Annotated in this window: 102 protein-coding genes and 1 riboswitch (2 of these 103 cut by a window edge); of the genes, 59 read left to right on the forward strand and 43 right to left on the reverse strand. The window is 65.1% G+C overall.

The window, feature by feature from the left end:
• Positions 1-46 carry the 3' end of a hypothetical protein gene (locus ACIQXM_RS13420; RefSeq protein WP_400932283.1) on the forward strand. It extends 1,142 nt beyond the left edge of the window, so 46 of the gene's 1,188 nt are visible here — the last part of the coding sequence; the start codon falls outside the window, past its left edge; it ends in the stop codon at positions 44-46.
• A 5-nt stretch (positions 47-51) separates the two neighbouring features.
• On the opposite strand, the gene ACIQXM_RS13425 is transcribed toward ACIQXM_RS13420, so the two are convergent.
• Positions 52-612 (reverse strand): TetR/AcrR family transcriptional regulator, encoded by a 561-nt coding sequence (locus ACIQXM_RS13425; protein WP_400932286.1) that lies wholly within the window; start codon positions 610-612, stop codon positions 52-54.
• Between the two features lie 84 nt (positions 613-696).
• Here ACIQXM_RS13425 and ACIQXM_RS13430 point away from each other — a divergent pair, with 84 nt between their 5' ends.
• Positions 697-1,776, forward strand: coding sequence for a hypothetical protein (locus tag ACIQXM_RS13430; RefSeq protein ID WP_400932289.1), 1,080 nt, complete (start codon positions 697-699; stop codon positions 1,774-1,776).
• Between the two features lie 31 nt (positions 1,777-1,807).
• Here ACIQXM_RS13430 and ACIQXM_RS13435 read toward each other — a convergent pair whose 3' ends face one another.
• Entirely contained in the window at positions 1,808-2,395 is a 588-nt protein-coding gene (locus ACIQXM_RS13435; RefSeq protein WP_400932292.1) for a CGNR zinc finger domain-containing protein, read from the reverse strand.
• Between the two features lie 89 nt (positions 2,396-2,484).
• Between ACIQXM_RS13435 and ACIQXM_RS13440 the strand changes: the two genes are divergently transcribed.
• Both ACIQXM_RS13440 and ACIQXM_RS13445 read left to right on the forward strand, forming a co-directional pair.
• On the forward strand, positions 2,485-3,573 hold the full coding sequence (locus ACIQXM_RS13440; RefSeq protein WP_400932295.1) for an LLM class flavin-dependent oxidoreductase: 1,089 nt from the start codon (positions 2,485-2,487) through the stop codon (positions 3,571-3,573).
• A gap of 54 nt (positions 3,574-3,627) precedes the next feature.
• Positions 3,628-4,260, forward strand: a complete 633-nt coding sequence (locus tag ACIQXM_RS13445) for a cysteine hydrolase family protein (protein ID WP_400932298.1) — start codon at positions 3,628-3,630, stop codon at positions 4,258-4,260.
• A 123-nt stretch (positions 4,261-4,383) separates the two neighbouring features.
• Here ACIQXM_RS13445 and ACIQXM_RS13450 read toward each other — a convergent pair whose 3' ends face one another.
• Positions 4,384-5,259, reverse strand: a complete 876-nt coding sequence (locus tag ACIQXM_RS13450; RefSeq protein ID WP_400932300.1) for an SDR family oxidoreductase — start codon at positions 5,257-5,259, stop codon at positions 4,384-4,386.
• A gap of 142 nt (positions 5,260-5,401) precedes the next feature.
• Between ACIQXM_RS13450 and ACIQXM_RS13455 the strand changes: the two genes are divergently transcribed.
• From ACIQXM_RS13455 to ACIQXM_RS13465, 3 genes are all read left to right on the forward strand, one after another.
• Positions 5,402-6,007, forward strand: coding sequence for a TetR/AcrR family transcriptional regulator (locus ACIQXM_RS13455; RefSeq protein ID WP_400932303.1), 606 nt, complete (start codon positions 5,402-5,404; stop codon positions 6,005-6,007).
• Positions 6,008-6,447: 440 nt separating this feature from the next.
• Complete coding sequence (locus tag ACIQXM_RS13460) at positions 6,448-6,666, forward strand: hypothetical protein (protein ID WP_400932306.1); 219 nt, start codon at positions 6,448-6,450, stop codon at positions 6,664-6,666.
• A 295-nt stretch (positions 6,667-6,961) separates the two neighbouring features.
• Positions 6,962-7,963 (forward strand): hypothetical protein, encoded by a 1,002-nt coding sequence (locus ACIQXM_RS13465; RefSeq protein WP_400932309.1) that lies wholly within the window; start codon positions 6,962-6,964, stop codon positions 7,961-7,963.
• A 185-nt stretch (positions 7,964-8,148) separates the two neighbouring features.
• Here ACIQXM_RS13465 and ACIQXM_RS13470 read toward each other — a convergent pair whose 3' ends face one another.
• Positions 8,149-8,727, reverse strand: a complete 579-nt coding sequence (locus ACIQXM_RS13470) for a hypothetical protein (protein WP_400932312.1) — start codon at positions 8,725-8,727, stop codon at positions 8,149-8,151.
• Positions 8,728-8,882: 155 nt separating this feature from the next.
• A complete protein-coding gene (locus tag ACIQXM_RS13475) occupies positions 8,883-9,290 on the reverse strand; it encodes a hypothetical protein (protein WP_400932523.1) in 408 nt (135 codons plus the stop codon).
• On the opposite strand from ACIQXM_RS13475, the gene ACIQXM_RS13480 reads away from it, so the two are divergent.
• Complete coding sequence (locus tag ACIQXM_RS13480) at positions 9,211-9,408, forward strand: winged helix-turn-helix transcriptional regulator (RefSeq protein WP_400932314.1); 198 nt, start codon at positions 9,211-9,213, stop codon at positions 9,406-9,408. The two genes, ACIQXM_RS13475 and ACIQXM_RS13480, sit on opposite strands and share 80 nt — an antisense overlap.
• Before the next feature lie 217 nt (positions 9,409-9,625).
• On the opposite strand, the gene ACIQXM_RS13485 is transcribed toward ACIQXM_RS13480, so the two are convergent.
• On the reverse strand, positions 9,626-10,342 hold the full coding sequence (locus ACIQXM_RS13485; RefSeq protein ID WP_400932316.1) for a DUF4386 domain-containing protein: 717 nt from the start codon (positions 10,340-10,342) through the stop codon (positions 9,626-9,628).
• A gap of 138 nt (positions 10,343-10,480) precedes the next feature.
• On the opposite strand from ACIQXM_RS13485, the gene ACIQXM_RS13490 reads away from it, so the two are divergent.
• Positions 10,481-11,143, forward strand: coding sequence for a TetR/AcrR family transcriptional regulator C-terminal domain-containing protein (locus tag ACIQXM_RS13490; protein ID WP_400932318.1), 663 nt, complete (start codon positions 10,481-10,483; stop codon positions 11,141-11,143).
• Between the two features lie 218 nt (positions 11,144-11,361).
• Here the strand turns inward: ACIQXM_RS13490 and ACIQXM_RS13495 are convergent, their stop codons facing one another.
• Positions 11,362-12,129, reverse strand: coding sequence for a hypothetical protein (locus ACIQXM_RS13495; protein ID WP_400932320.1), 768 nt, complete (start codon positions 12,127-12,129; stop codon positions 11,362-11,364).
• A 2,230-nt stretch (positions 12,130-14,359) separates the two neighbouring features.
• Between ACIQXM_RS13495 and ACIQXM_RS13500 the strand changes: the two genes are divergently transcribed.
• On the forward strand, positions 14,360-14,626 hold the full coding sequence (locus ACIQXM_RS13500) for an endonuclease domain-containing protein (RefSeq protein WP_400932322.1): 267 nt from the start codon (positions 14,360-14,362) through the stop codon (positions 14,624-14,626).
• A 905-nt stretch (positions 14,627-15,531) separates the two neighbouring features.
• On the opposite strand, the gene ACIQXM_RS13505 is transcribed toward ACIQXM_RS13500, so the two are convergent.
• On the reverse strand, positions 15,532-18,294 hold the full coding sequence (locus ACIQXM_RS13505; protein ID WP_400932324.1) for an SIR2 family protein: 2,763 nt from the start codon (positions 18,292-18,294) through the stop codon (positions 15,532-15,534).
• A 393-nt stretch (positions 18,295-18,687) separates the two neighbouring features.
• On the opposite strand from ACIQXM_RS13505, the gene ACIQXM_RS13510 reads away from it, so the two are divergent.
• From ACIQXM_RS13510 to ACIQXM_RS13550, 9 genes are all read left to right on the forward strand, one after another.
• Entirely contained in the window at positions 18,688-20,157 is a 1,470-nt protein-coding gene (locus tag ACIQXM_RS13510; RefSeq protein WP_400932325.1) for a fumarylacetoacetate hydrolase family protein, read from the forward strand.
• The gene (locus tag ACIQXM_RS13515; protein ID WP_400932327.1) at positions 20,154-20,852 is read left to right on the forward strand and encodes a GntR family transcriptional regulator; all 699 of its coding nucleotides are present in this window, start codon (positions 20,154-20,156) and stop codon (positions 20,850-20,852) included. The genes ACIQXM_RS13510 and ACIQXM_RS13515 overlap by 4 nt, the downstream gene beginning before the upstream one ends.
• Before the next feature lie 71 nt (positions 20,853-20,923).
• Complete coding sequence (gene hpaE, locus ACIQXM_RS13520; protein WP_400932329.1) at positions 20,924-22,441, forward strand: 5-carboxymethyl-2-hydroxymuconate semialdehyde dehydrogenase; 1,518 nt, start codon at positions 20,924-20,926, stop codon at positions 22,439-22,441.
• A gap of 59 nt (positions 22,442-22,500) precedes the next feature.
• The gene (gene hpaD / locus ACIQXM_RS13525) at positions 22,501-23,586 is read left to right on the forward strand and encodes a 3,4-dihydroxyphenylacetate 2,3-dioxygenase (protein WP_400932331.1); all 1,086 of its coding nucleotides are present in this window, start codon (positions 22,501-22,503) and stop codon (positions 23,584-23,586) included.
• A 30-nt stretch (positions 23,587-23,616) separates the two neighbouring features.
• Complete coding sequence (hpaH, locus tag ACIQXM_RS13530; RefSeq protein WP_400932333.1) at positions 23,617-24,402, forward strand: 2-oxo-hept-4-ene-1,7-dioate hydratase; 786 nt, start codon at positions 23,617-23,619, stop codon at positions 24,400-24,402.
• Positions 24,387-25,193, forward strand: a complete 807-nt coding sequence (locus tag ACIQXM_RS13535; RefSeq protein WP_400932335.1) for an HpcH/HpaI aldolase/citrate lyase family protein — start codon at positions 24,387-24,389, stop codon at positions 25,191-25,193. Before hpaH ends, ACIQXM_RS13535 begins: the two co-directional genes overlap by 16 nt.
• An 11-nt stretch (positions 25,194-25,204) precedes the next feature.
• Positions 25,205-26,698: an MFS transporter gene (locus tag ACIQXM_RS13540; RefSeq protein WP_400932337.1), complete on the forward strand. Its 1,494-nt coding sequence runs from the start codon at positions 25,205-25,207 to the stop codon at positions 26,696-26,698.
• A gap of 154 nt (positions 26,699-26,852) precedes the next feature.
• Entirely contained in the window at positions 26,853-27,983 is a 1,131-nt protein-coding gene (locus tag ACIQXM_RS13545; protein ID WP_400932339.1) for a serine hydrolase domain-containing protein, read from the forward strand.
• A gap of 159 nt (positions 27,984-28,142) precedes the next feature.
• Positions 28,143-28,805 (forward strand): maleylpyruvate isomerase family mycothiol-dependent enzyme, encoded by a 663-nt coding sequence (locus ACIQXM_RS13550; protein WP_400932341.1) that lies wholly within the window; start codon positions 28,143-28,145, stop codon positions 28,803-28,805.
• A gap of 6 nt (positions 28,806-28,811) precedes the next feature.
• Here ACIQXM_RS13550 and ACIQXM_RS13555 read toward each other — a convergent pair whose 3' ends face one another.
• The 3 genes from ACIQXM_RS13555 to ACIQXM_RS13565 form a co-directional block, all read right to left on the reverse strand.
• Positions 28,812-30,047, reverse strand: a complete 1,236-nt coding sequence (locus ACIQXM_RS13555; protein ID WP_400932343.1) for a cytochrome P450 — start codon at positions 30,045-30,047, stop codon at positions 28,812-28,814.
• 69 nt (positions 30,048-30,116) lie between these two features.
• Positions 30,117-31,352 (reverse strand): glycosyltransferase 87 family protein, encoded by a 1,236-nt coding sequence (locus ACIQXM_RS13560; protein ID WP_400932345.1) that lies wholly within the window; start codon positions 31,350-31,352, stop codon positions 30,117-30,119.
• 10 nt (positions 31,353-31,362) lie between these two features.
• Positions 31,363-32,709: an MFS transporter gene (locus tag ACIQXM_RS13565; RefSeq protein WP_400932347.1), complete on the reverse strand. Its 1,347-nt coding sequence runs from the start codon at positions 32,707-32,709 to the stop codon at positions 31,363-31,365.
• A 219-nt stretch (positions 32,710-32,928) separates the two neighbouring features.
• Between ACIQXM_RS13565 and ACIQXM_RS13570 the strand changes: the two genes are divergently transcribed.
• Positions 32,929-33,768, forward strand: coding sequence for a formate/nitrite transporter family protein (locus ACIQXM_RS13570; RefSeq protein ID WP_400932349.1), 840 nt, complete (start codon positions 32,929-32,931; stop codon positions 33,766-33,768).
• A gap of 14 nt (positions 33,769-33,782) precedes the next feature.
• Here ACIQXM_RS13570 and ACIQXM_RS13575 read toward each other — a convergent pair whose 3' ends face one another.
• Entirely contained in the window at positions 33,783-35,231 is a 1,449-nt protein-coding gene (locus tag ACIQXM_RS13575; RefSeq protein WP_400932351.1) for a PLP-dependent aminotransferase family protein, read from the reverse strand.
• Here ACIQXM_RS13575 and ACIQXM_RS13580 point away from each other — a divergent pair.
• From ACIQXM_RS13580 to ACIQXM_RS13590, 3 genes are all read left to right on the forward strand, one after another.
• Entirely contained in the window at positions 35,230-36,168 is a 939-nt protein-coding gene (locus ACIQXM_RS13580) for a DMT family transporter (RefSeq protein WP_400932353.1), read from the forward strand. The genes ACIQXM_RS13575 and ACIQXM_RS13580 overlap by 2 nt on opposite strands.
• Before the next feature lie 65 nt (positions 36,169-36,233).
• A complete protein-coding gene (locus tag ACIQXM_RS13585) occupies positions 36,234-36,821 on the forward strand; it encodes a DJ-1/PfpI family protein (RefSeq protein WP_400932355.1) in 588 nt (195 codons plus the stop codon).
• Positions 36,822-36,938: 117 nt separating this feature from the next.
• Positions 36,939-39,422, forward strand: a complete 2,484-nt coding sequence (locus ACIQXM_RS13590) for an alpha/beta fold hydrolase (RefSeq protein WP_400932357.1) — start codon at positions 36,939-36,941, stop codon at positions 39,420-39,422.
• On the opposite strand, the gene ACIQXM_RS13595 is transcribed toward ACIQXM_RS13590, so the two are convergent.
• Genes ACIQXM_RS13595 through ACIQXM_RS13605 form a run of 3 tightly spaced genes read right to left on the reverse strand, consistent with a single transcriptional unit; the run spans position 39,416 to position 41,091 of the window.
• Positions 39,416-39,682 carry a hypothetical protein gene (locus ACIQXM_RS13595; RefSeq protein ID WP_400932359.1) on the reverse strand — a complete coding sequence of 89 codons (267 nt, stop codon included), beginning with the start codon at positions 39,680-39,682 and terminating at the stop codon, positions 39,416-39,418. The two genes, ACIQXM_RS13590 and ACIQXM_RS13595, sit on opposite strands and share 7 nt — an antisense overlap.
• Before the next feature lie 45 nt (positions 39,683-39,727).
• Positions 39,728-40,525, reverse strand: a complete 798-nt coding sequence (locus tag ACIQXM_RS13600) for a putative protein N(5)-glutamine methyltransferase (protein WP_400932360.1) — start codon at positions 40,523-40,525, stop codon at positions 39,728-39,730.
• Positions 40,525-41,091: a DUF4334 domain-containing protein gene (locus ACIQXM_RS13605; protein ID WP_400932362.1), complete on the reverse strand. Its 567-nt coding sequence runs from the start codon at positions 41,089-41,091 to the stop codon at positions 40,525-40,527. Before ACIQXM_RS13605 ends, ACIQXM_RS13600 begins: the two co-directional genes overlap by 1 nt.
• Before the next feature lie 414 nt (positions 41,092-41,505).
• Between ACIQXM_RS13605 and ACIQXM_RS13610 the strand changes: the two genes are divergently transcribed.
• The 6 genes from ACIQXM_RS13610 (at position 41,506) to ACIQXM_RS13635 (ending at position 49,661) form a co-directional block, all read left to right on the forward strand.
• Positions 41,506-42,972 carry a DUF222 domain-containing protein gene (locus ACIQXM_RS13610; protein WP_400932364.1) on the forward strand — a complete coding sequence of 489 codons (1,467 nt, stop codon included), beginning with the start codon at positions 41,506-41,508 and terminating at the stop codon, positions 42,970-42,972.
• Between the two features lie 56 nt (positions 42,973-43,028).
• A complete protein-coding gene (hrpB, locus tag ACIQXM_RS13615; protein WP_400932366.1) occupies positions 43,029-45,707 on the forward strand; it encodes an ATP-dependent helicase HrpB in 2,679 nt (892 codons plus the stop codon).
• A gap of 132 nt (positions 45,708-45,839) precedes the next feature.
• Entirely contained in the window at positions 45,840-46,907 is a 1,068-nt protein-coding gene (locus tag ACIQXM_RS13620) for an FUSC family protein (RefSeq protein ID WP_400932368.1), read from the forward strand.
• Between the two features lie 39 nt (positions 46,908-46,946).
• Positions 46,947-47,615, forward strand: a complete 669-nt coding sequence (locus ACIQXM_RS13625) for a response regulator transcription factor (RefSeq protein WP_400932369.1) — start codon at positions 46,947-46,949, stop codon at positions 47,613-47,615.
• Positions 47,612-48,958: a sensor histidine kinase gene (locus ACIQXM_RS13630; protein WP_400932371.1), complete on the forward strand. Its 1,347-nt coding sequence runs from the start codon at positions 47,612-47,614 to the stop codon at positions 48,956-48,958. Before ACIQXM_RS13625 ends, ACIQXM_RS13630 begins: the two co-directional genes overlap by 4 nt.
• Before the next feature lie 70 nt (positions 48,959-49,028).
• On the forward strand, positions 49,029-49,661 hold the full coding sequence (locus tag ACIQXM_RS13635; RefSeq protein ID WP_400932373.1) for a hypothetical protein: 633 nt from the start codon (positions 49,029-49,031) through the stop codon (positions 49,659-49,661).
• Positions 49,662-49,821: 160 nt separating this feature from the next.
• On the opposite strand, the gene ACIQXM_RS13640 is transcribed toward ACIQXM_RS13635, so the two are convergent.
• The 3 genes from ACIQXM_RS13640 to ACIQXM_RS13650 all read right to left on the reverse strand — a co-directional run bounded on the left by ACIQXM_RS13640 (position 49,822) and on the right by ACIQXM_RS13650 (position 53,066).
• Positions 49,822-50,754, reverse strand: a complete 933-nt coding sequence (locus tag ACIQXM_RS13640; protein ID WP_400932374.1) for a LysM peptidoglycan-binding domain-containing protein — start codon at positions 50,752-50,754, stop codon at positions 49,822-49,824.
• Between the two features lie 8 nt (positions 50,755-50,762).
• A riboswitch (cyclic di-AMP (ydaO/yuaA leader) is annotated at positions 50,763-50,915 on the reverse strand.
• Positions 50,916-51,153: 238 nt separating this feature from the next.
• The gene (locus ACIQXM_RS13645) at positions 51,154-51,798 is read right to left on the reverse strand and encodes a response regulator (RefSeq protein ID WP_400932376.1); all 645 of its coding nucleotides are present in this window, start codon (positions 51,796-51,798) and stop codon (positions 51,154-51,156) included.
• Entirely contained in the window at positions 51,786-53,066 is a 1,281-nt protein-coding gene (locus ACIQXM_RS13650; protein ID WP_400932378.1) for a histidine kinase, read from the reverse strand. The genes ACIQXM_RS13645 and ACIQXM_RS13650 overlap by 13 nt, the downstream gene beginning before the upstream one ends.
• Before the next feature lie 163 nt (positions 53,067-53,229).
• On the opposite strand from ACIQXM_RS13650, the gene ACIQXM_RS13655 reads away from it, so the two are divergent.
• From ACIQXM_RS13655 to ACIQXM_RS13685, 7 genes are all read left to right on the forward strand, one after another.
• Positions 53,230-53,985, forward strand: coding sequence for an ABC transporter ATP-binding protein (locus ACIQXM_RS13655; protein WP_400932380.1), 756 nt, complete (start codon positions 53,230-53,232; stop codon positions 53,983-53,985).
• Positions 53,986-53,987: 2 nt separating this feature from the next.
• Complete coding sequence (locus ACIQXM_RS13660; protein ID WP_400932382.1) at positions 53,988-56,483, forward strand: ABC transporter permease; 2,496 nt, start codon at positions 53,988-53,990, stop codon at positions 56,481-56,483.
• A gap of 125 nt (positions 56,484-56,608) precedes the next feature.
• Positions 56,609-58,120, forward strand: coding sequence for an MDR family MFS transporter (locus ACIQXM_RS13665; protein ID WP_400932384.1), 1,512 nt, complete (start codon positions 56,609-56,611; stop codon positions 58,118-58,120).
• A 260-nt stretch (positions 58,121-58,380) separates the two neighbouring features.
• Positions 58,381-58,713, forward strand: coding sequence for an Lsr2 family protein (locus ACIQXM_RS13670; RefSeq protein WP_400932386.1), 333 nt, complete (start codon positions 58,381-58,383; stop codon positions 58,711-58,713).
• A gap of 284 nt (positions 58,714-58,997) precedes the next feature.
• Complete coding sequence (locus tag ACIQXM_RS13675; protein WP_400932388.1) at positions 58,998-60,236, forward strand: cobalamin-independent methionine synthase II family protein; 1,239 nt, start codon at positions 58,998-59,000, stop codon at positions 60,234-60,236.
• A 171-nt stretch (positions 60,237-60,407) separates the two neighbouring features.
• Positions 60,408-61,676 carry an acyl-CoA dehydrogenase family protein gene (locus ACIQXM_RS13680; protein ID WP_400932390.1) on the forward strand — a complete coding sequence of 423 codons (1,269 nt, stop codon included), beginning with the start codon at positions 60,408-60,410 and terminating at the stop codon, positions 61,674-61,676.
• 282 nt (positions 61,677-61,958) lie between these two features.
• On the forward strand, positions 61,959-62,405 hold the full coding sequence (locus ACIQXM_RS13685) for a hypothetical protein (protein WP_400932391.1): 447 nt from the start codon (positions 61,959-61,961) through the stop codon (positions 62,403-62,405).
• Positions 62,406-62,419: 14 nt separating this feature from the next.
• On the opposite strand, the gene ACIQXM_RS13690 is transcribed toward ACIQXM_RS13685, so the two are convergent.
• Entirely contained in the window at positions 62,420-63,433 is a 1,014-nt protein-coding gene (locus tag ACIQXM_RS13690) for an alpha/beta fold hydrolase (RefSeq protein WP_400932393.1), read from the reverse strand.
• Positions 63,434-63,534: 101 nt separating this feature from the next.
• Positions 63,535-64,164: a TetR/AcrR family transcriptional regulator gene (locus ACIQXM_RS13695; RefSeq protein WP_400932395.1), complete on the reverse strand. Its 630-nt coding sequence runs from the start codon at positions 64,162-64,164 to the stop codon at positions 63,535-63,537.
• Between the two features lie 355 nt (positions 64,165-64,519).
• Between ACIQXM_RS13695 and ACIQXM_RS13700 the strand changes: the two genes are divergently transcribed.
• From ACIQXM_RS13700 to ACIQXM_RS13710, 3 genes are all read left to right on the forward strand, one after another.
• On the forward strand, positions 64,520-65,839 hold the full coding sequence (locus ACIQXM_RS13700; RefSeq protein WP_400932397.1) for an extracellular solute-binding protein: 1,320 nt from the start codon (positions 64,520-64,522) through the stop codon (positions 65,837-65,839).
• A gap of 76 nt (positions 65,840-65,915) precedes the next feature.
• Positions 65,916-66,887: a carbohydrate ABC transporter permease gene (locus tag ACIQXM_RS13705; protein ID WP_400932399.1), complete on the forward strand. Its 972-nt coding sequence runs from the start codon at positions 65,916-65,918 to the stop codon at positions 66,885-66,887.
• On the forward strand, positions 66,880-67,719 hold the full coding sequence (locus ACIQXM_RS13710) for a carbohydrate ABC transporter permease (protein ID WP_400932401.1): 840 nt from the start codon (positions 66,880-66,882) through the stop codon (positions 67,717-67,719). Before ACIQXM_RS13705 ends, ACIQXM_RS13710 begins: the two co-directional genes overlap by 8 nt.
• A gap of 4 nt (positions 67,720-67,723) precedes the next feature.
• On the opposite strand, the gene ACIQXM_RS13715 is transcribed toward ACIQXM_RS13710, so the two are convergent.
• Entirely contained in the window at positions 67,724-68,512 is a 789-nt protein-coding gene (locus tag ACIQXM_RS13715) for an SMP-30/gluconolactonase/LRE family protein (protein ID WP_400932402.1), read from the reverse strand.
• 262 nt (positions 68,513-68,774) lie between these two features.
• Between ACIQXM_RS13715 and ACIQXM_RS13720 the strand changes: the two genes are divergently transcribed.
• Positions 68,775-70,367: an ABC-F family ATP-binding cassette domain-containing protein gene (locus ACIQXM_RS13720; protein ID WP_400932404.1), complete on the forward strand. Its 1,593-nt coding sequence runs from the start codon at positions 68,775-68,777 to the stop codon at positions 70,365-70,367.
• A 15-nt stretch (positions 70,368-70,382) separates the two neighbouring features.
• Here the strand turns inward: ACIQXM_RS13720 and ACIQXM_RS13725 are convergent, their stop codons facing one another.
• Positions 70,383-71,033, reverse strand: a complete 651-nt coding sequence (locus ACIQXM_RS13725; protein ID WP_400932406.1) for a class I SAM-dependent methyltransferase — start codon at positions 71,031-71,033, stop codon at positions 70,383-70,385.
• Between the two features lie 221 nt (positions 71,034-71,254).
• Between ACIQXM_RS13725 and ACIQXM_RS13730 the strand changes: the two genes are divergently transcribed.
• The 3 genes from ACIQXM_RS13730 to ACIQXM_RS13740 all read left to right on the forward strand — a co-directional run bounded on the left by ACIQXM_RS13730 (position 71,255) and on the right by ACIQXM_RS13740 (position 74,284).
• Positions 71,255-71,884: a DUF4956 domain-containing protein gene (locus ACIQXM_RS13730; RefSeq protein ID WP_400932408.1), complete on the forward strand. Its 630-nt coding sequence runs from the start codon at positions 71,255-71,257 to the stop codon at positions 71,882-71,884.
• Positions 71,881-72,681: a polyphosphate polymerase domain-containing protein gene (locus ACIQXM_RS13735; protein ID WP_400932410.1), complete on the forward strand. Its 801-nt coding sequence runs from the start codon at positions 71,881-71,883 to the stop codon at positions 72,679-72,681. Before ACIQXM_RS13730 ends, ACIQXM_RS13735 begins: the two co-directional genes overlap by 4 nt.
• A gap of 127 nt (positions 72,682-72,808) precedes the next feature.
• Complete coding sequence (locus tag ACIQXM_RS13740) at positions 72,809-74,284, forward strand: CotH kinase family protein (protein WP_400932412.1); 1,476 nt, start codon at positions 72,809-72,811, stop codon at positions 74,282-74,284.
• 80 nt (positions 74,285-74,364) lie between these two features.
• Here ACIQXM_RS13740 and ACIQXM_RS13745 read toward each other — a convergent pair whose 3' ends face one another.
• Genes ACIQXM_RS13745 through ACIQXM_RS13775 form a run of 7 tightly spaced genes read right to left on the reverse strand, consistent with a single transcriptional unit; the run spans position 74,365 to position 81,017 of the window.
• Entirely contained in the window at positions 74,365-75,486 is a 1,122-nt protein-coding gene (locus ACIQXM_RS13745) for an acyl-CoA dehydrogenase family protein (RefSeq protein ID WP_400932414.1), read from the reverse strand.
• On the reverse strand, positions 75,467-76,684 hold the full coding sequence (locus ACIQXM_RS13750) for an acyl-CoA dehydrogenase family protein (RefSeq protein WP_400932415.1): 1,218 nt from the start codon (positions 76,682-76,684) through the stop codon (positions 75,467-75,469). The genes ACIQXM_RS13745 and ACIQXM_RS13750 overlap by 20 nt, the downstream gene beginning before the upstream one ends.
• A gap of 14 nt (positions 76,685-76,698) precedes the next feature.
• On the reverse strand, positions 76,699-77,877 hold the full coding sequence (locus tag ACIQXM_RS13755) for a lipid-transfer protein (protein WP_400932417.1): 1,179 nt from the start codon (positions 77,875-77,877) through the stop codon (positions 76,699-76,701).
• Entirely contained in the window at positions 77,874-78,278 is a 405-nt protein-coding gene (locus tag ACIQXM_RS13760) for a hypothetical protein (RefSeq protein ID WP_400932419.1), read from the reverse strand. The genes ACIQXM_RS13755 and ACIQXM_RS13760 overlap by 4 nt, the downstream gene beginning before the upstream one ends.
• On the reverse strand, positions 78,275-78,751 hold the full coding sequence (locus ACIQXM_RS13765; RefSeq protein ID WP_400932421.1) for a Zn-ribbon domain-containing OB-fold protein: 477 nt from the start codon (positions 78,749-78,751) through the stop codon (positions 78,275-78,277). Before ACIQXM_RS13765 ends, ACIQXM_RS13760 begins: the two co-directional genes overlap by 4 nt.
• Positions 78,748-79,326, reverse strand: coding sequence for a MaoC family dehydratase N-terminal domain-containing protein (locus ACIQXM_RS13770; RefSeq protein ID WP_400932423.1), 579 nt, complete (start codon positions 79,324-79,326; stop codon positions 78,748-78,750). The genes ACIQXM_RS13765 and ACIQXM_RS13770 overlap by 4 nt, the downstream gene beginning before the upstream one ends.
• Entirely contained in the window at positions 79,326-81,017 is a 1,692-nt protein-coding gene (locus ACIQXM_RS13775; RefSeq protein ID WP_400932425.1) for an AMP-binding protein, read from the reverse strand. Before ACIQXM_RS13775 ends, ACIQXM_RS13770 begins: the two co-directional genes overlap by 1 nt.
• A gap of 176 nt (positions 81,018-81,193) precedes the next feature.
• Here ACIQXM_RS13775 and ACIQXM_RS13780 point away from each other — a divergent pair, with 176 nt between their 5' ends.
• Complete coding sequence (locus tag ACIQXM_RS13780) at positions 81,194-82,000, forward strand: hypothetical protein (RefSeq protein ID WP_400932427.1); 807 nt, start codon at positions 81,194-81,196, stop codon at positions 81,998-82,000.
• Positions 81,997-83,103: an MBL fold metallo-hydrolase gene (locus ACIQXM_RS13785; RefSeq protein WP_400932429.1), complete on the forward strand. Its 1,107-nt coding sequence runs from the start codon at positions 81,997-81,999 to the stop codon at positions 83,101-83,103. The genes ACIQXM_RS13780 and ACIQXM_RS13785 overlap by 4 nt, the downstream gene beginning before the upstream one ends.
• Here the strand turns inward: ACIQXM_RS13785 and ACIQXM_RS13790 are convergent.
• Positions 83,044-83,484: an acyl-CoA thioesterase gene (locus ACIQXM_RS13790; RefSeq protein WP_400932431.1), complete on the reverse strand. Its 441-nt coding sequence runs from the start codon at positions 83,482-83,484 to the stop codon at positions 83,044-83,046. The genes ACIQXM_RS13785 and ACIQXM_RS13790 overlap by 60 nt on opposite strands.
• 113 nt (positions 83,485-83,597) lie before the next feature.
• Here ACIQXM_RS13790 and ACIQXM_RS13795 point away from each other — a divergent pair, with 113 nt between their 5' ends.
• Together ACIQXM_RS13795 and ACIQXM_RS13800 are read left to right on the forward strand one after the other, a co-directional pair.
• Positions 83,598-84,410, forward strand: a complete 813-nt coding sequence (locus tag ACIQXM_RS13795; RefSeq protein ID WP_400932433.1) for an SDR family oxidoreductase — start codon at positions 83,598-83,600, stop codon at positions 84,408-84,410.
• Entirely contained in the window at positions 84,410-85,630 is a 1,221-nt protein-coding gene (locus ACIQXM_RS13800) for an acetyl-CoA C-acetyltransferase (RefSeq protein ID WP_400932435.1), read from the forward strand. The genes ACIQXM_RS13795 and ACIQXM_RS13800 overlap by 1 nt, the downstream gene beginning before the upstream one ends.
• A gap of 42 nt (positions 85,631-85,672) precedes the next feature.
• On the opposite strand, the gene ACIQXM_RS13805 is transcribed toward ACIQXM_RS13800, so the two are convergent.
• Both ACIQXM_RS13805 and ACIQXM_RS13810 read right to left on the reverse strand, forming a co-directional pair.
• Entirely contained in the window at positions 85,673-87,223 is a 1,551-nt protein-coding gene (locus ACIQXM_RS13805) for a DHA2 family efflux MFS transporter permease subunit (protein WP_400932436.1), read from the reverse strand.
• A gap of 91 nt (positions 87,224-87,314) precedes the next feature.
• Positions 87,315-88,979 (reverse strand): AMP-binding protein, encoded by a 1,665-nt coding sequence (locus tag ACIQXM_RS13810; RefSeq protein ID WP_400932438.1) that lies wholly within the window; start codon positions 88,977-88,979, stop codon positions 87,315-87,317.
• A gap of 120 nt (positions 88,980-89,099) precedes the next feature.
• Here ACIQXM_RS13810 and ACIQXM_RS13815 point away from each other — a divergent pair, with 120 nt between their 5' ends.
• Positions 89,100-89,717, forward strand: coding sequence for a TetR/AcrR family transcriptional regulator (locus ACIQXM_RS13815; RefSeq protein ID WP_400932440.1), 618 nt, complete (start codon positions 89,100-89,102; stop codon positions 89,715-89,717).
• Positions 89,718-89,729: 12 nt separating this feature from the next.
• Here ACIQXM_RS13815 and ACIQXM_RS13820 read toward each other — a convergent pair whose 3' ends face one another.
• From ACIQXM_RS13820 to ACIQXM_RS13845, 6 genes are all read right to left on the reverse strand, one after another.
• On the reverse strand, positions 89,730-90,488 hold the full coding sequence (locus tag ACIQXM_RS13820; RefSeq protein WP_400932442.1) for a CoA-transferase subunit beta: 759 nt from the start codon (positions 90,486-90,488) through the stop codon (positions 89,730-89,732).
• A gap of 1 nt (position 90,489) precedes the next feature.
• Entirely contained in the window at positions 90,490-91,353 is an 864-nt protein-coding gene (locus ACIQXM_RS13825) for a CoA transferase subunit A (protein WP_400932444.1), read from the reverse strand.
• 99 nt (positions 91,354-91,452) lie between these two features.
• Complete coding sequence (locus tag ACIQXM_RS13830; protein ID WP_400932446.1) at positions 91,453-92,631, reverse strand: acyl-CoA dehydrogenase family protein; 1,179 nt, start codon at positions 92,629-92,631, stop codon at positions 91,453-91,455.
• A gap of 7 nt (positions 92,632-92,638) precedes the next feature.
• Complete coding sequence (locus ACIQXM_RS13835) at positions 92,639-93,631, reverse strand: acyl-CoA dehydrogenase family protein (RefSeq protein WP_400932448.1); 993 nt, start codon at positions 93,629-93,631, stop codon at positions 92,639-92,641.
• Positions 93,628-94,806: an acyl-CoA dehydrogenase family protein gene (locus tag ACIQXM_RS13840; protein ID WP_400932450.1), complete on the reverse strand. Its 1,179-nt coding sequence runs from the start codon at positions 94,804-94,806 to the stop codon at positions 93,628-93,630. The genes ACIQXM_RS13835 and ACIQXM_RS13840 overlap by 4 nt, the downstream gene beginning before the upstream one ends.
• Positions 94,803-95,660, reverse strand: a complete 858-nt coding sequence (locus ACIQXM_RS13845) for an enoyl-CoA hydratase (protein WP_400932452.1) — start codon at positions 95,658-95,660, stop codon at positions 94,803-94,805. The genes ACIQXM_RS13840 and ACIQXM_RS13845 overlap by 4 nt, the downstream gene beginning before the upstream one ends.
• Before the next feature lie 120 nt (positions 95,661-95,780).
• Between ACIQXM_RS13845 and ACIQXM_RS13850 the strand changes: the two genes are divergently transcribed.
• From ACIQXM_RS13850 to ACIQXM_RS13860, 3 genes are read left to right on the forward strand one after another with little or no spacing between them, the layout of a single operon-like run.
• Entirely contained in the window at positions 95,781-96,950 is a 1,170-nt protein-coding gene (locus ACIQXM_RS13850; protein WP_400932453.1) for an acyl-CoA dehydrogenase family protein, read from the forward strand.
• Positions 96,947-97,750, forward strand: coding sequence for an SDR family oxidoreductase (locus tag ACIQXM_RS13855; protein WP_400932454.1), 804 nt, complete (start codon positions 96,947-96,949; stop codon positions 97,748-97,750). Before ACIQXM_RS13850 ends, ACIQXM_RS13855 begins: the two co-directional genes overlap by 4 nt.
• A 13-nt stretch (positions 97,751-97,763) precedes the next feature.
• On the forward strand, positions 97,764-98,915 hold the full coding sequence (locus ACIQXM_RS13860) for an acetyl-CoA C-acetyltransferase (protein ID WP_400932456.1): 1,152 nt from the start codon (positions 97,764-97,766) through the stop codon (positions 98,913-98,915).
• A gap of 94 nt (positions 98,916-99,009) precedes the next feature.
• Here ACIQXM_RS13860 and ACIQXM_RS13865 read toward each other — a convergent pair whose 3' ends face one another.
• From ACIQXM_RS13865 to ACIQXM_RS13880, 4 genes are read right to left on the reverse strand one after another with little or no spacing between them, the layout of a single operon-like run.
• Positions 99,010-100,083, reverse strand: coding sequence for an NAD(P)H-dependent flavin oxidoreductase (locus ACIQXM_RS13865; RefSeq protein WP_400932458.1), 1,074 nt, complete (start codon positions 100,081-100,083; stop codon positions 99,010-99,012).
• On the reverse strand, positions 100,080-100,835 hold the full coding sequence (locus ACIQXM_RS13870) for a CoA-transferase subunit beta (protein WP_400932459.1): 756 nt from the start codon (positions 100,833-100,835) through the stop codon (positions 100,080-100,082). The genes ACIQXM_RS13865 and ACIQXM_RS13870 overlap by 4 nt, the downstream gene beginning before the upstream one ends.
• On the reverse strand, positions 100,828-101,700 hold the full coding sequence (locus ACIQXM_RS13875) for a CoA transferase subunit A (protein WP_400932461.1): 873 nt from the start codon (positions 101,698-101,700) through the stop codon (positions 100,828-100,830). Before ACIQXM_RS13875 ends, ACIQXM_RS13870 begins: the two co-directional genes overlap by 8 nt.
• Positions 101,697-102,455, reverse strand: a complete 759-nt coding sequence (locus tag ACIQXM_RS13880) for an enoyl-CoA hydratase family protein (RefSeq protein WP_400932463.1) — start codon at positions 102,453-102,455, stop codon at positions 101,697-101,699. Before ACIQXM_RS13880 ends, ACIQXM_RS13875 begins: the two co-directional genes overlap by 4 nt.
• A 94-nt stretch (positions 102,456-102,549) precedes the next feature.
• Here ACIQXM_RS13880 and ACIQXM_RS13885 point away from each other — a divergent pair, with 94 nt between their 5' ends.
• From ACIQXM_RS13885 to ACIQXM_RS13905, 5 genes are all read left to right on the forward strand, one after another.
• A complete protein-coding gene (locus ACIQXM_RS13885; protein WP_400932465.1) occupies positions 102,550-103,455 on the forward strand; it encodes an SDR family oxidoreductase in 906 nt (301 codons plus the stop codon).
• A complete protein-coding gene (locus ACIQXM_RS13890) occupies positions 103,452-104,324 on the forward strand; it encodes a MaoC/PaaZ C-terminal domain-containing protein (protein ID WP_400932467.1) in 873 nt (290 codons plus the stop codon). The genes ACIQXM_RS13885 and ACIQXM_RS13890 overlap by 4 nt, the downstream gene beginning before the upstream one ends.
• A gap of 154 nt (positions 104,325-104,478) precedes the next feature.
• On the forward strand, positions 104,479-105,267 hold the full coding sequence (locus tag ACIQXM_RS13895; protein WP_400932469.1) for an electron transfer flavoprotein subunit beta/FixA family protein: 789 nt from the start codon (positions 104,479-104,481) through the stop codon (positions 105,265-105,267).
• Positions 105,264-106,256 (forward strand): electron transfer flavoprotein subunit alpha/FixB family protein, encoded by a 993-nt coding sequence (locus tag ACIQXM_RS13900; protein ID WP_400932471.1) that lies wholly within the window; start codon positions 105,264-105,266, stop codon positions 106,254-106,256. Before ACIQXM_RS13895 ends, ACIQXM_RS13900 begins: the two co-directional genes overlap by 4 nt.
• Positions 106,257-106,963: 707 nt before the next feature.
• Complete coding sequence (locus tag ACIQXM_RS13905; protein ID WP_400932473.1) at positions 106,964-107,821, forward strand: cytochrome b/b6 domain-containing protein; 858 nt, start codon at positions 106,964-106,966, stop codon at positions 107,819-107,821.
• A gap of 87 nt (positions 107,822-107,908) precedes the next feature.
• On the opposite strand, the gene ACIQXM_RS13910 is transcribed toward ACIQXM_RS13905, so the two are convergent.
• Positions 107,909-109,741: a flavin-containing monooxygenase gene (locus ACIQXM_RS13910; protein WP_400932474.1), complete on the reverse strand. Its 1,833-nt coding sequence runs from the start codon at positions 109,739-109,741 to the stop codon at positions 107,909-107,911.
• A gap of 150 nt (positions 109,742-109,891) precedes the next feature.
• Between ACIQXM_RS13910 and ACIQXM_RS13915 the strand changes: the two genes are divergently transcribed.
• The 3 genes from ACIQXM_RS13915 to ACIQXM_RS13925 all read left to right on the forward strand — a co-directional run.
• Positions 109,892-110,374, forward strand: a complete 483-nt coding sequence (locus ACIQXM_RS13915; RefSeq protein WP_400932476.1) for a MarR family winged helix-turn-helix transcriptional regulator — start codon at positions 109,892-109,894, stop codon at positions 110,372-110,374.
• Positions 110,375-110,718: 344 nt separating this feature from the next.
• Positions 110,719-112,353 (forward strand): ribonuclease J, encoded by a 1,635-nt coding sequence (locus ACIQXM_RS13920; RefSeq protein WP_400932517.1) that lies wholly within the window; start codon positions 110,719-110,721, stop codon positions 112,351-112,353.
• A 162-nt stretch (positions 112,354-112,515) separates the two neighbouring features.
• Positions 112,516-113,060 carry the start of an alpha-amylase family protein gene (locus ACIQXM_RS13925; protein WP_400932478.1) on the forward strand. 835 nt of this gene lie beyond the right edge of the window, so the window shows 545 of its 1,380 coding nt (coding positions 1-545); the start codon lies at positions 112,516-112,518; its stop codon lies beyond the right edge, outside the window.

Below are 113,060 nucleotides of genomic sequence, written 5' to 3' on the forward strand. Positions count from 1 at the left end.
GGACGACGGCGGGGGCCAGCCCTCCGGCTCTTACGAAGCCTCGTAGCTGATTCATTCCGCCAGAAAGCGGGCAATCACTGCTGCCGAAGCGTGAAGCTGGTCCGAGAACGAGTCTGCAGGGTGGCTCCTGAGGGCTCGCACGTAAGCGGAGTGAAAGATCCCGGCGGAGAAGACTCCGATGCTGTGGGCGTCTGCAGGGGTGCCGCGAAGGACGAGACCTGCTGCCAGAGCGGCGGCCATGTCGGCCAGCTTTGTCCGCTCGCGTTCCTTGAGCTCGGGACTGCCGTCAATGAGGTCCTGGCGAAGCGCCTGGGCGGCCGGGTCGGTGAGAAGGTACTCGCCCACCTGGATAAGGGCACCCATGACGGCATCCCGTGCTGTCACGTCCGGCGGGTACTCCTCAACCAGCCGGGTAATCCCGGGGAGGTTCGCATGTGAGCCAGCGAAGAGCACCTCGCGTTTATCGGAGAAGTGGCGGAAAAAGGACCGGCGGGTCAGGCCGGCCTTCTCAGCGATGTCAGTGACCGTGACTGCGTCGTAGCCGTGCTGCCGAAACAGCTCGACGGCGGCCGTGACAAGCCGTTCTTGGGGGTCCGGGTTCCAACGAGGCATATGCCCAGTCTATCCATGACGACACTGTGTGTCGTAGGGTGGCCTGACGACACACAGTGTCATAGGCGTGTGAGGGAGGAAGCCATGGATGCCAAACGGACCGATGAGATCTGGATTCTGGGAGCGACGGGCAATGTCGGTCAGGGCCTCGCCGGGCGGCTTGCTGCAGCACGCACCCCCGGAGTGGTCCTGGTGGGCAGGTCGGCAGAGCGGCTCGCCTCGGTCGCCGACAGTCTCGGGGCTCCCGTCCGGACGCGGCAGCTCGCCGACTTTGCCGAGATGCTGACCGCGGTGCAGCGGGATCAGCCGCTCGTCGTCGTCAACCTCCTTGGCTCCTACACTGAGACCGCGATCCCGCTGGCGCAGGCGTGCATGCCGGAGGGCAACTACGTCGACCTCTCGATCGATTTCGACACCCTCTCGGGCCTCGTGGATCTTCATCACGAAGCCCGCGCCGCGAACAGCACGATCATTGGCGGTGCCGGATTCGGGGTGCTCGCCACGGAAGCCCTGATTCTTCGGCTCTGCGCAGGCAAGCCTGCTCCTGAGCAGGTGCAGATCGACGCGCTCAGTTCCTATGCACCCCAGGACGGGGTCATGGGGGAGGCGCTCGCCGTAACCGCAGTCGACGTGATGAGCATGGGCGGACGCGCCTACCGCGAAGGACGCCTCACCCCGGTTCCGCTTGGCTCCAACCTCCGCAAGCATGCGCTCCCGGACGGGACGGCCGTGAAGTCCGCCGCTGTCCCCTCGGGCGAGCTGTTCGCCGCCCGCCGGGCCAGCAACGCGCCCACCATCGACTTCACCTCTGCGCTCGCACCGACGTCACCGCTGATCCGTCCCGCCCTCCCGCTGCTGTCCCGGCTGCTGAAGATCCCGTCGATGAGGCGCCTGATGGTCAGCTCGATGGCGGCAAGCAAGACTCGAAGGGCACCGCGCCCCCGCCCGCACTCGTGGGGACACGCCGTCGTCGACTGGGCTGACGGGACCCGCCGCGAGAGCTGGCTGCGCGCCGGCGATGCCATGGACTACACCGCCGACGTACTCGCCGTCGTCGTCCATGCCCTGCGCAACGGAACGCCACCCCGCGGCGCCTACACGCCTGCCGCCGCCCTGGGTCCCGGCCTCGCCACCGACGCGGGAGCAACCCTCCTGGACGATTGAGGAGTAGGCGGTTGATGTCCGCGAAGCGGGGTCAGGCGCCTTGCAGGGTGCGTTTGCGTGCGTAGGCCCGTGCTGCGCGAACCCGGTCGCCGCAGCGGGTTGAGCACCATTGCCGCCGTGCGTGCGTGCGGAGGAGGAACCTGTTACAGGAATCCGCTTCGCAGGGCGCGAGCTGTGCTGCCTGCTCGCCGCTGAGCAGTGCTGCGGCGTCGTCGGCGATGACCGCCATGACGTGCTCAACAACCTGGGTCACGGGGTGGTCAGCGGAACGGACGAATCCTGCCGCGGGATCAAACCGCAGCAGCAATGCGCCCGGGGCGGAAGCGAGCGCGCGGTTCACCGCGTCCACGGCCGCCGGCGGGGGAGCCTCACCCGCCGTGAAGGCGGTGAACAGAGCACGGAGGTCTGCGCGCAGCGCTGTCAGCCGGCCCCGGCAGTGTTCGTACAGCACGGCGTCGGGCGCAATGAGTCCGTGGGCCTTCAGCCAGGCCACCGCCGCCTCAGGGGTGGCCAGCTCATCATAGGTCTTACCCCCGGGCTGCAGCCCGGCGCTGTTGATCAGCGCGAGGCTGGGATGTTCCTGGGCTCCCGGTGCGGCTGCGGGTACAGATTCAGACATGTTTCTCATGGTATCAGTTTCATTTAACCGTGAGACGCCTGTTATGGTCTTATCACGCTTAAACCTGCACGTTTCCATGAGGAGTTGGTATGCACCACGGTCGATCTTCCGGCACGGCGCCGTTCACGTTGTCCGTCCTGTCCGCAGGCGGCACGGGAGTGGGAATGACCGCTGAGGAAGGCCTTAAAGCGGTCATCTCGCTCGCCCGCACCGCGGACAGCAGGGGATATCACCGGTTCTGGATGTCCGAACACCACGCGATGGGAGCAACCTCCGTGTCGTCCCCGCAGCTGATGGTTGCCCGGCTCATCGCCGAGACTGCGGCCATCCGCCTCGGTGCCGGCGGAGTCATGCTGCCCAACCATTCACCGCTGCTGATTGCCGAGCAGTTCGGGATGCTGGATGCCCTCGCACCGGGCCGGATTGACCTGGGCGTGGGGCGTGCGCCAGGAACGGACGGCGCCACGGCTGCAGCCTTGCGGCGGGGCGCAGATGCCAATGACGGCTTTCCGCAGCAGGTGCTGGAACTGGAGGCGTTCCTGCGGGATGAGTTCCCGTCCGACCACCCGTACCGGCAGGTCCATGCGGTGCCCGGCCCCTGGCAGGCCGGGGAAAACCGGGTAGCACCGTCCGCGGCCCTGCCGGAAATGTGGATCCTGGGTTCCTCTCCCTACTCGGCCCGGCTGGCAGGGCAGCTCGGCCGGCCGTACGCCTTCGCCCTGCAGTTCGGTGACGCGGACATCGACACCGCTCTGCAGCTGTACCGGGACAGCTTCCGGCCCTCCGACGTACTTGCTGAGCCGCGGACCCTGGTGAGCGTGCCCGTGGCCATCAGTGACGACGCGGCGGAGGCCAAACGGCAGGCGGCAACGTCCGCCATGGCGATGCTGCGGATGTTCAAGCGGGAAGGCTACCTGCTCCTGCCGCCGGACGAGGTCGAGGCCTATGAAGCCACCCTGCAGGAGCGGCAGATCCTCGACTCCTACACCAACCGCAGTTTCCACGGGAACGCCGCTGCCGTGGCCGACCGTCTGGAAGCTCTCTGGAAGCGCACCGGCGTCGATGAGGTGATGCTCGTTGTCGGCGGGCACTCGACTGAACTCGATGAGGAAGGCATCAACCTCCTCGCCGACCACTACTCGCTGCCCCGGCCGGCTACGCTGCCGGCAGCCAGTTAGTACACCTGCTCAAAAATGTCAGCCATTCCCGCCCAACAAGCACAGGAGATCCCCATGACCACCGCACCGCGCCGCGCCCTGATTGTCATTGACGCCCAGCAGGAGTACTTCGATGACGGACTGCTTCCGATCCAGTATCCGAACCGGGATGATTCAGTCGCCGTCATCCAGTCCGCCATTAAGGAGGCACGCGAGGCCGGGGTGCCGGTGGTGCTCGTGCAGCACGAGCTGCCGGCGGAAGCACCCGTGTTTGCTTCCGGCTCGGCGACCTGGCAGAACCACTCCGGTGTGGCGGCCCATGAGGGGGAAGCAGCAAAGCGCATCAGCAAGCAGTTCTCCAGCATCTTTGCCGGCACGGATCTGGAACCCTGGCTGCGGGAGCAGGGGATCGACACCATTACCCTGGCTGGCTACATGACCAACAACTGTGTGATCGCTTCCGCTGTGGCCGCCGAGCCCCTCGGTTTCGCCGTCGAGGTCCTCTCCGACGCGACCGGAGCCATCGATCTGGCCAACGAAGCCGGCGCCGCACCGGCACGCCAGGTCCATGAAACCCTCATGGCACTGCTGCACTCCAACTGGGCTGCGGTCGCCGACGCCGAGACCTGGACCGCGGCGCTGCGGACGGGGGAGCCGCTGGCCAAGAGCGACCTCGTCACCTCCGCTGCGCAGGGGCGTGGCGAATAGGCACCATCGCCCGCATAACGACGACGGCTTTTCCACGGTTTGTGGGGGAGCCGTCGTCGTTTTGTCGGGAGGGGCCGGCGGCCGTTCAACACTCCGGAGGGCCGCCGTCGTTCACATGCCCTGTTACTGCGCCGTCGGGTAATGGTCGCGGAGGTAGGCGCTCACTGTAGTGGGCGTGCGGCCGAGGAGCTTTTCCAGATCGCCGCTCGGGTTTCCCCACTCGCCGGCATTGATCCCGCGTGCCCATCCGAGCGCGAACCCTGCTGCCGCTTCCGGGAGCCCGTTGGCCACTGACTGGTCGATGTATTCCTCCTCCGTGACGGGCGCATAGGCGACCTCAGCCCCGTGAAGCTCAGACAGAATCCCGGCGACGTCAGCGAAGGAGACGGGCTGGTTCCCGTGGAGTGCATACGTCTGGTTTTCATGGCCGGGCTCGGTCAGGATGACTGCTTGTGCTTCGGCCAGGTCATCGCGGGTTGCCCAAGCGGCCTTGCCGTCACCTGCGGGGACCCGGACTCCGGTCTCGAACGCATTCTCACCGATGTAGAACGGCATCGACTCGGTGAACGGCGGGTGGGCAGCGATCGTGTAAGTAAGGCCGGAAGCCTCTAGCTCCTGCAGTGTGAAGAGGTCGGGCTTGGTGACTTCCTGGAGTACGAATTGGGAGTCCTCCGGCCGGATGATCGGGGTATAAACCAGGCGCTGCACACCGGCCTGCCGCGCAGCCTTGATGACGTTGATGTGCTGGGTGTTGCGGTCCGTGAACGCATGGGTGGGCACTAGCAGCAGGGTCTCTACATCGGTGAACGCGCGAAGGAGGGAGTCTTGATCCAAGTAGTCGCCCTGGCGTATTTCAATTCCCTGCGCGGCGAGGTCTGCTGCCTTTTCGGGATCCCGCGCCAGGCCAACGAGGTCGCTTGCGGGTCGGCGGTCGAGGAGCTTCTGGAGCGTCTTTCGTCCGATGTGTCCGCTGGCGCCGGTGACGAGGGTTTTACTCATGGTTCATCCATTCGCTTTTACAATGATGACGGTCGTCATTTGTGCAAAGATGTCATACGTCCTCATTGAGTGTCAAACAGTGCTGCGCCGTCTCGTGCAGTGGAAGATGCAGGCGTGATCCTGCCGTCAAAAGGAGCGCGAAGTGCCACGAATTTCACAGCAGCAGAAGGATCACAACCGGGCAAAGATCATTGCAGCCGCCGGTGAGCGCTTCCGCGCCTGCGGTATCGACGGCGTGGGCATTGACGCCCTGATGGGCACCGCTGGAATGACTCACGGCGGTTTCTACAACCACTTCGGATCAAAGGAAGACCTTGCGCACGAGGTCTTCCGGCAGGGATTCAATGACTCACTCAGTGAGGTCGACCGTATTGTGGGAGACCATCCCGACTCTGCCAGAGCCGCTCTGGCGGCAATTATCGACAGCTACGTGACACCCGTTCACCGCGATGACCCCGAACAAGGATGCGCATCGGCCGCTCTGGCCGCCGATGCGGCCAGACACGGGTCTGGCACACAAGCGGAATATGCCCGCGGGCTGGAAGGCTACCTAGCCGCAATCAGTGATCTGCTCCTCGCCGACCAGCCCGAGAACCAGCGGGATCCCGAGCGGGCACGCCGTGAGGCCATTGCTCTGTTCAGCCAGATGGTCGGTTCCCTCGTCGTTGCGCGTGCCGTGGCACAAGCCGCTCCAGGGCTCTCCGACGAGATCATTGCTTCCAATCATCACCAGCTGATGCAGCACTGAACGGGGCACTTTGAAGGGCAGGGCCCATTGCCACCACGGTTCAAATATTTGTCGACATGCTTTCAGTGGATAGGGTTCCTATCTGATGTATGGCGATGAGGGAAGCAGATATGCACGCGAAGAATGGCCTCGTACGGTGGACAGCTACACGGTTAGCACTGGGAATAATTGTTTCGGCGCCTCTCCTAGCCGGATGCAGCAACGGAAGTCCCAGTGCCCAGGGGCTGCCTAGCCCGTCCTCGTCTCCAACCGATTCCAGTACACGGTCGACACCCACGGCATCAAAAGCACCTACTGCCTCACAGACCCCGACGGCGCCCCGTCCCGCCACAGCGCAGCCTTTGCCGGCTACGGCTGAACCGGTAGCTCCAGTTCCATCTCCAGCGGAGGGGCAAGGTGAAGCAGAAGGTCCGCCCCGGTTTATGGCTGAGGTGCCGCGTATGAATGTCTCCACTGCGGAAGGTGCAATTGAAGTCCTCCAAAAGGCTTTCGATTACAACCCGGACCTGACCTACGACGCACACGCGAATGAGTACGGAACCTTTGACGTCACCATCCGCTCCCTTTCGATCATCGCGGAAGGGGGATCTGGGGCCGTAGGCACCTATGAAGTAAATTCCGACGGTAATTACTTCATGAAGTCCTCGGTTATCAGATGAACTGAAGCGGAATGTCCGCGCGGCGGCGGGACTCCCCTCCCATGCACGCAACTGGGAAATGATGATGCAGCGTTTCGGTACTTTTCTTGCGGCAGGAGCAAACGGTGGACGACGATATCCAGCTGATCAGCGACGGCGATGGTCTTGCTGTTATCGGTGAGCCAAACGCCGTCGAGCGTTTCCTGTCGTCTGAGAGGCTAAAATCGAAAGACCTTGGCTTGCAACGGCTCGGCTCCTCCCTGAATAAGGCCGCTGGCGCGGTCGAGGTAGGTTCCCGTCTAAAACGGGACTCAGCATGGGGGTCGTCCAGGCAAAGGGCCAGGGCGGCGGCATCAAAGCAATCGTCCAGTTCAGCAGCGGGAACGCATCCAAGCTAGCCAACCCCGCACTGTTGGCCGGAGCAGCGGGAATCATGGCACAGGTAGCAATGCAGCAGACCATGGATGAAATCACCGACTATCTCGCTGCGATCGACGAGAAGGTTGACGACATTCTCCGAGCCCAAAAGGATGCAGTGCTTGCGGACATGCTGGGGGTGGACTTTGTCATCGAGGAGGCGCTGACCGTCCGTGGGGAAGTGGGCAGGGTGTCCGAGGTGACATGGTCCAAGGTGCAGGCGACATCAGGCACGATCGGTCGGACGCAGGCGTACGCACTGCGCCAGCTTGAAGCTTTGGCGGAGAAGCTTGAGGGCAAAACAGCGGTTGGGGACCTCGCCAAGGCAACAAAGGACGCCGAGACGAAAGTGCGCGAGTGGCTCGCTGTCCTGGCCCGCTGCTTCCAGCTCCAGGATGCCCTCAACATTCTTGAACTGGACCGTGTTCTTGAGGCGGCGCCGGAGGACCTTGACCAGCACCGTCTCGGTCTCAAGACCGCTCGAAGGCACCGGACGGAGCATATAGCGCGGACCACGGGACGGCTGATGGTCCGCCTGGATGCCGCTGCCGGTACGGCCAACTCGAAGGTCCTGTTAAAGCCCGCCGCGTCCCGTTCCGTGGTGAAATCCAGCAACGAAGCAGCCGCCGGCATTGCTGAGTTTCAGGAACTGCTTGGCATCGGCGCCGGACGGGAAGCGCTGGAGGCCAGGCTTTGGCGTGAGGCCGCTGTAGACGTCAAAGATCGAGTTGTGGTGGCGGGGGCCGACGGCGTGGACGCGGCCAAGCGGATCAGTGCGGAAGGTGTCGACGCCGCCAAACGCCTGCGGACTGAGACCATGGGCAAGGCTAAAGCGGCATCGGAAAAGGTGGCATCCCGGCTCGCTCAGCAGTCTTCTCGCTGGCGGCGCGAGGCCGAGTAGAGCTCCTGCCGTAGTCACACTTGACCATGAGACGACCGACCCAGCACCGGGCAGTCAGGGTAGCCGACGGAGCCGTAAGTCCTGGTCCACCTCGTTGAGGGGCAGGTCTTCCTCTCAGCGGCTGGCCAGGTCCGGGTGGGACGGGGAGGCTCACGACGAGTTTGCGAATTCAATAAGGCAGCCACCTACCAATCCGGCAGGTGTTCTTTCCAAGGGTGATCTTCCGGAAGGCCAACTCTGGGATCGACGGCAAGTTTGCGGTAATGCCGGGGGAGCATCACAGGTATTTCACCTGTTGGCGTGCCTAGAAGGTCCCAACGATCTTCGTAGGATTGGAAGGTCTCGACACTGACCCGGGACTGATCCGGCCCGGCATTGCGCTTTCCGGGGGATGTCTCGGGATCGGTAAGCCAGTTCATATGCCCTATCCAAGCGGCAGCAGCCACGTGGTCCCGCGGGACAATAAAGGAACGGGGTGCAGCAGTAGGCATAGAAGGATCGAGCATGACAAGCACATACCATTCGTGCTGAGAGAGCGCCGGTTGCTGGGATTTCAGGCCGAGGAGCCAAGTCCCCTTTGCGTCCTTAGCCTGGATAGCCTTGACTTGAACCTCGATCTGGCGTCGCGGCCCGTCACTATGCACTGCAAGAATGTCGGTCCGCTCCAGTCCGTCCCGGGTAAGTGCTGCAGCCCAGTTGTGCCGCGCCAACACGGAACACACCCAGTGTTCTCCTGCGCTCTTGCTCATTTTCTTATCTGCCATGCTCCGGAGCATACCCAACGCCAGCTTCGGTCCTGATAGGCGTCCGGGCGACAATCGTAGTCGCCGACGGCTCTGCGGGTAGGATGCTGCTAGCTCCGGGTAGTCCGTGTAGCCAGAGTCATCGTCGGTGTAGACGGTGGCCTGGTCGACCTCGTTCAGCGGCAGGTCTTCCCGTCCTGCCAGCGGGCCAGATCGGGGTTGGCGATGACGGGACAGCCGACGACGACGGCCTCGGCCAGGTCCTCTTCGAGGAGCATGATGGCGTCCTCGCGGCTGGTGACCGTGCCGAAGCCGGTGTTCAGCAGCACAGGACCGTCAAAGCGGCGGCGCAGTCCCTGGATCAGCTCATCGGCCGGGTCCTTGTGCAGGATGGACAGGTAGGGCGGCCCGAATGCCGGTATGCCCGACGACGTAAGCCACGGCCATGGAAGGCCTCGATGACCAGGCGGGCCGAAATCGAGCAGCTGAGGCTTGTCCGGGCGGATGCTGACGGTCTGGCTTCGGGACCTTGAAGCCGCCGGCCTGGTGGAATGCCTCGTCCAGCCAACCATTCCGGTCAGCATCCGCTGTCGTCTCTCCGCGGGTGGCATCGACCTGCGGCGCGCCCTGCAACCCATTACGCACTACGCCCGGTGGGAGAGCGGCGACGGCGGTGGGCCGGCTGCGGCAACGGGCTCCTGAGCGCCGTCATCGGAGCCACTGCCCGACGGATGAAAAGTCTGTGCCCGGATATCCCGAGCTGCAAAATAGTGTCCTGGACACCACCGATCTCCGCGGGCCGGCCGAGTTCTACCGTCAACTTCTCGGGCTCCGTTACTTGCCCGGAGACGAACCTCCAGCGGAGGCATAGCTGATCCCTTGGGCGAGTAGAGATGTCAGAGCTGCCGGCGAGACTTTGTCATGACCGCGGCGCCCGGGATTCTTGGGCGCCGGTTCCGGTCGTTTCGGCATCCCGCGGACGCCGGAAGCCGACAACCGTCAGGTAGATCCCCAGCGAGGCCTCCCAGATGATCTCCGGCAGCGTGGCCAGGGCTGAGGGAATCGAGCTCTGTCCATAGGCCCCGAAGAGCACGGCAACGCCGGACATCGACATCAGGGGACCGCCAATCAGGCCGAGCAGTGCCATTGGCCGCGGCACCAGGTGCGAGCGGTACATCAGGAACGCGAGCAGCAGTCCGTTGCCGATGCCGACCACAAAGCCCGGGCCCAGCAGGAACGTCCAGCCGTGTACTGCCACCAGGGCTCGGGCGACGGGCAGGTACTCGGCGGCGTCGGGACCGGCGGTCTGCCGCAGCGTCACCACAGCCAGGATGCTGAGGATACCGACGGCAATGAACGTGCACTCCACAATCCGGGCTGCGAAGTAGCCAACCGCCGCCGTCTCGCTGTGGTGGCGCAGCACGGGAAAGAGTACGACGGCGGTGCCGATGTTTGTGATGATCAGTACCAGTTCGCAGACCGCACCGAGAAGGATTCGGGTGTCCGCGCCGGGACCGATGATGTAGTCCGGGTCGGTGAGCAGCGGTGCGTAGAGTGCGGCCCCGGTGATGGCCGAGACGAAGGTTAGAAGGAAAAGAACCCCGGCTGTCCGGGCGGTTCGGGTGGGGGCTTGCATGGTGTTCCCATCGCCAAAGGTGTACGAAGTACACCGTGTGCCATGAACGTAGGTGTATGACGTACACTCTGTCAAGCATCAATTCCTATGAAGGCGGCGTCGTTGGCACAGGTACCTCAGGATCGGCAGGAGGCATCCGTGTCCCGACCGCGTCTGAACCGGGAAACCGTGCTCCGCGCCGGCGTCGACCTGGCTGACCAGGCGGGGATCGAAGGTTTCACCATGCGCACCCTCTCCCAGGAGCTCGGGGTGGTGCCCATGGCGCTGTACAAGCACGTGGCCAACAAGCAGGAACTGCTTGAGGGCATGGTGGATCTCGTGTGGAACGAGGTCACCGAGCCGGACGCCCGGCACGGCTGGAAGCAGGGAATCCGTGATCGTTCCGTCTCACTGAGGGACGCCCTCACCCGGCACCGCTGGGCAGTGGGCCTCATGGAGGCAGCAGGCCACCCGGGCCCGGAGAGCCTGCGGCAGCACAACGCTATGCTGGGATGCCTGCGGGAAAGCGGGTTTTCGTTCCGCACCACCGTGCATGTAACGAGCATGCTGGATGCCTACGTGTACGGCTTCGCCCTGCAGCAGAAAACGCTCTCCTTCGAGACTCCGGAGGAATCGGCTCAGGCTGCTGCAGCAACCCGCGACGGTGAATCAGCGGAGGACGCGGCCCGGTATCCGTACCTGCTCGAAGTGGTGGGGGAGCTGGCGAAGGAAGGCTACGACTACGACGCCGAATTCGCCGTCGGACTGGACGTCCTGCTGGACGGCGTTGAGACTCTGCGGGGCTCCTGGCGCAGCGCTTAGGTTCGAGTGGCGCCTCGGCTGTGCGTCGCGTGGCCTAGTTCCGGCCCATGGCGCAGACGGCGTCAGGCAGGGTGGCGCTCTGCCTGGGAGCAGTGAAGTGCGGGCGCACCCGATCAGCTTTGGTTTACCCGCTCATTCCGATATGTCTCCCAACGCTGTTTCGCTACAACGAAACTTGTGGGTACTCATGAAGCATGCAAACAAGAACATTGGCGGGCCTATCTGGTCGTCGATGTGTCGCGCAATTGAGGTGTCGTAAAAGGCATGGGTTCCGAGACTTCACCGAACCATCGATGAAACTGGGATACGGCCACAAGGGCGTTAGTTATAAGTTCTGCGATTTGCAGGGGATCATTCTTTTGACTGGCTCCGTGAGCCGCATCATTGCGCATGGAATTCAATTTGAACAGGAGGCCAATTACCTCATCGGGGATGGGGTCTTGGCCTTTGGCAACGAGGGCGGTAGTCAAGAGAAGCAGTCGGGTCTGGAGCTTCATGCGCTTCTCTACCCCGTAGTTCCAGTTGGGCATGAAGTCTGCCGTCACCAGCCGCCGCAGGCTGAACTCTACGGCGGCGTCAGCGTCGATCACACTGCGCGTCATGTCGTCCTCCCCATATGCCGCGAAGGCCGACAGCATCAATCTTTGGGGGATGTTGTCCGGGTCGGCTGGAGGGGCCCACACTACAAAGAACGATGTGAGGACATCGGCCTCACTGGCCCCTGGCGCGTCAGCGCCAAGAACTATGGGAAAGAGCTGGATTCCCTTTGGATCGAGTTGCCCGCCAACTGTCTGTGTTGCATGAGCCATGACCGTGACGCCGCCCGGAGAATCTGGGTCTCCGATAGGGCCATTCACAACCTTGTAAACGCGAGCGCCGACCGGAATGTCGCAGTCGCTGAACTCCAGCCAGAATGGTTTCCCCATTGGGACCGACCGGATGAGCATGGTGGATGACCCACCCGCCAACATGACTGCGTGCGACAAATCAGACCTATTACTGAGATGGCGTATGAGATTGTCCCAGTAATCGAAGTCTTCGGAACAGTGCGGGCACGGCTCGACCCGCCTGTCCCATGCCTTTGAGAGATATTCCACGTCAACTTGAATGGGTCCTGATCCGCATTCACCGCAAAACGTAGAGTTCCCCTGAGTCCACAAATTATTCATGGACTCAACAATAAGTGGAGGGGGAGGGGACCCGTGTTGCGCAACGCCGCCTGCCCGGTCGTCTTAGCGGCTCTTTACCTGGGCGGGTTAGGAATTTTTGGGGCTGGCAGGCCAGTGCGGAGGGTGGTTCCTTCATACGCCCGTGCCGGTCGGAATAGTTCGTACTGCCCAACCCGCATCCCTTCGTATGCCGGATGTAACCGGGCTGCCGCCGGGAACTGGTAGAGATACGGAAGCAGGTCCTGGCTGTAAGCCATGGGCGGCCTCACTCCGTCGCGGCCGAACGGCGGTAGGTCTCCGTAAGGCAGGTTGTTGGCTCTCGCCCACCTTTCAATTTTCCCACTCGAGGGTATACGCCAGCAGCATCGCGCCAATATGCGAGGGAACCGGCCAAGGCGCGTGCATGCCTCAGGTGGGAGTTTAGTGTCTCGCTGATCGGCCACAGGTGATCAGGGCGAACACAGCGCTTTCGGTTGCACAGATGATCCAATGTCTTTCGTGGCTCGTGTCCACCCATGAACCACACATATGCGAAGCGGTGAGCATACCAATGCCCGCCCGCGTGCATTTGACCATAGCCGTCTTCATTCGGCTGCTCTACCCAGATCCAACAGCCAGTTTCCCAATCAGCTTCAATCCCTGCTCGGAAGGGGGGACAAGGATTTTTCCTGCCGTTTGTGAGGGCAAGTTGTTCGTGCGGGAGACAGTATCCGTGTGCGGCGGGGAGGCGTTTGCTTCCTTCGGCTTTGCACTTGGTTTGGCGGCGGAGCCACTTCCCGTAGTGCGGTTCGCACCCCCCCCGGCGTCCGCGGTAGTCTTGGCAGCCATCTTCAACCTACTGTTTCGACTCCGCCACAAGGCTCCTCACCGTGTCCCACGTTATTGGAATTCGCAAGCCGACATGAGCCCCGTGCAGCCCAATGACTGGGCTGTTATCGATACACGTCGTCAGGCATATTGGCTGGGCACCCTACTAAGGCTTTTACAGATACTTCCCTGTCATTCTCTCCCGCGGAGGGGCCCAATGCCCCTGTGCGGCGGGCAGTGTGGGAACCTGCGCGTGACACTATTGTCAGTCCCACGACATAAGCTCCCTCCATGATTAATGATGATGCTGCAGAGCCCCTATGAAGCCGTTGTCACAAACGGGCGACTGGCCCATTTGTGACGGTCCCGGACGCAATAACTTGCCTCGATGCGACAGGCCTGTATATCAGCGGTCCGCGGCGTTTTGCAGGTCCCATGCGCGCCAGATGGAAATCCATGGGACGCTATCGCCGCTTCGTACACGCACGAGCAAAACACCATGCTTGGCGCCTGGTAACGATGGGGATGTGTGCGGGCGCCAAGTTTTTTTCGTGAACCGGGCCAAGACGACGGTGTATGTAAGACGCATTATGACCAGCTAAAGAAGCGGGGCTGGATGGGGCCCATTGCCTCACACGTAGCAGTGCCCGCGGCACAATGCATCGGGCCCGGGCAGGACGGAGCGGAAGAGTGCTCACGTAGTGCGGAAACCGGGTCCGGGTACTGCGCAGCCCATGCCAACCAGCTGCTTCGGTCGGGACAGTTGAAGCCGATACGTCGAACGAATACCCCCGATGGGCCGTGCAAGGGCCCGGGGGAAGATGACGAACTATGCGGGCGTCCAATGAAACACAAGGGGTTGGGTCTATGTGTTGGTCACTACGCTCAAGTCCGACGTGGGCAGAAACTCTCTCCTCTCAAACGGACCAGAAAGCAGGGTGAATCGGCTCCTTGTAATTTTGAGGGCTGCAGATACGGCGACGTTGCGGACGGGATGGGCTACTGCCGAGCTCACTGGCGACAATTCCAGTTGGGTCAGCCTCTTCGCCCGTTGAGGGGGAATTCCGCCCGGGGTCGCGCAGAGGTCTGTGAGAGGGACAGTATGGGCAATAAGTATTGCCCCAGCTGCCTGAGCTGGAAATCTGAAGGACAATTCAGCAAATCGTCGGTCTCAAGCGATGGACTGAACTATAGGTGTCGTGTCTGTCATGCAACGGCGGGAAGGCTGTCCAAATATGGCATGAGCGGTGACATCTACGATGTACTACTAAAAGTTCAAGGTGGGGGATGTGCAATATGCGGGATGCTGGCTAAAGCTAAGGGCTATAATTTGTCGGTTGACCACGACCATTCGTGCTGCCCCGGGGAGATGTCTTGCGGAAATTGCATACGCGGAATTCTATGCCCGGATTGCAACCGTGCCATTGGCCTGTTCCGCGATGATACTCGCATCATGACAGCTGCAATTGCATACCTGCGTCGCGGTCACCTTCCAATGATTGAGTAGCGGGCAGATTGGATGGCAAGCTGCATCAGTCCCAGATGATTTAAATGCGTGGCCGCTGACCCCAAGCCGCCCATGTATAAACAGTTGTGAGGTTCGTTCTACTTCAATAGTTCAACGGATTATTGAAGAATAGCAACGCGAGCGCTCCGAGTTCGGCTCGGTTAAGCTCTGGAGCGCTGCGGGGAAGCGAATTTGATTACTGCCCATAGAGGTAAGTTTCCTCGATGGGCAGGAGTCTAGATGGTTCATCGACGAGAAGCGGCTTTCCTGCTTGACGTCGAATGCGGCCCACAACAAGTATGGTTCGCGGGGACCTCATCTAAGTGAACGCGAGCGGTCTTGCGATGCTTCGCAGCCATCGTGAGAATCTCGACGGAATCGTGTGGAATCTCGATAGTTTCATGCAAAGCGGAAAATGGCGCTTGGACGCCCCCTGCCCAGTTGAAGGTCGCCGTGAACATACTTACGAACTCGCTAGATACAATCTCACTCAAAGCGCTGATAAATTCTAGGCTGACGCCAGCAGCGACAATGTCATTTACTTGTTGCACGCGCGGTTCTATGCCGGGGCGGATCAATGGCCAAGGCTAGCCCACGGCACGGAATCAAGATTCCATGCCGGGGGGTTGCACTTGTAGACCAGGCACCCGGCTGGCGCTCCCCGGCAGGAAGTCTCCTTGCTGAGCTACCCAGAGTTCCGAGGTCATGAAGTGTGACTTAAAGTGCTCGGCCTGCCCGGTAGGTGTACCCAAGCAGAATCTAAAAGTCAGCTGTTAGGTCATTGGCGCGGAAGGTTGGCCGGCCCACGCAATCCGTGTCGCAGTGGGCCGCCTGCCAGTCACGACAGTTCGTCCGATGTCGAAAGCGGAAGGCGGCCCGGGGCTTCGGAGGGTGATTTCCCCTGTCTATGACGTTATCGGTTCCGTCTCGGAACTGGTCTTGCTTTCCGGGCCATAACCAAGTTTCTTCCAAGTCACGGTAACCGAGAGTCGAGCACCAATGTCTTCCGGTTTGACTCGGTATTCAGCTGACTGTCCACTTTCTTCGATCCTGTCGCTGTTGCGCCGCCACGCATGAATGACTTGGTATCCGTCGCCTTTAGAGGCGACGTGGGCGCGGAGCGTCGAGCCCACAACGGGTCGACCCTTGACCACGGGCTTGTTCGAAACCTGTTCTACAGCCTCTCCGCTCGATAGTTCTACATATCGACTCTTCAGTTTCTCCAGGTCGCGGAGGGCTTCAGGGCTTGCCGCCAAGACGGTTTTGAGGCTGTCGTGGGTTGACTTCCAATCATCTTCCACTCGGCGACGCTCCTCCAGAGGTACGTCCTCGGAGTGGGCGTTGAGCTGTTCAATCACCCGGAGCGAATACCGCAGGAGGGCCCACCACGTGATGATGTTCGCCGGGTCCCTGATTTGGGCATGCTCGAAAGCTTCAAAGCCATTTGCGTAGTATTTAAGTCCAAGGGGGATGTCAAAGGCCATAAATTCAGCTGCACGTGCCATGAGTACAGTGCCCAGAGTCGTATTTGAATAGGTGTCATCGGTAATCGAAACAGCCCGCCGAGCGAAAGACTCAGCACGCGCAGACGCGCCGGGATCTTGCGTACTAGCTTCTCGGTTGGCTATGGCGCGCTGTTCCCAAAACCGTCCGCTCCAGTCGCCAAAAGTTGGCAGGAGGGACTTATACCAGCGCTCCAAGGGCTGCCCAGGGAAGATAGAAGATAAGTGCTTGTGGCTCATAAGAGATCCAACGAGTGTATCTGCGGTATTGCGTTGTCGGTTCCCTCGCTGGCTTATACTCGGCTTCAACTTTCGAATGCCGGCGGCGAGGATCAACAGACTGGCCGCGGGCTTGAGCCTGTGGATCAACGGTTCCAATGCAAGCCAACGCTGTCTCGATTGAACATGCTCGCCGTCGGCACCGAACAGTGCTCCCAAGGGGGTGGAGCCGCTCATCCGCCGCAGGACTTCCTCGGGTGGAAGCCCGCTCATTCGGCCTAGCTCGACGACCGTGATCCTGCGGTCGACCCTAGCCGCCATGGATGCAAAAAAAGCGATTTGTACGTCCTCGTCGGATTTTAAGTCATCAACAGCTTTTCCAACACGGCGGCCAAAACCAGGTGCCTCCTCAAGACCCGCCATCTGAGAGAAAATCTCCTGGTGGAGGAAGTATCGAACGAGCCGCTGGAATCCACCTTTCTCGTTGTACCACCCCTCAATTTTTCCTAAGCGGCCAGCGTCGTAGAGGCGTTGCACCAGCGCGGTTGCATCTGGCTTTTCGAGTCGTCGAGGTATCGTATAAATCCTGTCGCCCGCTAACAGGCTGACCGGAATACGTCCGAGAATATTGTCTCGGTTTTCAGTTAGGTCAACTGCAAGGCAGGAAACGGATAGGCCAGCAGCTCGCGCATCGCCTACAATCTTACCGACGTTGACCGCAAAGTCAGCCACCCCATCAAAAACGAGAAGGAGTGCTTTGCCGTCTGAAGCGAATTGGAGAATCGCTTCACTGTCTGGTAATTCGTCAGCGGTAAATAAGAACACCCGCCGTGACGCGAGTGCGAATGAACGAGCAATTTGAAACATTCCAGTACTGCGGCCGGATAGACGATCGCCAACGAAAATGAGGCAACTGCTTGCCTCCTTCCCAAGGAGTTGTCCGATTCGTCCACCAGCAGTTGCAGTCCACGTTGTGGTGGCAGGAACGGGAGGAGCTCCAGTCGTAGCGACGTCAGTCCATCGAGGTTCGTCGCCACCCAACAAGTCGTGCTTCAGAGGTTCCTTACCAGGGACATCGATTTTTAGTTCTCGAAATTGCCTAGCAAGCCGTAGCGCATATTCCTCGGGGCGGCTGGGCGTTTCTTCTAGGTTCATATTTGTGAGCTTGGCCCAAATTTTGGTGAACTCCTCGGCAGTTGCTCTAACTGGAATCAGTCGCCAAGATTTTAGGTCCTCAGCGAGTCCAGGGGATATGTCAGGGCTGACATAGAAGCTTGGAGCGTCATGCTCCGGACGGCGACGTATGACGGCCTCCAGATCCGGTTCATCACGTAGCCGTGCGCCAATGACTACAAATGGCTTGACTCCGTACTGATCCCGGAAGATGAAAGGCCATGTCGCGCCCGACACTGCCGCTTGATAGTACTCAGCCAATGAAAAGACAAGTTCTGAGGGTTGACTATCGTGCACGTGTCCATGCAGATGGACCACTGCCAAATTCCGGTCAGGGGATGCCGGCGAATTCCAGGAGGCAGTTTCAAGGGTGCGCGAAGCGGAATTTGCTACAGTCGCGTAGGACGTTTGAAAGGCATCATCGATATTCAGTGTCCATACTCTTTCCCAAGGAAACCGAGCATACTTTTGCATCCATACGGGAGGCTTCACGTTGTAAAAGCGACGGCGCAGCCAGTCATAGACTGGGGCTTGGCCGTGTTTCGCGACAGCCCTGTCGTAAACACGCCAAAGCAAATCGCCCTCTTCGTTTGAAACCTGAAAAGCGGAGCCAATCTCGTTGGCCAGCGCAGCCCCACCAGGCAACGGCCGATTGTCATGAGATACGGAACCAAAGCTGGCCCCTGCCCCTAGCAGCAGGTGGTATCTGCTGCTTCTCGCCGCGAGGCGCAAGGCTTCCAACTGTTCAGGTTGAAGACTTAGCTCGATCGCCATCCGTCCTCCAGCATTCTGCTTGTATTTAAAGACCTCTGAGATTGGACCCATTCAACACCAATTTTCACAGTTCGCACTGCAGGGCCGCTAATGTTTATCCTCTTTGGGTGCTCAGCACAGACTCTCCGGACCCGGTTCTGGCAGAGGAGGCAGTCCGATAACAACGGCTGCAGGCGGTACCGCTACGGCTGAGTCCTGATCGCATCATCGGTTGCCGCCAGCAACCTAAGGCAGCAGAGGTGTATTCTGCACTGTGCTTCAGCGGTTTCCGGCCTTCCGGAAATGTGTACAACATGCAGCCGAGCTCCAGGAGCAACCCCACAGCGCTTGACGTGACTGGCACCACATGGCACTCTGGATAATATACGATTTCGTACTTCATTCAGGAGAGACATGGGCAACGACGCCACCACGGACACGCTGAAGCAGGCCGGCAAGGTCATTGCCGTCCACATCAACTACCCCAGCCGGGCAGCAGAACGCGGACGCACCCCGGAACAGCCCTCCTACTTCCTGAAGCCTGGCTCCTCGTTGGCCCTCACCGGCGGCACGGTGGAACGCCCGGCCGGCTGTGAACTGCTCGGCTTCGAAGGCGAAATCGCCCTGATCATCGGCAAGACCGCCCGCCGCGTGAGCATCGAGGACGCCTGGAGCTACGTCGGGGGAGTGACCGCCAGCAACGACCTGGGCGTGTACGACCTGCGCTGGGCAGACAAAGGCTCCAACCTCCGTTCCAAGGGCGGCGACGGTTTCACCCCCGTCGGCCCCGCCATTCTGGACGCCGCCGACGTCGACCCCGCAGCACTGCGCATCCGCACCTGGGTCAACGGCGAACTCACGCAGGATGACACCACAGCAGACCTGCTCTTCCCCTTCGCCCAGCTGGTGGCGGACCTCTCTCAGCTGCTCACGCTGGAACCGGGCGACATGATCCTCACCGGAACCCCCGCCGGCGCCTCCGTAGCTGTCCCCGGCGACGTCCTGGAAATTGAAGTGGACGTCCCCGCCACCGGAGCAACCACCGGACGCCTCACCACCACCGTCACCGAGGGCACGACGGCGCTGGCTCCCTTCGGCGCGCAGCCTCGGATCGACGACAAGCAGCGCGAAGAAGCCTGGGGCTCCGCCGAAAAGGCAGGCCTCAAGCCCAAAGAAGAAAAGAAAACCCTCACCCCCGAGCTCAAGGCCAAGCTGGAATCCGTCGCCACCGCCACCCTTTCCTCCCAGATGCGCGCCCGCGGCCTGAACAACGTCTCCATCGACGGCCTCACGGGCACCCGCACCGGCCGCAAGGTGGTCGGCACCGCCCGCACCCTGCGCTTTGTCCCCAACCGCGAGGACCTCTTCAAGTCCCACGGCGGCGGCTACAACGCGCAGAAACGCGCCATCGACTCCGTGGGTGAGGGCGAAATCCTCGTCATGGAAGCGCGCGGCGAAAAGGGCACCGGAACCCTGGGCGACATCCTCGCCCTGCGCGCCAAGCACAACGGTGCCGCAGCCATCATCACCGACGGCGGCGTCCGCGACTACTCCACCGTGGCCGGCATCGACCTGCCCGTCTACTGCGCCAACCCGCACCCCGCGGTCCTCGGCCGCAAGCACGTCCCCTGGGACACCGACCTCACCATCGCCTGCGGCGGCGCCACCGTGCAGCCCGGCGACATTATTGTGGCCGACGACGACGGCATCCTGGTCATCCCGCCGGCCATCGCCGAGGAACTGGTGGAGGCTTGCATCGTCCAGGAACACCAGGAAGAGTTCATCGCCGAAATGGTCAAGGCCGGCCACGGCGTGGACGGGCTCTACCCGATGAACGCGGCCTGGAAGGAAAAGTACGAGGCCTGGGCGGCGGAACAAGTATGACTAGAGAACCCGTGAGCACCGCCGCCAGCAGCACCGCCACCGGCTCCAAGTCGGAGCAGGCCTATGCTCAGCTGAAGGACCGAATCCTGTCCGGAGAAATGACTCCGGGCTACCGGCTGGTCCTCAGCAGCATCGCGACTGACATGGGCTTCAGTGTGGTCCCGGTCCGCGAGGCCATCCGGCGCCTGGAAGCTGAAGGGCTCGTGCACTTTGAGCGGAACGTCGGAGCCACCGTGGCCGGTATCGATCCGGACCTGTATCTGCACACCATGCAGACCCTCAGCATCATCGAGGGTGCCGCCACCGCGCTGGCCGCCCCGAGCATCAGCGCCGGGGACCTGGCGAAGGCCCGGGACCTGAACCGAAAGATGCGTGCCGTCCTCGACGCCTTCGACCCGGTCCGCTTCACCCAGCTGAACACCGAGTTCCACGCCCTGTTGTACGGTCCCTGCCCCAACCCGCACATCCTGGACCTGGTCCACCGCGGCTGGAACCGGCTGAACCGGATGCGAACCTCCACCTTCCGGTACGTGCCGGACCGGTCGCACGCCTCGGTGGAAGAACACGATCACCTCCTGGACCTGATCGAGGCCGGAGCCCCGGCGTCCGACGTCGAGCACGCCGCCCGCGCGCACCGCACCAATACGCTCAACGCCTTCCTGGCGCAGGCCCACCAGCCGCCGTCGCCCATCTGACTTGCCCCATCTGACAGCCCCGTCTGACTTGTAACGACTGAGAACACAGAACGCAGAAAGAGGACCACCCCATGGCCGAACACTTTGTTCCCGAGAACCTTCCCACCCACATCCAGCACTTCATCAACGGCAAGTTTGTGGACTCCGTCAACGGCGCCACCTTCGACGTGCTGGACCCGGTAACGAACCAGAACTACGCCACCGCCGCCGCAGGCCAGAAGGAAGACATCGACGCCGCCGTCGCTGCCGCCCGCGAAGCCTTCGTCAACGGCCCGTGGCCCAAGATGAAGCCGCGTGAGCGCGCCCGCATCCTCAACAAGATCGCCGACGCCGTCGAGGCCCAGGAAGCCCGCCTGGCCGAAATGGAAACCTTCGACACCGGTCTGCCCATCACCCAGGCCAAGGGCCAGGCCCTGCGCGCCGCAGAGAACTTCCGTTTCTTCGCGGACCTGATCGTCGCCCAGTTCGATGACGCCATGAAGGTCCCCGGCGCCCAGATCAACTACGTGAACCGCAAGCCCATCGGCGTCGCCGGGCTCATCACCCCGTGGAACACCCCGTTCATGCTCGAGTCCTGGAAGCTCGCCCCGGCCTTGGCCACCGGCAACACCGTGGTGCTCAAGCCGGCCGAATTCACCCCGCTCTCCGCCTCCCTCTGGGCCGACATCTTCACCGAAGCCGGCGTTCCGGCCGGTGTCTTCAACCTGGTCAACGGCCTGGGCGAGGAAGCCGGCGATGCGCTGGTGAAGCACCCGGACGTGCCGCTGATCTCCTTCACCGGTGAGACCACCACCGGCAAGACGATTTTCCGCAACGCCGCAGAGAACCTCAAGGGCATGTCCATGGAGCTCGGCGGCAAGAGCCCCTGCGTGATCTTCGCCGACGCAGACCTGGACGCCGCCCTCGATTCCGCCCTGTTCGGTGTCTTCTCGCTCAACGGCGAACGTTGCACCGCCGGCTCCCGCATCCTGGTGGAACGCCCGGTGTACGACCAGTTCTGCGAGCGCTTCGCCGCCCGCGCCAAGACCATCGTCGTCGGCGACCCGCATGACCCGAAGACCCAGGTGGGCGCACTGGTGCACCCCGAGCATTACAAGAAGGTTGCCTCCTACGTGGAGATCGGCAAGACCGAAGGCCGGCTGCTCGCCGGCGGCGGACGCCCTGAAGGCCTGGAGGAGGGCAACTACATTGCCCCCACCGTCTTCGCCGATGTCGCCCCCGACGCGCGGATCTTCCAGGAGGAAATCTTCGGCCCCGTCGTCGCCATCACCCCCTTCGATACCGAAGCCGAAGCCCTGGAGCTGGCCAACAACACCAAGTACGGCCTGGCCGCCTACATCTGGACGCAGGACCTCACCCGCGCGCACAACTTCGCGCAGAACACCGAGGCCGGCATGGTCTGGCTGAACAGCCACAACGTCCGCGACCTGCGCACCCCGTTCGGCGGCGTGAAGTCCTCCGGCCTGGGCCATGAGGGCGGCTACCGCTCCATCGACTTCTACACCGACCAGCAGGCCGTGCACATCACCCTGGGCAAGGTCCACACCCCCAAGTTCGGGACCGACGACGCCGCCACGGTCGCCGGCTAAACAAGGTTGACGGCTAAGCGCCCCAGACACTTCCACTTCGTTTGCAAAGGAGCAACACCATGAGCATTTCCCTCCACAACCCGAATCCCATTCCGACGCCGAGCATCCAGCCGCCGGACATCATCCGCTGCGCCTACATGGAGCTCATCGTCACCGACCTGGCGAAGTCCCGCCAGTTCTACGTGGATGTCCTCGGCCTGCACGTCACCGAAGAAGATGACGAGGCCATCTACCTGCGCTCCCTGGAGGAGTTCATCCACCACAACCTGGTGCTGCGCAAGGGACCGGTCGCCGCCGTCGCGTCCTTCGCCTACCGCGTGCGCACTCCCGAAGACGTGGACGTGGCCGAGGCTTACTACAAGGAAATGGGCTGCCGCACCGAACGCCGGGCCGAGGGCTTCACCAAGGGCGTGGGCGACTCGGTCCGCGTGGAGGACCCGCTGGGCTTCCCGTACGAGTTCTTCTACACCGTGGACCATGTGGAGCGCCTCACCCAGCGCTACGACCTCTACTCCGCCGGCGAGCTGGTGCGCCTGGACCACTTCAACCAGGTCACCCCCGACGTTCCCCGCGGCCGCGCCTACCTGGAGGACCTGGGCTTCCGCGTCTCCGAGGACATCAAGGATTCCGACGGCGTCACCTACGCCGCCTGGATGCACCGTAAGGACACCGTCCATGACACGGCGCTGACCGGCGGCGACGGCCCTCGCATGCACCACGTTGCCTTCGCCACGCACGAGAAGCACAACATCATCCAGATCTGCGACAAGATGGGCGCCCTGCGCATCTCCGACCGGATTGAGCGCGGCCCCGGTCGGCACGGCGTCTCCAACGCGTTCTACCTCTACATCCTGGATCCGGACGACCACCGCATCGAGATCTACACGCAGGATTACTACACCGGAGACCCGGACAACCCCACCATCACCTGGGACGTCCACGACAACCAGCGCCGCGACTGGTGGGGCAACCCCGTGGTCCCGTCCTGGTACACCGAGGCCTCCCTGGTCCTGGACCTGGACGGCAACCCGCAGCCGCTGGTGGCCCGCACCGATTCCTCCGAAATGGAAGTGACCGTCGGCGCGGACGGCTTCTCCTACACCCGCGGCGACGAGACCGATTACAAGGTTGGCTCCCAGCTCTAAGCAGGTTCGATCCGAACAGAAAGCAGTGCGGTGCTAGATAAATCAACTCTCCAGGCGGTGGCCGACGAGCTGCTCGAGGCCAAGCGGACCCGAACCCCGGTGCCGCTGCTGACCGCCCGCTATCCCGATATGACCATTGAGGATTCCTACGCGGTGCAGAACCTCTGGGCGGACCGGCTGCTTGCCTCCGGCCGCCGGCTGGCCGGGCACAAGATCGGCCTGACCTCCAAGGCCATGCAGGCCGCCACCGGCATTACGGAACCGGACTACGGCATCATCCTCGATGACATGGTGCTGGAAAACGGTGTCACCCTGGACTGGGATTCCTACACGCATCCCCGGATCGAGGTGGAGCTGGCCTTTGTGCTGGGCAAGCCGCTGGCCGGCCCGCACTGCACCATCTTTGACGTCCTGGACGCCACGGACTACGTGGTCCCGGCGCTGGAGATCCTGGACTCCCGGATCGAGATGGAGGGCCGGAGCATCGTGGACACCATCGCCGACAACGCGGCGATGGGCGCTATGGTGGTGGGCGGCAACCCGGTGAAGGCGGCCGACGTCGACCTCCGCTGGGTCTCGGCCCTGCTCTACCGCAACCAGGGCATCGAGGAAACCGGCGTTGCCGCCGGGGTGCTGAACCATCCCGCCGCCGGTGTGTACTGGCTGGCCAACAAGCTGGCCGCGCACCACACGTCCCTGCAGGCCGGGGAAATCATCCTCGCCGGATCGTTCACCCGGCCCATGTGGGTCTACAAAGGCGACACCGTGTACGCAGACTACGGACCGTTGGGAACCATCACATGCCGCTTCGAGTAACCCCCGACGAAACCTTCGCCGCGCGGATCGCCGCCCGCGGCCGGCAGACCGGCATGTGGGTCTGCTCCGGCAGCCCGCTGGTCGCCGAGATCTGCGCCGGCTCCGGACTGGACTGGCTGCTGATCGATGCCGAACACAGTCCCAACGGGCTGGAATCCCTGCTCGCCCAGCTGCAAGCGGTGCACGGTTACCCGGTGGCCCCGGTGGTGCGTCCGCCGTCGGGCGATCCGGTGCTGCTTAAGCAGTACCTGGACCTGGGTGCGCAAAACCTGCTGATTCCCATGGTGGACACCCCGGAGCAGGCCGCGGATCTGGTCCGCGCCGTCCGGTATCCGCCGCAGGGCATCCGCGGGGTAGGCAGTGCCCTGGCCCGCGCGTCGCGCTGGAACCGGATTGACGGCTACCTGCAGAATGCCGCTGACACCCTCACGCTGCTGGTGCAGATCGAAACCGTTACGGCCGTGGACAACGTGGCCGCCATTGCCGCCGTCGACGGCGTGGACGGACTGTTCATCGGACCGTCCGACCTCGCCGCTTCCATGGGCCTGTTGGGCCAGCAGGACCACCCCGACGTGGTGGCCGCCGTCGAGCACTGCATCCGCGAGATCAAGGCCGCCGGCAAACCGGTGGGCGTGAACGCGTTCGCCGAAGCCACCGCCCGGCGGTACATCGCAGCAGGTGTCGACTTTCTCCTGGTGGGTGCCGACGTCGCGCTCCTGGCCCGGGGGAGCGAGGCCCTGGCCGCCACCTATATTTCCGCCGCGGACGACGACGCCCGCGCGAGTTACTGACAAGGATTCCCATGGCTGCACATTCCGGCACCGCCGCCGGTCCCCGTTCCACCCCACGCTCCACGGCCAAGGACACCCGTAAGGTGGCCGTGGCCACCCTGATCGGCACCACCGTTGAGTGGTACGACTTCTTTATCTACGCCACCGCCGCCGGCCTGGTGTTCTCCGAACTGTTCTTCAAGCCCGCGGGGGCGGAGTTCGCCACCCTGGTGACGTTCGCCTCGGTGGGCCTGAGCTTCCTGTTCCGCCCGCTCGGTGCGTTCCTGGCCGGGCACTACGGCGACAAGATCGGCCGCAAGGCCCTGCTGGTGCTGACCCTGCTGCTGATGGGCGGGGCCACCACGCTGATCGGCGTGCTGCCCACCCACGCCACCGCCGGCATCTGGGCGCCCATCCTGCTGGTGCTGCTGCGCATCATCCAGGGCATCTCCGCCGGCGGCGAATGGGGCGGCGCGGTGCTCATGTCCGTGGAACACGCCCCGCGCAACCGCCGCGGACTGTTCGGCTCCTTCCCGCAGCTGGGCGTGCCGCTGGGCATGCTGCTGGCCTCCGGGGTCACGGCGCTGATGACCGGCGTGATCTCCCCGGGCGACGAATTTGTCGAGTGGGGCTGGCGCCTGCCGTTCCTGCTGAGCATCGTGCTGATTGTGGTCGGTTTCCTGGTCCGGAGGTCCGTCAGCGAAAGCCCGGTCTTCGAGGAAATCGCCGAGAAGAAAAAGCAGACCCAGATGCCGATCGTGGAACTGATGAAGAACCACTGGAAGCTGGTGGTCCTGGCCGCCCTGGTCTTCGCAGGCAACAGCGCCGCGGGGTACATGACCACCGGCGGGTTCATCCTGAACTACTCCACCAACCCGGACGGACCGGTGGCCCTGGACCGCACCGACGTGCTGCTGGCCGTCTCCGGCTCCGCCGCCCTCTGGTTCACGTTCACCCTGATCAGCGGTTTCATGGCGGACCGGATCGGCCGGAAGAAGACCTACCTGATTGGCTTTGCCTGCCTGGCACTGACGGTCTTCCCGCTGTTCTGGCTGATCAACACCGGCGACATAGGGATCCTGTTCCTGGGCATGGCACTGTTCACGGTGGGCCTGGGCCTGACCTACGGCCCGCAGGCCGCCTGGTACAGCGAGATTTTCCCGGCCTCCATCCGCTTCTCCGGCGTTTCGGTCTCCTACGCGCTGGGTGCGATCATCGGCGGAGCTTTCGCCCCCACCATCGCGTCCGCGCTGGTCAAGGCCACCGGCACGACGACGTCGGTCTCCGCCTACCTGCTGGTCATGATTGTGCTGGCAGCGGCAGCCACCATGATGCTGCGCGACCGTCCCGGCATCGACCTGTCCATTCGGAACCAGGCGGAGCAGGAAGTCGGGGCCACCATCTTCGACAAGCGCCGCGGAATTTCCACGGATGACGCTGCCACGGTTGACGCCGCCCGGAATGGCGCAGCGGTTGTTGCCGGTTCCGGCGCCGACGCCAAGACGGACGCCCGCACGCGCCGTTAGACGCGGCTGGCCCTGAAGGCCCGGCAGGCGGGGGTTCAAAACCCTCGTCCTGCCGGGCCTTTCGCGTTGCACCTGGGCCTGGGATCGGATTCGGCTACCGGCAGCGGCAGAGCGGGCCGTTGACCGCAGCCCTGTGCTGCCGGACAGTTGACCCATGCCTTCCAACGCCGCACCACTGTGGGACGCGCTGGCCGGGACTGTCAGCTCGGGCAGGTATCCGGGCCTGGTCGCGGGCGTGCGGATCAACGGCGAGACCGAAGTCTTCGCCGCCGGTTCCCTGACCATCGGGTCCACGGCTCCCATGGCTGAGGATACTCCGTTCCGCATCGCGTCCCTGAGCAAGCCGATGGGCGGCGCGCTGGCCCTGAGCCTGGTGGCGGACGGGAAGCTGGGACTGGACGACGACGTCGCCCGCTGGCTTCCGGCGCTGGCAGCGCCGCGCGTACTGGCCACCCCGGACGCACCGCTGTCGCTGACCGTTCCGGCACGCGGCCCGATCACCGTCCGCCACCTGCTCACTTTTACCGCGGGACTTGGCATCGACTTCGGGACAACTCCGTATGCGGCGGCGACGCGGGAGCTTTTATGGGGCCCGAATCCGCCGGAGGTGCCGCCGGAGGAGTATCTCTCACGGCTCTCCGGGCTGCCCCTGGCGCACCAGCCCGGGGAGCGGTGGATGTACCACGCGTGCGCCGACGTCCTCTCCGTCCTGCTCCCGGCCGTCGCGCTGGCCCCGCTCGGCCAGCTGTTCGAGGAACGGATCAGCGGGCCGCTGGGGCTGGCCGGCACCGGTTTCCCCACCGGCCGCGAGGAATTTCCGGTCCAGTATGAAGCCACCGCTGCAGGACTGCGCGAGGCCGTGTCCTACCGGGATGCCCTGTCCGAGCCTCCGGTCTTCGAATCCCTGGCCGGCGGACTGGTGTCCACCGTCCCGGACTACCTCACCTTCCTGTCGGCACTGGCCGACGACGAACTGCTTCCGGCCGCGCTCCGCGAGATGATGACCAGCGACCAGCTCACCGGACCGCAGCGCGCCGGGATGATGGAGATGGCCGGCCCCGACGAATCCTGGGGCTTCATGACGGCGGTGCAGGTGGGCGTCGGCGAGCCGTGGTCCGAACCCGGCATGTGGGGCTGGTCCGGAGGCTCCGGGGTCTGTGCGGCGGTGTATCCGAACGGTGACATGGGGGTGGTGTTCACTCAGCGCTTCCTCAGCGGACCGCGGGACAACTTTGATTTCTTCTGGGAACCCTTCGGCGCAGTCCGGGATGGCGCCCGGCCGTAATCTCCGGGTGCCGCATCATCTGCTGCCGGCCCTCGGCTGAGAGGTAGGGTCCGCCGTCGTGATTGGGCGTTGAACCTGTTGCCGGTCCCGGCGATTTGCTAGCGTCTTGCCGCAGGGATTCGGCACCGCAGGCGGCGGGACAGAGATGAAGGCAGAGCCATGGTCACTGCAAAAAACCTTGATGTAGAAGCGTTGTGGGCCCTGGCCCACAGCGAACGGGCAGCACTGGCGGAGGACCTGGCCGGCCTCACGGAGGCCCAATGGCAGCACCGCAGTTTGTGCGGAGACTGGACGGTTGAGCAGGTCCTTGCCCACCTGACGGCTGCCGCCAGCCTCAACCAGCGGCAGTGGCTGCGGAGCATGGCGGCGGCACGGTTCCGCCCGGAGGTGCACAACCAGCGCCGGCTCGCGCAGCATCTGGGAGCCGTCCCCGAAGAAACCCTCGAACGGTTCCGGGTGGTCATCAACAGCACCACCGCGCCGTCGGCACACACGGCGGCCTATCTGGGAGAAGTGGTGGTCCATGCCCAGGACATCCGCCGGCCACTGGGCCTGCCCCGCCCCCCGAGCTTTGAAGCCCTGGCGGCGGTGGCCGGATTCTTTGTCACCCGGGACTTCACCGTTCCCAGCCGCACCTACTCCACGGGGCTCCAGCTGAGGGCCACTGACGGTTTCTTCACCGCCGGCTACGGGCTGCTGGTCACCGGACCGCTGCTGGCCCTGGTCATGAGCATTGCCGGCCGTGCCGCGTATCTGGAGGACCTCGACGGGCCCGGAGCCCCAACCCTGCGGGCCCGCCTTCAGCGTGCCGGCGTGCAGTGAGAGCCCTTACTTGGCCGTCAGGAGCAGGCCGGAGCGCGGAATCGAGGGCAGCTGGGACAACGAAATGCTCAGGTCCTGCGCCGGAACACGGTAACCGCCCGAGGCCAGCATCCGCACCGCTGTCTTCACCAGTTCCAGTGTGAGGGCCTCGCCGGGGCACCGGTGTGCGGTGGTGACCTGGCCGGCTCCCTGCGGCACCAGCCGGTAGGGATTGTCATCCCAGGAACGGAACCGTTCGGGACGGAAAGCCTCGGGATCCGGCCAGAGCCGGGCATCATGGTTGGTGCCGTAGATGTCCAGCATCACCCAGGCACCCGGCCGGAAGTCATGGCCGTTCCAGCTGAACTCCTTCAGTGCAGTGCCGGCGATGGCCGGGAAGAAGGGATAGTAGCGCCGCACTTCCTGAGCGAAGGGCTCCAGGTCCTCCAGATCCTCCGGGGTGCCGGCCGCGAACTGCTGCTGCCACTGGGGATGTTCCACCAGGGCCGTGCCGGCGAAGGTGATGAAGCGTGCCACCGCCACGATTGGACGCAGCACGTTGAGCAGTTCAACCGCCGCAATGTCCGCCGGCAGCAGGTTCCCTTCCCGGTCCCGGTGGCCCGCAACCAGCCCAACGGCCGACGTCGGGCTCACCTGCATGCTGCCGGACCGAATCGCTCCGATCATCTCCTGGGCCCACTTTTCGGTGCGGCGGCGGCGCAGCTGGGCCCACCAGTTCTGCGGCCCGAAGGAACCGGCCTGGTCCACCATCAGGCCGAATTCGGCTGCACGCTGGTCCACCTGGGCATCGGAGACCGGAATGCCGGCCCATTCACACGCCGCGGCGGTGAGCATCCAGCGTGCTTCCTCGTGCAGGACCACGGCGGAGGACGTCCAGCCGGCGCTGCGCCGGCGCCAGACGGCTTCGAAGATCGACCCCAGCCGGGCCACGGACTCGGGCGCCATCATGTCCATGAACATTCCCTTGCGGTGGTGGTGCTCGGCGCCGTTGAGGGTCTGCACGCTGCCCTTGTCCTGGAGCAGGTGCACCACGGTGGGCGGCAGGGCGCCCTTGCGGCTGAACCGGTCGCCGTCGTAAAAGATCCGGGCCGCCTCCTCGCCGCGCATACAGTAGACCGGGCGTCCGGCGATGCGGGTGCGGAACAGATCCGTTCCCAGGCGGTCGCAGCGTGAGGAGATGAACGTGTATCCCTCGCGCAGGAAGGCCAGGGAGCTGTCCAGCGCGGGCAGTTGAGAAAACATGGAAGTCACTCCGGAGGATGGGTAGTCAGGATGCTTACTATCTCCAGCCTACTCAAACAGGGTGCTGCTTCACACAGCGGGTGCCGGCAACGGATCCGTTGCCCAGTAGCCCAGGGCCGCCACGGGAAGGATGACACCCAGGCTGGTGAACAGCTCCAGCGCGGCCGGACCGTGTCCGCTGACCTCGCCCGTAAACATCATGGTGACGGTGATGGAAGAGAGCATGAACACCAGCACCAGCACTGCCGCCAGGGCGGTGCCCGCTGCCCGCAGGCCGGTCCGCCGCCGTCGTACCGAAACCCACAGTGCCGGCAGGATCAGGGCAATCCACACCCAGTGGTGGAACCAGGAAATGGGCGAGATGGCCAGCATGACCACCGCGTTGGCGCTGACGGCCGCGACGATGTCCCCGCGCCGGTCCGCCCGGCGGATGGCCAGGTACCCCAGGACGACGACGGCGGCCGAGGCCAGGAGCCACAGTGGACGCTGCAGGGACTCGGGAGTGCCCAGATGCGCGATCAGCGAGTTCAGTGACACGTTGTACATGTCCGTGGTGTCGCCCACCCGGCTGGAATCGGAGAGCGCATCGAACCAGAATGTGCGGGACTGGGCGGGGGAGGCGAGCCAGCCCAGGGCCACTGTGGCCGCGAACGTTGCTCCCATGGCGAGGATGGCGCGCCAGTCTCGGCGGGCCAGGAAGATCAGGCCGAAGGCCAGCGGAGTGAGTTTGATGCCGGCTGCCAGGCCGATCAGCATGCCGCGGGGCACGCGTCCGGCGGGGCGGAGCAGATCTGCCACGATCAGCAGCATGAGCATCGGATTGATCTGGCCGAAACCCAGCCCTTCGCGCCACGGGCCCAGCAGGCCAATGAGCAGGGTGGCTAGGACAACCACTCCGGCGGGACCGCCGAGTGCGGTCTTCAGGCGCGCGGGAAGGGCCGCCTGGTGCCGGAGGTAGCGGGACACCAGGAACGCCGTGGCCACCAGGCAGGCGCAGGAGGTTGCAGTCAGCAGTACCAGTCCGGCGGCTTCGGGGAGGAAGGCAAACGGCGTCAGGAGAAGCGCGGCGAACGGCGGATACGTGAACGGCAGGCCGCGGGTGTCCGTCTCCACCAGGCTCGGGTCATACAGCTGATGCTCACTTTTTCCCAGGAACGCCAGCGCGCCCTCGCGGTACACGGTGAAATCCAGGCCGTGGATCTGCGCTCCGAGAACCACCAGCACCAGCGCCGCGGGAATGCCGAGAAGAAACCAGGAAAGCGTGCTGCGGGTCCGCGTGCCGTCAGCCGACGTCGATAATGCCATGCCTGCCAGTCTAGTTGGGCCTCTGCGAGGCCACCGACCCGGCCCGGGCTGCGGCCCTGCCCGCCGCGGTCCCGTCCTGCTGCTGTCCCAGGTTTCGCAGGGAGGGGCGGCTCAGGAAGAAGGCAGCGATGGCCGCCGTCGCCAGGCCGCAGCAGGCGATCGTTGGAGCCGGCCCCATGGCGTCGCTGATCCAGCCGAGCAGATTGTTGGCCAGAAGCAGAGGGATCATCTGAGCCAGCACAGCTGCCGACTGGATCCGTCCCACGTGGGTCTCCGGAACGAGGGTGAGCATCAGCGGAGCGACCTTGCCGCTGAACACACCGGTTCCCAAACCGGCGACGGCGGCCAGCGCACCGCACAGCAACGGGTTTGGCACCCATGCGAGGCCCGTCATTGCCGCACCGCAGAGTGCCAGCCCCGCCACCGGCGTCACCCGGGCGAGTGCCCGGTGTCCCCTGGCGACGATGAGCAGCACCACCACCGCCATGCCCGCGGCATAACATCCAGCGACTGTTCCTGCTGCAGCAGCGTCCCAGCCTCTGCTGCGTCCCAGAAGCGGCACGAGCAGCGTTGTCAGCGGCAGCACCAAGCCGGACACAGCAGCCAGCAGGCCCAGGACCGCACGGATTTGCGTCAGTCGCCAGGCGACGCGGAGCCCGTCCGCCGCCTCGCGCAGCATGGAGCTGCGTGCTGCGGGCCGGGTTTCAGACGGGGCGTCAGGAGCCGGCGACGGCGACAGGGCCGGCCTCCGGGCGGCGGGGACCGCGCGCCGCAGGCACAGAAGAACCGTGAACATCAGCAGGTAGCCGGCTGCGGCCGCGGCAGCGCTTCCGCCCAGCGTCAGCCATGCTACGACGAAGCCCCCGGCCGCCGGTCCCGCAGCCGCGGTCAGCTGGATCAGCGCCTGGCGTGCCGCCGTCGCCCGCAGCAACGCGGGGCCGGGGGTCAGCAGCCGGGGAAAGGTTCCCGAGGCCGGACGGTAGAAAGCATCCGCCGTGCCCACAATGGCCGCGGCGGACAGCAAAAGCCACAGCGGCGTGCCCAGAATGAAAGCGAGCACCGCTGCCAGTGCGGACACCAGGAACATGATGCCGTCCGTAACAACCATGAGCTTCCACGGTCCCGCCCGGTCTGCGGCAACCCCGCCGTGCAGAGCCAGCAGGACACGCGGCAGGGTGATTGCCGTCAGGACCAGCCCGGCGGCGGTTCCGCCAAGGTCTGACGCCGACCAGCTCAGTCCAAAGGAAAGGACCTGGGTTCCCAGCAGGGTCCAGACGGTGCCGAAGAGCCACCAGGAGTAGGACGCGGGCAGGCGTTCTGCAACGGCAGCCGGAGGGGTGAAACCGGGTCTGGGCACGGGAGCTCCTGACTGATCTGTATTTTCGGATCACTGAGTGATCCATCAGCGTAGGCCGCCGCACCCCGTCTGTCACCCCTTAATATTCCTCAGCAGGCTTACTGTTGTATCCGGCGTGCTCGCCTGCATCCGTTCAGGCTCTCAGGCAGCCGTGAAGCAGGCAGGCCGGCAAGCCCCCAGGGCAGCAAAGAATTCCGCTTATGCGGGGAAGGGAACAGCATGAGCGAGGAACGCCGCAGGGAAATTGGGGAATCGGAAGCTCCCGTCGAGGACGAGCTGCAGGAGTCCTTTGAAAACACCATTACCGAAGGCGCGGAGCGGCTGCACCGAACGTTCCGCACCGTTCTTGTGACGGGAGTATTCGGAGGACTTGAGGTGGGGCTGGGCGTCATGGCGTATCTGGCCGTGATACATCAGACCGGGGATCATCTGCTGGCAGGCATAGCCTTCAGTGTTGGCCTGATTGCTCTGTTCCTGGCGCACAGCGAGCTCTTTACCGAGAACTTCCTGATGCCGGTTGCGGCAGTGGTGGCCAAGGAAGCCAGTGTGGGCCAGCTGCTCAAGCTCTGGGGCGGAACCCTGCTGGCCAACCTTGCCGGCGGCTGGATCATCATGTGGATTGTCATGCAGGCCTTTCCACAGTGGGAGGCCACCGTTGCCGAATCCGCCGCGCATTTCACGGATGCGCCGTTTTCCCTGCAGACCGTTGCGCTCGCCGTTTTGGGCGGCAGCACCATTACCCTGATGAGCCGCATGCAGCAAGGCACGTCCTCTGACCCGGCAAAGATCGTCGCCACAGTGATCGGCGGATTCCTTCTGGCCGGGCTCCAGATGTTCCACTCCATCCTGGACTCGCTGCTCATCTTCGGAGCCATCCAATCCGGTGCCAACATCACCTACCCCGACTGGCTCGCCTGGTTCGGCTACACGCTGCTTTTCAACATGGTGGGCGGACTGGTGCTGGTCACGGCCCTGCGTCTGGTGCGGACCAAGGAACTGCTCAAGCAGCGCCGGGCGGAAGCCCCGGCCGATCCCAACGCCTCCCGCGGCGAGGGCTAGGACCGCGGCGAGGGCTAGGACAGAGGGGCGGGCTGGGGAGAGGGTGGCAGCTCGAGCTGCCGCGCGAGGGCCGCACCGATAATGCGCGCAGCTTCCGGAAAAGCCCCGGGATTCGGCCCGGAGTAGTTCAGGCGAAGATATGGCCCTGTGGGTTCGGCCGGAAACCATTCATCTCCCGCCGCCACCACCACGCCGCCGCGCTCGCAGTCCAGCACCAGACGGGACAGATCAGTCGCGTCCGGCAGCCGCACCCACAGATTCAGTCCGCCCCCGGGCAGCACTGCCACATGGGCTCCGGGCACATGATCGCGAAGGGCTGTGTACAGCAGGTCGCGGCGCCCGGCCAGCTGCCGGCTCAGCCCGCGCCGGTGCGCAGCCCACGCCGGCTGGGTGACGACGTCGAGCGCCACCGCCTGCAGCATGCCGCTGACGTACATCGACTGTGCCTGCGTGTCCGCCAGAATGCGGTCACGGGCCGGTCCGCGGGCCACGATGCCGGCCACCCGGACAGCGGGCGAGACGCTTTTGGTCAGTGAGCGCAGGTACACCACATGACCGCTGTCATCGCGGGCTGCCAGCGGATGGGCTTCGGCCGTGATGCCAAAATCATGGGCCCAGTCATCTTCGATCAGGAACGCTCCGTACCTTCGGACGACGTCGAGCACGTCACCCGCAGTGCCCGCGGACCACTGGATCCCCGTTGGGTTGGCGAACGTGGGCTGGGCATAGAAGGCGCGCGCCCCGGTCTGCTCAAAAGCCCGGACCAGATCTTCCGGGTTGGGCCCGTTGATGCCGCTGGGAATGGGAACAACTTCCACGCCGGCCTGCGCCGCCGCGAGGATTGCGCCCCAGTACGTCGGCGATTCCATCAACAGCGGACGGCCGGCGCCCACCAGCGCGCGGAACACGGAACTGAGCCCGCTCTGGCTGCCGGGGAGCACGACGACGTCGTTCGGCGCCGGCGGCGCGACGCCGGCCGGAGTACCCGATTCCAGCTCACCGGCGAACCAGGCCTGCAGTTCCGGCAGGCCGGCTGCCGGTGAACGGCTCACCGCAGCACTGCTGCGGGCGGCGCGCGTGAACGCGGTGCGGACCAGGCGTTCGGGCAGCAGCTCGCGGTCCGGATAGCCGGAGTGCAGGGAAATGACGTCATTGGAGGCGGTGCGCAGGGCTGCGGAAAGCTGCGGAACGCGGGCCTGGGGTGCGCCGAGGGCGGCCGTCTGCCAGCCGTAATCGTTGGGGCGTGCTAGCCGGACGGCGCGGACAAACGTTCCCACTCCGGGGCGGCTTTCCACTGTTCCCTGGGCGGCCAGTGTCCGCAGTGCCTGCTGTACAGTGACCGGGCTGGCACCGTACTGGGATACCAGCGACCTGGTGGAAGGAAGCATGGCTCCCGGTGCTGCCGTGGAGATCCAGGCCCGCAGACCTGCAACAATCCGTGCACTACTGCTATCGTGAGACATGTCACAGCATAGTAGCGCTACTCTTCAGAAATCACCACTGCTATCCACCAGGGCCGGCCTCGGCTGGGGCCTGCTGGGGGTGCTTGCCTTCTCCTTTACCCTGCCGCTGACCCGCATCGCGGTGGGGGACGGCGGGGACGGCGGAATGTCTCCGCTGTTTATCGGTGCCGCGCGGGCAGTCATCGCCGCAGTCCTCGCGGCGCTCGCGCTGTCCCTGACCCGCCAGAAGCTGCCGCACGGCCGGCAATGGCTGCGCCTTGGCGTGGTGGCCGGGGGAGTGGTGCTCGGCTTTCCCCTGCTGACCTCCTTTGCGCTCACCTCCTCTCCGGCCAGCCACGGCGCCGTCGTCGTCGGCCTGCTGCCGGCTGCCACAGCAGTGGCAGCCGTGCTGCGCGGACGGGAGCGGCCGCCCGTCTCGTTCTGGCTGACGGCAGCGGCAGGAGCCGGAGCTGTTGTCACGTTTGCGGCCGTGAGCGGCGGAGGACTCGGCGGACTGCACCTCGCTGACCTGCTGCTCTTCGGAGCCGTACTGGCCGGAGCGGCCGGATATGCCGAGGGCGGGCTGCTCGCCCGCGAACTGGGTGCTTGGCAGACGGTGTCCTGGGCGCTGGTGCTTGTTTCGCCGCTGATGATCGGGTTGACCACCGCCGCGGCACTCCGGCAGCCGCCGTCGGGCACCACCGGCGAGTGGGCGGCGCTGGCCTACCTCGGCATGGTCAGCATGTTCCTGGGTTTCTTCGCCTGGTACCGCGGCCTCGCCATCGGCCCCATGGCACAGGTAAGCCAGGTGCAGCTGGTCCAGCCGGTTCTGTCCCTCTGCTGGGCGGCCCTGCTCCTGAACGAGCGGCTGGGGTGGGCGACGCTCCTGGGCGGTGCCGCGGTTATCGCCTGTGCCGGGGTGTCGGTTCGCATGCGGCGACGGCGGGCCGCCGGCTGATACCGGCGTGTAAAGACGGCATGTCGGTCCCCGCTGATGCCGCAGGCACTGGCAGGATCGGGCACATGCGACATATTGGGATTCTGCTGTTTGACGGGGTTGAAGAACTGGATGCCGTAGGGCCGTGGGAGGTTCTGGCGTTCTGGACGCAGACATTTCCGGAGGACAACTATGACGTGTGCCTGCTATCCGCAGACGGGAAACCCGTCACGGCGGCCAAGGGAATGCTCCTGACGCCGCACACCTCCCGGTCGGAAGCACCGGACTTTGACGTCTTCCTTCACCCCGGCGGACGGGGTGCGCGGGCGCTGATGGTGGATGAGCAGCATCTGGAGTGGATGCGGTCCCTCCGGGCACAGGTTCCACTGATGACCAGCGTGTGCACGGGAAGCCTTGTCTATGCCGCCGCCGGGCTGCTGGCAGACCGCCCGGCCACCAGCTACTGGGATTCCCTGGCTCTGCTGGCCGAATTGGACCCCACTATTGAGGTCCGCTCCCAAGAGCGCTGGGTGGACGACGGCGATGTGGTCACCAGTGCGGGCGTGAGCGCCGGCATCGACATGGCCCTGCACCTGGTCCGCCGGCTGGCGGGGGAAGGCCGTGCCCGCCAGGTGCGCCGGGGTATCCAATACGACCCGCAGCCTCCGGTGTAGGAACCGGGTCAATTATTCGCTGGGCCCGCCAACGTCGGAGGGGTCAGCTAGGGTCGGCGGTAACCGGGCACAGGGATGTGTTCCCCGGGCCGATGGCAGGGGAAGGAACGGGGCGCGATGACAATGGAAGAGACCGTGGAACACCTGGACGTACTGATCATTGGCGCCGGACTCAGCGGCATCGGCGCGGCCTGCCGGCTGCGGCAGGAGCACCCCGGCCGAACCATCGCGCTGCTGGAATCCCGCAGCCGTCCGGGAGGAACCTGGGACCTCTTCCGCTATCCCGGAGTCCGCTCCGATTCGGACCTCTACACCTTCGGCTATGACTTCCGGCCCTGGCGCGAAGAGAAAGCAATCGCGGACGGTCCGAGCATCCTGCAGTACCTGAAAGACACCGCTGCGGAGTACGGCGTTGATGCCCTCATCCGCTACCACCACCGGGTCCTTGCCGCGGACTGGTCCAGCCGGGACTCGCGCTGGCACGTCACGGTGGAACGTACCGGGCCGCCGCAGGAGGATGCCGAGGAAAACGGCGCCGCCGAGGAACCCGCCGGATCCGGAGAAACCGTGCATCTTACGGCCGGCTGGATCTTTAATGCCGCGGGGTATTACCACTATGGCCAGGGGTATGTTCCGGAGATTCCGGGGCGGGAGCTTTTTGCGGGTCCGGTGGTGCATCCGCAGCACTGGCCCCGGGACCTGGACGTGGCTGGCAAACGGATAGCGGTGATCGGCAGCGGTGCCACCGCCGTAACCCTGGTTCCCGCGCTCGCCGACCTCGGGGCCGAGGTGACCATGATCCAGCGCACCCCAACATATATCCTGCCGATCCCGGCGAAGGATCCGATCGCGCGGCGGCTGCGCGGCGTCGTCGGACCCGAACGTACCGGACGCATCATGGCCGAAATCAGCGCCCGCCGGCAACGCGCCATCTGGGTCGTCTGCCAGCGCTGGCCGCGTGCCGCGCGCAAGGTCATCCGGCGCATCCAGTCCGGCGTTGTTCCCCCGGATTTCGACCTGGACACGCACCTCAACCCGCCGTACCAGCCCTGGGACCAGCGGCTGTGCGCCGTGCCCGACGGTGATTTTTTCACTGCCCTGCGCAGCGGCCGGGCAACCATAATCACCGGGCAGACGGCCGGCTTCAGTGCGGACGGACTCCGGCTTGCCTCGGGCGAGGAGGTGAAGGCCGACGTCGTCGTAACCGCCACCGGGTTTATCGTCCAGGTGCTGGGCGGCATTGAGATGAGGCTCGACGGCGTTCCGGTGCGGTTGCCCGAGCACGTGGCTTACCGCGGCGTCATGCTCAGCGGCATCCCCAACATGGCCTTTGCCATCGGGTACACCAACGCCTCCTGGACGCTGAAGGTTGGACTGCTGACCCGGTGGTTCTCCCGGCTGCTCACCCATATGGACCGGCACGGGCTGAGTGCGGCCGTTCCCGTTCCGCCGGAGGGCCTTCAAACGCGGCCGCTGCTGGATTTCGGTGCCGGATACGTCCAGCGCAGCCTCGCGGACCTGCCGCGGCAGGGCACCCAGGAGCCGTGGCTGATGACCATGAACTTCCTGGCCGACCGCAGGGATCTGCAGAAAGGGGACCTGGTGGACGATTATTTGCGGTTCACGCCCGCCGAAGACACAAACAACCCGGAAGGAGACCGGTTTGCTGCCCTGGAATCCGGAGTGCGGCTTTGTTACCGGGTGAGCGGCCCGGACGACGGGGAGCCGGTGGCCCTGGTGGCCGGGCTCGGCCTGGACCTGACCTGCTGGCCGGACGGTTTCGTGAACGGCCTGGCTGCAGCCGGTTACCGGGTGATCCGCTTCGACAACCGGGATGCCGGACGTTCCAGCCGGATGCGGACACCCGCCCCGTCCCTGCTGCATCAGGCATTGGGACGTCCAGTGCCCGGCGCCTACCGGGTTGAGGACATGGCGGACGACGTCGTCGGGCTTTTGGATCACCTGGAGATTGAACGCGCCCACGTGGCGGGAATGTCCCTGGGCGGCATGATTGCGCAGTCCGTGGCCGCTCATCACCCGGACCGGGTACTCACCCTGACATCTATAATCTCAACCACCGGTGCCCGGGGGACCGGAGGGGCATCCCTGTCCACCAAGCTGAGGTTTGCCGCACGGCCTCCGCGCACCCGGGAGCAGTTCATCCGGTCGAGGGTTGCCCTGATGGGCCATCTTTCCGGCCGGACGTACCCAGCTGATGCCGGTTTCGAGACCGAACAGGCCGGGCTGGCCTGGGACCGCGGTGACTACCCGGACCGGGGAACTGCCCGGTCCCGCCAGCTGGGCGCCATCAACGCGTCCGCCGACCGCACCCGTGACCTGGCTGACATCAAGGTTCCGACGCTGATCATCCACGGAGACCGGGATCCGGTGGTGGATCCCAGCGGCGGCGCGGCCACGGCGGCGGCCATTCCCGGTTCACGCCAGGCAACCGTTCCCGGCATGGGCCATTACTTCCACTCGGCCGTGGTACCCGAACTGCTGCGGCTCTTTGCCGGGCACCTGGCCTCCGGCCGGGCACCTGGCCTCCGGCCGGGCGCCGGGCCCTGCCGGAGGCCAGGGTGGAAAGGCTCCGGCTACTGAGCCATTCCCGGGGAAACCGGAACAAAGTTGATCTTGTTGTTGTCCAGGACCCGCTTCTTTGCAATGCGGGTGAAGCCCTTGGCGTCCAAATGGTTCTTGGCGCGGAAATCCGCCAGGGCGGCGTCGTATGCCTTATTCATCTGCTCGCCGGTGATGACTTCGGCGGTTCCGTCGGTGAAGCTGATGCTGACGGACGCCGACTGGGGAAAATGGCGGTCCATGCGAACGAAGCCGTCGGTGTCCTGCTGAAGAGAGATCAAGTGTTTCCGCCTTTAGAGATGATGAGGTTCCAGTCTTCCCTATCTTTACGGTGGCGCTTTACCAGATGTGCGGCGGCCGACGGCGATTGTTGCCTCCGGTTCCTCCCCGCACATGATTTGCGGCTCCAGTCCGCGCACCGCCATGAGATGTCCCACTGCTCCGGCCTGGCTCCGGCTGCACTCCACCACCACGGAGCCTTCGGGCCCCAGCCACACAGGTGCTGACTCGATGATGCGCCTCAGCACATCCAAACCGTCGGATCCGCCGTCGAGGGTTAAGGCGGGTTCATAGTCCCGCGCCTCGGGCGGCATGGAGCCAAGCTGGGCGGTGGGAACGTAGGGGGCGTTGGCGGCGACGACGTCGATCCGGCCGCGAAGCCCTCCCGGCAGCGCCTCGAACAGATTGCCCTGCAAAACGGACGCCTGCCCCGCCAGATTGGTCCGGGCGCAGGCAACGGCGGCTGTCTGAAGATCAACGGCGTAAGCCTCCGGCGCGGAGGCCGCGTGCGCGGCAACGGCCATGCTGACCGCCCCGGAGCCGCAGCAAAGCTCTGCGAACACCGGATGGCTGAGGTTTTCGAGCAGCGCAATGGCGTGGGCGGCGAGCAGCTCCGTCCGCCTCCGGGGGACGAAGACATTGGGGGCAACCGGTATGCGCAGCCCGTAGAATTCTGCCCAGCCAAGGACCTGTTCAAGCGGGTAACCCTCACACCGCTGCTGGACCATCTGCTCCAGAGCTTTGGAACCGGTGGCTTCCGAGAGCAGGAGGCGGGCCTCCTCTGCGGCAAACACGCAGCCTGCTAAGCGAAGCCGTGCTGCCAGTGATGCTTCGGAGGGTCTCATCAGTCGTGCCGGAGGGTGAACATAAACGGCGGGAGCGGGCCGCGCAGATCCATGGCGCCGAGCAGCGTGCCGTTGTCCACCCGGCGGAAGACGTCGTTGATGGGCAGGGCGTCGTAGATCATGGTGGCGGTAAGAACGCCGCGGTACTCCGTCATCCGCAGGCGGGCTTTCGGCTTCGTGGTCCGGGTCAGCGGCAGCAGCGGCCGGATCAGGCGGGCGGCGACCTGTGTGCGTGCGGTTGATTTGCGGACCAGCCGCGACAGCCGGAGGGAGGCGGCCAGCGGAACAACGCGGGGATTTACGTCAAAGCACCGTCCGCCCCTGTCGGCAAAGACCAGCGGGTGTGCGCCGTCAGGTCCGTCAAACTGCTTTCCCTGCCAGCCTAGGGGTCCCAGGAGTCCGTCGAACGGGTGACCCGTTGGAAGGTCTGCACCGTGCCAGAAGCCCGCGAGCTCTTCAATGCTGACCGGTTGGAGCGAGTCAAAGAAGGTCAGGGCTTCTTCCGGTGTGGTGCCGGAACTGAGGACCCGCAGCCGGGTTTGGGGACGGTAATCCTCGTGTTCCATTCCTCGGTCCTCAGATCTGTTGTCTATCCGGCTTACCGGCCCTTATTGTTCTCGCGCCTTTATTGTCCTCGCGGAGGAGTGCTCCGGGAGTAATCGCGAGTAAAGAACCAGTAATGCCAAGGGCTGCCGGATGGGGCGCCGAGCAATAAAATAGAACACATGTACGAATCTTTAGGGCAGGTGGGATCACAGCCCGGGGCGGGGAAGCTTTCCGGACTGCTCCCGCTTTCCGGGCGGCTTTCGAAGCGCGGTTGCGGCGGTGGTGGGCTCAGTGCGGCTGAGCGGCCGCCGAGAATTCAGGGGCCGTCGAAGGGCTACGGGCCATCGGCGGATCAGCGGACGTCGACCGCTGAGCGGCCGTCGAACCGCGAGGGGCCAGCGGGTGCCGAGCGGCCGTCGACGGCTGACGGGAGATTGGCAGCATTGGAAGCGAAAGAGCGGGCGCGACTGATCGATGAGATCCGCTTACTGGAAGAGTTGAAGTCCGCCGCTGCGGCGGCTCAGGCCCGTGCAGCCGCAGCCTTTGATGCCTCAACGCGCCGGGCACAGGCTCGGGCCGGGCTGGCGGCGGAACATCTGGGCCGCGGGGTGGGAGCGCAGATTGGGTTGGCTCGCCGCGAGTCTCCGCACCGGGGCATCCGGCTGCTGGGATTGGCCCGGATCCTCACAGAGGAGATGCCTTGCACGCTTCGGGCTCTGAGCGCCGGTGTGATTAACGAGTGGCGGGCCACGCTGCTGGTGCGGGAGACCGCAAGCTTGTCTTTGGAGGACCGGCAGCATGTGGATGAGGCGGTGGCAGGGAACCTTGCTGAGCTGGAGACCCTGGGAGACCGGCAGCTGATTGCCCGGATCAAGTCGTTGTCCTATGGATTGGACCCGCAGGCGGTGGTCAAACGTGCGGCGAAGGCGGTTTCAGAGCGGTATGTCTCATGCCGGCCGGCGCCGGACACCATGACATATCTGACCGGGTTGCTGCCGGTGTCCCAGGGAGTGGGGGTCTTCTCCTCGTTGTCGCGGGAGGCAGACCGGTTGCGGGCGGAGGGAGATCCGCGGACCCGGGGCCAGATCATGGCCGACACCTTGGTGGAGCGGGTCACCGGCCAGGCGCGCGCTGAAGATGTGCGGGTGGAGGTGCAGCTGATCATGACGGACAGGTCCCTGCTCGCTGGTGTCCTGCAGCGTCCGGCTGGGGCCGAAGGGAAGGATCCGGGCAACGGAGGCGCTGTGGTTCCGGACGTTTCGGAGCCTGCCGTACTGCCGGGATATGGAATGGTGCCGGCACAGTGGGCTAGGGACCTGCTTCGCGGGAGTCAGGCCGGAACAGAGCCGGACAAGGACGGAACGGAGCCGGGCCGGGACGGCGCAGAGCCGGGGCAGGCCGGTGCAGAGGCCAACGCACGGACCACCGGACTTGTCTCCGGCCGGACAGCAACAGCACCTTCCCGCCCTTCACCAGTGGCAGGATCGGCATCCGGTTGGGGAAGGGCGCCGGAGCGTCCGGAGCGGCTGGATCCGCGGACCGAGGTGTGGCTACGCCGGTTGTATGCGGTGCCGGAGACCGGCCAGTTGGTGGCAATGGATTCCCGGGCGCGGCTGGTACCCAGGGGTTTGGCGCGCTTCATCGCGGCCCGCGACCACCTTTGCCGTATGCCGTGGTGCGGAGCTCCCATCCGGCATTACGACCATATTGTTCCAGTACGAAAGGGCGGGGCGACCTCGGCGGAAAACATTCAGGGGTTGTGCGAGGCCTGCAACCAGGCCAAGGAAGCACCGGACTGGAGTGCGCGGACCGGCACCAGTGGCCGACATACGGTGGTCATCACCACACCCACAGGCCATGCCTATAGATCCACTGCGCCGAGTCCGCCGGGCTTGGAATGAACACCGTGGGCAAGCACGAGGTTGGGCACGAGGCAATACACGGGAGAATAGGGGATGTGAGCACACCGCAGATATCCGGCATCCCCAGTTTCCTCCCGCAGGTGCCGTTCAACCTTCAGCGCATCGGGACGGGATTGGTGTTCGCCGAGGCGCTCGCCGATCTGTTCGCCGCCCTTGATCCCCAGAACGGGAAGAGCGCCGCGGTGGTCCAGGCTCCGCCGGGAACCGGAAAGACGACCCTGGTTCCGCCGCTGCTTGCCAACCTGTTGGCTCTGCAGGAAAGTTCAATCGGACGGCCGCCGCGGATTGTCGTGACGCAGCCGCGCCGGGTGGCGGCACGTTCGGCAGCCCGCCGGCTCGCCGCGCTGGACGGCAGCCCGGTGGGTGCCCGCATCGGCTACACGGTGCGCGGCGAGAGCCACGCCGGTCCCGAAACCATCATCGAGTTCGTTACCCCCGGCATCCTGCTGCGCAGGCTTCTGGCCGATCCGGGGCTGGAAGGCACCACCGCCGTCGTCCTGGACGAAGTGCACGAGCGCGGGTTGGAAACGGATTTGCTGGTGGGCATGCTCACTGAAGTCCGGCAGCTGCGCGAGGACCTGACGCTGATTGCCATGTCCGCCACACTTGACGCGCCTCGCTTTGCCTCGCTGATCGGGAACGACGGCGACGGACCGGTCCCCGTTGTCGGCTGTCCGTCTGCCCTTTATCCGCTGGAAATCCGTTGGCAGCCGGCTCCTTCCCTGCGTCTGGATGAGCGCGGGGTGACGCGGACCTTCCTTGACCACGTTGCCGACACGGCAGCTGCCGCCCACGCCGAACTCCTGACCGCAAACCCGCAGGCTGACGCCCTGGTTTTCGTTCCCGGGGCCTGGGAAGTCTCGTCTGTCGCCTCCCGTATCCGCAGCCGTGCCGGAGCCGGAACTGAAGTCCTGGAACTGCACGGACAGATCGATCCGCGGGACCAGGACCGCGCGGTATCCGGCCGAGCAGGAGGAGACCGGCCCCGGATCATCGTCTCCACCAGTCTGGCGGAGTCCTCACTGACCGTACCGGGAGTTCGCCTGGTCATCGATTCCGGGCTGGCCCGCGAACCGCGCCGGGATGCAGCGCGCGGAATGTCCGGCTTAGTGACAGTCTCCTGTTCCCGGGCTTCAGCGGAACAGCGGGCCGGTCGTGCCGCCCGGCAGGGGCCGGGACGCGTGGTCCGCTGCTATGACGAGCGGACTTTCGGCGCAGCTCCGGCACATCAAACGCCGGAGATTTCCGTGGCGGACCTGACCTCTGCAGCTCTCGTTCTGGCCTGCTGGGGCTCGCCTGGAGGTGAAGGCCTGGCACTGCCGGATGCTCCGCCTCGCACGGCCATGGAGGATGCCCGGACTGTCCTGAAGAACCTCGGCGCCGTGGATGCTTCCGGAGCCGTCACCCCTGTGGGAAAGACCCTTGCCCGGATCCCCGCCGATCCCCGCCTGGCCCGGGCCCTGCTGGACGGTTCCAAGGTGGTCGGAGCCCGAACTGCAGCGGAGGCCGTTGCACTGGTCGCCGGGGATCACCGTGCACCCGGCGCTGACCTTACCCGGCTCCTGACTGCCCTGCGGTCCGGACGGGACCCGGGGGAGCGCCGCTGGTCCGAGGACGTGCGGCGCATGCAGGGCATTGTCCGGCGTGAAGGGTCAAGAGGCGAAGAAGCATCCAGCCACAATCCACCGCGCTCTTCGGAGCCAGCTGACGTTCCGGATTCGGAGGCCATGGGATTCGTCGTCGGACTGGCGTTCCCGGACCGCATTGCCCGCCGGGTGCCCGGGGAAGGACCGGAGCGCTACCTGCTCTCGTCCGGAACGCGCGCCGGGCTGCCCGCCGGCAGCCCGCTGACCGGCCACGAATGGCTCGCCGTCGCCGAAGTCACCCGCGCCCAGGGACGCGATGCCGCCGGCACCGGAGCGGTGATTCGCTCGGCTGCGCCGCTGAGCGAGGAGACTGCCGCCGCTGCGGCGCAGCACCTGCTCACCGACACGGTTGAAGCACGGTTTGTGTCCGGCCGGGTCACTGCCAGGCGTGAACGCCGCCTCGGGTCCATCGTGCTTTCCTCCACCCCGGTCCGGCCAACGGCTGCCGAAGGCAGGACGGCGGTGGCTCGGGCTCTGAAGCAGGAAGGGCTGGGCATCATAGGTTTCTCGGCCGCCGCGGATGCGCTGCGGCGACGGATGGCCTTGATTCGCCGTGAGCTCGGGGAACCGTGGCCGGATGTCTCCGAGCCGGCACTGCTGGCGCGCCTGGATGACTGGCTGGCTCCCGAACTGTCGGCCCTTGCCGCAGGCGCCTCGGTGAACGGCATTGACCTCACTGAACCGCTGCGCCGCCTGCTGCCGTGGCCCGAGGCTTCCCGGTTAGCCGAGCTCGCACCGGAACGCCTCGCAGTCCCGAGCGGCTCCCATGTCCGGATCAGCTACCCGGACCCCGACGACGACGGCGGCCGGCCGGTTGTAGCGGTCAAGCTCCAGGAGTGCTTCGGCTGGGCGGAAACCCCGCGCGTGGTCCAGGGCAGGGTGCCGGTGCTGTTTCATTTGCTCTCCCCGGCACGCCAGCCGCTGGCTGTGACCGATGACCTGGCATCCTTCTGGGCCGGACCGTATTTGCAGGTGCGCGCCCAGATGCGCGGCAGGTATCCCAAACATCCGTGGCCTGAGGACCCCTGGTCGGCCAAGGCGACTGCCAAAACCAAGGCCCGGATGTAGCGGGGCAGCGGGGGCAGCGGCGCCCGCTGCGACAGGCATCACGCGGGGTGTTCCGCCGCCGGGACGGAGTGCACTCGTAGGCTGGAAGAGCGGCGACCTGTCTCTTCAGCCGCAGTGAAAGGCCCGTTTTCCGTGATCCATTCCCTTCGTACTTTCCTGTCGGTTCCCGCGGGCCGGGGCCACCGGATTCCGGCAGTCCGCGTTGCTGCGGGGCTGCTGATTCCGCTCGTGGTGCTGATCCTCCTCGGCCGCACCGACCTGACCATGTGCGCCATCTTCGGGTCCCTGACGGGTGTCTTTGGCCGCAGCGAACCGCATTGGCGCCGGCTTCGGCACCAAACCCAGTCCGGTGCCCTGATGACCCTGACCGTGGTTGCCGGAGTGACCATGTCCCTGGCCGGACGGAGCGGGTGGGAAGTGGTGGCGGCCGCCACTCTTATCGCCGGAATCATTTCCGTTGCCGCCGACTATCTGCGCGTCCGCCCGGCCGGACCGTTCACCTACATCTTTGCTTTCACTGCGACCGCCGCCGCACCTTTTTCCGGTTCTCCCGGCGAAGCTTCACTGGCGGCAGGCGGGAGCGCGCTGACGGCCATCCTGCTCGGGATCGCCGGCCGGGCACATGCCCGCAGGCATACCCCTGTACTGCCCCTGACACCGCGGGCGGCGCCGGACTGGAAAGAGATCTTCAAGCACTCAGGCCGGTACGTCGCGGCTGTCGCCGCAGCCGGTTCCCTCGCTGCACTGGTGGGGACCGGGCACAGCTACTGGGCCATGCTGGCAGCCTGCGCCCCGATCGCCGCCGCTGATGCGGCGCGGGCTCCACTGCGGGCCGTGCATTTCATTGTGGGAACCTATGCCGGTGTGCTGCTTTCCGCCCTGCTCCTGCAGCCGGACTGGACCCCGGTGCAGCTGGCCGTCCTGCTGACGCTGCTCCAGTTTGCCGGGGAGGTCTACGTCATCCGGCATTACGCCCTGGCCATGGTCTTCCTAACCCCGGTAGCGCTGCTGATGACCGGTTTCGTGTCCAGCCAGCAGGTCTGGGACCTCACTGTGGACCGGGCGGTGGAAACCACCATCGGAGCGGCGGTCGCCGTCGTCGTTGTCCTGCTCACCACCCGCCGCACGGCGAAGGCATTGCCCTCCACAGGCGTCGGGCAACAGGCAATTGGCCCCGGCCAGCCCCCAATCCGGCACTGACACCGGACCCTCCGCGTGTGCGGCCAATAGACTTTCGGCATGACGGACCGACCCCGGATCCTCGTCGTGGAAGATGACCGCCGGCTGGCCAGGATGCTGGCGGACCTCCTGAAATCGGAGGGGTATCTGGTGACGCTGGCCTTTGACGGGCAGCGCGCACTGCACGAGGGCCTGACCCAACCCTTCGACGTCCTGCTGCTGGACCGCGGCCTGCCCGCCATCGAGGGACTGGACGTGCTCACGCGTCTGCGCAGCCGCGGCGTGCTGACGCCGGCGCTCATTCTCTCCGCCCTGGGCAACGCGGCGGACCGGGTGGAAGGACTGGACCGCGGTGCCGAAGACTATATGGCCAAACCATTCGACATTGACGAACTCCTGGCACGGCTGCGGGCGCTGAGGAGACGGAACATTTCCCGGGTTCCGGTACTGCCCGTGCCCGGCGGCACCCTGGACACCACCGGCCGCACGGTCACCACTGACGCCGGGGACGTGGTGCTGCTCTCCGATCGGGAAGGCGCGCTGCTGGAGCATTTGGCCCGCCGGCCCGGGCAGGTGTTTCCGCGGGCAGACCTGCTGGAATCGGTCTTTCCGGACGCCGACGACGACGGCGTGGTGGACACGTATGTGCACTACCTCCGGCGGAAATTGGGTAAGGAAGCAGTGCTGACGGTGCGCGGCATCGGCTACCGGCTCGGCGCCCGCACATGAGGCCCGCCCGGACAGCGGCGAAGCGTGCCGCCGCGCCCCCGAAACAGCGCAGCCCGGAGGAGACTGAACTGCGGCAAGCCACTGTTCGCCTGGCGGTCCAGTTCACGGCGCTGACAGTGGTGCTGCTGGGTCTGGCCGCCGTCCTGGTCTACGGGCTGGTTTCCACTCAAACCCGTGAGGCCACCGAGCAGACTTTGGTGTCAGCTGCCCAGTTCGATTCTCCCCGGGAGGCGCCGCTGGATGTCTTCCTGGCTGTGTACGACGACGGCAGGCTGGCGGTTTCCCGCAACATGCCGTCGGGCCTGCCGGACCAGGAAGCGCTGGCTGAGGTTGCCGGTACGGACAGACCCCGGCGGGACACCGTGTCCGCCGGAGATCGGACGTACGAAGTCCTCACTGTGCGGCGCGGCGGTGATGTGGTGCAGGCCGCAGTCGATACGCATGAGGCCACCGAACAGCTCCGCCGCCTGGCCCTGGCGTTGGTGGTGTCGGTGCTGGCTGCCGGGGTGGTGGCGGGCGTTCTTTCCGCCGCAGCGGCACGGGCTGCCATGCGGCCCATGGCTGAAGCACTGGCTCTGCAGCGACGGTTCGTGGCCGATGCCAGCCATGAACTGCGGACACCGCTGACCCTCCTGAGCACCCGCGCCCAGTTGCTCCGGCGGCGGTTGTCGAAGTCCTCTTCCCCGCCAGGGGCCCCTGCCGGAGAGGAGGCTGACGATGAGCCGGATGTCAGTGTGAACGAGGGAGCACTCGAAGCGGCCGATGACATCGTGGAGGACACCAAAGTTCTCACCGGAATCCTCGAGGACCTGCTGATGTCCGCGGATCCCAGGCATTCCGGACCGCCGGAACCGGTCAATTTGGTGCCTCTGGCACGGTCCGCAGTGAGCTCGCTGGAGCCCGAAGCTCTCCGGCGCGGGTTGGCCCTGGAACTGGACGCTCCGGCTCCGGAAGTAACCGTGTTGGGCGGGCAGTTTGCGCTGCAGCGGATCTTCACGGCGCTCGGAGCCAATGCCCTGGACTATGCCCGGTCGCTCGTGCGGTTTTCCGTGGAGAGCAGCGGACACGAAGCCGTGATTCGTGTCGCCGATGACGGGGCAGGATTTCCGCCCGGCTTCGACCGACAGGCCTTTGAACGTTTTGCCTCCCTCCGGAACCGGGAAACGGGTGGCGCAGGAGAAAATCACTCGGCCCCGAGACACTACGGACTGGGACTTGCCCTCGTAGCGGAAATCGCTGCCCGTTATGGCGGCAGGGTCCGGGCCCTGCCTGCCGGGGAAGAGCACGTCGGCGGCGTGCTGGAAGTCCGCCTTCCCCTGGCCGGAGGCCGGAGCAGGGTCTAAGAATCTTCGAAGAATCGGTTCCGAAAATAAAAGTGTCAGCACATCCACTCTTCGAAAGGTGCATAACACGATGGCGTTTCGGGACAAGGCCAGGGGCCCGCTCGGATGGATCCTGGGCGTTGTTGGCGGTCTGGTCCTGTTGGTCGGCTCCTTTTTTGCCGGTATGGCCACGGCCGACACAACTGCGGATTCGGAACAGGCCTCAGTAACTGAACAGCAGCAGGAGCAGGATCAGGACCAGGAGCAGGACCAGGATCAGGAGCAGCAGGACCAGGAGCAGGACCAGGAGCAGGACCAGGATCAGGACCAGGATCAGGAGTCCGATGCCGGAACTCGGCATGACCGCGACAGCGACGGCGACCAGACAGACAAGTCAGACAAGTCAGACAAGGACACGTCGGATAAAGACACATCAGACAAGGGAACCGAAGCGGATCCGGACACTCAGGATGAGAACTCAGACGGGGAATCTGCACCGGATCAGGGCGGGAACAACGTCGAAGGGCCTGTCCGCGACAGCATGACTGAAGAAGGCCCCGGACACGGTCACGGCGGCCGGCACCACCAGGACACTCCGGACGTCCCGGACGTCCCGGATGTCCCGGACGTCCCGGATGTCCCGGACGTCCCGGACTTCCAGGAACAGCAGGAACAGCAGGAACAGCAGGAACAGCAGGATGGCCGGAACGATCCGGACGCCTGAGTCCGGGCGGATCCGACACTGAGGACATGCCTGCGCGTCCACCTGGAAACTTAACGGCAAAAGGGAACGCCCGGCCAGCTGGCCGGGCGTTCCCTTTTTATGAATCCATCAGATTGCAGGTCCGTTCGCTTCCCGCGCTCCGATGGGAGCTAGTGCGTTATTACGCTACGCGGTAGTACACGGCGCCGGAGCCGACGTTGGCGCTCTCCAGAACAGTCTGGTTGCCGCCCCATCCGCTGTGGATGGCCTGGCCGTTGCCTGCGTAGATGGCGATGTGGGCAACGCCCATGCCGCCGTCGGCGTAGTAGGCGATGTCGCCGGGCTGGGGGTCGGAAACCGGGGTTCCGTAAGCAGCAAGCTGCGCGGGAGCCAGGTCGCCAACCGAGTGGCCGGCTGCCCGGAGCGCAACCTCAACCAGAATGGTGCAGTCCTGGACGGCACCCATCTGGGCGTATGCGGAGCTGAGCATGATGGCGTTGGTACCGGATGCAGCGGGAGCAGCAGCCGGCGTCACGGAGGAAGCCTGCGTGCTGAAGGTGCTGAAGTCGGCCACAGCAGCGGTCTCTTCCACCGGAGCGGCGTAGGAGACCGCAGCGGGAGCGTCATAGGACACGGCTGCAGGGGCAGCGTAGGAGACTGCAGCCGGTGCGGCGTAAGCAGTTTCAACAGCAGCACCGCCGGCGTAGGTGATGACATCGCCGGGGTAGATGATGGAATCCAGCGAAAGGCCGTTCAGCGCCAGGATGTCGTCAAGGGTGACGGCGTAGGTGGCTGCGATGGCGCTCAGGGTGTCGCCGGACTGGACAACGTGGGTGGACGCTGCGGCGGGGGCCGGAGCCTCAACCGGAGCAACTGCCGGAGCCACAGGAGCAGCCGGAGCGGCTACAGCAGCAGGGGCGGTGTAGGACTCGGTCGAGTCGTTGGCGATGACGCCTGCCGAAGCGGGGCCGGCCATGCTGAGCACCAGGCCGGAGCCTGCTGCCAGGACAGCGGCTGCGGTGCCGATGGTGCGGGCCTTGCCGGTGGTGGCGTTTGCCAGTGCAGTCCACAGTCCGGTGTTGTCGGCGCTGTGGGTTCCACGAGTATTGTTCAACAAAATGAGTTACCTCTCCCGATACCTGCGAGGTGAGCTGTCGGATGCGGATGGGAGTCATCCGGTCCGCCGAAGAAACCTCGGCTGACTTAACCCCAAGGATTCATAAGGAACCCGTAAGTGGTTCCCCCGCCTCTGCCGAAGTGTGAAATCTGTGGACCTTGACCAGCGGCAGAGCTAGGTAACAAGTCAAGGGAGCCGCTTCAGATAACGGCATGAGTACTACCGTACAAGAGGGTTACGGGATGGTAACTATTTAGTAACGAAGCTCGCACAGAGGCGTGAGTGGGACCTCGGGACCCGCCTGTGGGTGCCGGCACAGAGGCCTCCGGATAGGCGTCACCGCGGGGAATTACTGCCGTCCGGACTCGCGGGTACAGCTGGGCCCGGGGGGTTCGCCTAGGTCCGCAGGTACGCCAAAGTGGCGAGTACACGGCGGTGGCCGCTGTCCGACGGCGAGAGGCCCAGTTTCGCGAAGATGTTGCCGATGTGCTTGCTGACTGCTGTCTCGGATACGGAGATGGCCCGGGCAATGGCAGTGTTGCCCAGGCCCTCGGCCACCAGCCCCAGCACTTCGAATTCGCGGGGAGTCAGTGACCGGATGGGGTCCAGAGTGCTGCGCCGGCTGAACAGCTGGGCGACGACCTCCGGATCCATGACCGTTCCGCCGGCCAGGACCCGGCGCAGGCCCTCGACAAAATCGCCCACTTTGCCTACGCGTTCCTTTAAGAGGTAGCCCACACCCTGGGCGCCGGAGGCCAGCAGCCGGCTGGCGTACCGGTCCTCAACGTAAGCGGAGAGGACAAGGACGGGAAAGTCCGGCACCCGCGATCGAAGTTCCAGGGCAGCGCGCAGCCCCTCGTTGGTGAAGGTCGGCGGCATCCGCACATCCAGGACGGCGCCGTCGGCACTGCCGGGTTCAAAGCCAGCCAGCAGGTCCTCAGCATTGTCCGCGGAGCCAACCACCTCAAACCCCTCGCCCTGCAGCAGCAGCTCGAGCCCGGCGCGCAGCAGGGCATCATCTTCAGCGATCAGAAGGCGCATGGAAGCTCCACTCTTAGTTCGGTTGGCCCGCCGGACGGACTGGTCACATACAACTTGCCGCCAAAGGCTGCGGCGCGGCGGGCAATTCCGGCCAGACCGGTGCCGGACCCGGCCGCCGGATCGCTGGCCCCGGCAACAGCGGCGCCGCCGCGCCCGTCGTCGTTCACCCGGACCACCAGCACATCCTCGCGCGGGGTGGATTCCGTACGCAGGAGTACTTCAATGTGCGAGGCATCGGAATGTTTCGCTGCGTTGGTCAGGGCTTCGGCCAGGACAAAGTAGGCGGCGGATTCCACCGCTGCGGGAGCACGCTGCAGTCCCTGCACGTCCAGCGAGCAGCTGATGGGGGACCTGCTTGTCAGCGCCGATGCCGCTCCGCCCAGGCCCAGCTCATCCAGGACCGGCGGATAAATGTCATGCACCGCTTCCCGCAAACCGGCCAGGGCTTCGGTGGCGGCGTCCTGGGCACGGCCGATGAAGGGCATCGCGGCAGCCGGATCGCTCTCCGCCGCCCGCTGTGCCAGTCCGAGCATCATCACCACCCCCACCAGCCGGTTCTGCGCGCCGTCATGCAGCTCCCGTTCGATGCGGCGCAGCTCTGCTGCATGGGCCGTCAGAGCGCTGGCGCGGGCAGCGGAAAGATCCTGGATCCGGAGGGAGAGCTCGTCATACCGGCGGGGCGAGAGGATTGCCAGCGTGCCGCCGCTGAGCCGGCGGGCCATCCACGGGGGCAGCAGCCAGGCCGCCAGGCCGTAGATGAGCCCCAGCAGGACGGTGAATCCCGCTGCCGACCAGCTGGTCACGGGAACTGCAAAATCAAGCGGTGCGGACTGCGGAAACAGCGTCCACCACGGAGCCGTACCTATATACAGCACCGCAGCCAGCGGCAGGGCCACCGCAAGACAGCCGGCCAGCAGCGCAAAAGCACAGTGGAACAGCAGCCAGGAAATGTCCCGCTTGGTCTCCGGGGCACTCACCAGGGCCGCCAGTTCGCCAAAATTCTTCCTGCCGGCGAGGACACGGCGGTCAAAGGGCACGACGGCGCCGGCATAACCCGCAGCGCGGCCCTGGGCCCGGGCGGCAAGCAGGTTGAGCGTTCCCAGCAGACGGGGAACCGCGTACAGGCCAACGCCCAGCGGCAGGAACGGAAGCAGCACAACGCCGCCCAGGAGGATCCCCAGCGACGCCGGCCAGTTCATGGCCTCGCGCAGGAGGAAGCCAGCATCCCGAAGACGGGACTCCAGGCCGGCGCGGGAAAGAAAGCTCACCTGCCCGATTATGCCCTGCCCCCGTTCCACCGGGGGTATAGCCAGCTATACCCCGGATTGGGGTGCTGGCTGTATCGGAGTGCGGGGGCCTTCTCCGTAGCGTCAATGGCAGGAGAAAAAGCGGCGGCAGCACACCGCCCGCCAGAGAAAGAGGACGAAGGCCATGTACACCGAAACCACTGAATTTTCCGGACCGGCTGCACTGCAGCTGGAGGCCGTGGCCAAGAGCTACCGCACCGGAACCGCACGCGTGACCGCCCTGCATGAGGTGTCACTTGCCGTTCCGGCCGGCACCTTCACCGCCATCATGGGCCCCTCCGGATCCGGCAAGAGCACCCTGCTGCAGATGGCCGCGGGACTGGACACTCCGGACAGCGGGAGGGTGCTGCTGGGTTCCACCGACATTTCCCGGCTGCGCCGCAAGGCCCTGACAGTGTTCCGCCGGGACCATGTGGGGTTCGTCTTCCAGTCCTACAACCTGCTGCCCCAGCTGTCCGTGTCGCGCAACGTCACGCTGCCGCTGCTGCTGGGAGGCCGCAGCGTGGACCATGACTGGCTGGGTTATGTCCTGGAGGCCGTGGGACTCAGCGGGCTGAATGACCGGATGCCGCAGGAACTCTCCGGCGGGCAGCAGCAGCGGGCCGCGATCGCCCGGGCACTGATAACCCGTCCGGATGCCGTTTTTGCCGATGAGCCCACCGGGGCCCTCGACTCGGTAACCGCCCGGCAGGTGCTCGACCTGCTGCGGCACACCGTGGCGGATCTGGGCCAGACCGTGGTGATGGTGACCCATGACCCCGTGGCAGCCTGCTCCGCGGACACCGTCATTTTCCTCGCAGACGGGCGCCTGGACGGCAGTCTGGCCAACGCCAGCGTCCGGGATGTCACCGAACGCGTGGCTTACCTGGGGGAGCGGTAGACATGCTCGCACTTGCCAAGTCTTCCATCCGGCACAACCGCGGCGGGTTCGCCGGCGTCTTTGTGGCCGTGTTCCTGTGTGCGGCGCTGATCACCGCCATGGGAGTCCTGATCGAATCCGGACTGCGCGGAGGAACCGCACCGCAGCGCCTTGCCGGTGCCGACGTCGTGATCGGCGCCCCGCAGTCCATGCCCGTTCCGGAGGACGTCGCGGTGCCCTTCGCCGAACGGGTCCTGCTTCCGGAGGACACGGTGTCCATCATTGCCGCCGTCCCGGGGGTGGACCGGGCCATCGGCAACGTCAGCATTGCGCTGGTCAGTGCCGACGGCCGCAGTGTGGACGCCGCCGCCTGGGAATCGGCGGAACTGGCTCCGTACGTGCTGGTGTCCGGCAGCGCCCCGCGGGGAACGCACGAGGTTGTGCTGGACAGGTCCTTTGGAGCCGAGCCGGGGGCGCGGATCGTGCTGTCCCACGGGGGAGAGCCTGCGGAGTACACGGTCTCCGGGGTAGCCGAATCCAGCGGCACTGTGCCCGCAAAAGATGCTGCCGGCACGGCCGCGTCCGCCGCTTTCCTCAGCTCTGCCGGCGCAGCTGCCCTGTGGCCGCACGGTGACAGCGTGGCTACTGTGGGCGTCATCGCCCAGGAGGGAATGAAACCCGAGAAACTGGCGGCGGCCATCGAAACACAGGTGGGCGGCGTCGTCGGCTACACCGGAGACCGCCGCGGAGACGTGGAAACCGTAGGCGGAGCGGGCAGGTCAACACTGCTGCTGCTGAGCACCTCGCTGGCGGGAACCGCCGTCATGACGGCGCTCTTCGTGACCGCCGGAACCCTGTCCCTGTCCATCCTGGCCCGCCGCCGGGAGTTCGCTCTCCTGCGCGCCGTGGGCGCCGGGGCCGGGCAAACCCTGGGCATGGTTGTCCGAGAGGTGCTGCTGGTGTCAGGGGTTGCCGCGGTCCTGGGGACACTGCCCGGGTTCTGGCTGGCCCACTTCCTGGCCGGGCAGTTCGCAGCCGGCGGCGTCATCCCGGAAGATTTCGCCCTTGCCTACAGTCCGCTCCCTGCCCTCGCCGCCGTGGTGCTGGCCTGCGCCGCCGCGGCGGGTGCTGCACTGGTGGCAGCGCGCGGAGCCGTGCGGGCCACACCGACGACGGCGCTTCGGGAAGCTGCCACTGAAACCCGCGCCCTGGGAAGAAAGCGGACCGTCACCGGCCTGGTCCTGCTGGGTACCGGACTGCTGGCGGCGCTCACGCCGCTGGCTGTCCCCGGACTGGGAGGACTGGCTGCCGCAGCAGGAAGTGTCCTGCTGCTGATCATCGCTGCCGGTGTTCTGGGCCCGTGGATCGTCGCCGGGATACTCAAAGCGGTGCAGCCGCTGCTGCGCAACAGCCCCTCCGCGTCCCTGGTGTTGGCCGAAGCGAATGCCTCGGCATTTCCCCGGCGGCTGGCCGCCGGCATTGTTCCGCTTGCGCTGGCAGTCGCCCTGGGATCAGTGCAGCTGTTCATGCCCGCCACCGTGGAAAGCGAGGCCGTCCGGCAGTCCCGCGACGGCATGGTGGCCCAGTACCTGGTATCCGCTCCGGGCTCCGGGATCTCCCCGGCCCTTGCCGGGGAGGTTGCTGCCGTGCCGGGAGTACGGTCGGCAACACCCGTGGCCCGGTCCGCGGCCCTCGTCCCGACCACGGTCATGGGAGTGGAGGAAACCGTGGAGAGCTACCTGATCTCCGGACTGGGAACCCATGATCCGGAGTCCGCCCTGGACCTGGGTGTTCAGGAGGGATCGCTGAACCGGCTGGCCGAGCCGGGAACGGTGGCCCTCAGTGAAGACCTCGCCAGGTCTACCGGCAGCACCGTGGGTGCAGACTTCGCCTTCTCCTACGGCGACGGAACCGAGGCAACCGCCGTCGTCGTCGCGACCTACTCCCGGGGACTGGGATTCGGGGATCTGGCAGTGGACAACGGCACGCTGCGCGAACACACCACGTCGGGGCTGAGCGATTACGTGCTGGTGACCGCGGAGGACAATGCGGACGCTGCACAGCTGACGGCGGACATTGCCGCGCTGGGCCTGGCAGCGTCGGACAGCGGGCAGCTGGGTGCCGCCGGCGCATCGGAGCGCAAAGCGGAGTCCTGGATATCCGTAGTGGGACTGCTGGTCCTCCTGGGATACGTGGGGCTGTCCGTGGTCAACAGCCTGGTCATGGCCACGGCTCGGCGGCGTCCGGAGCTGATGCTGCTGCAGGCCCTCGGTGCCTCCAACAGCCAGCTGCGGCGAATGACGGGGATGGAATCGCTGCTGCTGGTGCTCTCCGCCGTCATACTGGGAAGCGTGCTCGCCCTGCCGCCATTGATGGGCATTGCGTTCAACGTATCCGGCCAGCCTTTTCCCACCATTGTTCCGGGGATATTCCTTGCACTTGCCGGAACGACGGCGGTGCTTGGGCTGGGTTCCATTGCTGCGGCCACTGGGGCTGCCCTGCGGCCGGTCCGGGAATAAACCGGTTGCGGGGCAGGTTGCGTCCGATGGCGGGTCCCCGATGGGGGCCCGCTTAGGCTTGCATGCAGGGCCCGGCCCGCATTGAACGTTTGAACGCACACCACCGTGAACAGGATTCTCCCCTTTTGAGCGCTAACCCGTCATCTGTCGCCACTTCCGCCCCGCCGTCTACCGGCAGGCCCAAGCGCCGTACATCAACCCCCGCACCGGATGCGCTGGACCCGCGCACCAAGACCGTGATCGGGCTCCTGCTCGTCTCATCCTTTGTGGTGATCCTGAACGAGACGATCATGAGCGTGGCCCTGCCGCGCCTCATGGCGGACCTCAACATCACCGCCGGCACCGCCCAGTGGCTGACCACGGGCTTCATGCTCACCATGGCCGTGGTGATTCCCTCCACCGGGTTCCTGCTCCAGCGCTTCTCCATGAGAGGCCTGTTCCTGACCGCCATGTCACTGTTCAGCGCGGGAACGCTGCTGGCCGCCCTGGCTCCGGGGTTCGGCGCACTGCTCGGCGGCCGCATCATCCAGGCGGGCGGAACCGCCATTATGCTGCCGCTGCTGATGACCACCGTCCTGAACGCCGTCCCCGCCCACCGGCGCGGACAGATGATGGGGACCATTTCCATTGTCATTGCAGTGGCCCCTGCCATCGGCCCCACTGTCTCAGGCATCATCCTCAACGCGCTGGACTGGCGCTGGATGTTCTGGCTCGTCCTGCCCATCGCCCTGCTCTCCCTGGCCGTGGGCGCCTGGAAGGTGCAGAACCTAACCGAGCCCCGCAAGGTTCCCTTCGATGTGCTCTCGATCGTGCTCTCCACCTTCGCCTTCGGCGGGCTGATCTTTGGCCTCAGCAGCATCGGAGAAGCCGCCCAGGGCAAGGCTCTGATGCCGCTGTGGATTCCGCTGACCGCCGGAGTGCTGGCCATGGCCGGGTTCGTCTTCCGCCAGCTGGTGCTTCAGCGGAAGGACCAGGCCCTCATGGACCTGCGGACTTTTGCCAGCAAGCCCTTTGTGGTTGCCATCGTCATGGTCCTGGTGTCCATGATGGCCTTGTTCGGCTGCCTGATTGTCCTGCCGCTCTACCTGCAGAACGTCCTGGAACTCAGCACCTTGGACACCGGTCTGCTGCTCCTGCCCGGCGGCGCGGTCATGGCCATCCTGTCGCCGGTGGTGGGCCGGCTCTTCGATAAAGTCGGTCCCCGGCCGCTGGTCATTCCCGGTGCACTGCTGCTCAGCGCAGCACTGTGGGGCATGACGACACTGGACGAGACCAGCCCCGTCCCCATGGTGATCGTGCTGCACTGCCTGCTGAATGCCGGCCTGGGATTCATTTTCACGCCGCTCTTCACCTCGGCTTTGGGCTCCCTGCACAAGTCGCTTTACTCGCACGGCAGCGCCATTATCAATACGCTCCAGCAGCTGGCCGGTGCGGCGGGCACCGCGGTATTCATCACCCTGATGACGGCCGGCACCACTGCAGCAATCAACGACGGCGCGGCCGGTATTCCGGCCGCTGCTGCCGGTGTGCATACGGCATTCTTCTGGGGTGCAGTCATCTCCCTGGTGGCGCTGGCGGCGTCGTTCTTTGTGCGCCGGCCCGCCAATGAACTGCCCGACGGCCTGGCGGTCCACTAAGCCCGGACCATAACTGCCCTGAGCAGCCTTCCCGGTTTGTGACCACGTGCTTTAGACGCGTTCCAGTTCGGGAAAATACTGCCGCATTTTCCTTTGTGCCGCCGGTCCGGTTCTTCCCGCGACCGGCGGCACGGGGCCCTTTGGGGATTAGTTATCCACCGTTAAAGCTGAATTAGCCGTGCAGCCTATTCTGTGTGAGCCCGACGACTAAGCTGAATGACAGGGGTGGTTCAGGATTATCAGAAGAGGGACAAGATCACGTGGCCCAGAAACGGCAAATCCTATTGATTGATGACCTTACCGGGGAAGATGCACAGGAAACTGTGCGGGTAGCCCTGGACGGTGCACAATATGAAGTTGACCTGACGTCGGAGCATGCGGCTGAACTTCGGGAGAAACTGAGTCCCTATATTTCCGCCGGGCGCCGCCTGCGCGGCGGTTCAACCGGACGCAGTGCGCGCCGTGACGCCGCCCCCCGCAGCGATGACAGCCGGAAGATTCGTGAGTGGGCGATCGCCAACGGCTACAAGCCGAGTGCCCGCGGACGAATCAGCCAGGAAATCCGCGAAGCGTACAGCGCAGCGCAGCACTGACCAGCGCCTTATCCTGCGCAATACTCCGCCATATTTCTCGGGACGCCTGTCATATAACGCGCCATTGGGATTTTCGGTCCCGTTCCGCCATGCTGGCTGCTAAGCCCTTCCGCTCGGCACCCGGGGAAACCCGGGGAGGGGACGCATCCCGCGTTGCCGGTGGGCAGGAACAGGCCCACACCATCCAGAGCAGCTGAGAGACCTGCCTCCGCGACGCTGCAGCTTCCCCCGGGACATTCCTCCCGGAAAGGTGCTAATGGCAGGAACGATGGAAGGAATATGCCATGACGCACGACCACATTCCCACGAGCCATGCCGGTTCCCTGCCCCGGACACCGGAGCTAATTGCAGCGAATGCTGCGCGGACCTACGCCGATGACGGTTTCACCCTGGAACGTACGCCGGAGTTTGAAGCATTGTTGACCAATGCCGTTGTTGACCTTGTCCAGCGCCAGAAGAGCCTGGGGATTACGATCCCAGGAGACGGAGAATACGGCAAGGCGATGTCCAATGCCGTGGACTACGGTGCCTGGTGGACATACAGCTTCCAGCGCACGTCCGGGTTGGAACTCACCGAATTCAATCCCATCACGGCAGGTCCCCTCCGCAGCGAACCCGGAAATATTCGGCTCACGTCGTTTGCCGACCGGCGGGACTGGACCCGGTTTTCCGGTGCCTACTCCGATCCGGAAAGCGGAATTCAGCTCGGACGGAACGCCACCGCGTTTCCCGCAGCAACCGGACCCATCAGCTACAGCGGACATGATGCATTGGCCGCTGATATCGCCAACCTCAAGACCGGCCTGAAAGCTGCGGATCTTTCCACCGGTTTTATCACCGCCCTGTCACCGGGCTCGGCCAGCCGGATCGGCAATCAGTACTACAAGAGCGAGGAAGAGTTTATCTACGCGTGGGCGGATGTCCTGCGCGAGGAATACAAAGCCATTGTTGATGCCGGATTGACCGTTCAGATTGACGACCCCTCCATTGCGGAGAACTGGGACCAGATCAACCCTGAGCCCAGTGTCGAGGATTACCGGCGCTTCACGCAGATCCGCGTTGACGCACTCAATTATGCGCTGCGCGGGCTTCCGGAGGAGCAAATCCGGTTCCATGTGTGCTGGGGATCCTGGCACGGACCGCACACCACTGACATTGAGTTCAGGCACATCGTGGATGTGGTGCTGGGCATCAACGCAGGTTCCTACTCCTTTGAGGCAGCCAATGCCCGTCACGAACATGAATGGGCCATTTGGCGCGAGACGGCGCTGCCGGACGGGAAGATCCTGGTTCCCGGGGTGGTGTCCCATGCAACCAACGTGGTGGAGCATCCGGAGCTGGTGGCTCAGCGGATAGAGCGCTTTGCCGGTCTTGTTGGCCGTGAAAACGTTATTGCGGGGACGGACTGCGGCCTGGGCGGACGCATTCATCCCGACATTGCGGTAGCCAAGCTGGAGTCCTTGGGCCGCGGCGCACAAATCGCAACTGACCGGCTTTTTGCCGGTGCATCGTCCATCCGGTAGCTGAATCATCAGATGCGGGAGCCTGCCTCAGTGCTGGCTCCCGCATCTGATGGCGGTGGAAGGCAACCCGCCCCTCACGCCCCGTGCCTCGGCTATTGACGGCTCTCCGCATCGCACCCATACTCGGTTACTAAACGATCAGTTACCACTCACCGATGCGCTGGAGCCGATATGACGACCGCCGAAACAACCGAGCAGTTTGAGACCTTCGAGCAGCCGGAGACCACCACCGGTTTCAGCTTTGACCCAACGAACGTGCAGGACGTCGACAGTGACCTGTACCTGCTGGACAATCTCCTGGACGACCAGGCCAGGGACGTCCAGCGCCGGGTGCGCGAGTTCGTGGACAATGATCTGCTGCCGGTCATCAATGATTACTGGGAGCGCGCAGAGGTTCCCTATGAGCTGATTCCCAAGCTCGCCGCCCTGAACATCGCCGGCGGAACCATCAAGGGCTACGGCTGCCCCGGCCTGACCCGGCTGGCAGCCTCCACGGCTGCGGCCGAACTGGCCCGCGGAGACGGTTCCATCAACACGTTCTTCGGGGTCCACTCCGGTTTGGCGATGGGCAGCATCGACATGCTCGGCAGCGACGAACAGAAGCAGCGCTGGCTGCCGTCCATGGCCCGGTTTGAGAAAATCGGAGCGTTTGCGCTGACCGAACCGGGGCACGGATCCGACTCCGTTTCATTGGAAACGTCCGCCCGGCGGGAGGGGGACGTCTACATTCTCAACGGCAGCAAACGGTGGATCGGCAACGCAAGCTTCGCCGACGTCGTCGTCATCTATGCCCGTGATGAAGCCGACGGTGCGGTGAAAGCTTTTGTTATGGAGAAGGACGCCGACGGCAACCATCCCGCCGGCTACAATGCCACGGTTATTACCGGGAAGATGGGCAAGCGTGCGGTGCTCCAGCCCGACATTGTTATTGAGGGGCTGCGGATACCGGCGGAAAACCGGCTGGAGAACTGTAATTCCTTCAAAGACGTCAACAAGGTGCTGGCAGCCACGCGCGGGGGAGTGGCATGGGAAGCCCTCGGCCATGCCGTTGCCGCCTACGAGATCGCCGTGGCCTACGCCAAAACGCGCGTGCAGTTCGGCAAGGAAATCGGGCGTTTCCAGCTCGTGCAGAACAAACTGGCCAACATGCTGGCCCAGCTGACCGCCATCAAGCTGACCTGTTTTCGGCTGAATGAGCTAGGCGACGAGGGCAGCATGACCGGACCGATGGCTTCAATGGCCAAGATGTTCGCGGCACGCCAGGGCCGCTGGATCTGCTCGGAAGCGCGGGACATCATGGGCGGCAACGGACTGCTCCTGGAGAACCACGTAGCCCGGCATTTGACGGACATGGAGGTGGTCTTCACCTATGAGGGCACGGACAGCATGCAGTCACTGATCCTGGGGCGGCACATCACTGGGTTCTCGGCCTTTGCCTGAGTGGGGAGAACGGCGGTCATTGAGCCGCACGGCAGATTAAAGCGCAGGCGCGGTCCGCGGGATAGCCGGGGGCCGCGCTTCCCCTTTGTCCATTTCGTATCCATTTCCATCCACTCATATCCAGTTTTCCGGATATGGTCCGACCTTCAAACATCCAACTCACCACAAGCAATCAATAAACCTCCACCGCAAAGAATTCCCTAGACGAAGGGGTCTCTGAGTAAGCTGACCGCAGGGCCACGCAAGGGCGCTGCCTATCGTTTTAAGGTACCCGGGGGAGCGATGGCTGATTGGAATGAAGTGCTTGCAGCGGTGGGCACAGCGCTTGGCGGGGACAAGGCGGAAGGCATCCGCGTGCTCAGTGCCAGCTGGGGCAGCACCGGCGAAGGGGACCATGCACAGCGATGCGTACTGGCGCATTACCTTGCCGATGTCCAGGACGAACTTGACGCCGAGATCGCCTGGGATGAGACGGCCCTGCATGAACATGGCTTCCTGGAGGACGCGGATCTTTCCCCGGTGGGTATCGCGTCCGTACGGGGCATGCTTCCTTCATTGCACCTGAATCTGGGTGACGGGTACCTCCGCCGCCGGCAGGTTGAACTGGCTGCTGAACATTGGGAGGCCGGCACATCCTGCTGCCCGGAGCTGCCTGACGACGGTTACGGCGCTATGATCCGCGCCGGCCTGCACAATCTGCGGCAGCGGATCTCAGCCGCGGGGGAGTGAATGACCTGACGGCGTCAGCCGAGCAGTTCCGTGACCGCCTGATCTATGAAGGTCACATCGGCGGGGTTCTTGCCGCCGCCGGCAAAGTGCCCCCAGATTCCGGGAATCACCCGCACCTCACTGTCGGGGATGTATCCCGACGCCCACACCTCATCTTCCGGCGGAAAGTAGAGGTCCTTTTCGGCCGGCATCTGCAGGGTCCGGGCCCGGATGGATTCAAGCGCGGCACCCGTGTCCCCGTCGAAGCCCGGTGTCTTTCCCACGTCTCCGTGCTGCCAGGTCCAGAGCATGGTGAGCAGGTTGTTGGCGTCCCGGTTGTCCAGAAAGAAGTCTTCCCAGAAGCCCACCAGGAAGTCCTCCAGTGAGGTGAACCCCAGCTTCCGCCATTCCTGGTGCCAGTAGAAGGCCTGGGAAAAGCCCCAGCCGGCATAAACGCGCGCCGCTGCCCGCAGGCCAATCTTCGGCTCGGCTTGGTACCACCCCTGCTGCCAGGCAGAATCAGCGGTGATGGCTGCCCGGACCGCTTCGAGGAAAACGATGTTGTGCGGTGCTGTTCGGGGTGAACCGCAGAAGGGAAGCAGGGCATCCATCATGTCCGGATAGCTGACGCCCCATTGGTAGGTTTGGCCGGCACCCATGGACCAGCCCAGCACCAAGCGCAGATGGTCAATTCCGAAGTGCTCCGTCACGAGACGGTGTTGACATGCGACGTTGTCGAAGAAGGTGATGTTGGGAAAACGAGGACCATTAAAAGGCTCGGGAAAATTGCTGGGGGAGGAGGACAGCCCGTTGCCCAGCATGTTTGGCACCACAATGAAATACTTGGCAGGGTCCAGCCCCATTCCTTCCCCGATGAGCCACTCATTGTCCCAGTGGCGTCCGGAGAACCACGTGGGGTAAAGGATGGCATTGCTGCGTTCGGAGTTTAGGACTCCGTACGTTTTATAAGCCAATTGCGCGTTCCGCAGCGACATGCCGGACTGCAGTGGTACGTCGCCGAGATCGTAAACATCGTAATCAGTGGTCATGGGGTCCCTCACCTGTGGCTGCGGAGTGTCCGTATAGCTGCGGAGGCAGCGGCCTCAGCCGATGTTCCACAGCATGATCCCACCCTCGTCCGGCGGCTACGTCAAGGGTGGGTTCGCCCCTCTGTGCCCTTTGCCCGGCCGGGTTCCACTGCTGTGCCGGCTTCAGCAACCCCGAGGATGCGCAGGGCCATGCGGCTGTGATGCTCGCCGAGTTCGGCAGCACTAAGCCGCCCATCGTCGCGGTACCAGCGGGAAACGTCGATGCACATCGAGAGCAGCGTCACCACAGCCATATCCGCATCCGGAACCGTGAATACCCCCTGCTCCACCCCGGCTTCAACAAGCGCGCGGAACTCTTCTTCCACCTGGTGGCGCATGCGGAGGACCTCCGCCAGATGCTCCGCGCTTAGAGCCGGAAGCTCAAAATTCACCACGCGGGAACTGGTGTGATTGGCAGCCTGCCACCGAACAAGGTTCCTTACCAAGGCGGCCATTCGCGTCGCCGGATCGCCATCAATGGAAGCGCTTTCCCGAACCAGGGAAAGAGTTTTCTCATGGCCCAGCTTTGAAATGCTGTAAAGGAGATCTTCCTTGGAATTGTGGTGCACGTACACGGCACCCGGAGTTACTCCGGCGCCGTTGGCGATATCCCGGGTTGTGGTGCCGTGAAACCCTTTGGAAGCAAAGGCGGCCGTGGCCGACGCGAGCAGCCGCTGTGCCGTATCCGTCATCGCAGATGCCCTCCCGTGGTCCCGGTCCCCTAAAGCCAGCTCAACGGAACAGGTGCATCCGCAGAGCGCACCAGGCGAACTAACTAAGCGATCAGCAACCACCCTAGCAGTGGCATCTGTTCTTGGGGCCGCCGCGGCAGACTCACCGCTTTGGTACTTTTCCCGGCCGCAACACCTTGTGGTTCCGACCCGGAGGACTAAACTTCTCCGATATTACGCATCAAGGATGCAGCGAGCCCGGAGGGCGCCGCCACGAACGGCAGCCGCTGGGAATTCCCTCCACCAGCCCTCGTCTCGGAGGTGCAGGCCGCATCCTCGCTAACGGCACCAACGGATCCAGACAAGGAAGTCATCCATGAAAATTCGTTCGTTTGCCGCGGCCGCGGCCATCAGCACGCTTGTCCTGACCACCGCCTGCAGCGGCGGAGACGGCGGGGACGGAGGTTCCTCCGACGCCGCCGGCAGCGGCGGGGAAACCCTGACCTACTGGGCCAGCAACCAGGGCACCAGCCTGGACAATGACAGGGAGGTACTGAGTCCCCAGCTGGAGAAGTTCACGGAAGAAACCGGCATACCGGTTGAACTGGAGGTGATTGGCTGGAACGACCTCCAGACCCGCATCCAAACCGCCGTCACTTCAGGCCAGGCGCCCGACGTCGTCAACATCGGCAATACATGGGCCGCGTCCCTGCAGTCCACGGGTGCCTTCATGCCCTTTGACGACCAGGCATTTGAAGCCATCGGCGGCAAGGATAAGTTTGTCCAGGCAGCCCTGGATACCGGTGGAGCACCGGGGGAGGACCCCACCTCGGTTCCGCTCTACGGTTTGGCGTACGGGCTGTATTACAACAAGGCCATGTTTGAGGAAGCGGGGCTGACTCCTCCCACCACATGGGAAGAACTCGTCACCGACGCGAAGGCCCTCACCACCGGGGACCAGTACGGCCTGGCACTGGCCGGTGGCAGCTACACCGAGAATGCACACTTTGCCTTCATTAATGCGGCGCAGAACGGTGCTGACCTCTTCGATTCCGAGGGTGAGGCAACGTTTACTTCCGACGGTGTGGTGGACGGGATCAAGCGCTACCTGGATCTCATGCAAACGGACAAGGTGGTCAACACCTCCAACGTCCAGTATGAAAACGCCATCCGGGCGGTCAACGACTTCGCCACCGGCAAAGTGGCCATGATCCTCAATCAAAACAACGCGAACAACAGCATTGCAGCCAACGGAATGACCGACGACCAGTACGGAGTGGTGGCGTTCCCGGCTCCGGCTGACTCCGAAACCGACGTTGCCAGCCACGTCGCAGGCATCAACCTCTCCGTCTTTGCCAATACGGACAACGCAGACGGAGCCATGAAGTTCGTGGAGTTCATGACCAGTGAGGACACGCAGACCGCACTGGGACGTCCGTTCGCCTCGCTGCCGGTCCTCACCGGCGCGGAACCCAATTTCACGGACAATGCCGAAGAGGCCGCAACCTTCGCGGATATCTACGCCACCAAGTCCAAGCCGCTGCCCCTGGTACCGGCGGAAGACCAGTTTGAAAGCACCGTCGGCAATGCGATGAACCAGATGTTCGCCACCATCGCCTCGGGCGGCACGGTGAGCACTGACGACATCCGCAACGCCATGCAGACCGCGCAGGAACAGGTGGCAGCGGCGGGCTAATCCAGTGTCCCGGGTCCGCGAGCGCGGACCCGGGACAGCTTTTGGGGTGCAGGCAAGGAAAGGGGAGTGGGCTGTCATGGCCACTGCGATATCCGCTGAGGAAACCAAGGCACCGGACGGCCCGGTCCGTAAAGCCCGCAGGCCTCGGCAGGCCGGGTGGTGGCTGCCCTATGCGCTGCTGGCCCCCGCCGTCGTTTTTGAACTGCTGATCCATGTGATCCCCATGTTCACCGGTATCTGGATGAGCTTTCTCAAGCTCACCAGGGCTTTCATTGCCAATTGGGGAGAGGCTCCCGTTGTGGGCCTTGCCAACTACCAGGTGGCGTTGGACTTCAATGCTGCCGTGGGCGAGGCGCTGCTGCGCTCCTTCCTGATCACATGCGGCTTCACTGTCCTGGTGGTGGGCCTGGCCTGGAGCATGGGGATGGCTGCGGCCGTTGCACTGCAGAGGAACTTCCGGGGCCGCGGCCTGTTCCGCACGCTGTTCCTGGTTCCCTACGCCCTCCCCATGTACGCCGGCATCATCGCCTGGAAGTTCATGCTGCAAAAAGACACAGGAGCCGTGAACCACTTCCTGTACGACAACTTGGGACTGGGCGGGGAAAAGCCCTTCTGGCTGATCGGTGACAACGCTTTCGTCTCCATTGTGGTGGTGGCCCTGTGGCGGCTGTGGCCCTTCGCCTTCCTGATGCTCATGGCCGGGCTGCAGTCCATCCCCGACGACGTCTACGAGGCTTCAGCCGTTGACGGCGCCAAGCCGCTGCGCCAGTGGGCTTCCATCACGCTGCCCATGCTCCGGCCGGTGAACCTGGTCCTGATCCTGGTCATGTTCCTGTGGACGTTCAACGACTTCAACACACCGTTTGTCCTCTTCGGCACGGCCCAGCCACCGGCCGGCGACCTGATTTCCTTCCATATCTACAACGCGTCCTTCCTGACGTGGAACTTTGGTTCCGGGGCCGCGATGTCGGTGCTGCTGCTGATTTTCCTGCTCATCGTTACCGGAATCTACCTGCTCACCATCAACAGGAGGTCACGCCGTGCGTGAAACCACCGGGGCAAAATACTTCCGCATTGTGGTCATCACCTTCCTGACCATCTTCACGGCGGTTCCCGTCTACGTGATGATCACCTCGGCACTGAAGCCGCTTTCGGATGTGCAGGGACCCTTCAGCTGGTGGCCGTCCAGCCTCACCTTCGCCCCCTTCATCGATATGTGGAAGACCGTGCGGCTGGCGGATTACTTCGTGAACAGCCTCATCGTCTCCGGCGCCGCCACCATCCTGAGCCTGGTGATAGCGATCTTCGCCGCCTACGCCATCTCCCGGTACCGCTTCCGCGGGAGGACCATCTTCTCCACCACGGTGCTGTCCACGCAGATGTTTCCCGGTGTGCTGTTCCTCTTGCCCCTGTTCCTGATCTTCGTGAACATCAACTCCACGCTGGGTGTCCAGCTGGTCGGCACCCGGCTGGGGCTGGTCATCACCTACCTGACCTTCTCCCTGCCCTTCGCCATCTGGATGCTGTCCGGATACTTTGACGGCATTCCCCAGGAGCTGGATGAGGCTGCGAAAGTGGACGGCTGCGGGCCGATGGGCGCGCTGCTGCGTGTTGTTCTTCCCGCCGCCCGTCCGGGCCTGATTGCGGTGGCCATTTATGCCTTCATGACGGCCTGGGGAGAGGTGCTGTTTGCCTCCGTGATGACCACTGACGCGAACAGGACCCTCGCGGTGGGGCTACAGCTGTATTCAACCCAGACCAATGTCTATTGGAACCAGATCATGGCTGCGTCCCTGGTGGTCAGCATTCCCGTGGTGGTGGGATTCCTCCTGCTGCAGCGCAGTTTCGTTGCCGGGCTGACGGCGGGAGCCATCAAGTAGGCGGCTACTGCTTGACCCTTAGCCCCAAGATGCGGCCGGTGTTCCCGGCCGCGGGATCCATGACCTGGGGCCACTGGGCCGTCATGATGAACAGGAGACCGCCGTCGTCGCCCCCGGCAGCGCAGGAGAAGCAGCCTTGCTCCAGCTGGACCGTGTCCCGAACCGTTCCTCCCCGGTCAACTCGGACACAGCGCTCACCGGGCACCTCGGCAACCCAGATTCCGCCGCTGCCGTCCCAGCTGATACCGTCCGGAGCGCCTCCTGCCAGATCCGCCCACATGGAACCTTCACTGAGGCTCCCGTCCTCCCGGATAGTGAATGACGTGAGGCGTCCGGCGTTGGACTCCGCCACCACCAGCGTGCTGCCGTCCGCGGAGACCAGCATGCCGTTGGGGAAAGCCAGCCCCTCGGCCACCTGGTCCAGTGAACCGTCCGGCCGGAGGACGGCAATGACTCCGTTGTCGGAAGCCTCTCCGGCATAGTCATAACCGATCCCGTTGACGTAGATGCTGCCCGAGGGGTGCGCCGCGATCTCATTCCACGGATACTCCGAGATTCCGTGCAGATCAGCCAGGGGAACCAGGCCGGCATGCGGGATCTCCAGGAGAACCGCTGCATCGCTGCCGGACACCACAGCCATCCGCCCGTCCGGCAGCCAGTCAAAGCTGATGGGGGAGGACGGCACAGCTGCAACCCGGCGAACGCTCCCTTCGGCATCCAGCGCCGAAATGGTTCCGGCCATCCAGTCCGCGAACCACAGCTCGCCGCGGTGCCAGCGGGCAGATTCTCCCATTCCAAGTCCTGATACGAGGGTTTTCGCTTCGGCCATTACACGCCTCTTTCCTCCCGTGACGGCGAACCCGCCGTGGCATGTCCAGTATGGCGCGGCAGCATGCAGGCGAACAGGGCGGTGCAGGAAGCTGCGCTTTCGGGAAACGGGCGCTGTCCTGCAGCCGATATGATGAGTGGCTGGTCAACGGGAACAACCCGGCTGTGCGGTCCTAACGCCTGCCGGCACCGTTCACCAGCTTCCATCCCCGAGAGGACACCCCCGAATGAGCCTGATCCGGCTGCAGGACGTCAACGTTGGCTTCGACAAGACGCAGATCCTGCGCGAGGCCTTCTTCCGCCTGGAACCGAAGGACCGGGTGGGGCTGATCGGCAAGAACGGTTCCGGCAAGTCCACGCTGCTCAAGCTGATCCTGGAACAGGTGGTTCCTGACTCCGGCACCGTGACCCTGGAGCAGGGCCTGAAGATCGGCTACTTCTCCCAGTTTTCCGAGCTCAACGGCGAATCCACCATTACCGAGGTCCTGGACGCCCTGTTCGTGGAGATTAAGGCCACGGAAGCCGAGCTTGCCTCCATTGATGAAGCCATTGCCGCAGACCCTGAGCCCAAGGCGCTGGACAAGCTGATCCGCCGCCAGTCTGAACTGTTCGAGACCATGGACCGGCTGGACGGCTGGGACTATCCGCGGCGGATCGATGCCGCCCTGACCACGCTTGGCTTCAGCGAAGCACACCGGACCTGCCCTATCGACGCCCTCTCCGGCGGCTGGCGCAACCGCGCAGCCCTGGCCAAGATCCTGCTGGAAGCCCCGGATGTGCTGCTGCTGGATGAACCCACCAATTATCTGGACGTTGCCGGCGTGGAGTGGCTGGAAGGCTGGTTCCGGGACTTCCGCGGTGCCGCCGTCGTCGTCTCCCACGACCGGAAGTTCCTGGACGCCGTGGTGACCCGCATCATCGAGGTGGAGAACTATCACCTGCACGAATACCCCGGTAACTTCGGCGAATATGTGATCCAGAAACAGTTCCGGCTCAAGGCACTGGCCTCCCAGTTTGTGCACGAATCCGAGCTTCTGGCTTTTGAGGCCGAAGGTATTTCGGACCGGCGCGAGGCAGCTAAATCCGGCAGTGGAGCCCTGGACAGCAAGCTCGCGAAGATCAAGAGGGCCCGCGCGCCGCGGCCCGTGGACCAGATCATCACGGAAATTTACGGCGGGCTGCATGTCAAGGACAATCTGTGCCGGGTGGAGTCCGTGGCCAAGTCCTACGGGGACCGGACGCTGTTCCAGGACCTGAGTTTCGAGATTCGCCGCGGTGACCGGCTGGTGGTCCTGGGCGCCAACGGCAGCGGCAAAACCACGCTGCTGCGGGTCCTGACGGGCGAGGAAAAGGCCGACGCCGGCAAGGTGGTGTGGGCAAACGGGGCGAAGATGGTCTCCTACAACCAGGTGCTGGCGGAGCTCGACGACGACGACACCGTCACCCACTCGGTCAACGCCATGCCGGACAGCCTGGCCCTGACCGCCACCAAGAAATCCGTCAACCGGTTCCTGACCATGTTCCAGTTCTCCGAGGCGGACCTGAAGCAGAAGATCGGCAACCTCTCAGGCGGGCAGAAGGCGCGCGTTGCGATGGCCCAGTGCCTGCTCTCCGGCGCCTCCGTGCTGCTGCTCGATGAGCCCACCAACCACCTGGACCTCTCCAGCACACAGGTCATGGAACGGGCCCTGCTGCATTTCCCGGGAGCTGTGGTGGTGGTCAGCCACGACCGGTTCTTCACGGACAAAATCGCCAACCGGCACCTGGTGTTCGGTGCCGACGGCGCCGCGCCCGGGGAGATTGACCTGCGCGTCGCGTAGGCGCGGAAGGAGCGCCTACTCTGTGATCCGGGTTGCCCGCACGACGACGTCGTGAAGGACATGGCCGGTTCCGTCCGGGGCCGTGACTGTGCGTTCGTGCTCTTCCGCGGTATCGATCAGCCACTGGGCGGGGTCCAGTGCGGCGGCTGTCTGGGAAACGGAGACGGTTGCCTCTGCCGGGGGCTGTTCCCCGTGTCCGGCGGCGCCGCCGTCGTGCCGGTGCCCGATGATGAGCAGCGTGCCGCCGGGCGCAACCCAGCCGGCCACGCGCCGGTAGAAGGCGAGCTGTTCCATCACCGGGTGTGCGTAAGCGGTGGTGACCAAGTCGAAGGGATGCTCGGGCTGCCAGGATACGAGGTCCGCTTCGATCCAGGTGACGTCGACGTCCAAGCCCTGTGCTGCCGCCCGGGCGGCAGCTTGATCCAGGGCGGTCCGGGAAATGTCGGCGCCGGTCACCTGCCAGCCGTGCCGGGCCAGCCAGATTACGTCAGTGCCGGTTCCGCAGCCGGCATCCAGCGCAGTGCCCGGCGTCAGGTCGGCGGTCTCATGATCCAGGTACGGGTTCGGCTGGTCAGCTTCCGGTGTTCCGGGTTCAACTCCGGGCTGGGCTTGGGCGCCCTGTTCCCAGTGATGTTCCCAATAGTCTTTGTCGAAATCGTGCTCCATGGCCCGTCCAGCTCCTTCCGGTCCACACGGCGCGGGAGAGCGCCGGTTGACTCATCAGCCTTGATCGTCCCGAATCCACGGGCCTGTCCGCAAGTCGCCTTGCCATAACGGCAACATCAATTCCAGGCGCATATGCGCGTCTGGGCTTCTCCACAGCTCTGTCATAGGTCCCTGCGACAGGATGGTTCGGCACCCCATCTGACCTTTTGAAAGAGCCATTAATGAATATCCTGATCATGGTTGCGGCGGATCTCGCCGCTATTTTTTTGCTGACCTTCGGCCTGTACCTCCGCCGGCACCGCCGGCGGGACTTGGCTGTCTCCTATCTGGGCATCAACATCGGGGTGTTTGCCGTGGCGGCATCGCTGAGCGGCTCAGCGGCGAGCGCCGGACTGGGACTGGGGCTGTTCGGGGTGCTTTCCATCATCCGGCTGCGTTCCACGGAGCTGGAGCAGCATGAGGTGGCGTACTACTTCTCGGCACTGGCACTGGGCCTGATTTCCGGCATCGGCAGCAGCCCGCTGTGGCTGGCTCCTGCTTTGATGGCCCTGATCCTGGGCGTTATGTTTGTGGGCGACCACCCTCGGGTCCTTCCGGCGTACCGGCACCAGACCGTTGTCCTGGACCGCGCCATCGCCAGGGAAGAAGAGCTGTATACCCGCCTGTCCGAGGTGTTGGGCGGGACAATCCACTCCGCCACCGTGACCGAACTGGATCTGGTCAACGACAAGACCTTCGTGAACGTCAAGTTCTCCGCCCCCTCGGATCCCTCCGGCCGATCAGTCCCCGCAGGCCGGCCCGTCACCGCAGAACAGCCTGCGGATCCCGCCTTCCCCGCGCGCATCTCATGAGCGGCCGGGCAGTACCTGCACCCTTCCGCCTGACCTTCGCTGATGTTCTGTCCTCCGTCAGCCTAGAAGACCTGAACACTGCCGCAGCCCTCCAAACCCGGGTTGACCGCAAATACCTGGTGGACAGCGAACTGGCTGACCGCATCCTGGGCACCTTGCCGAACCGCGCGCTTGTGCTGGAAATGGATGGGCGCCGCTCCTTCACCTACGACTCCGTGTACTTCGACACCCCTGAGCGGGACAGCTACCTGCTGGCCGCCTACGGCCGGCGCCGTCGTTACAAAATCAGGACGCGCACATACGTGGACAGTGCGATGAGCTTCCTTGAAGTAAAGACGGAAGGAGCCCGTGCCGCCACGGTCAAGGAACGGATCCCCTACGCGTTGGCTGACCGCAGCCGTATCACCGCCGAGGGCCGGGACTACATCCTGCAAACCCTCGCAGCCGTGGGGTCCTTTCCGGATCCGGAGAAGCTGTACCCGGTGCTGGAAACCGCCTATGCCCGGACCACGCTCTACCTTCCCGGATCCGGAAGCCGCGCCACCATCGATTCTGATGTGACCTGCTCCGTGCCGGGCCGCTCCGGCTGGACGCTGGACCGGAAGGTCATTGTAGAAACGAAATCAGGTTCCACGGCAGGAGCACTGGACCGCCATCTGTGGGAGCACGGTGTCCGGCCCTCCCGCATTTCCAAATTCGCCACCGGTCTGGCAGCACTGAATCCCGCGCTGCCTGCCAACCGGTGGCACCGGACCCTCATGAACGATTTCCCGCTGCGTCCGGCAGCTGCCGCCTAGCCCCTCCGGGCAATTCCCTCATTCAAGGAGTATCACTGTGTTTTCTTCCACCCCGCCGTTCAACAGGTACGCACAGCCCGGATCGGCAATCGGCAGGCCCTCCGGCTCACCATGACCGCGAACGGCTTTGACAGCTGTTTCCCTTGCCGCTGCCGTGGGCCTGGCCGGCTGCTCGACTCCGGGCACGGACGCTGCCGGCGTATCTTCAGCGGATACCGCCGCTTCAGAGTCACTGCCGTTCTTTGACGATTCCACCGTCCATGATGTCAGCGTCAGCTTCAGCGATGAGGAGTATCAGGCCATGCTCGCCGCATACTCGGACTCAGGGGACAAGGACTGGATTTCCGCATCAGTAACTATTGACGGGACCACGCTGGAGAATGTGGGGCTGAGACTCAAGGGCAACTCCAGTCTTATGTCCCTCTCCGGCCGCGGAACCGGCGGAACAGCGCAGCAGGCCGTCCCCGATGCTGAGGCTGATGCTGAGCCCGGTGCTGACACCGAAACCACCACTGATCCTTATGGGACGCAGGAGAGCGGCGACGGGGACGGCACCGCTGAATCTCCTCAGTCCCTTCCCTGGCTGATCCGTCTGGATAAGTTCGTGGACGGGCAGCAGTACCAGGGGCGCACGGACCTGGTGGTCCGCGGCAATAACAGCGAGTCCTCATTAAACGAGGCTCTTGCCCTTGAACTGACCGGCGCTTCCAACCTTGCGACCCTTCAGGCATCCGCAGCCCGTTTCAGCGTCAACGGCAGCGCCGGGCAGCTTCGGCTCATCATTGAAAGCCCGGACGATGAGTTGTGGAATGAAGACACCTTTGGAAGCGAGGGCAGCATCTACAAGGCGGAAAGCGGCGGGGACTACAGCTACCGCGGGGACAACCCGGACGAATACCAGGACGTCTTCGAGGAGAAGGCCGGGGAGGAGGGGCTGGAACCGTTGGTGGAGTTCCTCGACTTCGTCAATAACTCCACCAACGAGGAGTTCAGCGCTCACCTTGGGGAGCACCTGGACGTGGATGCCTTCGCCACCTATTTGGCCGCCCAGGACCTGATGGGCAACATGGACGATATCGACGGCCCGGGAAACAACTCCTACCTGCGGTACGACCCCGACACCGGCAAGATGACCGTAGTGACGTGGGACCTGAACCTTGCCTTCGGTGCCATGGCGGGCGGCGCCGGCGGACCCGGAGGAACGGGGGAGGCTGCAATGCCCGGAGGCCTGCAGCGCCCGGACGGAATGACACGCCCGAACGGGATGACGCCCCCGGACGGTACCCAGCTGCCCGCTGACGGCACGATGCCCGAAGATGCCGGCATGCCCGGCGCCGCCGGTGGACCTGGCGGCACTGGCGGCACCGACAATCCGTTGTCCAGCCGCTTCCTTGCGGACTCTGGATTCAAGGCCCTGGTAGAGGAGAAGACTGCCACCCTGAGGGCCGACCTGTACACATCAGGTACCGCCCAGCAGATCCTGGACAAATGGACCTCGCTGCTCACCAGCCAGGCCGGGGACCTGGTCCCTGCGGAGACCGTCGAGGCTGAAGCCGACAATATCGCGGCGTTCTTCACGCCGGCTGACCCGGCCAGCAGCTGACCGGCACCCGGCAGGGCAAAAGGCGGCGGCGAAGCAAAAGCTCTGTTTCGCCGCCGCCGCGGGCAACACTCCGGGAAAACTTAGGCCGGTGTTCCGATCATGGGCACGGTCTCCAGCATGGAACCGAGTTCGGCCATCAGCACCGGCGCACTGCCGAGCGAATACGCGTTCTGGCGGCCCCACAGGAAGTACCGGTGGATCGGGTAGTCAACGTCGGCGCCCATGCCGCCGTGCAGGTGCTGGGTGGCATGGACAACGCGTAGCCCGCCGTGTGCCGCCCACCAGGAGGCAACAAGCGATGCCGCTTCCGCGCCGTCGTCGTTCCGGTCAACGAGCCAGGCGGCCCGCCGGGTGGTGAGCTTGATGCGCTCGGCGTCCAGATGCGCGTCCGCTGCGCGTGCCGACACCGCCTGATTGGCGGAGAGCGGGCGGTTGAACTGGATCCGCTCGGAGGTGTACGCCGCGGTGATGGCGATTGCTTCCTCGCAGACCCCCGACTGAATGGCAGCCAGGGCGATCCGTCCCAGCATGCGGGCCTGTGCGATCGCCGCCCCGCCGCCCGTGAGGACCTCGTCCGTGCCGATGTGCACCGCAGTGAGCGTGACCGCCGCGGCAGCTGCATGGTTCGTCATGGAAACGCTCTCGCGCTGAACACCGTCCCGGTCCGCCGGCAGGAGCACGGCAAGCACGCCGTCGTCCGTCATCACCGGAACCAGCAGGGCCGCGGCCTGTGCCGCACCCTGCACAGCAGTCAGCGTGCCGCTGATCCGCCAGCCGTCGCCGTCACGTTCGCCGCGGACAGCGTAGTCACCGTCCACGCCGGCATCGATGGCCCCCACCACCAGATGCTTTCCCTCCAGGAACCCGGGGAGCCAGCGGTCCCGCTGGGTGGGCGTTCCCCAGCTCACCAGGGGCAAGGCAGCCATGGCGACGGCGGCGGCAAACGGAACCGGGGCAACCCGCCGTCCCTGCTGCTCCAGTACGGCTACGAGGCCCAGCATTCCCAGGCCTGAACCGCCGTGTTCCTCCGGCAGCGCCAGCCCGAGGATTCCGGTTTCAGCGAGGATTCCCCACAGCTCCTCGTCGTGGCCGCCGCGGCGGGATTCCACCTCCCGGACCCGCACGGTGCCGGCCAATTGTGCAAAGACTTCCCCTGCAAGCTGCGCTGCCTCGCGCAGGTCCTCATCGAGTTCGAACTGCATTGGTCTCTTCCTTCTTCTCCTGGCGGCGGGCCGCAACTGTCATTCCAAGCGCCTTGGCGGCCACCAGATCGCGAAGGACCTCGTTGCTGCCCCCGCCGAAGGTGTTGTTCTGGGCGCGGCGGGCCAGTGTTTCCACCCGGCCGTTGATGGCGGCGCCGGTGGATCCGGTCCGCAGGAGTCCGGCCACCCCCAGCACTTCCTGCAGCTTGCCGTAAACCTCCACCACGCTTTCCGTGCCGATCACCTTTGCTGCGGCTGCGTCGCCGCCGCCCAGGGTTCCGGCAGCGACGTCGGCCACCAGCCGGAGGTTCACCAGCTCTGTCGCCGAGAGCAATGCGTACACCTCAGCGAGGGTTGAGCGCACCCACGGAATATCCAGGACGCGGCCTGAACCGTACGGTTCGGTGCGCGCCCAGTCCAGGACCTGGCTGAACAGCTCGTTGGCGATCCCGCCGCGGGCCGCCAGCGCCACGCGTTCGTGGTTGAGCTGGTTGGTGATCATCCGCCAGCCCTCGTTGAGTTCGCCGACGACGTTGCTCAGCGGCACCCGGACGTCCTCGTAGTAGGTGGCCGCAGTGCTGATGCCTCCCACGGTGTGGATCTCTGTGGCGGAGAACCCCGGCGCCGTGGTGGGCACCATGACAACGGAAATGCCCTTGTGGCGCGGTGCGTCCGGATCCGTGCGGACGGCAAGCCAGATCCAGTCCGCGAAAATGGCGGCGCTGGTGTAGAGCTTGTTGCCGTTGATGACCAGCTCATCCCCTTCAATCCGCGCCGTGGTGCGCAGCGAGGCGAGGTCGGTGCCTGCACCGGGCTCCGAATAACCGATGGCGAACATCAGCTCGCCGGCCAGGATCGGCGGCAGGAAGAATGCTTTCTGCTCCGCGGTGCCGTACTTCATCAGCGCGGGGGCCACGGTGTTGAGGCTGACCAGGGACAGCGGGGCGTTGGCCCGGATGACTTCGTCATAGAACACGAACTGGGCTTCGGGATCCTCGCCGCGGCCGCCGTATTCCACGGGCCAGCCAAGGCCCAGCCAGCCGTCGGCGCCCATCTGCTTCAGGATCCGGCTGAAGGTGGGGCCGCCTTCAGTTTGTTCCACGAGGTCGCGGGCATCCTCGGCGCTGATGGTCCGGGCAAAGTAGGCGCGCAGATCAGCGCGCAGCTGCTTCGATGCGGGTGAAAGATCGGGATTCATTGTCGCTCCTGGCTTCAGTGGTCGGTGGCAAGGATGAGTGCACTGTGCGGCACGGGGGATCCGCCGGTGACCAGCACATTGGCAAGATTTTTGGGCGGTTGGTTGACCGACGTGCCGCGGATGAGCCGCACGCCCTCCGCAATGCCGTTCACGCCGTGCAGATAGCCTTCACCGAGCTGGCCGCCGTGCGTGTTGATCGGCAGGGTGCCGGTGACCTCCAGCGCGCCGTCGGCAACCATGTTCCTGGCTTCTCCGCGCTTGCAGAAGCCGTACTCTTCGAGCTGGAGCAGGACCATGGGCGTAAATGCGTCATACAGGATGGCGGCGTCAATGCCTTCCGGACCGTGCCCGGCCTGCTGCCACAGCTGCCGGGCCACCAGTTCAACCTCCGGCATCTCATCAATCTTGTCCCGGTAGTAGCTGCTCATCGAGATCTGCTGCGGCCCCGCGCCCTGTGCGGCGGCGGTGATGATGGCCGGCGGATGCGGCAGGTCGCGGGCGCGCTCGGCGCTGACGATCACCAGTGCCTGGCCGCCGTCCGTTTCCTGGCAGCAGTCCAGCAGGCGCAGCGGGTCAGCGATCATCCGCGACGCCTGGTGGTCTTCGATGGTGATGGGGCGGTTGTGGAACCAGGCCCGCGGATTGTTGGCCGCGTGCTTGCGGGACAGCACTGATATCTGGCCGAAGTCGGCGCTGGTCACACCGAACTCCTGCATGTAACGCCGGGCCAGGAACGCTTCCTGGGCCGCTGGCGTCAGCAGTCCGTACGGGTTGATCCAGTTGCGGTATTCCTGGTCGGTGGTGTTGGCGTAGGCAAACTGCGGCGGCCCGGCGCCAAAGCGGTGGCCGGAGCGTTCGTTGAAGGCACGGTATACGACGACGACGTCGGCAACTCCGCTGGCCACGGCCATGGCCGCCTGCTGGACCGGAGCACAGGCACCGCCGCCGCCGTGCGGAATACGGCTGAAGAATTTCAGCTCCGGGATGCCCAGGGCCCGGGCCACGGCAATTTCGGGATTGTTTTCCATGGAGAACAGGGAAAAACCGTCCACTTCCTCCACGCCGATCCGGGCATCGGCCAGCGCAGCCAGCACGGCTTCGCAGGCCAGCCGCCACTCGCTGCGGCCGGAGTCCTTGGAGAATTCAGTGGCACCGATGCCGGCGATGGCCGCCTTGCCGGAGAACCCGCTCATGCTGCCGCCTCCTGCTGCAGGGCAAGCCTGACGGTCGCCGTGACATGGGCTCCGCGGTGATGTGAACCGGTGACCTTAACGGTGACTTGTTTCGGGTCCTGCCCGGTGATTTCACCGGTGAAGTGCAGGACGTCGCCGGGGTACAGGGGCATGCCCAGGCGGAGGGCAACCGACAGCAGGCGGGCGCCGGGCCCGGCCCAGTCGGTGATGTACCGCCCCACCAGGCCGTTGGTGGTGTTGATACTGATGAAAGTGTCCGGAGATCCGCGGCGCACTGCCGCGCCCGGATCGTGGTGCACGTCTTCGAAATCCTGCGAAGCGATGGCTCCGGCGACGATCAGGGACCGGTCAACCGGAATGTCGAGCTCGGGCAGCTGGGCGCCCGGCGTGATTCCGTTCATGCTTCTGAGGCTCCTTGCTGCTGTTGTGCGGTGTCCTGCCTGCTGGTTCCTGTGAGCCGCAGCCGGGGCAGTATCTCACCGCGGGCATGCTCGGCGAAGTACACCTCCACGGGGCAGTTCGCCGAAAGGTCGGCCAAGTCAGTGGGTTCGAAGTCGGCCACCAGACGCGTGCCGGTATCCAGATCGACAAGACCCACCAGGAGCGGGTACGTGAAGGCGGGGTCCTTGGGATGGTGCACCACGGTCCAGCTGTGCAGGGTTCCCTGCCGTGAAGATTCAACCGAGTCCCACTCGAAGGACCGGCACCGGGGGCATGCGGGGGCCGGCGGATGGCGGAGCGTTTCGCAATCGGTGCAGCGCTGGATCACCAGGCGGCCCTCCGCTGCGGCGTCGAACCAGAACACATTGTCATGCGTGCGAACGATCGGCGGAACGGCCGTACCCGGCGTTGTCTGAGTGTCTGGGGCTGTCATGAATTCTCCTTGGGCCGGAACCGCAGCAGCGTGAACTTCTCGGCAGCTACGGTGTGCTGTCCGGCGTCTTCATAGCGTTTCCCGAGCGTGATGAAAAAGCCCTCACCGAGTCCGGTCTTTTTGGGCCCGACAACAGAATCGATCGTGATGTGGCAGGTGATTTCCATGCCCACGGTCAGTTCCAGCTCATAGTCCTGCTCCATCTGAGTGGCGACCACTGAGGTGTATCCGGCCGAGTCGAGCAGGAACAGCAGCTCGGCGTACGGGGTGGCTTCAACCACGCCCTCCGTCCGGGCGCGCTGGACTTCGCGCCAGCGGCGGTAACCGGACATGACCCAGGTGGAAACCATGGCCGGGGGAGCAATGATGCCGCTGCGGCCCGTTCCGCGAGCGGCGGCACCGTCAACGTACACGGGGTTCCGGTCATCGAGGGCCTCGGCCCAGTTGCGGATCATCGCCTCCGACACCCCGTAGCGTGCAACGCGGGGAGGTTCGGCTACCGTTCCAACAAAGCGCTGAAGCTCGTCGGCGCCAAGGGTACTGAACGTACGGTCCGAGTTGTCAACGGTGGTCATCAGACACCTGCCCCGACAAAGTCCTGCGACGCAGCCGGGAGGGAGTTGATGCGGCCGGCGGCAACAAACTCCGCTCGAATGTCCTCGCGCTGGTCATCAGTGAGCGGCAGGAACGGGCTGGTGCGGTCCTGTGCCCGCCACACGCCGTCGGCCTCCCACGCTGTCCGGCGCAGCGGCGCCTTGTCGATCTTTTCGTTCGCGGTGACCGGCGCCTTGTCGATGATGCGGACAAAGGCGGGGCGCCATTTGGTGCCGAGGGCCGGCTGGGCGTCGAGGAAAGCGGCGAACTCCTCCGGATCGAAGCTGTGGCCGGGGCGGAGGACCAGGGCGCACATGAGCTGGTCGCCGGTTTGCGGATCGGGAACGGCAAAGGCATGGACGCCGGATACCGGCGGATAGGCCGAAATGATGCGTTCCACGGGTGCGGTGGAGAAGTTCTCACCGTCCACGCGGAGCCAATCCGATGTGCGTCCCGCGAAGTAGAAGTACCCTTCCTCATCCCGGTAGGCGAGGTCCCCGGTCCAGAAGTCCTCCCCGCCAAAACGCAGGCGGTCGGCCATCGCTCCGGGATTGTTGTAATAGCCCTCGAAGCGCGGGCCGGCTCCCACCACCACGATCTCTCCGATGGCTTCCTCCGCGTTGAGCAGCCGGCGGCCGGAACCGAACCGGGCCCGCGGGCACTCGGCGCCGTCGTCGGAACGGATCTCCACTGTCATCCCGGAGGCGGGAAGTCCCAGGGAGTCCGACGGCGCCCCCGGCACCGGAACAATGCGGACAATTCCCTCGCTGGAGCCAAATCCTTCCCGCAGTTCGCAGTTGAACCGTTTGCGGAAGGCCGCAGCCTCGGCCGGGGATGCCTCCGAACCGAAGGCCACTTCCAGGGAGTTCTCGCCGTCGGCCGGGTCCTCGGGCTGGGCGAGGACGTAGCTGAGCACGCGTCCCACGTAGTTGAGGAAGGTGATTCCGTGGTCGCGGATGTCCCGGGAGAAACGGCTGGCGGAGAATTTCCGCACCATCACCACCGTGGCGCCGACTTCCGCGGCGGTGGCGAGGTTCATCATGATGGAGTGGCCGTGGAAGAGGGGCAGGTGCAGGTAACTGACCGACGCGCGGTGCAGTGAAATGCGGTCCTTCATGGTCAGGGTCAGGGCACCAAGGCGGCCCTGCGTGCAGATCACTGCCTTGGGGGCTCCCGTGGAACCGGAGCTGAACAGGAGCAGGTACAGCGAGGCGGGATCGGGTAGTTCCGCCGGCAGCGGAGCGCCGGCATGGGCGGCAAGCAGCTGAGCATAGTGTTCGGACTCAACGTCGAAGATACGGCCGGCGGGCAGGGGCAGTTCCGGGCGGTCTTCCGCTTCCAAGTACAGGGGTTCGCTGATGAGGAGGTCACAGTCGGCGTGCGCCATGTCGTGTGTGAGTTCGCTGCCGCGCCGGGTGGGGTTGATGCCCACGGCTACGTCGCCGCTCAGCGCTGCGGCCAGGAGCCAGAAGACAAAGTCCGGCGTGTTCTGCAGCAGGATGCCCACGTGGATCTGGCTGCGGCCAACGCCCGGCTCCATTCCGGCCAGGATGTCCGCCCTCGCCGAAGCCTCCGCGACCACCTCGGCCCAGGTCCAGCTCCGCCCCTCGAAGCGAAGGCCGACATGCCCGTCCTGTGCGCGGTTTCGAACCACTTCTGCGTACGTTCGCACGGCATCCTCTCAATGTGTCACTACTCGTTGCGGTTTACGCTAGGCGAAGTTTCATGGCGCTTGAGGTTGGTCCCACTGGGTGGAATACGGACGACGGCGAGAGCCGGCCAGCAGCTTCACGGCGGCGGGCACCCTGCTAGCCTGACCACACACGTGCCCGCTACAGAGGGAAGCCGATGCTCGCCGATCTGGCATTTTTTTCGTTCGTTGAACTTACCGATCCCTCCTCGCACGCGGCCTACAACCGCTGGCACCAGATGGACCATCTGCCGGAAAACCTCGCGCTGCCCGGCGTGGCCTGGGGCGACAGATGGGCTCGGGTCCGGGAGGAGGACCCCGGGCCTGCGGAGGAATTCGCGCAGGAGCTCCCGCAGGGGCCGGCGGGGAAATCACCTGTCAGCGCCACCGACTACGTCGCGATGTACTGGTTTCGAGATCCTGTCCAGGAGAGCGTCGCAGCGTGGGACCGCCTCGGTGAAGCTTCTTTCCAATGGGGGCGCGGCCCCATCATTCCCGGTGTTCGGCGCCCGCTGCTGGCATTCTTCCGTCCGGTGAAGGGCTATGCGGCGCCTCGGGTGCTGGTGGGGCCGGATGTGCTGCCCTACCGCCCCAACCGCGGACTGCACCTCACCCTGACGCGCCATGCCGACCCGCATGGCCGCCGGACCCACGACTGCTTTTCCTGGGAAGATACACGGTTGATTCCGGAGCTCCTCGACGTCGGCGGAGTGGCCGGAGCCTGGACTTTTTCCTTCAGCCACCCCCAGCAGCACGGCACGCTGCCGTTCAGCGGGGTGGTGGAGGAACCTCCGGGCGGACTGCGCATCCGCCTGCTGTACCTGGACGGTGATCCGGTGTCCACCGGTGAAGCCATCCGGGCAGCTGAACGCAGTATCAATGCCGATCCCGCGGCGCCGGACAGCGTTGGAGAGGTGCTGTTTTCCGCTTCGCTGCGCACCATTAATCCTTGGGAGCAGTCATGACGGCGGGCAGAACCAGCAGTGAAGGTGTCCGGCCCACCAGCGCGGCGCAGCATGCTGCCCTGCGGGCCGGGCGGCTCCCGGAGCCGGAACAGGTGGCACGGGATGTCTGGGCCATCGCCGCGCCCATCCCCGGAGGAGGTGTCAGCTACACGCTCACTTACGTCCTGATCTCCGGCGAAGCGTTCCACCTTTTGGATCCGGGCTGGGATTCGGCCGGGAACCTGGCGGCCCTCCGTGCATCCCTGGAATCGATCGGCCTGGCTCTCGAGCAGCTCTCCACGATCATCGCCACGCATCATCATCCGGACCACCTCGGCATCGCTGACCGGCTCCGGAGCATGACCGGTGCGCGAATTGCCTTCTCACGGGCCGAACGTGAGGTGCTGGTTCACCAGCTGGGCCCGTGGCGGCGCGACCGGGAGGCCTATGCACGGCTCCTGGCTGACTGGGGTGTTCCGGCGGAGCGCCGGGAAGAGCTGGAAGCCTCCTTCAGCCGGGCGCCCCTGTTCGCTGATGTTGAACCGGACCTTTTGCTCGAGGATGATCAAACGCTGGATCTGGGCGGCCACCGTCTGATGCCGTTGGCGACGCCCGGCCACACCGGAGGACATTTGTGCTTCGTCGACAACGACCGTCAGGTCATCTACGGCGGTGACCACGTCCTGCCGCAGATCTACTCCGGAGTGGGGCTGGGTGCCCTTCCCGATACCCACCCGCTTCCTGACTTCCTGGCCTCGCTGCAGAGGGTGCGGCGGTGGAACGACTATGAGGTCCTACCCGGCCACGAGTACCGTTTCCGCGGTTTGTCTGCGCGCGCAGAAGATATCGCAGCGCACCACCTGCGCCGCACCTGTTCAGTGGCGGACCTGCTGCCGGAGCTGGGGAACGCCCCGGTGTGGGAGTACGCGCAGCGGCTTCACTGGACGCCCGGCCGGGACCGGCTTGAGGGCTTCTTCCTGTACTCGGCCCTCCGCCAGACCGAGATGCACCTGGAACTGGCGCGCAGCGGCCGGCTCCAGGAGCTGCTGGCGGAGCATCAGGGGTCAGCCGGCAAGGCACTGGCGCAGGATCTCGGGGATGCGGACGGGACGCTGGTCCGCTGACACCGTAACCAGCCAATTGGAGGCTGTGGCCACCAGTGTCTCATCGGCACGGCGCCACATTTCGAAGTCGAAGCGCACCGAGGACGTGCCGATCCTGCCCAGCCGCAGTTCGATGGTGATCTCATCGAAGAGGCGGGCGGCGGCGAGGTAGTCGCAGTGCGTTGCCCGTGAGACAGTCCACCAGCCGAATCTCTCCAGCAGCGTGTCCTGCCGCAGGTCCTGCAGGAACAGCCATTCCGTCTGCAGTGCTTCCATGCGGGGAAACCAGGCCGCGTAGTAGAGAATCCCGGCGGGATCGGTGTCAGCGTAGCTCAGCCGCCGGGTGTGCTCGCGCAGCAACGGCGGACGTTCATCTGTCGCCGGTTCCGGAATACCTGTCATTTGTCCTGCCCTCCCTGGCCCTGTGCGGTCAGACTTTATCACCATGCGACAAACAAGCACTTGTTTGGTACGGTAAACCATCCGCACCGTTGCGAGAAGAGGGCAGGAAACCAATGTCGATCACTATCGATCTCACCGGATGGGTCGTACTTGTCACAGGAGGGGCCCGCGGCGTGGGTGCCGGCATTGTGGACGCGTTCGTTGCGGCCGGAGCCGTGGTGGAAACCTGCGGCCGGACCGAGCCGGACCCGAAGGCACCCGGACTGGCCTCGCCCTCGGTGCACTTCAGCCGCCTGGACGTGCGCGACGACGAACAGGTGCGCGGCTGGGTGGCCGACGTCGTAGGCCGCCGGGGAAGGATCGATGCTGCGGTCAACAACGCAGGCGGCTCTCCCTTTGGACGCTTCGAAAGCGGCTCCGCACGCTACCAGCGGGCCATTACTGAACTGAACTTCCTCTCCGCCGCACACGTGGTCAGCGCCGTGCACCCGGTGATGATGGGACAGGAACAGGGCGGTTCGATCGTCAACATCACCTCCATCAGTGCCCGCCGGCCCAGCCCGGGCACAGCCGTCTATGGTGCCGCAAAGGCAGCACTGGAGAACCTGACCGGCAGCCTGGCCGTGGAGTGGGCGCCGCAGATCCGGGTCAACGCCGTCAGCTGCGGGCTCGTGGCCACTGAAGGCGCTGCGGACCACTACGGCGACGCTGAAAGCTATGCCCGGGTCGCGGCAACGATTCCCCGCGGAAAGCTGGCCGATCCCCGGGAGATCGGAGACGCCGTCGTCATGCTGGCGTCGCCGCTCTCCAGCCACATCACCGGTGCCGTCCTGGATGTGGACGGCGGCGGCGAGTGGCCCGCCTTCCTGGCGCACACTCCCAACGCAGCTTTACTGAACCTCACAGAACCAGAAGGAGCACACTGATGACCGAAGCGGTAATTGTTTCTGCAGTCCGTTCGCCGATTGGCCGCGCCCACAAGGGCTCGCTGCGCGGAATGCGCGGCGATGACCTCGCGGCCCAGATGGTGCGCGCGGCACTCGACGCCGTTCCCGGACTGGATCCGGCCAGCATCGAGGACCTGATGATGGGGTGCGCGCAGCCGGCGGGGGAGCAGGGGTACAACATTGCCCGCATGGTTGCCATGCAGCTAGGTTTGGACAGCGTTCCCGGAACCACCGTGCACCGGTACTGCTCCTCCTCGCTGCAGACCACCAGGATGGCGCTGCACGCCATCAAGGCAGGCGAGGGCGACGTGTTCATCTCCGCCGGCGTGGAGACCGTGTCCCGCTTTGGCCTCGGCAAATCCGACGGGATGGCGGACACCAAGAATCCGGCATACTTCGATGCGATGAACCGCACCGCCGCCCAGGCCAAGGATCCGGAGGCACGCTGGAGCAATCCCCGCGAACGCGGCGAACTGCCGGACATCTACATCGCCATGGGTGACACCGCGGAAAACGTTGCCCAGCTGCGCGGCGTCTCCCGCGCCGCACAGGACGAGTGGGCGGTGCGCAGCCAGAACCGCGCCGAGGCCGCCGCGGCACGCGGCTTCTGGGCGAAAGACATCACGCCGGTCACCCTGGCCGACGGAACTGTGGTCTCCGAGGATGACGGGCCGCGTGCGGGCGTCACGCTCGAGAAGCTCTCCACGCTGCAGCCGGTGTTCCGCGAGCACGGCACAGTCACCGCCGCCAACTGCTGCCCCTTGAACGATGGCGCCGCCGCCCTGGTGATCATGAGCGACCGGCGTGCCGCTGAGCTGGGCCTGACCCCGCTGGCACGGATTGTTTCCACCGGGGTTGCAGCCCTGACCCCGGAACTGATGGGACTGGGCCCGGTCGAAGCCGTGCGCCGCGCCCTGGGTAACGCGAAGATGTCCATTTCCGACATGGACATCATGGAACTCAATGAAGCTTTTGCCGCCCAGGTCCTGCCGTCCATTGATGACATCGGCATCGACCCGGATAAGGTCAACGTCAACGGCGGGGCCATTGCGCTGGGCCATCCGTTCGGCATGACCGGTGCACGCATGACCACCACGGCCATCCATGCCCTGCAGGAGCGCGACGAGCAGTTTGCGGTGGAAACCATGTGCGTGGCAGGCGGGCAGGGCATGGCGATGGTCCTGGAGCGGCTGAGTTAGCCGAAGGGGGGGCGGGCCGAAGACGCTGCCTCGGCCCGGACCCTACTCCGCCGTGGTTTTGGCTGCGGCGGCCGCGGTGCCGGCGCTTTTGGCGGGTTCCCGGCCGGCACCGCGGGACGTCAGCTCCGGTGCGGGCTTGGCGTAGAACAGCGAGGCCAGCAGCGCCACGATAATCACCGCTGCCGGCAGGTACAGCGACTGGCCCATTGCCTCGGAGTATCCGGCCTTCAGCGCCTCCGGGAAGGCACCCGCGGCCGGTGCTGTCCCGCCGTCGGCCGCGCCGCCGCCCAGGTGCGCGCTCAGCCGTGACGTCATGACTGCGGCAATGGCGCTGCTGCCGATCACTGCGCCGAACTGGCGGGTGGTGTTGTAGACACCGGACCCGGCGCCGGCGACGTCGGGCGCCAGATTGCGGGTGGCGGTCAGCGACACGGAGGGCCAGATGCAGGCGTTCGCCAGGCCCATCAGAAGCATCGGCAGGACCAGCTGCCAGTACGGCACATCCGGGCTGAGCAGGGCGCCGAGCCAGATCAGCGACGCCGCCATGGCGGCGAAACCGAACACGGCAATGAACTTGGGGTTGCCTCGCTGCACGGTTTTGCCTGCTATCGGCGCCAGGACGCCGGACAGAACCGCCATCGGGGCCAGCAGCAGCGCGGCCTGGGTGGGACTCAGCCCGCGCACGTTCTGGGCAAAAAGGATCAGGGGAAGGGAGAAGGCCGTCACGGCAAAGCCCATTCCGGTGATGGAGATGTTGGCCAGGGAGAAGTTGCGGTCCCGAAAAAGCTTCAGCGGAAGCAGCGGTTCGGCGCGGTTCAGGCGCTGCCAGAGGACAAACAGGGCCAGCAGGACGACGCCGGCGATGATCAGTGACCAGACCGAGATGGGTCCGGCGATGGTGCCCCAGTTGTAGCTCTCGCCTTCCTGGATGCCGAAGACCAGTGCGAACATGCCCGCCGCGCTGAGCAGCACGCCGAGGTAGTCGAAGCGGTGTACGGAGGTGGAGAGCTTCGGAACCAGGCGGTAGGCCAGGATGAAGCCGACGACGCCGACGGGAACGTTGATGAAGAAGATCCATTCCCAGCCGAGCCCGTCTACGAGGACGCCGCCCAGGATAGGGCCAACAAGGGTGGCCACGCCGGCGGTGGCGCCCCAGAGCCCGAGGGCGGTTCCGCGCTTTTCCGGCGGGAAGATGCGGGTGATCACGGACATGGTCTGCGGGGTCATCAGCGCGGCACCGAAACCCTGGAAGACGCGAGCCACGATCAGGGCGTCCACGCTGTTCGCGAAGCCGCACCAGAGGCTGGACAGGGTGAACACCACCAGTCCAATGAGGTAGACCCGGCGCGGGCCAAAGCGGTCGCCCAACCGTCCCGTAATCAGCAGCGGGACCGCGTAGGCCAGCAGGTAGGCACTGATCACCCAGATGACCTGGTCCAGGCCGGCGCCCAGGTCCTCCATGATGGCTGGGGTGGCGATATTAACGATGGTGGAGTCCACCAGGATCATGAAGAAACCGATAACCAGGGACCAGAGCGCTGGCCAGGGCTTGATGGTGTCCGGCTGGAAAGTGCCGGGTTTGAGATTGCTCAAAATGTATAACTGCCGTTTCCGAGAGAAGTGGGTAGGGGACCCGAAAGATCCGGAGTCCATTGTGTACCTCATCTGCGGCGCCCGCCAGCGGTCAACCGGCGCTGGGTTCCAGTCCCCGCAGTTCCGACTTCATGATTTTGCCCGTGCCGTTGCGGGGAAATTCGTTGACGATAACGTATTCGCGCGGCAGCTTGTAGTTGGCCAGCCGGGTTTTGCAGAAGGCCAGGAGGTCATCCGCCGTGGGCATTGGATCTGCATCCTGCAGCAGGGCAACGTAGGCGCGGCCCACGGATCCCATGCGTGTGTCGTCAATGCCCACCACTGCGGATTCGTTTACGGCCGGATGCTGGCGGAGCACGTTTTCGATTTCCGCCGGGTAGACGTTGAACCCGCCCACAATGAACATATCCTTCAGCCGGTCAGTGATCTTCAGGCATCCGTGCTCGTCCAGGCGGCCGATGTCACCGGTGTGGAACCAGCCGTCGCCGTCGACGGCGTTCCGGGTCGCTTCGGGATCTTCGAAATATCCGAGCATGACATTGTCGCCGCGGAGCAGGATCTCGCCGTCCTCGCCGATCGGCAGCTCCCTGTTGCCGGCGTCCACAATTCGGATCTCGGTGCCGGCCACTGCGGGGCCCGTCGTCTGCTTGGCGTGCTCCAGGGATTCACCGGGCCGGGAAAGAGTGGCCACAACGCACTCGGTCAGCCCGTAGGCCTGTGCCACTCTTCTGAATCCCAGCACCTCCACCATGTCGCGGAACAGGGTTTCCGGCGCCGCTGCGGCGCCGGCAATGGCGAAGCGCAGCGAGGATGTGTCATAGGCGGCCAGGTCCGGATGATTCAGCAGCGAGGTGAAGATGGTGGGAACACCGGGCAGGACGCTGATCCGTTCGGCCTGGATCAGCTCGAGCAGCTGCGAAGCGTCGAAAGTTTCCACCGGGTAGATGGTGGCACCGGCAAGAAGTGATGCGACCATTCCGGCTTTGTATCCGAAACCATGGAAGAACGGATTGACCACTGCGTACCGGTCTTCGGGGCAGAGGTCGGCGCCGGCTGCCCAGGCGCGGGCCACACCCAGGGTCTGCCGCTGGGCACTCATGACTCCCTTGGGCAGTCCCGTTGTCCCCGAGGTATAGAGGATGTCCACGACGTCGTCGGGCTTTACGGCATTCAGCGCCTCCGCGCACCGGTCTGCGCCTATGCCGGCACCGGACGCCAGGAACGAATTCCAGCTGGTCAGTTCCGTTGTCTCCGGTTCTCCGTCTCCGTCGAGGTCGAGGTCGAGGTCGATGACGAGCCGCAGTGCCGGCAGGCCGGGAACCGGAAGGGCACGTCCGTCCGGAGCTTCCGCCGTCTCGGGCAGATCTGCGGCGTCCGCGGCAGCTGCAGACAGCGCGGCGAGCGGGCGGCGGCCCAGGAACTTGTTGGCAACCACCAGGGCAGCTGCGCCGGAACGTCGAAGAATCATGGCCGCCTCGTGGCCGGTGTAACGCGTGTTCAGGGGAACGACGGCGGCCCCGACCGCCTGCGCGCCGAGCATGGCGGCAATAAATTCCAGGCGGTTGGGGGACCACAGGCAAATGCGGTCCCCGGGCTGGATGCCGTGGGCGAGATAAGCCCGGGATGCCTCGGTAATGCGGCTGCTGAGGTCGGCGTAGGTGACGGCGGTGTCACCGGAGACCACGGCGGGGTGGTCTCCGCGTTCCGCCATGCTGATGAGCAGCTGCGGTATGGTCTGTGCGTCCGAGAGGTGCATTTGGGGTAAATCCCTTCTTCACATGTGTGAAAAAATTCAGGTGGCGCGGCTAACACACTAACGTGCCGGAAATGCGTAATAATCAAACAAACGCTTGGTTGTTTGATAAGAGGAGATGTGATGGCAGCAAACAGGAAAACGGCACAGGCCCCGAGTGAGCAGGGGTCCGACCGGCGGGAGCAGCTGCTGGCGATCGCCGGGCACCTGATCGCCTCGCGGGGCTACTCGGCAACTACTGTCCGGGACATCGCGGACGAAGCCGGAATTCTTTCCGGCAGCCTCTATCATCACTTCTCGTCCAAAGATGCGATCCTCGAGGAAATCCTGCGGTCCTTCATGGGCGGCCTGCGGCAGCGTTCCGAGGAGATCGCCGCCGCCGGGGGCGGACCGCTTCAGGTCTTTGATGAACTGGTGCGCACCGCTTTCCTTACCATCGAGGCCCAGCCCGACGCCGTCGGCCTGTACCAGAACGAGGCTTCCTTCCTGGCCAAGCTGCCCGGCTTCGAATTTGTCGCCGAGGAAGGCGCCAGGATTGAAAAGATCTGGCAGGACGTGATCCAGGAAGGCCAGCGCGAAGGTGTCTTCCGCGCCGACCTTGACTCCGCCATGACGTACCGCTTCATCCGCGACGGCGTCTGGTCCACGGTGCGCTGGTTCCGCCCCGGCGGCCGGCACTCTGCTGAAAGTGCCGGCCGCAACTTCCTGAAACTGATCCATTCCGGGCTCCTGCAGGACTGACCGGCGGGACGGCTAGTTCGCGACTTCGCGGGCCCTGGCCCCGCGGGGATCCAGAACGTCGCGGATGAGGCGCAGTTCCTCGTCCGTGGGGATGCGAGTCGGCGAAGCGCCCTCGACAGCCAGGCTGAAGCCCGTGTTGTCCGCCACCGTCTGCGGATCAACGCCCGGATGGATGGACAGTACGGCCACCCGGCCGTCGTCGTCGTACCCCAGCACCGCCAGATTGGTGACGATGACCCCAAGGTGATGGAACCGCAGCACGTTTCCTGCTGCGCGTGCCCGGTCATTGCCGACGCCGGAGACCATGTCCACCGACTCGACGAACAGGCGCGTGCTGTGGCGGGAGACCCAGTAGTCAACGCGGTGGTTGGCGGTGTTGCCGGGAGCGCCGCGGACCCCGATGAGCTGGCGCTTGGGCTTGTTCCAGTCTCCGATCAGTGAAATGTTCTGGTTGCCGAAGCGGTCAATCTGGCTGGCACCCATCATGCTCTGGCGCCGGCCGGTGGCCACTATGTCGAAGATGCGGCGAAACGGTGCCCAGCCCTCGATCACTCCGCCGGCGGCGGCGGCCTTTCCCAGGGGCGGCGGCTCGCTCATCATGAAAGCCTCGCCGTCACTCAGCACGAGGTCCGGTGAATGGGTGAGTTTGGCCAGCCGGGCTCCGATGGTGGGAATGGTCCCGACAGCGTGGGCGAGCAGTTCTCCGGACTCCCGGTAGGTGTCGGAGCACGCCGCAATGCAGATTTCCGCGATGGTGGCTTCTGCGGTCATTTTATTTCTCCTGTACGGCGTGGAATCGGGCGACGGCGTCCTGGTAACCTGCCTCGTCCCCGCTGAGGAACTCAGCGGTGAACTTCCGCCAGGTTTCGGGATCCTTGGCCGAGCTGGCGTAGTGCCGCTGGAACGCCTCGTCCCGGCCGTAATCCGGCTCGCAGGTGGTGAAGTGCGCGCCGCGCGGGGTCTCGATGACACCGGTGACGTACATGCGGCTGATCATCAGGGTGTGAAACGAGCCCTCATCCAGAAGGGCATCCGTTTCGACAATCCGCTCGGTGGTCACAAAGGTTCGCGTGGCTGCCATTGCGAACAGGTCGTCAAAGTAGGGGTCCGGGCCGAGGAACTGCGCGTTGCCGCCGCTGTCCGCCCGGTTGACGTGGATCAGCGCAACATCCAGCGGAATTGCGGGGACCGCGAGGTACTCGTCGTCGGAGTACGGAGAGGCCACGGTTTTCAGGTGCGGATTGGCGGCCGGGACGTCAGAGCCGATTCCGGCCACGGTGGGCAGGAAGGAGAGGCGCTGCGCGGCGGCCCGCAGGCCGGTGACGAACATGCCTTCGTCGTATTCGTTGATTTCCAGATCGCCGCGTTCGCGCGCCGCAGTGAACAGCGGGTCCAGTGGAATGCTGTCCAGTGACACGAAACCGTAGATCAGCTTGCGCACCTTGCCCGCGGCAACGAGGAGGCCAACGTCCGGACCGCCGAAGGCGACGACGGTGAGGTCGGTGACGTCGCTGCGCAGCAGCTCCCGGACGGCGGCCATGGGCTTGCGGCGTGAGCCCCATCCGCCGATGCCGATGGTCATTCCCGACTCAATGGACGAAACCGCCTCACTAAGTCCGATTCTCTTGTTGGGCATCCGCTCCTCTTTTCCCGCATCATTGCGAAACCTAGCGCTTGTTTGGTTGTCAGACTAGCACGGCCGGTCCGGGTGAAATGCGGACCGGCCGGTGGGATATCAGCGCGCCGTTGGCATCTTCTCCTTGAGGGTGCCTGCAGGCGCTGCTGACGGTTCCGGAATGAGCCCCAGCATTATGCCCAGGCGGCGGCGGTGGCCCCGGGATGAGCCGAACAGCTGGCTGGTGGAATGGGCCCGCTTGAAGATGAGCTGTGCGTCATGCTCCCAGGTGATCGCGATGCCGCCGTGGATCTGCACTGTTTCGGCCGCGACGGCATCCAGGGCGTCCGCGCACCAGGCGGCCGCCGAAGCCGCCCGCTCCGGCAGGTCCTCGGCATCCGTGCCGGCAGACCAGGCTGCGGCCCAGGCGGTGGTGCGGGCCGTCTCCACCTGCACGAGCATGTCCGCCATCCGGTGCTTCAGCGCCTGGAAGGAGCCGATGGCCCGGCCGAACTGCACGCGCTGCTTGGAGTAGTCAACGCTCATGTCCAGTCCGCGCTGCGCCGTCCCCACCTGCAGGCAGCTCACTGCCACGACGGCGATGTCGCGAATCTTCTCCAGCGATGCGCCGGCATCGAGCCGAAGGGCCCGTGCCGGAACCTGGTCGAAGGTCAGCGTCGCGAAGCGGATGGTCGTGTCAACCGCGGGGGTGTTGATGCGCCGGACCGCTGCGGGGTCCAGCACCTCGAACAGGCCCACTCCCTCGGCAGTAGCCGCAACGGCGATCAGCGTGTCGGCGCTGGCGCCGTCTAGCACCAGGGTTGCCGAGCCGTTCAGTGTCCAGTTTCCGCCGGTGCCGGCACTTTGGGGCACGGCAATGATGCCGGAGCCCGTGGTGCTCCAGGCGCCGCGTTCATCCGCCCAGGCCAGGGTCGCAATGCTGCTGCCGTCGGCGATGCCGGGAAGCAGCCGTTCCCGGGCCTCGTCATCCTCCGACTCCAGGACGGCGGCTGCGGCCAGCACCGCCGAGGCCAGCAGCGGACCGGGTGCCAGATGGTATCCGAGCGCTTCCAGAACCAGGCCGGTTTCGAACCAGGTGAATCCGGCTCCGCCGTATTCCTCCGGAATGGCGAGCGAGGCTACGCCCACCTCTTCGGCCAGGGTGCGCCAGAGGCCGGCGTCGTATCCTGCCTCAGAATCGGCAGCGCTGCGCACCGCTGCGGAGGAGGCGTGACGGTTCAGCACGGCACGGAGCGTCTTGACGAGCTCGTTCTGCTCATCGGTCAGTGAGAAATCCATGGTGTCCTCAGCAAGGGGAGAGTTCGGCGGACGGGGATGCGGGGGAGAGCAGGAGGGAGGCAATCCGGGACCGGTGGTGGCGGGGAGTTCCCCAGACACCGAGCAGCGCGCGGACCCGGGTGATCCACAGCCCCAGATCGTGTTCCTCGGTGTAGCCGATGGCACCGTGCACCTGCAGCGCGACCCGCGCCGCGAGAGTGGCGGCGTCACCGGCGGCCACCTTCGCCGCGGAAACGCTGCGCGCCCCGTCCGGACCCCCGAGATCCAGGGCTGCGCCGTTCATCAGCGGGCGCGCAAACGTCAGGGCGATGCGCACGTCGGCGAGCTGGTGTTTGAGCGCCTGGTATTCGCCGATGGCCCGGCCAAACTGCTCGCGCATCTTGGCATAGCTGACCGCTTCTTCCAGGAGCCGTTCTCCGGCACCGAGCAGCATTGCCGAGCAGGCCAGCGTGGCATGGTCCACGGCCAGCGCGCTTTGGCCCGGTTCCAGCGGTGCGGGTTCGCCGACGGCGGTGAGTTCACTCAGTGTCCGGGTCCGGTCCACGGAGGCGGTGCCGGGCCCGGCGGCTGCCTCGGACAGAGAAGTGGAGCCGAGGATGAAGCAGCGGCTGCTGGCCGCGGCGTCGAGCCCGTAGGGAACCAGGCCCGGCACGGCAGCGGTGGCAACCAGTGTTCCGTCCAGGATGCCGGCCAACACGGATGAATCCACCAGGCCGGGCAGCAGGGCCGCGCTTTCAATGTAGGGTCCGGGAACGGCGTGGTAGCCCAGCCGCTCAAAGGCGACGGCAAGGTCCACGGCGGTGCCGCCCGTACCGCCGTCGTCCTCGGCCACGCACAGGCCGAACAGGCCCAGCTCGGCGAGCTGGTTCCACAGCGCAAGGCCGGGGCCGGTGTTCCCCTCCGCCCAGGTCCGCGCCACCTTGGTTCCGCCGGCGCTTTCGATGATTTCGTTGAGGGCACCGGCCAGTAACTGCTGTTCTTCACTCAGTACGAATTTCATGACACTCTCCTGCCGTCGCCGCCGCGGGGGAGTCCGAGCAGGCGTTCTGCGATGATGTTGCGCTGGATTTCGTTGGTGCCGGCATAGATGGGTCCGGCAATGGAGAACAGGTAGTCATCCATCCAGCGGCCGCCGGCCACTCCGGGTGCCCCGCGCAGTTCAGCTGCGGGGCCGAGCAGGGTCAGTGCGGTTTCGTGCAGCGCAATATCCAGTTCGGACCAGAACACCTTGTTCACGCTGCCTTCGGCGCCGAGGTCCCCGCCGTCCTGCAGGGTACTCACGGTGCCCCAGGTGTACAGGCGGTAGGCCTCGGACTTGATCCAGGCGTCGACAACAGCGTCCTGTGCCAACGGATCCTCGTGTGACTGCGTGGTCCACAGATCGATCAGCCGGTCCGCGGCAGCGCAGAACCGGCCCGGGGCGCGCAGTGAGAGGCCGCGTTCGTTGCCGGCGGTGCTCATGGCCACGCGCCATCCGTCGCCCGGTGCTCCGAGGACGTCCGCGTCGGGAACAAAGACATCCTCGAAGAACAGTTCCGCGAAACCTGTCGAACCGTCCAGCTGGGCGATGGGGCGCACCGTCAGGCCCGGGGTATCCATCGGAAACAGGAAATAGGTGAGGCCGCGGTGTCGTTGGGCGGCAGGGTCGCTGCGGAACAGGCCGAAGCCGCGGTCCGCCCACACGGCGCGCGAGCTCCAGGTCTTCTGGCCGTTGAGCAGCCAGCCGCCGCGCTCGTCGTCCCGCCGGGCGGTGCTCCGGATGGAGGCGAGGTCGCTGCCGGCGCCGGGTTCGGACCAGGCCTGCGCCCAGATCAGGGAACCATCGGTCATCGCTCGCAGATACCGGCTGCGCTGGTCATCCGTACCGTGTTCAAAAAGGATGGGGGCCAGCAGCGAAATGCCGTTCTGGGCCACGCGGGTGGGAGCGCCGGAGCGGTAGTACTCCTCCTCGAAGAGGACCCATTCCACGAGGCCGGCACTGCGGCCGCCGAATTCCTCCGGCCAGGCAACGGCGGACCAGCGGCCTTCCGCCAGCGTGGCTTCCCACTCGCGGTGCGCGGCGAAGCCCGCTTCGGTGTCCATGGACGGCAGCGGTGCGGCGGGAACGTTTTCGGCCAGCCAGGCACGCGCTTCGGCCGCGAAGGCCTCCTGCTCTTCGGTCAGGTCGAGGTTCACTTGGCCACCGCCGCGTTCCGCATGCCCTGAATGTTCATTCCGGCCAGCGAGTCGGCACCGACCTCCGCGTTGTGGGCGTGCGCCGCGTGATGCAGTCCGAAGACGGAGTCCATTCCGGCACGCATGCCCTGCAGGTCTTCGGACTGGTTAACGGCTTTCTTGGCCAGCGCCAGGCCCAGCCGGGGCATGGCACTGATGCGTTCGGCCATGGCCATCACCGTGTCCTCGAGGTCCCCGCCCGGCACCACGTGATTGACCATGCCCAACTCGTGGGCGCGCTGCGCAGTGAAGCGGTCTCCGGTGAAGAGGAATTCCTTGGCAGCGCGGGGGTTCATCACCCAGGGGTGGGCGAAGTACTCCACCCCCGGGATGCCCATGCGGACCACCGGGTCGGAGAAGAAGGCGTCCTCGCTGGCCACGATGAAATCGCAGGACCAGGCCAGCATGAGGCCGCCGGCAATGCAGGCACCCTGGACCATGGCGATCATCGGCTTCGGGATTTCCCGCCAGCGGCGGCACATGCCCAGGTACACCTCGGATTCGCGGGCAAGACGGGAGTCGACACCGGACGCACCCACGTGGTCCCACCACATCACCGCCTTGCGCTCGAAGCTCTGGTCAATGTCCCGCTCAGGGGAGCCGATGTCATGTCCGGCGGAGAAGTGCCTGCCGTTGCCGGCGAGCACGATCACCTTCACGGCGTCATCCTCCACGGCTGCGGTGAACGCTGCGTCCAGTGCGTAAGTGACCTTCGAGTTCTGTGCGTTGCGGTACTGGGGCCGGTTCAGCCGCACGACGGCGACTGATCCGCGCACCTCGTACGTTACAACTTCGTCGGAATCGTCCTTCTTCATCGTGGCTCCTCCCTGAGACACTTCCACCTGTGACACACTTCACCAAACAAGTGCTTGGTTTGCTAGCATAGGCGAAGCTCGACTTTATGACCAATGGCGGTGGCCGAGGAAAGGTGTTTCGTGGATCTGATCTTTTCAGCGGAAGACGACGAGTTTCGTCGGGAGATCCGAGAGTGGCTGGAATCCAATCTCGCGGGGAAATTCGCGCGGCTGCGCGGGCTCGGCGGGTCCGGCCGGGAACACGAAGCGTTCGAGGAGCGCCTCGAGTGGAACCGGCATCTGGCGGCGCACGGCTGGAGCTGCGTGGGCTGGCCCAAAGAATACGGCGGACGCGGCCTGAGCCTGCTGCAGCAGGTGATCTTCCATGAGGAGTACGTCAGGGCGGATGCACCGGCACGCGTTAACCATTTCGGGGAGGAATTGCTGGGGCCAACCCTGATTGCTTTCGGAACCAGGGAACAGCAGGAGCGTTTCCTGCCGCGCATCGTGGCTGTGGAGGATCTCTGGTGCCAGGGCTATTCCGAGCCCGGAGCCGGGTCGGACCTGGCCAGCGTCTCCACGAAGGCCCGGCTTGAAGACGGCCGGTGGGTCATTGACGGACAGAAGGTCTGGACCTCACTCGCGCACAACGCCAACTGGTGCTTTGTCATCGCCCGGACAGGATCAGGGCCGCGCAAGCACAACGGGCTCTCCTACCTGCTGGTGCCGATGAACCAGCCCGGCGTGGAGGTCCGCCCGATCCTGCAGCTGACCGGCACCTCGGAATTCAATGAAGTGTTCTTTGACGGCGCCGTCACCGACGGGGATCTTGTGGTCGGAGAACCCGGTGACGGCTGGTCCGTGGCGATGGGAACCCTGGGTTTTGAACGCGGCGTGTCCACCCTGGCGCAGCAGATTGCGTTCCAGCGGGAACTGAACTCCGTCGTCGAACTGGCCCGCAGCAATGGTGCCATCGATGATCCGATCATTCAGGACCGGCTTGTTTCGGCCCGGATGGGGCTGGAGATGCTGCGCCTGCACGGACTGCGCACGCTCAGCGGGGAGCAGGGCATCGAAGCCTCGATCACCAAGCTGCTGTGGGCGCCGTGGCACAGATCGCTCGGCGAACTGGCCATGGCTGTGGCCGGACCCGCAGGCCTCACTGTTGCCCGCGAACCCTATGAACTGGATGCACTCCAGGCCCTTTTCCTGTTCAGCCGGGCGGACACCCTGTACGGCGGCTCGGACGAAATCCAACGAAACGTTATTGCCGAGCGTGTGCTCGGCCTGCCTAAGGAGGCACGCGCATGATTGAAGCACGCGTTGCACAGCCCGTTCCCGCATATGTGGCCGGCCACGGGCTGCTGACCGGGCGCCGCGTCGTCGTCACCGCCGCCGCCGGTGCCGGAATTGGAGCAGCGGCGGCCCGCCGCTGCCTGGAAGAAGGCGCAGCCGTGGTGGTGCTGGGAGACACTCACGCCGGCCGGCTGGAATCATCAGCAGCCGAGCTCGGTGCCGAGTTTGGCGCCGAACGCGTCCGCTGGGCGGCCTGTGATGTCACCGTGGAAGAGCAGGTTGAAGCGCTGCTGGACGTTGCCGAAGACGCCGGCGGCGTGGACGTGATGATCAACAACGCCGGGCTGGGCGGCACCGTTTCCATCTTGGAGATGGCTGACGAACAGTGGTCCAAGGTCCTGGACGTCACCCTGAACGGCACCTTCCGCAGTGTGCGTGCAGCGGCGCGGCGCATGGTGCGCAATGACGTGAGGGGCGTGATCATCAACAACGCCTCGGTGATCGGCTGGCGCGCCCAGGAAGGGCAGGCCCATTACGCCGCCGCCAAGGCCGGCGTCATGGCGCTCACCCGTTCAGCCGCCCTTGACCTCGCACCGCATGGAATCCGGGTCAACGCAGTCTCTCCGAGCCTGGCCATGCATCCGTTCCTGGCGAAGGTCACGTCCGAGGAACTGCTCGAGCAGCTCACGTCGCGTGAGGCCTTTGGCCGTGCGGCAGAACCGTGGGAGATCGCCAACGTCATGGTGTTCCTCGCCAGCGGTTACTCGTCATACATGACGGGCGAAGTTGTGTCCGTCAGCAGCCAACAGGCCTAAGGGGAATCACCGCATGAGTACCGCATACATTGTTGACGCAGTCCGGACGCCCGGCGGACGCAGGGGCGGGTCCCTGGCCGGCATCCACTCCGCAGACCTCGGCGCCCACGTCATTTCCTCGCTCGTGGAACGCACCGGAATCGACCCTGGTGCCGTTGACGACGTCATTTTTGGCTGCACCGACACCGTGGGGTCGCAGGCCGGCGACATTGCCCGGACCGCCTGGCTGGTGGCCGGGATGCCGGACCATGTCCCCGGCGTCACCATTGACCGGCAGTGCGGATCAAGCCAGCAGGCTGTGCATTTCGCCGCCCAGGGAGTCATGTCCGGAACCGCTGATCTGATTGTTGCCGGGGGAGTGCAGAACATGTCCGCCATTCCCATTTCGGCAGCCATGACGCTTGGTGAACAGTACGGCTTCACCACGCCCTTCGCTCAGTCCCCCGGATGGGTGGCACGCTACGGAACGCAGGAGGTGTCCCAGTTCCGTTCCGCCGAGATGATCGCAGAAAAGTGGAACATCTCCCGTGAGGCCATGGAAGAGTTCGCACTGCGGAGCCACCTGCGCGCCATTGCGGCCACGGATGAGGGGCGCTTTGCGCGGGAGATTGTTCCCGTGGCCGGGCTGTCCCGGGACGAGGGCCCGCGCCGGGGAACGTCGCTGGAGAAGATGGCCACTCTTCCGGTCCTGACCGAAGGCGGCCGGATCACCGCCGCGGTCGCTTCACAAATTACTGATGCGGCCAGCGCCCTGCTGATTGCCTCCGAAGCTGCGCTGGCTACGCATTCGCTGACGCCGCGGGCACGCATCCACCACATTTCAGTCCGGGCCGATGATCCGGTCTGGATGCTCACCGGCCCCATCCGTGCCACGGATTATGCGCTGGAACGGGCCGGCATGAAGGTTTCGGACATTGACCTCTTTGAGTGCAATGAAGCCTTTGCCTCCGTGGTGCTGGCCTGGTCGCAGGAACTGGGCATCGACCAGGAGAAGATCAACGTCAACGGCGGCGGCATCGCCCTCGGCCATCCCATCGGAGCCACCGGAACGCGCATCATGGCCACGCTGCTGAACGAGCTGGAACGCAGCGGCGGGCGGTTCGGTCTGCAGGTGATGTGCGAGGGCGGCGGCCAGGCCAACGTCACCATCATCGAGCGGCTCTAGGCCGACCGCCAAAAGCGCACAGGAAAGGGGTGCAGCGGCCGGATCGGCTGCTGCACCCCTTTCCTGTGTCGCCCTGTGAGTCCGGCCTGGTCAGCTAAGCAACCACCGCGGCGCTGTTCGCCCGCAGCCGCTCCACGGCGTCGTCAATGATACGGTCCACGAGTTCCTGGCAGGACGGCAGCTCGCTGATCACTCCGACCACCTGACCGGCGGCCAGCATGCCGGCGGAGGTGTCCCCGTCCACGAGCCCGGCCTTCAGGAGCATGGGCGTATTGGCCGCGAGCATCATCTGGTTCCAGCTTCTGCCCGTTCCGCGCTTCATCGAGATTCCGTCCTTGGCCAGACCCAGCCAGGACAGTCCGGACATCTCCTTGAACTGCGCCGAACGGCGCAGAGCCGGCAGCAGCTGGCGCAGCCGGCCGCCGTCCTCGAGCCCCTGCACGAACTCGGTGCGCAGCAGCCGGTGCGGCATGCCGTCAGCCTTGGTGGTGACCACCGTTCCGTCCAGGCCGAAGCCAAGGTAGCGCTGTTTGATGTCTTCGGGCACCGAACTGTCGCTGGTGAGCAGGAACCGGGTGCCCATGCCGATGCCCACGGCGCCGTAAGACAATGCCGCTGCCAGCCCGCGGCCGTCGAAAAAGCCGCCGGCAGCAATGACCGGAATGTCCACGGCATCCACCACCGACGGCAGCAGCAGCGTGGTGGGAATGGCTCCGGTGTGGCCGCCGCCTTCCCCGCCCTGGACCATTACGGCGTCCGCACCCCAGGCGGCCACCTTCTCGGCATGCCGTGCCGCTCCCACGGAAGGGATCACCACAGACCCGTTTTCCTTCAGCTTCTCGATGAGTTCCCGTTTAGGAGCCAGGGCAAAGGAGGCTACCTTCACCCCGTACTTGATCATGAGGTCAACGCGCGCCGGGGCGTCGGCGCCGTCGGCACGCAGGTTGACGCCGAAGGGCTTGTCCGTGTGGCTCTTCACTTCCACAATCGCGTGCTCCAGCTGGTCCAGCGTCATGGTGGCCGAGGCCAGGATGCCCAGGGCCCCCGCCTCTGCTGTGGCCGTGACCAGCCGCGGTCCGGCCACCCAGCCCATGCCGGTCTGCACAATCGGATGCTCGACGCCGGTGAGTTCGGTCAGGGGAGTCTTGATGCGGTTCTGGGTGCTCATGCTGGGACCTCGTCTTCTCTGCGCTTGCGGGGGTCGAGCACCTCGCGGATGAGCTGCAGTTCCTGCTCGTCCGGGAGACGCGTGGCGGGAACGGTTCCCGCGGTGTACAACGGGAATCCGGTGGCGGCCCGGATCTCATCGAAGGCCACGCCGGGGTGTGCGGAGACCACGGCCATGCCGCCGTCCGGTGCACTGAAATCGAAGACGCCAAGATTGGTCACCACCCGGTGCAGCCGGTGGAACCGGGAGGCGGCGGGGCCGGCAGCGCGCGCCCTGTCATTGCCGACGCCGGTCACAAAATCCACCGATTCCACAAAGGTCCGGCGGCTGTGGCGGGGCATCCAGTAACTGGTCGTGTGGTTGACGGTGTTCGTGGCAGCTGCCCGGGTTCCCAGCAGCTGCTTGGCGGGTTTGGCATGGTCCCCAATCAGCGACAGGTTCTGGTTGCCCATCCGGTCAATCTGCGCGCCTCCCATCACCACATGGCGGCGCCCTGCTGCAATCAGTTCGAACAGTTCCCGGTACGGCAGGTAGCCGGCCGAAACCGTGCTCGGCCGGTCGACGGCGGGAACGTCGCCCAGGATGGTCGACTCGCCGTCGCTGATCATCAGGTCGGGGGCGTGGGTCAGCAGTGCCAGGCGGATGCCGATGGTGGGCACAATGCCGGCCGGGCTGGCCAGGATCTCCGCCTGCCCGCGGAACAGGTCGCTGCAGGCTGTAACGGCGACTTCGGCACGGGTGACGTCATTCATTGCCGGCTCCCGGAAGACCCGCGATGCCCGCATTAGCCCGGTAGGCGCCGTCGTCCACGTCAAGGTAACGGGCACGGAACTCCTGCCACGCCGGCTCCGATGCTGCCGTCTGCGCATACGTCCGCTGGAACTCCTCGTCCCGCGGATAGTCCGGCAGGCACGAGGTGAAGTGCGCGCCGTGCGGAGCCTCGAGAACGTGGTCCACCATGGTGCGGTTCAGCAGCAGCGTGGACGGATGCGCATCCCGGGTGAGTTCCGCCGTGGACACGACCGCCTCCGCGCTCACCACAGTGCGGTCCGCGGCCCGGGCGAACAGATCGTCAAAGTACGGATCCGGCCCCAGGCATGCGGCGTTGCCGAGTTCATCGGCGCGGTTCAGGTGCAGCAGGGCCAGGTCCAGCTGGATGGCAGGCATGGCTACCAGCTCCTCGCCGTCGTCGTAGGGGGAGGTGATGGTGCGGATCTGCGGATTGGCCGCGAGGGCATCGGATCCGAGCCCGGAGCGCGTCACCTCAAAGGGGAGCCGGCGCCCGGCGGCACGGAGCCCGGAGACCAGCAGGGATTCGTCCAGTTCGACGACGTCGACGGCGCCTGCCTGCCGAGCGGCGGCAAAGTGCGGCTCAACGGCAATCGAGTCCAGGGTGGCGAAGCCGAATACCACTCGTTTGGCCTGTCCGGTGGCACACAGCACCCCCACATCCGGCCCGCCGAAGCTGACGACGGTCAGGTCCCGGACGCCGGAACGGACCAGGGCCCGCACCAGGGCCATGGGTTTGCGCCGTGAACCCCAGCCGCCGATGCCGACCGTCATGCCGTCGCTGAACAACCCGGGAACATCCTCCGCGGCGAGGACCTTGCTGTTCACTCGGCCGAGGAGGGAGCGGCGGCGACGAAGTCGTCGCGCAGTTCGTCGGCAACGCCCCGGAGGTTGAGCTCAAAGGTGAAGCCCTGTTCCCAGCGGTAGCTCTTCACTACGTCCACGGGGTCGATGCCGTTCAGGGCTTCCTTCGCCGCCCGGATCACCCGGGTGTCCTTGGAGGCGATCTCGTCAGCGATGGCAAAGGCCGCTCCATCGAGGCGGTCCGCGGGCACCACTTCGGCAACGCTGCCGAATTCGGCCAGGCGCCGGGCCGTAATGGTGCGGCTGGTGAAGTAGAGCGTGCGCAGCAGGTGTGCCGGCACAAGGCGGGACAGGTGCGTTGCCGCGCCCAGTGCGCCGCGGTCCACTTCCGGGACGCCGAAGTAGGCGTCCTCGCCGGCCACGATGACATCGGCGCTTCCGGCCAGCCCCACGCCGCCGCCGAGGCAGAACCCGTTCACTGCTGCGATGACGGGCACGGGGCATTCATAGATGGCCTTGAAGGCGAGGTAGCAGCCCCGGTTGGCCGCGAGGATGGCATTGAAACCCTCGGTTGCCTGCATTTCCTTGATATCGACGCCGGCATTGAAGCCGCGCCCTTCGGCCCGTAGGACCACCACGCGGGTGTCCGGATCTTTGCCGGCGGCCTGAAGCGCGTCGGCGATGGCGAACCAGCCTGCCACGGGCAGTGCGTTCACCGGGGGATAGTCCATTGTTACCGCACGCACGCCGTCGTGGTGCATCTTCGATGTAATTGACATCTGGTACCTACCTAACGTTTGCTTGATACCCTAGCATTTGCTTGGTACCGGGTACACTCCAAGCACCGCAACAATCTCAAAGGAGAGCAAAGACATGACCGGCATCTGTGAAGGACGAGTCGCCATCGTGACCGGGGCGGGCCGCGGGCTGGGACGTGAGCATGCGCTGGAGCTCGCCCGCCAGGGTGCAAAGGTTGTGGTCAACGATCTCGGCACCACCCTCAACGGTGCTCCGGAGGCCTCGGGCCCGGCCCGCGACGTCGTGGCGCTGATCCGCGCAGAGGGGGGAGAGGCGGTGTCCAACGGCGCGGACGTCGCCAACTTTGAGCAGGCCGCCGGGCTGGTCCGGCAGGCCATTGAGACCTTTGGCCGCCTGGACATCCTCGTGAACAATGCCGGTTTTGTGCGGGACCGCATGCTGGTGAACACCACGGAAGAGGAATGGGACGCCGTGATCCGCGTGCACCTGAAGGGCCACTTTGCACCGCTGCGCCATGCCGCCGAATACTGGCGCGGCGAAGCCAAGGCCGGCCGGATGCCGGATGCCCGCGTCATCAACACCTCCTCGGGTGCCGGGCTGCAGGGCAGTGTCGGCCAGGCGAGCTATTCGGCGGCCAAGGCAGGCATTGCCGGACTGACCCTGGTCGCCGCACACGAGCTGGCCCGGTACGGCGTAACCGTCAATGCCATTGCCCCCTCGGCCCGCACCCGCATGACCGAAGGGGCCTTTGCCGAAACTATGGCCGCCCCGGAATCCGGCTTTGACGCAATGAACCCCGCGAATGTTTCACCGGTTGTGGCTTGGCTTGGCGCTGCTTCCTCCGCAGCAGTCACCGGCCGGGTGATCGAAATTGAGGGCGGCAGAATCTGCATCGAGGAGGGCTGGAATCATGGGCCGACGGCTGATGCAGGTGAGCGGTGGGAAGCCGCGGCGGCCGGTGAGGCGATCGAGAAGCTGCTCGCCGACGCCGCCGCACCCGAGGCGGTGTACGGCTCATGAGTCCCGGCACCAACGCTGCCGGCACCACAACGAGCGGGAACACGGCTGACGGCGAAACGACCGAGGACAGAACGACTGAGGACAGAACGACGGCGGCAGCCTGGGCCGGCAGGCCGCTGGGGGAGCGCACGGTCGGCTACACCGAAACGGACGCCATCCTGTACGCCCTGGCGGTCGGGGCTCCGGCCACCGACCTGGAGCTGGTTTTCGAAGACCGGCTGCGTGTCCTGCCCTCCTTCGGACTGACTTTGGCGCAGTGGGCCCCCGACGTCCTTGCGGAACAGGGCGCCTTCGACAACCGCGCGGTCCACGGATCCCAGGAGCTGACGGTCTTCAAACCGCTGCCGCGCTCGGGCCAATTCACCCTCAGGGCGCGGGTGGGAGAGGTGTGGGACAAGGGATCGGCCGCCGTGTTCAACGTGCTGGCGGAGTGCGACTACTTCGCGGCAACCTGGAGCATTTTTGCCCCCGGGTTCGGTGGTTTCGGCGGAGACCGCGGCCCGGGACGGACTGCTGCCCCTGCGGGTGTTCCTCTCGCGAGCACTGGCTTCTCGTCAAGTCCCAACCAGGCGGCACTGTACCGCCTGCTCGGTGACCGGCATCCGATCCATATTGATCCCCAGGCGGCTCGGGGCATTGGCCAGGACCGGCCCATCCTGCACGGACTGGCCTCGCTGGCAGGGGCCACGCTCCCGCTGGCCCGTCTGGCGGGAGCCCATCCGGCGGACCTGGTCCGGCTGGCGGGCCGGTTTGCCGGTGTGGTCTTCCCCGGGGATGACCTGACGGTTCGGGCCTGGGACGGAGGCCGGTTCGAGGCGCTGGCGGGGGAGCGCCCCGTCATCAGCGACGGACTGGCGGTGTTCGGGTAATGGCACAGCCCGGCGGAACTATCCTGATGTATGACCCCGATCACAAACAAACGGCACTTTTGGGATACGATCGCGGCGACGTCCGCCGAGCGGTGACTGAGGTCCTGGAGACCATCAACAAGGAATCGTTGACGACGATGCGAGAGGGAAAATGATGAGAATTGTTGTTCTAATGAAAGAAGTTCCGGACACTTGGGGAGACCGCACCCTGAACCTGGAAACCGGCCTGCTGGACCGGGCCGGAAGTGAGCTGGTGCTGGACGAGATTACCGAGCGCGCACTCGAAGTGGCACTGACGTACCGCGACAGCCAAAAGGACGCCGAGGTGGTCCTGCTTGCCGTGGGCCCGGCAACGGTGCCGGCCAGCCTGCGCAAGGGACTGGCCATGGGAGCCGACCGCGCGGTGCACGTTCAGGACGACGCCCTGCTTGGTGCGGACATGACCCTCACCGCCGAGGTGCTCGCCGCTGCCGTCCGCCAGATCGGTTTTGACCTGGTCATTGCGGGCAATATTTCCACCGACGGCGGCGGCGGAGTCCTTCCGTCCATGCTTGCCGAGCTGCTCGGAGTAGCCGGAGTCACCTCACTGAGTTCCGTGGAGATCACGGAGACCGGCGTTGCCGGACGCAGGACCCTCGAGTCGGGCGCCTGCGACGTGAGCGCTGCCCTTCCGGCCGTCATCTCGATCACCGAGGCGCTTCCGGACGCACGCTTCTCAAACTTCAAGGGCATCATGGCTGCAAAGAAGAAGCCGTTTGAGACCCTCGCACTGTCCGACCTTGGCCTTGCCCTCGATGAGTCCGCCAGCCGGTCCATCGTCCTCGCAGTGGCAGAGCGCCCCGCACGCACCGCCGGAATCAAGATTGACGACGACGGCGATGCCGGCCAGCAGATTGCCGAATTCCTCTCCCAGAACCGACTCATCAAAGGACGCTCAGAATGACCGGCTACCCCACAGATTCCGTTCTCGTACTCGTTGACGTCGCACCGTCGGGCAAGCTGCGCTCCAGTGCTGCAGAAGTAATCGGTGCCGCCTCAGCGGTGGGCACACCTGTTGTCCTCGCCGTCGCTGCCCCGGGCACCGCGGACATCCTGGGAGCGGAGCTGGCCGCGCTCGGTGCGGCCCGCGTCCTAATCTCCGAATCAGCCGAGCTGGACACCGCCATGGTCTCTCCGGTGGTCGACGCCCTCAGTGCTGCAGCCGCTGCCGTTGCTCCTGAGGCAGTCCTGGTCCCGAACTCCATTCAGGCCCGTGACGCAGCGGCGCGCTTCGCGGCGCGATCAGGCTCAGCCATGGCGGCCGACGCCGTCGGCATCTCCCGGGATGAGGAGGGCATCGTCGCCCACCACTCGGTCTACGGCGGCGCCTACTCCGTAGATTCGGCAGCAACCACCGGCTCATTGGTGATCACGCTGCGCCAGGGTTCCTCCAGTGTCCGTGCCGAGGCCCGGGAAGCCAGTATCGAGCTGCTCGCCGTACAGCCCTCAGGCGTGCCGGACGCTACCGTCTCCAGCTTCGAGGAAACCTCTGTTGTCTCCGCACGTCCTGAACTGCGGGGTGCCGAGGTAGTTGTTTCCGGCGGCCGGGGCCTGGGCTCCCTGGAGAACTTTGTGCTTGTCGAGGAACTGGCAGATGCACTGGGCGGCGCCGTTGGTGCCTCCCGTGCGGCAGTCGACGCCGGGTACGTCCCGCAAACATTCCAGGTTGGCCAGACCGGTGTCACCGTTGCGCCGCAGCTGTACATCGCGCTGGGCATCTCGGGTGCCATCCAGCACCGGGCAGGAATGCAGACGGCCAAAACCATCATTGCCATTAATAAGGATGCGGACGCCCCCATCTTTGAAATTGCCGACTTTGGCGTGGTGGGTGACGTATTCACGGTTGTGCCGCAGCTGGTCAAGGCGATCGAGGCGAAACGGGCAGTTAGTTGACCCGGCAGGGGCTTCCCCGGGTTCCCGGAGGCGTGCCCGGGGCCGGCGTCCCCGCCCAGAAGGACCCTGCTGCGCCCCCTGCTGCCTCCGCTGAAGCGGCGGCAGCAAACGGTTCAGCGAAGCCGGAACAAGCGGAAACACCGACACCGCCGCGGGCACCATCGCGCCGGCAGGGCCTGCCCCGCCCCGGGGGCTCAGCAGCGGCAGGCGCTCCCACAGTGCCGGTTGCTTCTTCCGAAGCTGCACCGTCCACTCAAGCTGCACCGTCCACTCAGGCAGCACCGTCCACTCAGGCGCCCGCCGCACCGGCACCGGCAGGCAGGCGTCAGGGCTTGCCGCGGCCGGGCGCTGCTCAGGCAAGTGCGGCCGCGGCAATTCCCACGGATTCTGCAGCTGCCTCGAAGTCTCCGGCTGCTGCAGAGCCCCCTGTTGCCGCCGAGTCCTCAGTTGCCACAGAATCTGCACCACCCGCCGCAGCACCGGCGGCGGGGAGGCGCCAGGGAATGCCGCGTCCGGCCTCGGCTCCTGTTGCTGCGCCAGTGACTGCACCGGCGGCGAGCGTGCCTGCCGACGAAAAGGTGCCGGCCGCCCCGGCCGCCCGTACACGAGCGCCGCTGAATCCTTCGGCGCAAACGGCCGCACCAGCAAAACCTGCAGCCCAGTCCGGAAGTTCACCGGCAGGGCGCAACAGGCTGGGACGGGCCGGATTGGCAGCGGCAGGCCTGCTCGTGCTGCTGGCCGTCGTCGTGCTGCTGGCCCGATGGCTTGTCACAACGGAGCCGGTGCAGGGTTTCCTCACCCGGTACCCCGGTGAGACTGAGCTTCCGCACGGTGCTCCCGTGGGGCTTCCGGCGTGGCTGGGCTGGCAGCACTTCTTCAATGTGTTCCTGATGGTCCTGATCATCCGGTCGGGGTGGCAGGTCCGCACGCAGCGCCGTCCGCCGGCGTCGTGGACCCCCAACCGGGGCAGGAACCCGAAGAAGATCAGCATTACGCTGTGGCTGCACCAGTCGCTGGATATCCTGTGGCTGGTCAACGGGGTTGTGTTTGCCGTTCTCCTTGCGGTGACCGGCCAGTGGATGCGGGTCATCCCCACCAGCTGGGAGGTCTTCCCGAATGCCCTTTCAGCAGCGCTGCAGTACGTTTCCCTGGACTGGCCCACCGAAAACGGCTGGGTCAACTACAACAGCCTGCAGGTGCTCGCCTACTTCGTCACGATCTTCATTGCCGCTCCACTGGCTGCCGTGACGGGGTACCGCATGTCCGCCATGTGGCCGGCAAAGGCGAAGCGGCTCAGCACCGCATTCCCCATCGAGGCGGCACGTGCTCTGCATTTCCCCGTGATGCTTTACTTTGTGGGGTTCATCATCGTGCACGTGGCGCTGGTGCTCTCAACGGGCGCACTGCGCAACCTGAACCATATGTACGGCGGCCAGGATGCAGTGAACTGGTTTGGTTTCTGGATGTTCTTTGCCTCGCTGCTGGTCATCGCAGGTGGATGGTTCGCAGCCCGACCCCTGGTCCTGGCACCCATCGCGTCTCTGTTTGGCAAGGTAGGACGCTAGCCCGGTGAACAAAGGCCCCCGGCCCGACAGCTTTGTTGCTGTCGGGCCGGGGGCCTTTTCTGTTCAGTGTGCGGCTGCACCGCCGGGCTAGGCCCGCTGGCGTTCCCGAACACCAAACACAGTCGGGATTTCCCCGCTGCGCCACTGCCGCAGCAGGCGGTGGAATGCCACCGGGCCCGGACCATAGGAGAAGCTCACGGGCGGGGGATTACCCTCGCGGTTGTAATAGCCCGGAGTGCACTCCGCCTGGAACTGCCGGTTGTCCAGTGCGGTTTCCTGGATGGTCCGGCACCACTGCTCCTCGTCGCCGGCCGTCGGTTCAATGAAGTCCGCTCCCGCCTCGCGCGCCGCCGTGATGACGGCTGCGATGTGGTTGGCCTGTTCCACCAGGATGTGCACAAAGTTGACCGAGTTGGCGTTCTGCAGTGACCCAAGGTGGAACAGGTTGGGGAAGCCGTGGGTGTAGAAACCATGCAGGGTCCGCGGACCACGGCTCCACGCCTCCAGCAGTGTGCGGCCGTCCCGGCCTGTCACCGGCAGTGCGCCGGAAGTGACGCCGGAGACGCCGACATCGAACCCGGTGGCGAAAATGACGCAGTCCACCTCGAATTCGTCGTCGCCCACCACAATCGAAGTCTCGGTCATGCGGGTGATCCCGCCGGTGTCCGCGGTGTCCACCAGTGTGACGTTCGGACGGTTGAAGGACTGCAGGTAGTGATCGCTGAAGGTGGGCCGCTTGCACATGTAGCGGTACCACGGCTTCAGCACTTCGGCTGTTGCCGGATCGTTGACCACCTGATCCACGCGTGAGCGGATTTCGTCCATCTTGGTGAAGTCCACCAGTTCGTCGGTGCGCTCCCGCTCTTCCGCTGACACGCTCGTATCGACGGCGCCGCTGACCACCTTGCGGTGCAGCTGCGGAACCGAAGTCCAGCCGTCCCGGGTCATATCTTGTTCCACCGGTTCCCCGGACACCACGGCAAGGAAGTTCTCCATGCGTTCGCGCTGCCAGCCCGGCTTCAGCGACGCAGCCCAGCCAGGGTCAGTGGCGCGGTTGTCGCGGACGTCCACGGAGGACGGGGTGCGCTGGAAGACAAGGAGCTGCTCGGCGTCGCGCGCCACCATGGGCACCACCTGGACGCCGGTTGCCCCGGTGCCGACCACAGCCACTTTCTTGTCCGCAAGTTTGTGCAGGTTGCCGAACTGATCCCCGCCGGTGTATCCGTAGTCCCACCTGCTGGTGTGGAAGGTGTGGCCCTTGAAGGAGCCGATCCCCGGAATGCCCGGAAGTTTGGGCTGGGTGAGGGTTCCGGAGGACGTGATCACCTGGCGTGCCCGCATCCGGTCTCCGCGGTCTGTTTCAACAATCCATTCCATGGACTCCTCGTCCCAGGCCAGGCTGGTGACGCGGGTATGGAAGAGGGCGTCGCGGTACAGATCGAACTTTTCAGCGATTGCGACGGCGTGCCTGCGAATTTCCTCGCCGGGTGCGTACCGCTCACTGGGCATCCCGCCAACTTCCTCCAGCAGGGGCAGGTAAACATACGACTCGATGTCGCAGCGGATGCCCGGGTAGCGGTTCCAATACCAGGTCCCGCCGAAGTCGCCGGCTTCGTCCATCATGCGAAGGCTCTCAATTCCGGCCTGCCGCAAGCGGGCGCCGGTGACCAGTCCGCCGAAGCCGCCGCCGATGACCAGCACCTCCACCGTGTCATTCAAGGGTTTCCGGCTGCGGCGCTCCGTGTAGGGATCGGTGGCGTAGTACCCGAAGGTTCCGGTGGCGGGCTGGTACTGCGCGGCGCCGTCGGGCTTGATCCTTCGGTCACGTTCGGCTTTGTACCGGGCCCGCAGCTTCTCGACATCCAAGCCTTGCTGCGGCTCTTTATCGGAGACAGCCGGAACAGGGTGATGCGTGCTCATGTGTAGTCCTAACGTTGCATGAGAGCGTTCCCGGTGGGCCCCCACCCATCCGGGAAGCCGTGTAGTCAACCATTGGGGAAAATGGTTAGGGCTAGCCTAACCATTTTCCCCAATGTTTCCCGAACTGCCGCCTCCGACTACGGTGAGGACATGACTGACGGAAGCGACGCCCACCAGGAACGGCGGCGGCTGGTACAAAGCCTCGAGAGCCTTGGAGCCGCCTTCCAGGCGACCACGCTTCCTGTCCTGCTTGACTCGCTCCTGTCCACGGAGCTGACCATCCAGCAGCTAAAGGTGCTGGCAGTGCTGGCCACCACGGAAAAAGGCGCCACGGGGAGGGGGCTGGCCGACACCTTCGGAGTGTCCCTGGCCTCCATGTCCGGGCTGGTTGACCGCCTGGTGGCTCAGGGCACGGCCACCCGCACTCCGGATGAATTAGACCGGCGGATCCGGCGGATCCGGGTGACGCCGCTGGGGCTGGTGCTTGTCCGCCGCCTCATGGCCGCCCGGCCCGAACTGAACCCGGATATCCTCGCCCGCCTGGAGCTGGAGGACCTGCGTGCCCTGGAGCAGGGCCTGCGCGCAGTCCAGCGCAGCTCCGCAGCAGAAGCGCCGCAGGCACAGGAGATCTGACCGCCGAGGTGTGCTCTGCACGGCCCGTTCCCGGGGTGTGATCAGGCCGATGCTGTAATGGGGCCGGAAAATGAGATGATAAGAGATGTCCATAGGTTTTGGACCACTCCGCCCGTGTGGATCCCCGTTCGTTGAGCAGCAAAAACGACGGCGGTCTGCGGCCCGGGATGCGCACGGTTGCGCGGGCCCGGCGGAGGTGGCCCCGGAACGGACCCTTTGACCTTTTGGTGCCGCAGCACTGTGCCGCAGCACCCCAGTACAACCCGTACCCAACGAAAGAAACACCATCCGTGAATAGAACACCTGCCGCCTTGAAAGCCCCCCGGGAACTCGCCAATGGAACCATGCGCATTGTTGCGCTTGGTGGAATCGGTGAAATCGGCAGAAACATGACCGTATTTGAATTCGACGGCAAACTGCTGATCGTTGACTGCGGCGTGCTTTTCCCCGAGGAAATCCACCCCGGCGTCAACCTGATCCTGCCGGACTTCTCCTACATCCGGGACCGCCTGGATGACGTTGTGGGTGTTGTCCTGACCCACGGCCACGAAGACCACATTGGCGGCGTGCCCTACCTGCTGCGCGAACGCGCGGACATCCCCCTGATCGGCTCCAAGCTGACCCTGGCGTTTGTTGAAGCCAAGCTCAAGGAACACCGCATCACGCCCAAGCTGATCCAGGTCAAGGAAGGCGACCGCCGCACCATGGGCGGATTCGACCTCGAGTTCGTGGCCGTCAACCACTCCATCCCGGACAGCCTGGCCGTTGCCATCCGCACCCCGGCCGGCATGGTCCTGCACACCGGTGACTTCAAGATGGACCAGTTCCCGCTGGACCGCCGCATCACCGACCTGGCCGGCTTCGCCCGGCTCGGCGCCGAGGGCGTGGACCTGTTCCTCACCGACTCCACGAACGCCGACGTTCCCGGCTTCATGGCCTCGGAGAAGGAACTTGCCCCCGCGATTGACCAGGTGTTCCGCACTGCGCCGCGCCGGATCATCGTCTCCAGCTTCGCCAGCCACATCCACCGCATCCAGCAGGTCATCGACGCTGCCGACCGCTACAAGCGCAAGGTGGCCTTCGTAGGCCGCTCCATGGTCCGCAACATGACCATCGCCGAGGAACTGGGCTACCTGAACATCCCCAAGGGCCTCCTGGTGGACTTCAAGCAGCTGCAGCGCTCGGACGACCACAAGGTGGTCCTGATCTGCACCGGTTCGCAGGGCGAGCCGCTGGCCGCACTGTCCCGCATGGCCAATAAGGACCACGCGATCCGCATCCACGAGGGCGACACCGTCCTGCTGGCCAGCTCGCTGATCCCGGGCAACGAAAACGCCATTTACGGCGTCATCAACTCCCTCACCAAGCTGGGCGCCAACGTGGTGCACAAGGGCAACGCGAAGGTCCACGTTTCGGGCCATGCCAGCGCCGGTGAACTGGCGTACTGCTACAACATCGTCAAGCCGCGCAACGTCATGCCGGTCCACGGCGAATGGCGCCACCTGAAGGCCAACGCAGCCATCGCCGTCGCCACCGGCATGGACCCGCGCGACGTCGTTATTGCCGAAGACGGCGTGACCGTTGACCTGCGCCGCGGCCGTGCCTCGGTCTCGGGCAAGATCCCCGTGGGCCTGGTGTTCGTGGACGGCGACAGCGTCGGCCACACCACCGAGGATGACCTCAAGGAGCGCATGCAGCTCTCTGAGCAGGGTTCTGTCACCGTCCTGGCCCTCATCGACCCGGACACCAATACGGTTGCCGAGCCGCCGGAGCTCTTCATCAAGGGCTTCGCCTGCAGCCCGGGCGACATCAAGAAGGCTGAAGCAGCCATCGAGAAGGCCATCAACGACGCCGCCGGCCGCGGCCGCGGCGGGCGCAGCGAAGAGCCCGAAGCCATCATTGAGCGGTCCACCGCCAACTGGATGCGCCGCTTCTACAACCGCACGCCGGCCATCACGGCCATTGTTGTGGATGCCTAAAGCAGCTGCTTTCCCGCAGCGGTAGCTGAAGGGAAACGAAGGAGGGGACGGTGTCGGACGACGACGCCGTCCCCTCCTTTTGGTGTCCGGCCCAGTTGGCTAATGACACACTGGTACAGGGACATCGACTCCAGGAACATTAGCGGCTGAAGGGAAATTTTCATGAGGACTACACCGGACTGGGTGCAGCACGCCATCTGGTGGCAGGTCTACCCGCTGGGCTTCACCGGCGCGGAGCAGACGGCGCTGCCTGCGGATGCGGAGCCCGTCCACCGGCTGGGCCACCTCACCTCCTGGCTGGATTACATCGTGGAAATGGGTGCCTCCGGCCTGGCTTTGGGGCCGGTGTTCGCCTCGGAGACCCACGGCTACGACACCGCCGACTACTACCGGATTGATCCGCGGCTCGGCGATGACAGCGACTTTGATGAACTCATCCGCGAAGCCCGTTCCTGCGGGATCCGGGTGCTGCTGGACGGCGTCTTCAACCACGCCGGCCGTTCCTTCGGCCCCTTCACCGAGGCCCTGGAACAGGGACCCGGCGCGGCAACGGCAAACTGGTTCTCCTTCACCTGGCCCGATGCGTGGACGCCCGGGACCGAACCCGGTTACGCGGACTTTGAAGGCCACCACCAGCTGGTGGCCCTGAACCACGACGAACCGGCAGTGGCGGACTTTGTTGCCGATGTGATGAAGCACTGGCTGCG

It is taken from the genome of Arthrobacter sp. NPDC097144 (assembly GCF_044762205.1).
Lineage (GTDB): Bacteria > Actinomycetota > Actinomycetes > Actinomycetales > Micrococcaceae > Arthrobacter_B.

What these genes read in the sequence shown, in the direction of transcription:
- ACIQXM_RS13795 (WP_400932433.1), top strand. Translation starts at nt 83,598, where the DNA reads ATGTCGATCACTATCGATCTCACCGGATGGGTCGTACTTGTCACAGGA.
- ACIQXM_RS13540 (WP_400932337.1), top strand. Translation starts at nt 25,205, where the DNA reads ATGGCTGCACATTCCGGCACCGCCGCCGGTCCCCGTTCCACCCCACGC.
- ACIQXM_RS13745 (WP_400932414.1), bottom strand. Translation starts at nt 75,486, where the DNA reads ATGCAGTTCGAACTCGATGAGGACCTGCGCGAGGCAGCGCAGCTTGCA.
- ACIQXM_RS13630 (WP_400932371.1), top strand. Translation starts at nt 47,612, where the DNA reads ATGAGGCCCGCCCGGACAGCGGCGAAGCGTGCCGCCGCGCCCCCGAAA.
- ACIQXM_RS13700 (WP_400932397.1), top strand. Translation starts at nt 64,520, where the DNA reads ATGAAAATTCGTTCGTTTGCCGCGGCCGCGGCCATCAGCACGCTTGTC.
- ACIQXM_RS13430 (WP_400932289.1), top strand. Translation starts at nt 697, where the DNA reads ATGGATGCCAAACGGACCGATGAGATCTGGATTCTGGGAGCGACGGGC.
- ACIQXM_RS13800 (WP_400932435.1), top strand. Translation starts at nt 84,410, where the DNA reads ATGACCGAAGCGGTAATTGTTTCTGCAGTCCGTTCGCCGATTGGCCGC.
- ACIQXM_RS13870 (WP_400932459.1), bottom strand. Translation starts at nt 100,835, where the DNA reads ATGAATGACGTCACCCGTGCCGAAGTCGCCGTTACAGCCTGCAGCGAC.
- ACIQXM_RS13585 (WP_400932355.1), top strand. Translation starts at nt 36,234, where the DNA reads ATGCGACATATTGGGATTCTGCTGTTTGACGGGGTTGAAGAACTGGAT.
- ACIQXM_RS13855 (WP_400932454.1), top strand. Translation starts at nt 96,947, where the DNA reads ATGATTGAAGCACGCGTTGCACAGCCCGTTCCCGCATATGTGGCCGGC.
- hpaD (WP_400932331.1), top strand. Translation starts at nt 22,501, where the DNA reads ATGAGCATTTCCCTCCACAACCCGAATCCCATTCCGACGCCGAGCATC.
- ACIQXM_RS13485 (WP_400932316.1), bottom strand. Translation starts at nt 10,342, where the DNA reads ATGCAAGCCCCCACCCGAACCGCCCGGACAGCCGGGGTTCTTTTCCTT.
- ACIQXM_RS13500 (WP_400932322.1), top strand. Translation starts at nt 14,360, where the DNA reads ATGAGCGGTGACATCTACGATGTACTACTAAAAGTTCAAGGTGGGGGA.
- ACIQXM_RS13695 (WP_400932395.1), bottom strand. Translation starts at nt 64,164, where the DNA reads ATGACGGATACGGCACAGCGGCTGCTCGCGTCGGCCACGGCCGCCTTT.
- ACIQXM_RS13470 (WP_400932312.1), bottom strand. Translation starts at nt 8,727, where the DNA reads ATGGCAGATAAGAAAATGAGCAAGAGCGCAGGAGAACACTGGGTGTGT.
- ACIQXM_RS13755 (WP_400932417.1), bottom strand. Translation starts at nt 77,877, where the DNA reads ATGAGCGGGTTCTCCGGCAAGGCGGCCATCGCCGGCATCGGTGCCACT.
- ACIQXM_RS13605 (WP_400932362.1), bottom strand. Translation starts at nt 41,091, where the DNA reads ATGGAACACGAGGATTACCGTCCCCAAACCCGGCTGCGGGTCCTCAGT.
- ACIQXM_RS13675 (WP_400932388.1), top strand. Translation starts at nt 58,998, where the DNA reads ATGACGCACGACCACATTCCCACGAGCCATGCCGGTTCCCTGCCCCGG.
- ACIQXM_RS13910 (WP_400932474.1), bottom strand. Translation starts at nt 109,741, where the DNA reads ATGAGCACGCATCACCCTGTTCCGGCTGTCTCCGATAAAGAGCCGCAG.
- ACIQXM_RS13730 (WP_400932408.1), top strand. Translation starts at nt 71,255, where the DNA reads ATGAATATCCTGATCATGGTTGCGGCGGATCTCGCCGCTATTTTTTTG.
- ACIQXM_RS13655 (WP_400932380.1), top strand. Translation starts at nt 53,230, where the DNA reads ATGTACACCGAAACCACTGAATTTTCCGGACCGGCTGCACTGCAGCTG.
- ACIQXM_RS13445 (WP_400932298.1), top strand. Translation starts at nt 3,628, where the DNA reads ATGACCACCGCACCGCGCCGCGCCCTGATTGTCATTGACGCCCAGCAG.
- ACIQXM_RS13810 (WP_400932438.1), bottom strand. Translation starts at nt 88,979, where the DNA reads ATGCACCTCTCGGACGCACAGACCATACCGCAGCTGCTCATCAGCATG.
- ACIQXM_RS13900 (WP_400932471.1), top strand. Translation starts at nt 105,264, where the DNA reads ATGACCGGCTACCCCACAGATTCCGTTCTCGTACTCGTTGACGTCGCA.
- ACIQXM_RS13815 (WP_400932440.1), top strand. Translation starts at nt 89,100, where the DNA reads ATGGCAGCAAACAGGAAAACGGCACAGGCCCCGAGTGAGCAGGGGTCC.
- ACIQXM_RS13570 (WP_400932349.1), top strand. Translation starts at nt 32,929, where the DNA reads ATGAGCGAGGAACGCCGCAGGGAAATTGGGGAATCGGAAGCTCCCGTC.
- ACIQXM_RS13575 (WP_400932351.1), bottom strand. Translation starts at nt 35,231, where the DNA reads ATGTCTCACGATAGCAGTAGTGCACGGATTGTTGCAGGTCTGCGGGCC.
- ACIQXM_RS13765 (WP_400932421.1), bottom strand. Translation starts at nt 78,751, where the DNA reads ATGACAGCCCCAGACACTCAGACAACGCCGGGTACGGCCGTTCCGCCG.
- ACIQXM_RS13590 (WP_400932357.1), top strand. Translation starts at nt 36,939, where the DNA reads ATGACAATGGAAGAGACCGTGGAACACCTGGACGTACTGATCATTGGC.
- ACIQXM_RS13450 (WP_400932300.1), bottom strand. Translation starts at nt 5,259, where the DNA reads ATGAGTAAAACCCTCGTCACCGGCGCCAGCGGACACATCGGACGAAAG.
- ACIQXM_RS13890 (WP_400932467.1), top strand. Translation starts at nt 103,452, where the DNA reads ATGAGTCCCGGCACCAACGCTGCCGGCACCACAACGAGCGGGAACACG.
- ACIQXM_RS13735 (WP_400932410.1), top strand. Translation starts at nt 71,881, where the DNA reads ATGAGCGGCCGGGCAGTACCTGCACCCTTCCGCCTGACCTTCGCTGAT.
- ACIQXM_RS13780 (WP_400932427.1), top strand. Translation starts at nt 81,194, where the DNA reads ATGCTCGCCGATCTGGCATTTTTTTCGTTCGTTGAACTTACCGATCCC.
- ACIQXM_RS13550 (WP_400932341.1), top strand. Translation starts at nt 28,143, where the DNA reads ATGGTCACTGCAAAAAACCTTGATGTAGAAGCGTTGTGGGCCCTGGCC.
- ACIQXM_RS13510 (WP_400932325.1), top strand. Translation starts at nt 18,688, where the DNA reads ATGGGCAACGACGCCACCACGGACACGCTGAAGCAGGCCGGCAAGGTC.
- ACIQXM_RS13750 (WP_400932415.1), bottom strand. Translation starts at nt 76,684, where the DNA reads ATGAATCCCGATCTTTCACCCGCATCGAAGCAGCTGCGCGCTGATCTG.
- ACIQXM_RS13505 (WP_400932324.1), bottom strand. Translation starts at nt 18,294, where the DNA reads ATGGCGATCGAGCTAAGTCTTCAACCTGAACAGTTGGAAGCCTTGCGC.
- ACIQXM_RS13690 (WP_400932393.1), bottom strand. Translation starts at nt 63,433, where the DNA reads ATGACCACTGATTACGATGTTTACGATCTCGGCGACGTACCACTGCAG.
- ACIQXM_RS13920 (WP_400932517.1), top strand. Translation starts at nt 110,719, where the DNA reads ATGCGCATTGTTGCGCTTGGTGGAATCGGTGAAATCGGCAGAAACATG.
- ACIQXM_RS13820 (WP_400932442.1), bottom strand. Translation starts at nt 90,488, where the DNA reads ATGACCGCAGAAGCCACCATCGCGGAAATCTGCATTGCGGCGTGCTCC.
- ACIQXM_RS13600 (WP_400932360.1), bottom strand. Translation starts at nt 40,525, where the DNA reads ATGAGACCCTCCGAAGCATCACTGGCAGCACGGCTTCGCTTAGCAGGC.
- ACIQXM_RS13425 (WP_400932286.1), bottom strand. Translation starts at nt 612, where the DNA reads ATGCCTCGTTGGAACCCGGACCCCCAAGAACGGCTTGTCACGGCCGCC.
- ACIQXM_RS13635 (WP_400932373.1), top strand. Translation starts at nt 49,029, where the DNA reads ATGGCGTTTCGGGACAAGGCCAGGGGCCCGCTCGGATGGATCCTGGGC.
- ACIQXM_RS13880 (WP_400932463.1), bottom strand. Translation starts at nt 102,455, where the DNA reads ATGTCAATTACATCGAAGATGCACCACGACGGCGTGCGTGCGGTAACA.
- ACIQXM_RS13830 (WP_400932446.1), bottom strand. Translation starts at nt 92,631, where the DNA reads ATGGATTTCTCACTGACCGATGAGCAGAACGAGCTCGTCAAGACGCTC.
- ACIQXM_RS13895 (WP_400932469.1), top strand. Translation starts at nt 104,479, where the DNA reads ATGAGAATTGTTGTTCTAATGAAAGAAGTTCCGGACACTTGGGGAGAC.
- ACIQXM_RS13625 (WP_400932369.1), top strand. Translation starts at nt 46,947, where the DNA reads ATGACGGACCGACCCCGGATCCTCGTCGTGGAAGATGACCGCCGGCTG.
- ACIQXM_RS13685 (WP_400932391.1), top strand. Translation starts at nt 61,959, where the DNA reads ATGGCTGATTGGAATGAAGTGCTTGCAGCGGTGGGCACAGCGCTTGGC.
- ACIQXM_RS13480 (WP_400932314.1), top strand. Translation starts at nt 9,211, where the DNA reads ATGCTGACGGTCTGGCTTCGGGACCTTGAAGCCGCCGGCCTGGTGGAA.
- ACIQXM_RS13440 (WP_400932295.1), top strand. Translation starts at nt 2,485, where the DNA reads ATGCACCACGGTCGATCTTCCGGCACGGCGCCGTTCACGTTGTCCGTC.
- ACIQXM_RS13915 (WP_400932476.1), top strand. Translation starts at nt 109,892, where the DNA reads ATGACTGACGGAAGCGACGCCCACCAGGAACGGCGGCGGCTGGTACAA.
- ACIQXM_RS13475 (WP_400932523.1), bottom strand. Translation starts at nt 9,290, where the DNA reads ATGCTGACCGGAATGGTTGGCTGGACGAGGCATTCCACCAGGCCGGCG.
- ACIQXM_RS13645 (WP_400932376.1), bottom strand. Translation starts at nt 51,798, where the DNA reads ATGCGCCTTCTGATCGCTGAAGATGATGCCCTGCTGCGCGCCGGGCTC.
- hpaE (WP_400932329.1), top strand. Translation starts at nt 20,924, where the DNA reads ATGGCCGAACACTTTGTTCCCGAGAACCTTCCCACCCACATCCAGCAC.
- ACIQXM_RS13725 (WP_400932406.1), bottom strand. Translation starts at nt 71,033, where the DNA reads ATGGAGCACGATTTCGACAAAGACTATTGGGAACATCACTGGGAACAG.
- ACIQXM_RS13760 (WP_400932419.1), bottom strand. Translation starts at nt 78,278, where the DNA reads ATGAACGGAATCACGCCGGGCGCCCAGCTGCCCGAGCTCGACATTCCG.
- ACIQXM_RS13715 (WP_400932402.1), bottom strand. Translation starts at nt 68,512, where the DNA reads ATGGGAGAATCTGCCCGCTGGCACCGCGGCGAGCTGTGGTTCGCGGAC.
- ACIQXM_RS13435 (WP_400932292.1), bottom strand. Translation starts at nt 2,395, where the DNA reads ATGTCTGAATCTGTACCCGCAGCCGCACCGGGAGCCCAGGAACATCCC.
- ACIQXM_RS13885 (WP_400932465.1), top strand. Translation starts at nt 102,550, where the DNA reads ATGACCGGCATCTGTGAAGGACGAGTCGCCATCGTGACCGGGGCGGGC.
- ACIQXM_RS13835 (WP_400932448.1), bottom strand. Translation starts at nt 93,631, where the DNA reads ATGAAATTCGTACTGAGTGAAGAACAGCAGTTACTGGCCGGTGCCCTC.
- ACIQXM_RS13705 (WP_400932399.1), top strand. Translation starts at nt 65,916, where the DNA reads ATGGCCACTGCGATATCCGCTGAGGAAACCAAGGCACCGGACGGCCCG.
- ACIQXM_RS13770 (WP_400932423.1), bottom strand. Translation starts at nt 79,326, where the DNA reads ATGACCACCGTTGACAACTCGGACCGTACGTTCAGTACCCTTGGCGCC.
- ACIQXM_RS13465 (WP_400932309.1), top strand. Translation starts at nt 6,962, where the DNA reads ATGGGGGTCGTCCAGGCAAAGGGCCAGGGCGGCGGCATCAAAGCAATC.
- ACIQXM_RS13555 (WP_400932343.1), bottom strand. Translation starts at nt 30,047, where the DNA reads ATGTTTTCTCAACTGCCCGCGCTGGACAGCTCCCTGGCCTTCCTGCGC.
- ACIQXM_RS13825 (WP_400932444.1), bottom strand. Translation starts at nt 91,353, where the DNA reads ATGCCCAACAAGAGAATCGGACTTAGTGAGGCGGTTTCGTCCATTGAG.
- ACIQXM_RS13545 (WP_400932339.1), top strand. Translation starts at nt 26,853, where the DNA reads ATGCCTTCCAACGCCGCACCACTGTGGGACGCGCTGGCCGGGACTGTC.
- ACIQXM_RS13580 (WP_400932353.1), top strand. Translation starts at nt 35,230, where the DNA reads ATGTCACAGCATAGTAGCGCTACTCTTCAGAAATCACCACTGCTATCC.
- ACIQXM_RS13515 (WP_400932327.1), top strand. Translation starts at nt 20,154, where the DNA reads ATGACTAGAGAACCCGTGAGCACCGCCGCCAGCAGCACCGCCACCGGC.
- ACIQXM_RS13680 (WP_400932390.1), top strand. Translation starts at nt 60,408, where the DNA reads ATGACGACCGCCGAAACAACCGAGCAGTTTGAGACCTTCGAGCAGCCG.
- ACIQXM_RS13845 (WP_400932452.1), bottom strand. Translation starts at nt 95,660, where the DNA reads ATGAAGAAGGACGATTCCGACGAAGTTGTAACGTACGAGGTGCGCGGA.
- ACIQXM_RS13535 (WP_400932335.1), top strand. Translation starts at nt 24,387, where the DNA reads ATGCCGCTTCGAGTAACCCCCGACGAAACCTTCGCCGCGCGGATCGCC.
- ACIQXM_RS13860 (WP_400932456.1), top strand. Translation starts at nt 97,764, where the DNA reads ATGAGTACCGCATACATTGTTGACGCAGTCCGGACGCCCGGCGGACGC.
- ACIQXM_RS13865 (WP_400932458.1), bottom strand. Translation starts at nt 100,083, where the DNA reads ATGAGCACCCAGAACCGCATCAAGACTCCCCTGACCGAACTCACCGGC.
- ACIQXM_RS13560 (WP_400932345.1), bottom strand. Translation starts at nt 31,352, where the DNA reads ATGGCATTATCGACGTCGGCTGACGGCACGCGGACCCGCAGCACGCTT.
- ACIQXM_RS13460 (WP_400932306.1), top strand. Translation starts at nt 6,448, where the DNA reads ATGAATGTCTCCACTGCGGAAGGTGCAATTGAAGTCCTCCAAAAGGCT.
- ACIQXM_RS13720 (WP_400932404.1), top strand. Translation starts at nt 68,775, where the DNA reads ATGAGCCTGATCCGGCTGCAGGACGTCAACGTTGGCTTCGACAAGACG.
- ACIQXM_RS13660 (WP_400932382.1), top strand. Translation starts at nt 53,988, where the DNA reads ATGCTCGCACTTGCCAAGTCTTCCATCCGGCACAACCGCGGCGGGTTC.
- ACIQXM_RS13790 (WP_400932431.1), bottom strand. Translation starts at nt 83,484, where the DNA reads ATGACAGGTATTCCGGAACCGGCGACAGATGAACGTCCGCCGTTGCTG.
- ACIQXM_RS13785 (WP_400932429.1), top strand. Translation starts at nt 81,997, where the DNA reads ATGACGGCGGGCAGAACCAGCAGTGAAGGTGTCCGGCCCACCAGCGCG.